General features: G+C 66.1%; 83 protein-coding genes and 1 pseudogene. 45 read left to right on the top strand and 39 right to left on the bottom strand.

The genetic code is table 11. The features are described from left to right. Positions 1 to 83: IS3 family transposase (locus tag CEY09_RS28410; protein ID WP_143219578.1), on the top strand; the 83-nt coding region annotated here is incomplete at its 5' end. Positions 84 to 155: 72 nt separating this feature from the next. On the opposite strand, the gene secF is transcribed toward CEY09_RS28410, so the two are convergent. The 5 genes from secF to queA all read right to left on the bottom strand — a co-directional run bounded on the left by secF (position 156) and on the right by queA (position 6,011). Beyond that, positions 156 to 1,091, bottom strand: a complete 936-nt coding sequence (gene secF, locus CEY09_RS28405) for a protein translocase subunit SecF (RefSeq protein WP_006222711.1) — start codon at positions 1,089 to 1,091, stop codon at positions 156 to 158. A 54-nt stretch (positions 1,092 to 1,145) separates the two neighbouring features. Then, entirely contained in the window at positions 1,146 to 3,026 is a 1,881-nt protein-coding gene (secD, locus tag CEY09_RS28400) for a protein translocase subunit SecD (protein WP_088591159.1), read from the bottom strand. Between the two features lie 110 nt (positions 3,027 to 3,136). Next, entirely contained in the window at positions 3,137 to 3,481 is a 345-nt protein-coding gene (gene yajC, locus CEY09_RS28395) for a preprotein translocase subunit YajC (protein WP_006221220.1), read from the bottom strand. Between the two features lie 338 nt (positions 3,482 to 3,819). Next, positions 3,820 to 4,956, bottom strand: coding sequence for a tRNA guanosine(34) transglycosylase Tgt (gene tgt, locus CEY09_RS28390; RefSeq protein WP_088591158.1), 1,137 nt, complete (start codon positions 4,954 to 4,956; stop codon positions 3,820 to 3,822). Next, entirely contained in the window at positions 4,953 to 6,011 is a 1,059-nt protein-coding gene (gene queA / locus CEY09_RS28385; RefSeq protein WP_088591157.1) for a tRNA preQ1(34) S-adenosylmethionine ribosyltransferase-isomerase QueA, read from the bottom strand. Before queA ends, tgt begins: the two co-directional genes overlap by 4 nt. Positions 6,012 to 6,223: 212 nt before the next feature. Between queA and CEY09_RS28380 the strand changes: the two genes are divergently transcribed. The 3 genes from CEY09_RS28380 to upp all read left to right on the top strand — a co-directional run bounded on the left by CEY09_RS28380 (position 6,224) and on the right by upp (position 9,684). After that, the gene (locus tag CEY09_RS28380; RefSeq protein ID WP_088591156.1) at positions 6,224 to 7,378 is read left to right on the top strand and encodes an ABC transporter substrate-binding protein; all 1,155 of its coding nucleotides are present in this window, start codon (positions 6,224 to 6,226) and stop codon (positions 7,376 to 7,378) included. Between the two features lie 91 nt (positions 7,379 to 7,469). Beyond that, on the top strand, positions 7,470 to 8,918 hold the full coding sequence (gene dacB / locus CEY09_RS28375) for a D-alanyl-D-alanine carboxypeptidase/D-alanyl-D-alanine endopeptidase (protein ID WP_088591155.1): 1,449 nt from the start codon (positions 7,470 to 7,472) through the stop codon (positions 8,916 to 8,918). 127 nt (positions 8,919 to 9,045) lie between these two features. Beyond that, the gene (gene upp / locus CEY09_RS28370; protein ID WP_006222717.1) at positions 9,046 to 9,684 is read left to right on the top strand and encodes a uracil phosphoribosyltransferase; all 639 of its coding nucleotides are present in this window, start codon (positions 9,046 to 9,048) and stop codon (positions 9,682 to 9,684) included. Positions 9,685 to 9,756: 72 nt separating this feature from the next. On the opposite strand, the gene cysG is transcribed toward upp, so the two are convergent. Further along, complete coding sequence (cysG, locus tag CEY09_RS28365) at positions 9,757 to 11,172, bottom strand: siroheme synthase CysG (protein ID WP_088591162.1); 1,416 nt, start codon at positions 11,170 to 11,172, stop codon at positions 9,757 to 9,759. Positions 11,173 to 11,282: 110 nt separating this feature from the next. Beyond that, positions 11,283 to 11,864, bottom strand: coding sequence for an ANTAR domain-containing response regulator (locus CEY09_RS28360; protein WP_088591154.1), 582 nt, complete (start codon positions 11,862 to 11,864; stop codon positions 11,283 to 11,285). 393 nt (positions 11,865 to 12,257) lie between these two features. On the opposite strand from CEY09_RS28360, the gene CEY09_RS28355 reads away from it, so the two are divergent. From CEY09_RS28355 to CEY09_RS28315, 9 genes and pseudogenes are all read left to right on the top strand, one after another. Further along, positions 12,258 to 13,559, top strand: a complete 1,302-nt coding sequence (locus CEY09_RS28355; RefSeq protein ID WP_088591153.1) for a CmpA/NrtA family ABC transporter substrate-binding protein — start codon at positions 12,258 to 12,260, stop codon at positions 13,557 to 13,559. Between the two features lie 27 nt (positions 13,560 to 13,586). Continuing rightward, the gene (gene ntrB / locus CEY09_RS28350; protein WP_088591152.1) at positions 13,587 to 14,417 is read left to right on the top strand and encodes a nitrate ABC transporter permease; all 831 of its coding nucleotides are present in this window, start codon (positions 13,587 to 13,589) and stop codon (positions 14,415 to 14,417) included. 3 nt (positions 14,418 to 14,420) lie between these two features. Further along, positions 14,421 to 15,299: an ABC transporter ATP-binding protein gene (locus tag CEY09_RS28345; RefSeq protein ID WP_088591151.1), complete on the top strand. Its 879-nt coding sequence runs from the start codon at positions 14,421 to 14,423 to the stop codon at positions 15,297 to 15,299. A gap of 21 nt (positions 15,300 to 15,320) precedes the next feature. Further along, a pseudogene (locus tag CEY09_RS28340) lies at positions 15,321 to 16,535 on the top strand (NAD(P)/FAD-dependent oxidoreductase); the annotation flags it as partial. Between the two features lie 10 nt (positions 16,536 to 16,545). Beyond that, a complete protein-coding gene (locus CEY09_RS28335) occupies positions 16,546 to 19,269 on the top strand; it encodes a nitrate reductase (RefSeq protein WP_088591149.1) in 2,724 nt (907 codons plus the stop codon). A 124-nt stretch (positions 19,270 to 19,393) separates the two neighbouring features. Continuing rightward, positions 19,394 to 20,119: a hypothetical protein gene (locus tag CEY09_RS28330; RefSeq protein ID WP_175216779.1), complete on the top strand. Its 726-nt coding sequence runs from the start codon at positions 19,394 to 19,396 to the stop codon at positions 20,117 to 20,119. An 83-nt stretch (positions 20,120 to 20,202) separates the two neighbouring features. Beyond that, a complete protein-coding gene (locus CEY09_RS28325) occupies positions 20,203 to 20,520 on the top strand; it encodes an ElaB/YgaM/YqjD family protein (protein ID WP_006222726.1) in 318 nt (105 codons plus the stop codon). 69 nt (positions 20,521 to 20,589) lie between these two features. Continuing rightward, positions 20,590 to 21,006: a phage holin family protein gene (locus tag CEY09_RS28320; protein ID WP_035212457.1), complete on the top strand. Its 417-nt coding sequence runs from the start codon at positions 20,590 to 20,592 to the stop codon at positions 21,004 to 21,006. Positions 21,007 to 21,009: 3 nt separating this feature from the next. After that, entirely contained in the window at positions 21,010 to 21,360 is a 351-nt protein-coding gene (locus CEY09_RS28315) for a hypothetical protein (protein ID WP_006222728.1), read from the top strand. 98 nt (positions 21,361 to 21,458) lie between these two features. On the opposite strand, the gene ubiD is transcribed toward CEY09_RS28315, so the two are convergent. Further along, positions 21,459 to 23,003: a 4-hydroxy-3-polyprenylbenzoate decarboxylase gene (gene ubiD, locus CEY09_RS28310; protein ID WP_088591147.1), complete on the bottom strand. Its 1,545-nt coding sequence runs from the start codon at positions 23,001 to 23,003 to the stop codon at positions 21,459 to 21,461. Positions 23,004 to 23,085: 82 nt separating this feature from the next. Here ubiD and CEY09_RS28305 point away from each other — a divergent pair, with 82 nt between their 5' ends. Continuing rightward, a complete protein-coding gene (locus CEY09_RS28305; RefSeq protein WP_006222730.1) occupies positions 23,086 to 23,904 on the top strand; it encodes a lytic transglycosylase domain-containing protein in 819 nt (272 codons plus the stop codon). A gap of 71 nt (positions 23,905 to 23,975) precedes the next feature. On the opposite strand, the gene CEY09_RS28300 is transcribed toward CEY09_RS28305, so the two are convergent. After that, positions 23,976 to 25,136, bottom strand: coding sequence for a pyridoxal phosphate-dependent aminotransferase (locus tag CEY09_RS28300; RefSeq protein WP_088591146.1), 1,161 nt, complete (start codon positions 25,134 to 25,136; stop codon positions 23,976 to 23,978). Between the two features lie 44 nt (positions 25,137 to 25,180). Here CEY09_RS28300 and CEY09_RS28295 point away from each other — a divergent pair, with 44 nt between their 5' ends. From CEY09_RS28295 to CEY09_RS28280, 4 genes are all read left to right on the top strand, one after another. Beyond that, positions 25,181 to 26,068 carry an FAD-binding protein gene (locus tag CEY09_RS28295; RefSeq protein WP_088591145.1) on the top strand — a complete coding sequence of 296 codons (888 nt, stop codon included), beginning with the start codon at positions 25,181 to 25,183 and terminating at the stop codon, positions 26,066 to 26,068. A 139-nt stretch (positions 26,069 to 26,207) separates the two neighbouring features. Beyond that, positions 26,208 to 28,496 carry an NADP-dependent malic enzyme gene (locus CEY09_RS28290; RefSeq protein WP_088591144.1) on the top strand — a complete coding sequence of 763 codons (2,289 nt, stop codon included), beginning with the start codon at positions 26,208 to 26,210 and terminating at the stop codon, positions 28,494 to 28,496. Beyond that, positions 28,477 to 29,706 carry a patatin-like phospholipase family protein gene (locus tag CEY09_RS28285; RefSeq protein ID WP_377785593.1) on the top strand — a complete coding sequence of 410 codons (1,230 nt, stop codon included), beginning with the start codon at positions 28,477 to 28,479 and terminating at the stop codon, positions 29,704 to 29,706. Before CEY09_RS28290 ends, CEY09_RS28285 begins: the two co-directional genes overlap by 20 nt. After that, positions 29,703 to 30,170 carry a barstar family protein gene (locus CEY09_RS28280; RefSeq protein WP_006222736.1) on the top strand — a complete coding sequence of 156 codons (468 nt, stop codon included), beginning with the start codon at positions 29,703 to 29,705 and terminating at the stop codon, positions 30,168 to 30,170. Before CEY09_RS28285 ends, CEY09_RS28280 begins: the two co-directional genes overlap by 4 nt. A 77-nt stretch (positions 30,171 to 30,247) precedes the next feature. Here CEY09_RS28280 and CEY09_RS28275 read toward each other — a convergent pair whose 3' ends face one another. Continuing rightward, positions 30,248 to 30,979 carry a 16S rRNA (uracil(1498)-N(3))-methyltransferase gene (locus tag CEY09_RS28275; RefSeq protein ID WP_088591143.1) on the bottom strand — a complete coding sequence of 244 codons (732 nt, stop codon included), beginning with the start codon at positions 30,977 to 30,979 and terminating at the stop codon, positions 30,248 to 30,250. An 18-nt stretch (positions 30,980 to 30,997) separates the two neighbouring features. Beyond that, positions 30,998 to 31,420 carry a hypothetical protein gene (locus CEY09_RS28270; RefSeq protein WP_088591142.1) on the bottom strand — a complete coding sequence of 141 codons (423 nt, stop codon included), beginning with the start codon at positions 31,418 to 31,420 and terminating at the stop codon, positions 30,998 to 31,000. Between the two features lie 227 nt (positions 31,421 to 31,647). Here CEY09_RS28270 and tkt point away from each other — a divergent pair, with 227 nt between their 5' ends. From tkt to CEY09_RS28255, 3 genes are all read left to right on the top strand, one after another. After that, on the top strand, positions 31,648 to 33,684 hold the full coding sequence (tkt, locus tag CEY09_RS28265) for a transketolase (protein ID WP_088591141.1): 2,037 nt from the start codon (positions 31,648 to 31,650) through the stop codon (positions 33,682 to 33,684). A gap of 15 nt (positions 33,685 to 33,699) precedes the next feature. Further along, positions 33,700 to 34,710 (top strand): type I glyceraldehyde-3-phosphate dehydrogenase, encoded by a 1,011-nt coding sequence (gene gap / locus CEY09_RS28260; RefSeq protein ID WP_006222740.1) that lies wholly within the window; start codon positions 33,700 to 33,702, stop codon positions 34,708 to 34,710. A gap of 93 nt (positions 34,711 to 34,803) precedes the next feature. Next, the gene (locus CEY09_RS28255) at positions 34,804 to 35,997 is read left to right on the top strand and encodes a phosphoglycerate kinase (protein ID WP_088591140.1); all 1,194 of its coding nucleotides are present in this window, start codon (positions 34,804 to 34,806) and stop codon (positions 35,995 to 35,997) included. Between the two features lie 224 nt (positions 35,998 to 36,221). Here CEY09_RS28255 and CEY09_RS28250 read toward each other — a convergent pair whose 3' ends face one another. After that, entirely contained in the window at positions 36,222 to 37,205 is a 984-nt protein-coding gene (locus CEY09_RS28250) for a Bug family tripartite tricarboxylate transporter substrate binding protein (protein ID WP_088591139.1), read from the bottom strand. 284 nt (positions 37,206 to 37,489) lie between these two features. Between CEY09_RS28250 and CEY09_RS28245 the strand changes: the two genes are divergently transcribed. After that, positions 37,490 to 39,178 (top strand): SulP family inorganic anion transporter, encoded by a 1,689-nt coding sequence (locus CEY09_RS28245; protein WP_175216778.1) that lies wholly within the window; start codon positions 37,490 to 37,492, stop codon positions 39,176 to 39,178. A 17-nt stretch (positions 39,179 to 39,195) separates the two neighbouring features. On the opposite strand, the gene fabI is transcribed toward CEY09_RS28245, so the two are convergent. The 8 genes from fabI to CEY09_RS28205 all read right to left on the bottom strand — a co-directional run bounded on the left by fabI (position 39,196) and on the right by CEY09_RS28205 (position 46,944). Next, entirely contained in the window at positions 39,196 to 39,969 is a 774-nt protein-coding gene (fabI, locus tag CEY09_RS28240; RefSeq protein ID WP_006222744.1) for an enoyl-ACP reductase FabI, read from the bottom strand. Next, positions 39,966 to 41,150, bottom strand: a complete 1,185-nt coding sequence (locus CEY09_RS28235; RefSeq protein WP_088591138.1) for an acetate/propionate family kinase — start codon at positions 41,148 to 41,150, stop codon at positions 39,966 to 39,968. The genes fabI and CEY09_RS28235 overlap by 4 nt, the downstream gene beginning before the upstream one ends. 31 nt (positions 41,151 to 41,181) lie before the next feature. Next, positions 41,182 to 42,126, bottom strand: a complete 945-nt coding sequence (locus CEY09_RS28230) for a phosphate acetyltransferase (RefSeq protein ID WP_006222746.1) — start codon at positions 42,124 to 42,126, stop codon at positions 41,182 to 41,184. Next, positions 42,123 to 44,681, bottom strand: a complete 2,559-nt coding sequence (locus tag CEY09_RS28225) for a DUF3141 domain-containing protein (RefSeq protein ID WP_088591137.1) — start codon at positions 44,679 to 44,681, stop codon at positions 42,123 to 42,125. Before CEY09_RS28225 ends, CEY09_RS28230 begins: the two co-directional genes overlap by 4 nt. A 205-nt stretch (positions 44,682 to 44,886) precedes the next feature. Then, positions 44,887 to 45,288, bottom strand: a complete 402-nt coding sequence (locus CEY09_RS28220; RefSeq protein WP_088591136.1) for a VOC family protein — start codon at positions 45,286 to 45,288, stop codon at positions 44,887 to 44,889. A 16-nt stretch (positions 45,289 to 45,304) separates the two neighbouring features. Next, positions 45,305 to 45,940 carry a glutathione transferase gene (yfcF, locus tag CEY09_RS28215; RefSeq protein WP_088591135.1) on the bottom strand — a complete coding sequence of 212 codons (636 nt, stop codon included), beginning with the start codon at positions 45,938 to 45,940 and terminating at the stop codon, positions 45,305 to 45,307. A gap of 116 nt (positions 45,941 to 46,056) precedes the next feature. Beyond that, entirely contained in the window at positions 46,057 to 46,386 is a 330-nt protein-coding gene (locus CEY09_RS28210; protein WP_006222750.1) for a DHCW motif cupin fold protein, read from the bottom strand. A gap of 72 nt (positions 46,387 to 46,458) precedes the next feature. Further along, positions 46,459 to 46,944: a GNAT family N-acetyltransferase gene (locus CEY09_RS28205; protein WP_006222751.1), complete on the bottom strand. Its 486-nt coding sequence runs from the start codon at positions 46,942 to 46,944 to the stop codon at positions 46,459 to 46,461. Positions 46,945 to 47,144: 200 nt separating this feature from the next. Between CEY09_RS28205 and CEY09_RS28200 the strand changes: the two genes are divergently transcribed. The 5 genes from CEY09_RS28200 to CEY09_RS28180 all read left to right on the top strand — a co-directional run bounded on the left by CEY09_RS28200 (position 47,145) and on the right by CEY09_RS28180 (position 50,197). Further along, the gene (locus CEY09_RS28200; RefSeq protein ID WP_088591134.1) at positions 47,145 to 48,086 is read left to right on the top strand and encodes a DnaJ C-terminal domain-containing protein; all 942 of its coding nucleotides are present in this window, start codon (positions 47,145 to 47,147) and stop codon (positions 48,084 to 48,086) included. Positions 48,087 to 48,088: 2 nt separating this feature from the next. Further along, positions 48,089 to 48,406 (top strand): chaperone modulator CbpM, encoded by a 318-nt coding sequence (locus tag CEY09_RS28195; RefSeq protein WP_088591133.1) that lies wholly within the window; start codon positions 48,089 to 48,091, stop codon positions 48,404 to 48,406. Positions 48,407 to 48,482: 76 nt separating this feature from the next. Then, complete coding sequence (locus CEY09_RS28190) at positions 48,483 to 49,196, top strand: AzlC family ABC transporter permease (RefSeq protein ID WP_006222755.1); 714 nt, start codon at positions 48,483 to 48,485, stop codon at positions 49,194 to 49,196. Continuing rightward, positions 49,193 to 49,540 carry an AzlD domain-containing protein gene (locus CEY09_RS28185; RefSeq protein ID WP_088591132.1) on the top strand — a complete coding sequence of 116 codons (348 nt, stop codon included), beginning with the start codon at positions 49,193 to 49,195 and terminating at the stop codon, positions 49,538 to 49,540. The genes CEY09_RS28190 and CEY09_RS28185 overlap by 4 nt, the downstream gene beginning before the upstream one ends. 42 nt (positions 49,541 to 49,582) lie before the next feature. Further along, positions 49,583 to 50,197, top strand: a complete 615-nt coding sequence (locus CEY09_RS28180) for a glutathione S-transferase family protein (protein WP_088591131.1) — start codon at positions 49,583 to 49,585, stop codon at positions 50,195 to 50,197. 19 nt (positions 50,198 to 50,216) lie between these two features. Here CEY09_RS28180 and CEY09_RS28175 read toward each other — a convergent pair whose 3' ends face one another. The 4 genes from CEY09_RS28175 to CEY09_RS28165 form a co-directional block, all read right to left on the bottom strand. Beyond that, entirely contained in the window at positions 50,217 to 50,873 is a 657-nt protein-coding gene (locus CEY09_RS28175) for a DsbA family protein (RefSeq protein ID WP_088591130.1), read from the bottom strand. 102 nt (positions 50,874 to 50,975) lie between these two features. After that, complete coding sequence (locus CEY09_RS28170; protein ID WP_088591129.1) at positions 50,976 to 52,451, bottom strand: inorganic phosphate transporter; 1,476 nt, start codon at positions 52,449 to 52,451, stop codon at positions 50,976 to 50,978. A gap of 105 nt (positions 52,452 to 52,556) precedes the next feature. Continuing rightward, positions 52,557 to 52,682, bottom strand: coding sequence for a hypothetical protein (locus CEY09_RS32725; protein WP_006222760.1), 126 nt, complete (start codon positions 52,680 to 52,682; stop codon positions 52,557 to 52,559). Positions 52,683 to 52,710: 28 nt separating this feature from the next. Then, positions 52,711 to 53,835 carry a D-alanyl-lipoteichoic acid biosynthesis protein DltD gene (locus CEY09_RS28165; RefSeq protein WP_088591128.1) on the bottom strand — a complete coding sequence of 375 codons (1,125 nt, stop codon included), beginning with the start codon at positions 53,833 to 53,835 and terminating at the stop codon, positions 52,711 to 52,713. 284 nt (positions 53,836 to 54,119) lie between these two features. Here CEY09_RS28165 and mog point away from each other — a divergent pair, with 284 nt between their 5' ends. The 3 genes from mog to CEY09_RS28150 all read left to right on the top strand — a co-directional run bounded on the left by mog (position 54,120) and on the right by CEY09_RS28150 (position 56,030). Continuing rightward, on the top strand, positions 54,120 to 54,752 hold the full coding sequence (gene mog / locus CEY09_RS28160; protein WP_088591127.1) for a molybdopterin adenylyltransferase: 633 nt from the start codon (positions 54,120 to 54,122) through the stop codon (positions 54,750 to 54,752). 64 nt (positions 54,753 to 54,816) lie between these two features. Next, entirely contained in the window at positions 54,817 to 55,155 is a 339-nt protein-coding gene (locus tag CEY09_RS28155) for a hypothetical protein (protein ID WP_088591126.1), read from the top strand. Positions 55,156 to 55,160: 5 nt separating this feature from the next. Further along, positions 55,161 to 56,030 carry a peptidoglycan DD-metalloendopeptidase family protein gene (locus tag CEY09_RS28150; protein ID WP_088591125.1) on the top strand — a complete coding sequence of 290 codons (870 nt, stop codon included), beginning with the start codon at positions 55,161 to 55,163 and terminating at the stop codon, positions 56,028 to 56,030. A 3-nt stretch (positions 56,031 to 56,033) separates the two neighbouring features. On the opposite strand, the gene CEY09_RS28145 is transcribed toward CEY09_RS28150, so the two are convergent. The 5 genes from CEY09_RS28145 to CEY09_RS28125 all read right to left on the bottom strand — a co-directional run bounded on the left by CEY09_RS28145 (position 56,034) and on the right by CEY09_RS28125 (position 58,616). Then, a complete protein-coding gene (locus CEY09_RS28145) occupies positions 56,034 to 56,321 on the bottom strand; it encodes a hypothetical protein (protein WP_006222765.1) in 288 nt (95 codons plus the stop codon). A 157-nt stretch (positions 56,322 to 56,478) separates the two neighbouring features. Further along, the gene (infA, locus tag CEY09_RS28140) at positions 56,479 to 56,742 is read right to left on the bottom strand and encodes a translation initiation factor IF-1 (protein ID WP_006221179.1); all 264 of its coding nucleotides are present in this window, start codon (positions 56,740 to 56,742) and stop codon (positions 56,479 to 56,481) included. Between the two features lie 492 nt (positions 56,743 to 57,234). Then, on the bottom strand, positions 57,235 to 57,774 hold the full coding sequence (locus CEY09_RS28135) for an SRPBCC family protein (protein ID WP_006222766.1): 540 nt from the start codon (positions 57,772 to 57,774) through the stop codon (positions 57,235 to 57,237). After that, positions 57,767 to 58,132, bottom strand: coding sequence for an ArsR/SmtB family transcription factor (locus tag CEY09_RS28130; RefSeq protein WP_088591124.1), 366 nt, complete (start codon positions 58,130 to 58,132; stop codon positions 57,767 to 57,769). Before CEY09_RS28130 ends, CEY09_RS28135 begins: the two co-directional genes overlap by 8 nt. A 52-nt stretch (positions 58,133 to 58,184) precedes the next feature. Continuing rightward, entirely contained in the window at positions 58,185 to 58,616 is a 432-nt protein-coding gene (locus CEY09_RS28125) for a GFA family protein (RefSeq protein WP_006222768.1), read from the bottom strand. 207 nt (positions 58,617 to 58,823) lie between these two features. Here CEY09_RS28125 and phnC point away from each other — a divergent pair, with 207 nt between their 5' ends. From phnC to phnE, 3 genes are all read left to right on the top strand, one after another. Next, positions 58,824 to 59,666 (top strand): phosphonate ABC transporter ATP-binding protein, encoded by an 843-nt coding sequence (gene phnC / locus CEY09_RS28120; RefSeq protein WP_088591123.1) that lies wholly within the window; start codon positions 58,824 to 58,826, stop codon positions 59,664 to 59,666. Positions 59,667 to 59,723: 57 nt separating this feature from the next. Next, complete coding sequence (gene phnD / locus CEY09_RS28115) at positions 59,724 to 60,707, top strand: phosphonate ABC transporter substrate-binding protein (protein ID WP_088591122.1); 984 nt, start codon at positions 59,724 to 59,726, stop codon at positions 60,705 to 60,707. A gap of 81 nt (positions 60,708 to 60,788) precedes the next feature. Further along, positions 60,789 to 61,583, top strand: a complete 795-nt coding sequence (gene phnE / locus CEY09_RS28110) for a phosphonate ABC transporter, permease protein PhnE (protein WP_006222771.1) — start codon at positions 60,789 to 60,791, stop codon at positions 61,581 to 61,583. 44 nt (positions 61,584 to 61,627) lie between these two features. Here phnE and CEY09_RS28105 read toward each other — a convergent pair whose 3' ends face one another. From CEY09_RS28105 to CEY09_RS28095, 3 genes are all read right to left on the bottom strand, one after another. Next, positions 61,628 to 62,140, bottom strand: a complete 513-nt coding sequence (locus CEY09_RS28105; RefSeq protein ID WP_234818420.1) for a GAF domain-containing protein — start codon at positions 62,138 to 62,140, stop codon at positions 61,628 to 61,630. Further along, complete coding sequence (locus tag CEY09_RS28100; RefSeq protein WP_088591120.1) at positions 62,137 to 63,111, bottom strand: Bug family tripartite tricarboxylate transporter substrate binding protein; 975 nt, start codon at positions 63,109 to 63,111, stop codon at positions 62,137 to 62,139. Before CEY09_RS28100 ends, CEY09_RS28105 begins: the two co-directional genes overlap by 4 nt. Before the next feature lie 64 nt (positions 63,112 to 63,175). Further along, positions 63,176 to 65,011: a gamma-glutamyltransferase family protein gene (locus CEY09_RS28095; protein ID WP_088591119.1), complete on the bottom strand. Its 1,836-nt coding sequence runs from the start codon at positions 65,009 to 65,011 to the stop codon at positions 63,176 to 63,178. Between the two features lie 109 nt (positions 65,012 to 65,120). Here CEY09_RS28095 and CEY09_RS28090 point away from each other — a divergent pair, with 109 nt between their 5' ends. Further along, complete coding sequence (locus tag CEY09_RS28090) at positions 65,121 to 66,065, top strand: LysR family transcriptional regulator (protein ID WP_088591118.1); 945 nt, start codon at positions 65,121 to 65,123, stop codon at positions 66,063 to 66,065. A 6-nt stretch (positions 66,066 to 66,071) separates the two neighbouring features. Here the strand turns inward: CEY09_RS28090 and phnN are convergent, their stop codons facing one another. The 4 genes from phnN to phnF form a co-directional block, all read right to left on the bottom strand. After that, on the bottom strand, positions 66,072 to 66,659 hold the full coding sequence (phnN, locus tag CEY09_RS28085) for a phosphonate metabolism protein/1,5-bisphosphokinase (PRPP-forming) PhnN (protein WP_088591117.1): 588 nt from the start codon (positions 66,657 to 66,659) through the stop codon (positions 66,072 to 66,074). Then, positions 66,656 to 67,399: a DUF1045 domain-containing protein gene (locus CEY09_RS28080; RefSeq protein WP_088591116.1), complete on the bottom strand. Its 744-nt coding sequence runs from the start codon at positions 67,397 to 67,399 to the stop codon at positions 66,656 to 66,658. Before CEY09_RS28080 ends, phnN begins: the two co-directional genes overlap by 4 nt. A 2-nt stretch (positions 67,400 to 67,401) precedes the next feature. Then, positions 67,402 to 68,595, bottom strand: a complete 1,194-nt coding sequence (locus tag CEY09_RS28075) for an alpha-D-ribose 1-methylphosphonate 5-triphosphate diphosphatase (protein WP_088591115.1) — start codon at positions 68,593 to 68,595, stop codon at positions 67,402 to 67,404. Positions 68,596 to 68,710: 115 nt separating this feature from the next. Continuing rightward, on the bottom strand, positions 68,711 to 69,433 hold the full coding sequence (gene phnF, locus CEY09_RS28070; protein WP_088591114.1) for a phosphonate metabolism transcriptional regulator PhnF: 723 nt from the start codon (positions 69,431 to 69,433) through the stop codon (positions 68,711 to 68,713). A 184-nt stretch (positions 69,434 to 69,617) separates the two neighbouring features. Between phnF and phnG the strand changes: the two genes are divergently transcribed. From phnG to CEY09_RS28030, 8 genes are all read left to right on the top strand, one after another. Continuing rightward, positions 69,618 to 70,088: a phosphonate C-P lyase system protein PhnG gene (phnG, locus tag CEY09_RS28065; RefSeq protein WP_088591113.1), complete on the top strand. Its 471-nt coding sequence runs from the start codon at positions 69,618 to 69,620 to the stop codon at positions 70,086 to 70,088. 1 nt (position 70,089) lies between these two features. Next, positions 70,090 to 70,707, top strand: a complete 618-nt coding sequence (gene phnH, locus CEY09_RS28060) for a phosphonate C-P lyase system protein PhnH (protein ID WP_088591112.1) — start codon at positions 70,090 to 70,092, stop codon at positions 70,705 to 70,707. 1 nt (position 70,708) lies between these two features. Then, positions 70,709 to 71,824, top strand: a complete 1,116-nt coding sequence (locus CEY09_RS28055) for a carbon-phosphorus lyase complex subunit (RefSeq protein ID WP_006222783.1) — start codon at positions 70,709 to 70,711, stop codon at positions 71,822 to 71,824. After that, on the top strand, positions 71,821 to 72,702 hold the full coding sequence (locus tag CEY09_RS28050) for an alpha-D-ribose 1-methylphosphonate 5-phosphate C-P-lyase PhnJ (protein WP_088591111.1): 882 nt from the start codon (positions 71,821 to 71,823) through the stop codon (positions 72,700 to 72,702). The genes CEY09_RS28055 and CEY09_RS28050 overlap by 4 nt, the downstream gene beginning before the upstream one ends. Further along, positions 72,699 to 73,475, top strand: coding sequence for a phosphonate C-P lyase system protein PhnK (gene phnK / locus CEY09_RS28045; protein WP_088591110.1), 777 nt, complete (start codon positions 72,699 to 72,701; stop codon positions 73,473 to 73,475). Before CEY09_RS28050 ends, phnK begins: the two co-directional genes overlap by 4 nt. Before the next feature lie 2 nt (positions 73,476 to 73,477). Next, positions 73,478 to 74,197, top strand: coding sequence for a phosphonate C-P lyase system protein PhnL (gene phnL, locus CEY09_RS28040; protein ID WP_006222786.1), 720 nt, complete (start codon positions 73,478 to 73,480; stop codon positions 74,195 to 74,197). Positions 74,198 to 74,199: 2 nt separating this feature from the next. Further along, positions 74,200 to 75,399 (top strand): alpha-D-ribose 1-methylphosphonate 5-triphosphate diphosphatase, encoded by a 1,200-nt coding sequence (locus tag CEY09_RS28035; protein WP_088591109.1) that lies wholly within the window; start codon positions 74,200 to 74,202, stop codon positions 75,397 to 75,399. Positions 75,400 to 75,598: 199 nt separating this feature from the next. Continuing rightward, a complete protein-coding gene (locus tag CEY09_RS28030; protein WP_088591108.1) occupies positions 75,599 to 76,033 on the top strand; it encodes a hypothetical protein in 435 nt (144 codons plus the stop codon). Between the two features lie 34 nt (positions 76,034 to 76,067). Here the strand turns inward: CEY09_RS28030 and CEY09_RS28025 are convergent, their stop codons facing one another. Together CEY09_RS28025 and CEY09_RS28020 are read right to left on the bottom strand one after the other, a co-directional pair. Beyond that, the gene (locus CEY09_RS28025; protein WP_088591107.1) at positions 76,068 to 76,445 is read right to left on the bottom strand and encodes a hypothetical protein; all 378 of its coding nucleotides are present in this window, start codon (positions 76,443 to 76,445) and stop codon (positions 76,068 to 76,070) included. Between the two features lie 263 nt (positions 76,446 to 76,708). Continuing rightward, positions 76,709 to 78,007: a dicarboxylate/amino acid:cation symporter gene (locus CEY09_RS28020; RefSeq protein ID WP_208625079.1), complete on the bottom strand. Its 1,299-nt coding sequence runs from the start codon at positions 78,005 to 78,007 to the stop codon at positions 76,709 to 76,711. A gap of 284 nt (positions 78,008 to 78,291) precedes the next feature. Between CEY09_RS28020 and CEY09_RS28015 the strand changes: the two genes are divergently transcribed. Both CEY09_RS28015 and fba read left to right on the top strand, forming a co-directional pair. Next, positions 78,292 to 79,191: an SMP-30/gluconolactonase/LRE family protein gene (locus CEY09_RS28015; RefSeq protein ID WP_088591105.1), complete on the top strand. Its 900-nt coding sequence runs from the start codon at positions 78,292 to 78,294 to the stop codon at positions 79,189 to 79,191. A gap of 210 nt (positions 79,192 to 79,401) precedes the next feature. After that, entirely contained in the window at positions 79,402 to 80,466 is a 1,065-nt protein-coding gene (fba, locus tag CEY09_RS28010) for a class II fructose-bisphosphate aldolase (RefSeq protein WP_006222792.1), read from the top strand. Between the two features lie 96 nt (positions 80,467 to 80,562). On the opposite strand, the gene CEY09_RS28005 is transcribed toward fba, so the two are convergent. Then, positions 80,563 to 81,018: a GFA family protein gene (locus tag CEY09_RS28005; protein ID WP_088591104.1), complete on the bottom strand. Its 456-nt coding sequence runs from the start codon at positions 81,016 to 81,018 to the stop codon at positions 80,563 to 80,565. Between the two features lie 265 nt (positions 81,019 to 81,283). Here CEY09_RS28005 and CEY09_RS28000 point away from each other — a divergent pair, with 265 nt between their 5' ends. After that, the gene (locus CEY09_RS28000; RefSeq protein ID WP_088591103.1) at positions 81,284 to 82,165 is read left to right on the top strand and encodes a phosphoribosylaminoimidazolesuccinocarboxamide synthase; all 882 of its coding nucleotides are present in this window, start codon (positions 81,284 to 81,286) and stop codon (positions 82,163 to 82,165) included. The last annotated feature ends 150 nt before the right edge of the window (positions 82,166 to 82,315 follow it).

The raw sequence follows: 82,315 nt of genomic DNA, 5'->3' as shown, positions 1-82,315 counted from the left end.
GTTACTACAATCACCACCGCATCAAGCTCAAGCTAAAAGGCCTGAGCCCGGTGCAATACCGAGCTCAGGCCTTCGGGCTTTAGCTTCCTCTGACCGTCCAACTTCTGGGGGTCAGTTCACAAGCGACGGGTTTTTTATTTAACGCGCGAGGCAGGTCAGGCGACTTCGCCTTCTTCGCCATCCTTCTTGACCGGCTTGATCAGGTCTTCGCGCTTGACGCCCATCCACATGGCCAGCGCGGCGGCGACGAACACCGACGAGTAGATACCGAACCAGATGCCGATGGTGAGCGCCATGGCGAAGTAGTGCAGGGTGGGGCCGCCGAAAAACAGCATGGCCAGCACCATCATCTGCGTCGAACCGTGCGTGATGATGGTTCGCGAGATGGTTTGCGTGATGGCGCTGTTGATCACTTCGTGCACGTCCGCCTTGCGGTACTTGCGGAAGTTCTCGCGGATCCGGTCCATGATGACCACGGATTCGTTCACGGAGTAGCCCAGCACCGCCAGCACGCCGGCCAGCACCGACAGCGAGAATTCCCACTGGAAGAACGCGAAGAAGCCCAGGATGATCACCACGTCGTGCAGGTTGGCGATCACGCCAGCGACGGCGAACTTCCACTCGAAGCGGAAGCCCAGGTAGACCATGATGCCGATGACCACCACCAGCAAGGCCATCAGGCCGTTGTGCAGCAGCTCCTGGCCGACCTGCGGACCCACGAATTCCACGCGGCGCAGTTCGACGCCCGAGTCGGCCGTCTTCAGCGCGGCCATGACGGTTTCGCTTTGGGTCGCCGACGTTTGGCCTTCCTGCAGCGGCAGGCGGATCATCACGTCGTGCGAGGTGCCGAAGTTCTGCACCTGGAAGTCGGTGTAGCCCAGCTTGGACACCACGCCGCGCACGTTTTCAAGCTGCGCCGTCTGGGCGTAGTTGACTTCCATGACCGTGCCGCCGGTGAATTCGATCGACAGGTGGAACCCGCGGGTCACGATGAAGAAGACCGCCAGGATGAACGTGACGAGACTGATGATGTTCAGCACCAGCGCATGGCGCATGAACGGGATAGTGCGGTGAATCCGGAAAAATTCCATTTTTCGCCTTCGGTTCTTTGCTGTGGCGGACGGCTTGCGCCGCCCGCTTTATGTTCAGTTTGCCTTCGGTTTCCAGATTTCACCGATGGAGATCGTGGTGAGCTTCTTCTTGCGGCCGTAGTACAGGTTGGCCAGGGCGCGCACGCCCACCACCGACGAGAACATCGAGGTCAGGATGCCCAGGCAGTGCACCACGGCGAAGCCCCGGATCGGGCCCGAACCGAAGGCCAGCAGCGCCAGGCCCACGATGAGCGTCGTGAGGTTCGAGTCAAGAATGGTGCCCCAGGCGCGTTCGAACCCTTGATGGATGGCTTGCTGCGGCGTGGCGCCCGCCCGCAACTCTTCCCGTATCCGCTCGTTGATCAGCACGTTCGAGTCAATGGCCATGCCGAGCGTCAACGCGATAGCGGCGATGCCTGGCAGGGTGAGCGTGGCTTGCAGCATGGACAGCAGCGCCAGCAGCAGCAGCACGTTCAGGGTCAGGCCGACCGTGGAGAACACACCGAACAGGTGGTAGTACAGGATGATGAAGACGGCGATGGCCAGGAAACCGTACAACGTCGAATGGAAGCCCTTCGAGATGTTGTCGGCGCCCAGGCTCGGGCCGATGGTGCGTTCTTCGATGATGGACATCGGTGCGGCCAAGGCGCCTGCGCGCAGCAGCAGAGCGGTGTCGGCGGCTTCTTCGGAGCTCATGCTGCCCGAGATCTGCACCTGGCCGCCCGCGATTTCGCTGCGGATGACCGGCGCCGTGACCACTTCGCCCTTGCCGTTTTCGAACAGCAGGATGGCCATGCGCTTGCCGATGTTGTCGCGGGTGACGTCGCGGAAGATGCGGGCGCCCTTGGAATCCAGCGTCAGGTGGACGGCGGCCTGCTGCGTCTGGGAATCGCGGCCCGGCTGGGCGTCTTGCAGGTTTTCACCCGTCAGTACGACCTGGCGGCGGACCAGGATCGGACGGCCGTCGCGGTCGTTGTAGCGTTCCAGGCCGAAGGGCACGGTGCCGCCCAGCAGCGCGGCTTGCGCGGTGGGGGTGTCGTCGACCATGCGGATTTCAAGCGTGGCGGTCCGGCCCAGCAGTTCCTTGGCCTTGGCCACGTCCTGCACGCCGGGCAGCTGCACCACGATGCGGTCGGACCCTTGCTGCTGGATGACCGGTTCGGCCACGCCCAGTTCGTTGATCCGGTTGTGCAGGGTGTTGATGTTCTGCTTCAGCGCGGAATCCTGCACGCGCTGGACGGCGGCCGGGTTCAGGGCGCCCATCAGCAGCTGCTTGCCGTTTTCTTCGCGTTCGGTGAATTCCAGGTCGGGCAGGCGGGTGCGCAGGGTCGAGATGGCGCGGTCGCGATCGTCCGTGTTGGCGAAGGTGGCGGCAACGCCTAGCCCCGAGCGTTCGACGCCGGCCACGTTGATCTTCTGGTCGCGCAGTACCGAGCGCACGTCGGCGGCCAGCGAGTCGTAGCGGGCGGTCAGCGCGCCTTGCATGTCGACCTGCAGCAGGAAGTGCACGCCGCCGCGCAAGTCCAGGCCCAGGTACATGGGCTTGGGGGCGAACCAGCCCATCGCGCGCATCCAGGCGGGCGAGGCGGGCAGCAGGTTCAGCGCCACGGTGTAGTGCGGGTCGCCGGCGACGGTGTTCAGGGATTTGTCGATCAGGTCGCGGGCCTGCAATTGCAGGTCGGTCGACGTGAAGCGGGCGCGCACGGTGCCGAGCGTGCCGTTGGTTTCGAAGAAGACCCCTTCATTGGGGATCTTGGCGTCCGTCAGGATCTGCTCGACCCGGCTCAGCATGGCCGGATCCACCTTGATGGTGGCCTTGGCGCTGGAAACCTGGACGGCAGGGGATTCGCCGTAGAAATTGGGAAGCGTGTACAGCAGGCCAATGATGACCGCGATCAGGACCGTAATGTACTTCCAGAGGGGATAGCGGTTCATTGCCGGCTACTTCATGTAAGAGTGATGAAAGGGCCGCCCGAGCGGCAAGCGCAGCGGGCGGCGGTAGGCGCCATCGGACAAAAGAGCCCGACGGGGCTCCTATGGGACGCTTACAGGGCCTTGATGGTTCCCTTGGGCAGCACGGTCGAAACCGACGACTTCTGCATGATCACTTCCACCGGCTTGTCGGCCAGTTCGGAGACTTCAACAGTCACGTAGCTGTCGTTGACCTTGGTGACCTTGCCGAGCATGCCGCCGGCGGTGACCACTTCGTCACCCTTGGCCAGGGCGGCGATCAGGTTACGGTGCTCTTTCTGGCGCTTCATCTGGGGACGGATCATCAGGAAATAGAGGATCACGAACATCAAGACGATGGGCAGCATGCCCATCAGCGCATTGCCTTCAGGGGCGGCGGCTTGGGCCACGACGAGGCTGGCGGTATCGATAACGGACATTGAATTCTCCTGCGTTTAAGTCTGTTTGGGTTGTTTATTGCCTGGGCTGGCCATGCCCGGATTTTCTATGCCATGAAAGATCATGGCGGGTCACGGCGAGTCACGGCCATACTTTAGCTGTGTTTTTATGCACCCATCCCCGCGCGAGCCATGGATAGGGCAAGCCGACTATTGTATCTATCTTATTGCTGGCCTTTCACTAGGGAGGGATCCCAATCAATGGGGGCGAATCCAGGATAGAAAAGCCCCTGACTGAAAAAAGGGTCCACGGCGCTCAGGCTTGCAGCCCCCGGGGGATGCATTTACCGCCGGTTAACCCGGCGGTAAATGGCCCCGGATCACTCGATGCCGCGGGCGCGGTCGGCGGCGAATTGGGCGCGCCAGGCGTCGAAGCGGCCTTCGGCGATGGCTTCGCGCATTTCCTTCATGATGGTCAGGTAGAAATGCAGGTTGTGCAGCGTATTGAGCCGCGCGCCGGTGATTTCGTTGGCGCGCTGCAGGTGGTGCAGGTAAGCGCGCGAGAAATTGGCGCAGGTGTGGCACGTGCAGCTGGGGTCCAGCGGGCGGGTGTCGTCGCGGTACTTGGCGTTGCGGATCTTGACGTCGCCGAAGCGGGTGAACAGCCAGCCGTTGCGGGCGTTGCGGGTGGGCATGACGCAGTCGAACATGTCCACGCCGCGCGATACGCCTTCGACCAGGTCTTCCGGCGTGCCCACGCCCATCAGGTAGCGGGGCGCCTGGGCCGGCAGCTTGGGCGTCACGTGCGCCAGGATGCGCATCATGTCTTCCTTGGGCTCGCCCACCGACAGGCCGCCGATGGCGTACCCATGGAAGCCGATGTCCTGCAGGCCGGCCAGGGATTCGTCGCGCAGCGCTTCGTACATGCCGCCCTGGACGATGCCGAAGAGCGCGTTGGGGTTGCCCAAGCGGTCGAATTCCTCGCGCGAGCGGCGCGCCCAGCGCAACGACATGCGCATCGAGCGGGCGGCTTCTTCCACCGTGGCGGGGCGGCCGTCGATCTCATAGGGCGTGCATTCGTCGAACACCATGACGATGTCGGAATTCAGCGAGCGCTGGATGCGCATGGATTCTTCCGGCGTCAGGAACAGGCGCGCGCCGTCGATGGGCGAGGCGAATTTGACGCCTTCCTCGGTGATCTTGCGCATGCCTTGCAGGCTGAACACCTGGAAACCGCCGGAATCGGTCAGGATCGGCTTGTCCCATTGCATGAAGCCGTGCAGGCCGCCATGCTTTTCCATGATTTCCGTGCCCGGGCGCAGCCACAGGTGGAACGTGTTGCCCAGCACGATCTGCGAGCCGATCTCTTTGAGCTCGTGCGGCATCATGGCCTTGACGCTGCCATAGGTGCCGACAGGCATGAAGATGGGGGTTTCGACCACGCCGTGGTTCAGCGTGATGCGGCCGCGGCGGGCGCCGCCGTCAGTGGCGAGCAGTTCGAAGTTCAGTCCGGTCATGAGGCAGGGGATTCAATGAACATGGCGTCGCCATAGCTGAAGAAGCGGTAGCGCTGGGCTACCGCATGGGCGTAGGCGCGGCGGATCGGCTCGACGCCGGCCAGCGCCGACACCAGCATCAGCAGGGTCGACTGGGGAAGGTGGAAGTTGGTGACCAGCGCGTCCACGACGCGGTACTGGTAGCCCGGGGTGATGAACAGGCGCGTGTCGCCCTGGGCGGCGGCCAGCGGCAGCCCGGGGGCCGTGCGGCCTTCGGTCTGGGCGGCGGCGGATTCCAGGGCGCGCACGCTGGTCGTGCCGACGGCGATCACGCGGCCGCCACGGGCGCGGGCGGCGGCGATGGCATCCACCGTGGCTTGCGGCACCGTGAACCATTCGGCGTGCATGATGTGGTCGGCCAGGTTGTCCACGCGCACCGGCTGGAACGTGCCCGCGCCTACGTGCAGCGTGACGAATGCGCGTTCCACGCCCAGGTCGGCCAGGCGGTCCAGGGTAGGCTGGTCGAAGTGCAGGCCGGCGGTGGGCGCCGCCACGGCGCCGGGTTCGCGGGCGTAGACGGTCTGATAGCGGTCGTCGTCGCCGGCGTCGGCCGCGTGCGTGATGTAGGGCGGAAGCGGCGTGGCGCCGTGGGCGTCCAGCAAGTCCAGCACGGGGCCGGGGAAGCGGATGTCGAACAGTTCGCCCTCGCGGCCCAGCACCGTGGCGTCGAAGGCGTCGGCCAGGCGCAGCACCATGCCGGGGCCGGGCGATTTACTGGCGCGCACATGGGCCAGGACCCGGTCGGTCTCGGTGATGCGTTCGACCAGGACCTCGATCTTGCCGCCGGTAATCTTGTGGCCCGGCAGGCGGGCCTTGATGACGCGGGTGTCATTGAAGATAAGCAGGTCGCCCGCGCGCAGCAGGCCGGCCAGATCGGCGAATTGCCGGTCGTGCAGCTGGCTGGCGCCGTCCAGGTGCAGCAGGCGGCTGCCCGTGCGTTCGGCGGCAGGCGTCTGCGCGATGAGTTCGGGCGGCAGCTCGTAATTGAAATCGGAAACGGTCAGGGACTGGGTCACGCGGGTATCTGTCTGTCAGAGGGGGGCGGCCCGGCAAAAACCGCGGGCCGCGCCGGCCGGGCTGGCTCGGGGCAACCCGATATTGTAAAGGGGACAGTTAATAGGGGCGGAACCATGGCGAAACGCCGCGTCCCGCCGTATAACTGCGTTCTACGCCGTAGCGGATCGGCGCGATGCAAAAAACGACATCCGCGTACCCAAGGAGACACCGCATGACCCCTCGTCGCACCCTGATGGCCGCCGCCCTGGCGGCCTTGCTGGCTATGGGCGCCGCGCCCGCGCTGGCGCAAGTGAAGATCGGCGCCACCCTGTCCACCACCGGCCCGCAAGCGTCGCTGGGCATTCCCGAGCGCAATACCATCAGCCTGCTGCCCACCGAAATCGGTGGCGTGAAGGTCGAATACGTCGTGCTGGATGACGCGTCCGACACCACGCGGGCCGTCAGCAATTCGCACAAGCTGATCTCCGAGAACAAGGTGGACCTGATCGTCGGCTCCACCACCACGCCCAACACGATGGCCATGCTGGATACCGTGGCGACCGGCACGACGCCGGTGATCACGCTGGCCTCGTCGGCCCGGCTGATCGAGCCGGTGGACGACAAGCGGCGCTGGGTGTTCAAGACGCCGCACTCTGATTCGCTGATGGCCGAGGGCATTGCACGCCATGCCGCGGCCAGTGGCGTGAAGAAGCTGGCCTTCGTCGGCTTCAACAACGCCCTGGGCGAGACATTCTGGGTGGAAATCGAAAAAGCCGCCAAGAAGCACGGCATCGAGGTCGTCGGCAAGGAGAGCTTTGCGCCGACCGACACGTCGGCCGTGGCCCAGACCCTGAAGCTGATCGGCGCAGCGCCGGATGCCGTGGTGGTCGGCGCCTCCGGCACCCCGGCCGCCATGCCGGCCCGCGACCTGCGCGAACGCGGGTTCAAGGGCAAGATCTATTTCAACCACGGTGTGGCCAATAACGACTTCCTGCGCGTGTGTGGCACGGCGTGCGAGGGCGCGTGGGTGCCGGTGGGGCCGGTGATGGTGGCCGACCTGCTGCCCGACAACAACCCCGTCAAGGCCACGGCGCAGGCCTTCGCCAAGAAGTACGAGGCCGCCAACGGCGCGGGCAGTGTGTCGCTTTTTGCCGCCTATACCTGGGACGTGGGCCTGTTGCTGCAACAGGCCATCCCCGTGGCCTTGAAGACGGCCAAGCCTGGCACGCCCGAGTTCCGGGCCGCGCTGCGCGACGCACTGGAAAACGTCAAGAACCTGCCCACCGCGACGGGCGTGGTCAGCATGAGCCCCACCGACCATAACGGGCTGGACGAACGGGCGCTGGTGATGGCGACCGTCGCGTCCGGCAAGTGGCGGCTTCAATAAAGCGCGCGGCGGGCGGGGGCCTCCCGCCCGCAACCGTCCCAGGTTTTGTATGCTCTCGGTTTTGCAGGACTAGCAACTGGGTGGACGCAGCATGACGGGACAAGCGAAAAAGCGGGTGGGCGGGCTGATGCAATGGCTGGCCGGCGGGCTGCTGACCCTGTCAGCGGGCGCGGCTTGCGCGCAGGTCCAGGGCCTGCCGCCCAATGTGGTGAACGCCTGGAAGGCCAGCAAGCTGCCGGACAGTTCGCTGTCGCTGGTGGTGCAGGAGCTGGGCGGGCCCCGCATGGTGGCCCTGAACGCCAAGGAATCCCGCAACCCCGCGTCGGTCATGAAACTGGTTACGACGTGGGCCGCGCTGTCCGAACTGGGGCCCAACTACGTCTGGCGCACCGAATTCATGACGGCGCCCGGCGCCCGGCCCGACGCCAAGGGCGTGCTGGCCGGCCCGCTGTACCTGCGCGCCGGGGGCGATCCCCAATTCCTGATGCAGGATTTGTGGGCCCTGCTGCGTGAATTGCGCCTGCGCGGGGTCAAGCAGATCAATGATCTCGTCATCGACCGCAGCATTTTCGGCCAGGTCGCCACCGACCCCGGCGCCTTTGACGGCGCTCCGGACCGCGCCTACAACGCCAGCCCTGACGCCCTGATGGTGGGTTTCGGCGCGCTGCGCCTGCTGTTCACGCCGGACCCCGCCGCCCATAAATGGGTGCCGCTGATCGACCCGCCGCTGCCTGGCCTGAAGATCGAGGGCAACGTCGAATGGAGCGACGTCCGCTGCCCGGGCCCGCCGGTGGTGACGACGGATCCGTTGATCACCCAGCAGGGCGTGACGATCCGCGTCGGCGGCAAGGTGGCCGGCTCTTGCGGCGAATTCAGCCTGTACCGCCTGGCGCTGTCGCAGCCCGACTACGCCACCGAGATTTTCCGCATGCTCTGGAAAGAGCTGGGCGGCACCTTCAAGGGGCAGGTCCGGGCCGGCATGGTGCCGGCGGACGCCGTGGTGCTGGCCTCGCACGATTCCCCCACCCTGGCGGAGGTGATCCGCCAGATCAATAAGCGCAGCAACAACGTCATGGCGCGCACGCTGCTCTTGACGCTGGGCGCGGAAAAGGGCCGCCGGCCGGCCACCGTGACCAGCAGCGAGGCAGTGGCCAAGGGGCTGCTGGCCAAGCAGGGGCTGGACATGCCGGAACTCGTCATCGACAACGGCGCCGGCCTGTCGCGCGAGGCCCGGGTGTCAGCCGACAGCCTGGCGTCCATGCTGACGGTGGCCTGGAATTCGCCCGTCATGCCGGAGTACATTTCGTCCTTCGCCATCGCCGGGGTGGACGGCACCGTGCGCCGCCGCCTGAAGGGCGACGGCACGGTGGGCATGGCCCACCTGAAGACCGGGTCGTTGCGCGACGTGCGCTCGATCGCCGGTTACGTGCTGGGCGCCAGCGGCAAGCGCTACGTGGTGGTCAGCATCGTCAACCACGAACAGGCGGGCGCCGTCCGCGCCTTCGATGACGCGTTGATAGCGTGGCTAGCCGATCAATAGGCCAATTTTCCTAAACCGATTACGATCCTTGGGTGCGACCCGATAGCCGACGCAAGTGTGTTGCGCTGTTCGGGTGGCGCCTGAGGCGAAAAACCCCGTCTTTTCAATATTCTGGAGTGTTACGCACATGCCTGTGCACGAAATCCGCCATCCGTTGATCCGCCATAAGCTCGGGATCATGCGTCGCGCCGACCTCAGCACCAAGAGCTTTCGAGAGTTGTCGCAGGAAGTCGGCGCGCTGCTGACTTACGAAGCGTCCAAGGACCTGCCGCTGGCGCCTGCCACCGTGGAAGGCTGGTGTGGCCAGGTCCAGGTCGAGAAGATCGCCGGCAAGAAAGTCACCGTGGTGCCCATCCTGCGCGCCGGCATCGGCATGCTGGATGGCGTGCTCAGCCTGATTCCGGGCGCCAAGGTCAGCGTGGTGGGCGTGGCCCGCAACGAAGAGACGCTCGAAGCGCACACCTATCTGGAACGCCTGGTCGGTGAACTGGACCAGCGCCTGGCCCTGATCGTCGATCCCATGCTGGCAACTGGCGGTTCGATGGTTGCTGCCATCGACCTGCTCAAGCGCGCCGGCTGCAAGGAAATCCGCGCGCTCGTCCTGGTGGCGGCGCCCGTCGGCATCGACGCCGTGCTGGCCAAGCACCCGGATGTGCATATCTACACGGCATCCATCGATGACGGCCTGAACGAGCACGGATACATCATGCCCGGGTTGGGCGATGCGGGCGACCGGATCTTCGGTACGACCCAGAAGACGGAGTGACGGCTATCGGGTGATGGGTTGCGCGCATTGGGGGCCAAAGCTGTTACCTGTGCCGTCCGCGCACTCCACCCATCAAGCCGCCAGCCGTTGCGGGCGGCCGTCGATATGCTGGCCGAACCATTGCAATTGCGGCGCCAGGCCGGCGACTTCGCCCACGATCAAGAGCGCAGGCGACCGGATTCCGTGCTCGACGGCCAGGCGGGGCAGGGCTTCAAGCGTGCCCGACAGTACGCGCTGTTCGGGCCGACTGCCATTTTCGATCAGCGCGAACGGCGTCTGCGCCGAGCGGCCATGGCGTAACAGGCGCCCGGTCAGCAGATCCAGCTGGCCCACTCCCATATAGAACGCCAGCGTCTGCCGCTCGCGCGCCAGCGCAGGCCAGTCCAGATTGTCTTCGTCCTCGCGGCAATGCGCCGTGATCAGCCGGACCGACTGCGCATGCTCGCGATGCGTCAGCGGGATGCCGGCATAGGCCGCACAGGCCAGCGCGGCGGTGATGCCGGGCACCACTTCATAGCGCACGCCATGCTCGCGCAGATATTCCAATTCTTCGCCGCCCCGTCCAAAGATGAACGCGTCGCCGCCTTTCAGGCGCACCACGCGCCGGCCCGCCTGTGCGTGTTCCACCAGCAGCGCGTGGATGCGTGCCTGGGTGGCGTGATGGTTTTCGCCGGGCAGCTTGCCGACCGGCACGCGGTCGGCATCGCGGCGCGCCAGCGACATAATGTCGTCGCTGACCAGGCGGTCATACAGGATGACGTCGGCTTCGTTCAAGGCGCGCAGCGCCTTCAGCGTCAACAGGCCGGGGTCCCCCGGGCCTGCCCCCACCAGCACCACGCTGCCGTCGGCGGGCGCCAGCGGCGCAGCCAGCGCATCGGCCAAGGCGGCTTCAGCCCGGGTGGGCTGCTGCTGGCGCAGAAATCCGGCCACGGGGCCGTCCAGCAGCCAGTCATAGAAGCGGCGGCGCGCGCCCAGGTCGGGGTGGCTGGCCCGGATGCGCGTGCGATAGGTAGCGGCCAGGCCGGCCAGTTGGCCCAGCGTGTGGTCGAACAGCGATTCGATGCGTTCGCGGATGCGGCGCGCCAACACGGGCGCCACGCCCGAGGACGAAATGGCCACGATGACGGGCGACCGGTCCACGATGGACGGCACCTGGAAGGAGGACAGTTCCGGGTCGTCGACCACGTTGGTGAAGATGCGGCGGGCGCCGGCGGCGTCGGACACGGCGGCGTTGGCAGCGCGGTCGTCGGTGGCGGCGACCACCAGCCACACGTCGTCCAGCCAGGCAGGATCAAACCGACCAGCCAAGTGGCGGATCCGGCCTTCGGCGGCCAGCGCAACCAGCGCCGGCGTCAGTTCCGGCGCACCCACGACGACCTCGGCCGAGGCTTCCAGCAGGGCTAGCGTCTTGCGCTCGGCCACGGCGCCACCACCCACCACCAGCACCAGCCGCGCTTTCAAGTCGGCAAAAATCGGGAAAAGCTTCATCAAATGCCCGCTCCGGGCGTACCCGGCGAAATATCAGCTGATCATAGGGAGGGGGGGTACATCCCCACAACTTTTGATTTCTTGAATCCATATAGCTAAAAATCATGTAGCTAGCCTTTGCCCAGCCATCGGCTCATTTCGACGACCTCGCGGGCGACTTCTCCCAGGCGCTTCTGGCTCTGCATGGCGCGCTCACGCAACAGGCGATGCGCCTCGTCTTCCGGAATGGCGCGCGCCTTCATCAATATTCCTTTCGCCCTTTCCACCCATTGCCTGTCGGCCAGGCGCAATTGCGCGTCGCGCAATTCTTCGCGGCGAGACTTCTCCATGGCGAAGCGCTCGATCGCCACCGTCAGCAGCGGTTCGATGCGGGCCGCCGGCACGTCGCCCACGACATAGGCGGCGACACCCGCTCGCAATGCACTGCGGATGGTGTCGCGGTTGCCGTTGTCGGTGAACATCACGACCGGGCGGTCGCTGTGCTCGCTGGCCACACAGACGTTTTCCAGCGTGTCGCGCCCAGGGGCGTCGCTGTCGATCAGCACCACGTCGGGGGCGGCCTCTGCGATGGCGGCGGCCAGATCCATGCCGGGCGCCATTTCAGAGACGATGCGCACGCCCGCCGCGGCAAGCGTTTGCCGCAGCGATACCGCGCGTCCTTCGCCATCGTTAAGCAGCATGACTTTCAGCATGAGATCCCCCAGATGCTTTCAATCACGCAAGTTCCGTGCCATCTCCATGGCGTGCGGGGCTCAGCGCCCGGGCACAGCCGCAGGGCGTTAGCTGCACAGGCGTGGTGCACTGCCGCATCCGGGCATGCACCAACTTGGTTTGGGTGCGGTTTCCTGAACCCAAGTGGAGGGTGCGCGACCTGGGCGTAAAGCCAGTGCTGGCGCGGGGTCCAGGCGAATGTCGGCGAAAAACCAGCGGGTTGGCACAGTGATTGCTTAAGTGGAACCAGGGGGCCAACGGCGGTCGCCCGACGCAATGCGCCGCACTACGCGGCAAGGAACAACGACGTTCCGCAGCGCCAATGGACACGGTTCCATGGCGCGCGGGACGTTTTTTTTTGCCAGGAGCCATGCATGACGCCAGTGACACGTAGCCCCTCCACCCGACCCGCCGTCAGCGCGGACCTGACCGCTGACGCCGGCCGCCGCAAGTGGTTGAGCGGAACGGCGCGCGCGGTGGCGGGCGCCAGCCTGCTGTCGCTGGTCGATCCGCTGGTGCGCGCCGGCGCCTGGGCGGCAGGCACCGACGCGCCGGAAAAGACTGAAGTGAAGATCGGTTTCATCCCGCTGACTGATTGCGCCTCGGTGGTGATGGCGTCGGTACTGGGCATCGACAAGAAGTATGGCGTGACGATCACCCCTTCCAAGGAAGCCTCGTGGGCAGCGGTGCGGGACAAGCTCATGAACGGCGAGCTGGACATGGCGCACGTGCTGTACGGCCTGGTCTATGGCGTGCATATGGGCGTGGGCGGGCCGAAGAAGGATATGGCGGTGCTGATGAACCTGAACCAGAATGGCCAGGCGATCACGCTGTCGAACAAGTTGCTGCAGGCTGGCGCGCGGGACGGCGAATCGCTGGCCAAGCTGATGGCCTCGGACAAGCGCGAATACACCTTCGCGCAGACCTTCCCGACCGGCACGCACGCCATGTGGCTGTACTACTGGCTGGCGACCTACGGCATCCATCCGATGAAGGACGCGAAGGTCATCACGGTGCCGCCGCCGCAGATGGTAGCCAACATGCGCGTGGGCAATATGGACGGTTTCTGCGTGGGCGAACCCTGGGGCGCGCGCGCCATCATGGACAAGATCGGCTTTACCGCCGTGACCACGCAGGGCATCTGGCAGGACCATCCGGAAAAGGTGCTGGGCACCAGCGCGGAATTCGTGTCGCGCAATCCGAACACGGCGCGCGCCGTCACCGCGGCGATTCTCGAGGCCGGCAAGTGGATCGACGCGTCGCCCGCCAACCGCCAGAAGACGGCCGAGACCATTGCCGCCAAGTCCTATGTGAATACGGATGCCAGCGGCATCGTGGACCGCATGCAGGGCCGCTATGAAGACGGCCTGGGCAAGTCATGGACCGACGAGCACGCCATGCGCTTCTACGCGGAGGGTTCGGCCAACTTCCCGTACCTGAGCGACGGCATGTGGTTCCTTACACAGCACAAGCGCTGGGGACTGTTGAAAGAGCATCCCGACTATCTGGCAATGGCCACGCAGGTCAACCGCATCGACATCTACAAGCAGGCCGCATCCGCCGCCGGGGTGGCGCTGCCCGCCAGCGAGATGCGCAGCGCCAAGTTCATCGACGGCGTGGTGTGGGACGGCAGCAATCCCGCGGCGTATGCCGACGGGTTCAAGGTCAAGGCCTGAGCGGCCGGTACAGAGAAGGGGCATGCAATGTCTACCGTAACGAATGTGGGCCGCGGCGAGGCGATGTTCGCCGCCGGGCGTGAGCGGCTGGAGTCCGTGCTGAAGGCCGTGGCGGGCCCGGTAGCCGGCTTTGCGCTGTTCGTGCTGGTGTGGCAGGTGGTGGCCATGCGGATTTCGGAGATCCCCACGCCGGGGGTGACCTGGCACGCGGCCGTGGAGCTGTTCTCGGATCCGTTCTATGACAACGGCCCCAACGACAAGGGCATCGGCTGGAACCTGCTGGCGTCGCTGGAGCGGGTGGCGATCGGCTTCGGGCTGGCGGCGGTAATCGGCATCCCGGTCGGGTTCGCCATCGGCCGCTACGCCGCGATCAGCGCCATGTTCTCACCCATCGTCAGCCTGCTGCGTCCGGTGTCCCCGCTGGCCTGGCTGCCGCTGGGGCTGCTGCTGTTCAAGGCGGCCAATCCGGCTGCCATCTGGGCCATTTTCATCTGTTCGATCTGGCCGATGATCATCAACACCGCGGTGGGCGTGTCGCGCGTGCCGCAGGACTACCTGAACGTGGCGCGGGTGCTGAACCTGTCGGAATGGAAGGTCACGACCAAGGTGCTGCTGCCGGCGGTGCTGCCCTACATGCTGACCGGGGTGCGCCTGTCCATCGGCACCGCGTGGCTGGTGATCGTGGCGGCGGAAATGCTGACCGGCGGCACGGGCATCGGCTTCTGGCTGTGGGACGAATGGAACAACCTGAAGGTGGAGCACATCGTCATCGCCATTTTCGTGATCGGCATCGTGGGCTTGCTGCTGGAAACCCTGCTGGTCGCGTTGGCGCGCCGATTCACCTATACCGAGGAATAGGCCATGAAGAAATTCGTACGCATCGAACGCGCGGGCCAGACGTTCACCACCCGCAAGGGCGCTTTCGTGGCGCTGCGCGACATCGACCTGACCGTTGAGCAGGGCGAGTTCATCACGCTGATCGGCCATTCGGGTTGCGGCAAGTCCACGTTGCTGAACCTGATCGCCGGGCTGACGCGCCCCACCAGCGGCGTGCTGCTGTGCGCCGAACGCGAGATCACCGGACCAGGGCCGGATCGGGCCGTCGTGTTCCAGAACCACTCGCTGCTGCCGTGGCTGACCTGCTTCCAGAACGTGTACCTGGCGGTGGAACGCGTCTTTGGTGGCAAGGAAAAGCGCCCGCAATTATCTGAGCGCACGCGCGCCGCGCTGGAACTGGTGGGCTTGCTGCCGGCGCAGAACAAGCTGCCGCGGGAAATCTCGGGCGGCATGAAGCAGCGCGTGGGCATTGCGCGCGCGCTGGCGATCGAACCGGGCGTGTTGCTGATGGACGAACCGTTCGGCGCCCTGGATGCGCTGACGCGCGCGCACCTGCAGGACGAATTGCTGAAGATCGTGGCCAAGACGCGCACAACCACCATCATGGTCACGCACGATGTGGACGAAGCCGTGCTGTTGTCCGACCGCATCGTCATGTTGACCAACGGCCCGGCCGCGACCATCGGCGAGATCCTGCCCGTGCCCCTGCCGCGTCCGCGCGACCGCGTGCGGCTGGCCAACGACGCGACCTATCTCGAGTGCCGCGCAGCAGTCGTGGATTTCCTGCACCGCCGCCACGGCAATCCCGAACGGTCGCAGGCGGCGGCGCAGGCCAACGCGGTCCTGGACGCCTCGGCAGCAGCGGGCAGCGGCGCCGAGGCCGCGACCCGCGCGGCCGCCTGAAGGCCAGCCACGGGGACCTTCATGGGCGCAAAGCAGAAGCTGGTGGTGGTGGGCAACGGCATGGCGGGCATCCGCACGGTGGAAGAACTGCTGGCGCTGGCGCCCGACCTGTATGACATCACGGTGTTCGGTGCCGAGCCCCACACCAACTACAACCGGATCCTGCTGTCGCCCGTGCTGACTGGCGAACGCACCTTGCAGGACATCGTGCTGAACGACGAGGCCTGGTACGCCCGCCACGGCATCCGCTTGCTGCGCAACCGCAAGGTGACGCAGGTGGACCGCCTGCGCCGCATCGTGCGCACCGATGACGGAACCGAAGCGCCGTATGACCGGCTGCTGCTGGCCACCGGCTCTAATCCGTTCATCCTGCCTGTGCCGGGCAACGACCTGGACGGCGTAGTCGCCTTCCGCGATATCGGCGATGTGAACCGGATGATCGAAGCGTCGTCGCGTTACCGGCACGCCGTCGTGATCGGGGGCGGGCTGCTCGGCCTGGAAGCGGCCACCGGATTGGCTGCGCGGGGCATGGAGGTATCGGTCGTGCATCTGGGCGAAGCGTTGCTGGACCGCCAGTTGGACACCCAGGCGTCGGCGATGCTGCGGCACAGCCTGGAGGCGCGCGGCCTGACGTTCCTGTTGGGCCGCCAGACCCACGCGATCCTTGCGGGCGATGACGGCCGGGTTCGGGCGCTGCGTTTTGCCGACGGCCAGGAGGTTGCGGCCGACCTGGTGGTGATGGCCGTGGGCGTGCGTCCCAATACCGAGCTGGCGGCAAGTTGCGGCTTGCACGTGGACCGGGGCGTGGTGGTCACCGATACCCTGCAGACCTACGACCCGCGCATCTACGCGGTCGGCGAATGTGTCAGCCATCGCGGTACCGCCTACGGGCTGGTCGCGCCCCTGTTTGAACAGGCCAAGGTCGCGGCCAATCATCTGGCCCTGCATGGCATCGGGCGCTACGAAGGCAGCGTGGTTTCGGCCAAGCTGAAGGTCACCGGCATCGATCTGTTCTCCGCCGGGGATTTCGCGGGAGGCGCACAGACGGAAAGCATCACGGTGGCCGACGCGCTGGACGGCGTCTACAAGAAGCTGGTGATCCGCGGCGACAAGCTGGTGGGCGCCTGCTTGTACGGCGATACGGCGGACGGCGCCTGGTATATGCGGTTGATCCGCGACGGCCAGGATATCGGCGGCCTGCGCGACCAGTTGATGGCCGGCGAAAGCGCGGCGGGCGGGTAGGGGGATGGCCATGCCGTCAATCGTCCGGATTCCGGTGATGAATGCCGAGCCCGCTGCCGAGGTGTCGTCGGTGTGCTGTTATTGCGGCACAGGCTGCGGCGTGCGCGTCCAGGTGCGGGACGGCGCCGTGCTGCGGGTGCGCGGTGACGAGACGCATCCTGCCAACCATGGAAAGCTGTGCAGCAAAGGGCTGGCGCTGGGCGACACCGTGCGCCGCGATGGCGCGCGCGTGCTGTCGGCGCAATGGCGTGAGGCGCGCGACCAGCCGATGCGGGATATTGCGCTGGGGCAGGCCCTGGATATCGCGGCGGAAAAGCTGGCCCAGGCGATCCAGTCCCACGGCCCCGACGCAGTGGGCTTCTATCTGTCGGGCCAGTTGCTGACCGAGGACTATGCCGTCTTCAACAAGCTGGCGCGCGCGCTGGCCGGTACCAACAACATCGACACCAATTCCCGCCTGTGCATGTCGAGCGCGGTGTCGGGCTACAAGCGCACGCTGGGTGCGGATGCGCCGCCCGCCTGCTATGAAGATCTGGAACTGGCGGACACCGTGCTGATCGCCGGCTCCAATATGGCCTACGCGCACCCAGTGCTGTTCCGCCGGCTGGAGGCGGCGCGCGCGCGGCGGCCGGGCATGAAGGTGGTCGCGGTGGATCCGCGGCGCACGGACACCACCGTGTTCGCGGACCTGCACCTGCCGATCGCGCCGGGCACCGACGTCGCCCTGTTTCACTCCATGCTGCATGTGATGGTGCGCGAGGGCCTGGTGGACCGCGGCTATATCGAACGCCACACCGAAGATTTCGAGGCTTTGCTTACGCGCGTGGAGGCTTTCCCGCCAGAAGAGGCGCAACGCATTTGCGGCGTGCCAGCCGGCGACATCATCCAGGCGGCGCGTTGGTTCGGCAGCGCGGGTGCGGCGCTGTCGCTGTACACGATGGGGCTGAACCAGTCGACTCGCGGCACCGACAAGAACGCTGCGCTGATTCATCTGCATCTGGCGACGGGCCAGATCGGCAAGCCGGGTGCCGGACCGTTTTCGTTGACGGGGCAGCCCAACGCGATGGGCGGCCGCGAGGCCGGGGGCATGGCCACCTTGCTGCCGGGCCATCGCGACCCCGGTTCAGCGGCGGATCGCGCCGACGTGGCCGCCCTGTGGGGCGTGGACCGCCTGCCCGAGGCGCCGGGCACCCCCGCGTTGGACATGTTCGACGCGGTGCTGGACGGGCGCATCAAGGTGCTGTGGATCGCGGCGACCAATCCCGCGCAGTCGTTGCCCGACCAGGCCCGGGTGCGCGCGGCGCTTGCGCGCGCCGAATGCGTCATCGTGCAAGAGGCGTTCGCGGGCACCGAGACCCTGGCCTGGGCCGACCTGGTGCTGCCGGCGGCGACGTGGCCGGAGAAATCCGGCACGGTGACGAATTCGGAACGGCGCATCAGCCGGGTGCACGCGGCGATCGATCCGCCTGGCGACGCGCAGCCGGACTGGCGCCTGGCGCAGGCCGTGGCACTGCGGTTGGCCGCCCGCATCGCGCCGGACAAGGCGGCGCGGTTCGCCTATCGCGATGAAAGCGAGGTGTTCGCTGAGCACGTCCGCATGACGGCGGGCCGCGACTTGGACTACAGCGCGCTGGACTACGACGTCTTGCGCCGCGACGGGCCGCAGCAGTGGCCCTATCGTCCGGGGCAGGGCACGGCGCGCCTCTACGCCGATGGCGTCTTCCCCACGCCCAGCGGGCGGGCGCGCTTTTGCGATGTGGACTATTTTCCGCCCGCCGACGCGGTCACGCCGGCATTCCCGCTGCAGATGACGACCGGCCGCTTGCGTGACCACTGGCACACCATGGCGCGCACGTCGCTTGCCCGCGTGCTGACGCAGCACGTCGAAGAACCTTGGGTGTCGTTGCATCCGGACGACATGCGGCAGTTATTGCTGGAGTCCGGCGCGTTGGCGCGGCTGCGATCCCGGCGCGGCAGCGTGGTGCTGCCGGTGAAGGAGGACGACAGCGTGCAGCGCGGCCATGCCTTTTTGCCGATGCATTGGGGCAGCGCGTTCATGGCGGGCTTAGGTGTGAATGCGTTGACCAGCCCGGCGACAGACCCGGTGTCGCATCAGCCTGAATTGAAGTTCAGCGCGATCTGCGCCGAACCTGCCCGCCTGGCGTGGCAGGCGGCGGGCTGGACTCAAGGTGACGCGGCGGCGCTGCGCGTGCGCCTGGCACCCTGGCTGCGGCGCTTTGAGTACGCCGTGGTGCTGCCCGTTGGCGCAGGCGGCGTGCGGATCCGCCTGGCGGCTGAGACGGTGCCGGCGCCTGCGCTTTTGGTGGAGCTGGCGGATGCGCTGAGCCTGACGCGCGCCGAGGTCGCGTTCGATGATCCGGCACGGGGCAGGATGCGCCGTGTGGCAGCGGGGCAGGGCACCTTGCGCGCCTTCCTGCTGACGGGCGATCTGCGGGCGCAGGACGCGCTGCTGTCCTGGGCGGCGGGGGGCGACGCGCCGCCCAGTGTTTCCGGCCTGCTGACGGGCCGGATCGCGGGCGCGGCGCGGTCACGCACGGTCTGTGTCTGCGTGGGCGTGAGCGAAGCGGCAATCCTGGCGGGCATCGAGCGCGGCTGCGACCTTCAGGCGCTGAAATCCACGCTGGGTTGCGGCACGGGCTGCGGTTCGTGCGTGCCGGAAATCCAGTCGCTGATTGCCCGGATACCGGCCGCCGCGGTGGCGGCGTAGGCGGGCGGTCCCCCTCTGGCGCGGTCACGAGTGGACATACGCCGGGCACGGCAACCGGTGTAGTATCAAGCCAGCCGTCGCGCATAGCGGACGGCGCTATCTGATTTCTGGAGTGGCTTGAACGATGCGAAAAATGGCATCCCTGATTTTGGCGGCCGGCGCACTGGGCGCGGCCGCTTCGGCGCAGGCCGGCGTTTGCGATGCGCAGTTCATGCATGATGGCGGCGCGGTGCAACTGACCGGCTCGGGCAATCTGTCGCTGGGCGCCGACCTGACCTTCGCCGAAGTTACAAAAAGCAATGGCGACAACTGCCGCGCGCGCGTGCAGGGCGTGGCGACTTTCAGCTACGCCGGCTTGCCGCCGGGCAAGTCCAAGCTGGACTACCTGATGACGGTCAAGGGCGGCCAGGCCACCTTCCTGAAATACGCCAGCGCCGGCGAGGCCCCCAAGCCTTCCGAAGGCCAGTTCGACCTGCGCATGCTGGGCCTGTTCGCTTACGACGGCAAGCTCAACGCCGGCCAGAAATTGCCCGGTTCGTCGTTCCGCCTGAAGATCGGCAAGGAAGCGCCGGTGGGCGGCCAGCCCAGCACCACGGTGCGCATCGGCGAGAAGACCGTCGGCCAGAAGACCGCGGTGAACACCGCGCTGGGCCAGCAGTCCTGTCATCCGATCTCGTATACGCGCAACTCGGATCCCACGATGGCCACCTTCCAGGGCCTGACCATTCCGATCCCCGGCATGAACACCACCGTCACCGACTGGTACTGCCCCGCGGTGAATCTGGTGATGAAGCAGGACATCGATCAGGGTGGCGTGAAGTCCGCAGTTGAAATTACGCAGATCAAGTAGCACACGGTAGCAAGCACGCCATGCAGCGGGCATGGTGGCTGGTATGATGGTTTTGTCATAGACACACAACAGGAGCTCAAAAAATGGCCACGAGAAAATCCGAAGAAGTCGCAAAAGAAAAACTCATCGACAGTGTCAAGACCAGTTTGAATGACGCGGAAAACCTGCTGCGCGAAGCAGCGGGCACTACCGGCGACAAGGCAAACGAATTGCGCGACCGCGCCATGACTTCGCTCAAGCGTACGCGCGAAGCCCTCTACGAGGCGCAAGACGCCGTGCTCGAACGCGGCCGCAAAGCCGCCCGCGCCACGGACGACTACGTGCATGACAATCCCTGGCAAGCCATCGGCATCGCAGGCGTGACCGGCCTGCTGCTCGGCTTGCTGATCAGCCGCCGCTGATAAGGCTTGAACGTCCGGGCGGGCGGCGTCGGCTTCGTGCCGCGTTGCCCGCCCGGCGTTCTTGACGCCATGGGTCTACGAAAATCTGTTTTCGGCGTCGCGTCCAGCCTGGTCGGGCTGTTGCGCACGCGCCTGGAGTTGCTGACGCTGGAGGCCGCCGATGAAAAGGCGCGCCTGCTCAAAGTGCTGGGCATGGCCTTTGCTGCGCTGCTCTTCCTGACGTTGGCGGTGCTGGTGTTCACCGTGACGGTGGCGGTGCTGTTCTGGCCTACGGAAGATCGCTATCTGGCCCTGGGCCTGTTGGCGGCCTTCTACGGCATCGTCGGCATCGGACTGCTGCTGGCGGTACGCCATGCGCTGGTCTATGGCGCGCCGCCGTTCGCGGCTACCTTGGAAGAGCTGGGCCGCGATGCGGAACTGCTGGACCGGATCCGCGATGCGCAAGACGATGACGTACCGGCCGCGCGTCGGCGCGAGGAGGGCTGAGCCATGTCGAAAAGGTCTCCTACCGTTGATCGCGCTGTCCGCATCGAATTGCTGCGCGCCCGCGCAGCGATCGAACGCGAATCGTTGGCGCAGAGCATCGTCAGCACCAGCCACAAGCTGGAGCCGGCCTCGATCATCCGTGGCTTGCTGCCCCGACTGGCCTCGGGCGGCGCCTCGCGCTGGGCCTTGCAGGCCATCACGCTTGCCCGCCGCTATCCGCTGGTCAGCTCGTCCTTGTCCACCCTGCTCATGCGCGGTGGCAAGGGGTTCAAGCTGCTCAAGATCGCCGGCGGCGCGCTGGTCGGCTGGCAGGTGTACAAGCTGTGGCAAAGCTCGAGAGAGGGCGGGGAATAAGACGCGCGTTTGCAGCAGCGCGTCCTGTACCCACCCCATAAAAACCCCGCCTTGCCGGCGGGGTTTTTATTGGCACGGGCGGTTTGGGGCAGTTGGCTTCAAAGGCCCAACTGGCCCCACAGGTCGTCCACGCGCTTCTTGACGTCGGCGTCCATGGTGATGGGTGTGCCCCATTCGCGGTTGGTCTCGCCGGGCCACTTGTTGGTGGCGTCCAGGCCCATCTTGCCGCCCAGCCCGGAAACGGGGGAGGCGAAGTCCAGATAGTCGATGGGGGTGTTTTCGACCAATAGGGTGTCGCGCACAGGATCCATGCGGGTGGTCATCGCCCACACCACTTCCTTCCAGTCGCGCGGGTTGATGTCTTCGTCAACCACCACGATGAACTTGGTGTACATGAACTGGCGCAGGATGCTCCACAGGCCGAACATGACGCGCTTGGCGTGTCCCGCATACTGCTTGCGGATCGACACCACCGCCAGCCGGTAGCTGCAGCCTTCGGGCGGCAGGTAAAAGTCCACGATTTCCGGCAGTTGGCGGCGCAGCAAAGGCACGAACACTTCGTTGAGCGCCACGCCCAGCACGGCAGGCTCGTCCGGCGGCTTGCCGGTGTAGGTCGAATGATAGATAGGATTGCGGCGCATCGTGATGCGCTCGACCGTGAACACCGGGAACCAGTCCTGCTCGTTGTAGTAGCCGGTGTGGTCGCCGTAGGGGCCTTCCAGCGCCATTTCATAATCGCTGTTGGGCGGCGGGTTGACGCCCTCGGGCACCACGGGCTTCACGGCGCGCGGGTCCGACGACGGCAGCAGATGCCCCTCCAGCACGATCTCGGCCCAGGCGGGCACCGACAGGTTGCTGCCCAGCGCTTGCGCCACTTCGGTGCGCGAACCGCGCAGCAGGCCGGCGAATTGGTATTCGGACAGGCTGTCGGGCACCGGGGTGACGGCGCCCAGCGTGGTGGCGGGGTCGGCGCCCAGCGCGACGGCGATGGGGAAGGGCGTGCCCGGGTTGGCCAGCGCGTGGTCGCGGAAGTCCAGCGCGCCGCCGCGGTGCGACAGCCAGCGCATGATCAGCTTGTTCGGCCCCAGCAGTTGCTGGCGGTAGATACCCAGGTTCTGCCGCTTGGCATTGGGGCCGCGCGTGATCACCAGGCCCCAGGTCAAGAGCGGGGCCACGTCGCCGGGCCAGCAGGTCTGGATCGGCAGGCGGGTCAGGTCCACATCCTTGCCTTCCCAGACGACTTCCTGGCAGGCCGGGCTTTTGACGTTCTTGGGGCTCATGTCCCACAAGGCCGCCTTCAGCATCGACACCTTGGCCAGCGCGTCGCGCAAGCCCTTGGGCGCCTCGGGTTCGCGCAAGGACGCCAGCAGTTCGCCGATATCGCGAAGCGCGCTGACGTTGTCGGCGCCCATGCCGCGGGCCACGCGCGAGGGCGTGCCGAACAAGTTGGTAAGCACCGGCATCTGTGCCGGCTTGCCGTCATGCTGGGTGTTTTCGAACAGCAGGGCCGGGCCCTCGGCACGCAGGACGCGGTCGGAAATTTCGGTCATTTCCAGCCGGGTGGACACCGGCGCGGCAATGCGTTTGAGGTCGCCCATCCGTTCAAGTTGAGCGAGGAAGTCTCTAAGGTCGCGGTATTTCACTACAGATCCCAGCGATTTGGTTACATTTTGGGGTGAAAGAGAGGTTAACATTGACTCCCTCTTTTTCACGCAGGAGGTTTTTATGCCCGATGCGTCAGTGGCCAGCCTGTTCAGGAACATGGCCCAAGGAGTGCACGAATATCTTGCCGAGTCCTTGCGTATCTGCTCAGTCTATCTGGGCATCGCGGTGATTGTGACGGTAAGCATGGGATTTGCCCTGCCTGGTTTGCGCGATCAGGCATTGCAAGTGCACAAAGCCTTGTTGACCGCCCTAGCGCCTTCATCCATGCAATCCGGCACCGAATCCGATGTCGGTTCCGAATTGGGTTCCGACACTGCGTCGGCAATTGCCATGGCCGTTCCAACCGCTCCCGCCAGCAATGCCACCGGCATGCTGGGGCCAGCCCGCGTCGCGCCGCCGGTACCGAAGAAACCCGCCACCGTGGCGACCGGACCGCAGGCCGAAGCGTTGCGCAACTATATCTCGCGCAAGTACAAGGTAGCGTATGACGCCACCGGTCCGCTGTTGAATACCGTGTACAAGGTCAGCCGCGAAAAGCAGCTTGACCCCTTGCTGGTCCTGGCTGTGATCGCCATCGAGTCCCGCTACAACCCCTTGGCCGAAAGCCACGTGGGTGCGCAGGGCCTGATGCAGGTCATGACCAGCGTGCACCAGGACAAGTTCGACGCCGTCGGCAAGACCGCGCTGGACCCGGTCGCCAATATCGGGGTCGGGGCCACGATCTTGCGCGACTGTATCAACCGCCGCGGTTCCATCGACGGCGGCCTGGCCTGCTACGTGGGTTCCACGGGGCCGGACGACAACGGCTACGGTGCCAAGGTGCAGGCTGAACGCCGGCGCCTGGCGCTGGCTTCAGGCATTGCGCTGGCCCGGGACTGATCCGGCGGCGATTCTTGACAGCCAGGCAGGACCACAATGCGCGCTCCATCGGGGCGCGCATTGTTTTTGGCTTAGCGCTGCAGCCATTTGCCCATGCGGGCCACAGCCTCTTCCAGCCGGTCCAGGCCCGTGGCGTAGGAAAAGCGCATGGTGTGGCCGCCGTGGGCCGGCCCGAAGTCCAGCCCCGGCACGGCGGCAATTCCGGCTTCCAGCAGCAGGCGCTGCGAGAAGGTGCCGCTGTCCATGCCCAGGTTGCTGATGTCGGCGTAGATGTAGAACGCGCCGTCCGGCTTGACCGGCACCTGGATGCCCAGCCGTTCGAATTCGGGAAGCAGGTAGTCGCGGCGTTGCTTGAAGGCTTCGCGGCGATGCTCGAAGGTCTTCATCGCCTGGTCCGTGAAGCAGGCCAGGGCGCCATGCTGGGCCAGGGTGGGCGCGCAGATTTGCAGGCTGGCGGCGATCTTCTCCACCGGCGCCACCATGTCTTCGGGCACGATCATCCAGCCCAGGCGCCAACCCGTCATGTGGAAATACTTCGAGAAGCTGTTGATGACGATGACGTCATCGTCCAGGGTCAGCGCGGAACGCGGCTCGCCCTCGTAAGAGAGGCCAAGGTAGATTTCGTCGACGATCGCGAAGCCGTCGTGCGCGCGAACCTCTGCCAGCAGCTCGGCCAGTTCGTCCGCGGCGATCGACGTGCCCGTGGGGTTGCTGGGCGAAGCCACCATGACGCCTTGCGTGGCGGGGCTCCAGTGCTGGGCCACGTCCTGGGCCGACAGCTGGAAGCGCTTTTCCGCCGAACTGGGGATCAGGCGCGGCACGCCGCCCGCGGCCAGCACGAAATTGCTGTTGGCGGGGTAGGACGGGTCCGGCATCAGCACTTCGCCGCCGCTGTTGACCAGTGCCGCGCAGGCCAGCGTCAGGGCGCCCGAGGCGCCCGCGGTGACGATGACGCGGGCCGGATTGATCGTGGCGCCGAACTTGTCATGATAGAACTGCGCAATGGCTTCGCGAAGCGGCGTCAGGCCCGCGGGGGGGCTATAGCCGCTCAGGCCGGCGCGGGCCGCGCGCTCCAGCGCTTCCACGACCTGAGGGGGCGCGGTAAAGTCCGGTTCGCCGATGCCCAGGCTGATAATGTCCTTGCCAGCCGCCTGCAGCGCTTGCCCCTGCTTGAAGAGTTCCACTGCGTGGAAAGTCAGAAAATCATGGGTGCGCGTGGCGAGGCGAGGCATTGGATTCTCGAAAGCGTTTTGTAGCGGAAAAAGGAATTGTAGTCATGCAGCCATCCCGGCGCGCTTTCCTGCTTGGCCGCAGGCCGGCCCAGACCCCGTGGGCGGCCTTCATGCAGCGTCTGAAGCTGCTGTGCCAGGGGCAGGTCCAGGATCTGGGCGAAGATGGGCCCGGCGGGGCGCAGGCCATTTTGACCCCGTCGCGCGACGCCGATGTCGCGCATGCCCGCACGCTGTGCGCGGAGTACCGCATCGTCATGGCGCTGGAAGGCGCAAGCGGGCCTTACGCGCCGATTGCGGGCCCGCGCCTGCGGATCGACCCGTCGCACATGGCGGGCCTGGCCCGATTGGCCGGCGAGACGCCACGCTGGCGGGCCCAGCCGGGTGTCCCGCTGGCGGCGCTGACCCAGGCCGGACTGCGGCAGTTCGACGGTTTTCCCGGCGCCATGACGCTGGCCGAATGGCTGGCCGCGCCCGCGCCCTGGCCCGCCGGGCAATGCGCGGCGTCGGGCGTGCTGTCGGTGGACGTGATGCTGGCCGACGGCATCGAAGAATCCCTGGGGCCCTTCGGCGAAGCCGACGTGCAGCCGCTGCGTTCGGCCACGGTGCAAAGCCTGGTGCCCGAGCTGTTCAAGCTGGCCTCTGGCGGGGACGCCTTCGCGACCCACGACGGCCATCACTGGCTGGGTCGCTACCGGCTGGACGCCTTGAAGCCCGAAGCGCCGGCCACCGTGAACCTGGCGCACCTGCTGCTGGGGCATGGCGGCACGCTGGCCTGGGTGCAAAGCGTGACGCTGACCGACGCGCCGGCGTTCGCGGCGACGGGCCCGCAGGCGGAATCGCCCGGGCTGGCGACGGTCCGGCTGGACGGACGCGTCAAGGCGCTGTTCGACCCCGATGGTCGTTTTCCCTTATTCCTGCCTCGTGAAATCTGACATCATTTCAGCTTGTTGTAAGATTTCGCCGCTCGTCCCCAATAAGAGGAAAGGCGTCGCGGACGTATCGCGCCGCCCGTCATGGGAATAGAATTCCTCCCTCTTTCCGTGTCTCACCTAATTAGCCAGTAGCCGCCCTATGGATGCCAACCTTCGCAAAGCCGCCCTTGAATATCACGAGCATGGGCGCCCCGGCAAAATATCGGTCACGCCGACCAAGCAGCTGACCAACCAGCGCGATCTGGCGCTGGCGTACTCGCCGGGCGTGGCGGCGGCCTGTGAGGAGATCGTGGCCGATCCGGCCAATGTGTTCCGTTACACCGCGCGCGGCAACCTGGTGGGCGTGATCACCAACGGCACAGCGGTGCTGGGCCTGGGCAACATCGGCGCGCTGGCCTCCAAGCCGGTCATGGAAGGCAAGGCGGTGCTGTTCAAGAAGTTTGCCGGCCTGGATGTCTTCGACATTGAAATCAACGAAACCGACCCGGACAAGCTGGTCGAGATCATCGCCGGCCTGGAAGCCACCTTCGGCGGCATCAACCTGGAAGACATCAAGGCCCCGGAATGCTTCACCGTCGAGCGCAAGCTCCGTGAACGCATGAAGATCCCGGTTTTCCACGACGACCAGCACGGCACCGCGATCTGCGTGTCGGCGGCGTTCATCAACGGCCTGAAGGTCGTGGGCAAGGACATCGACAAGGTCAAGGTCGTGACTTCCGGCGCCGGCGCTGCCGCGCTGGCCTGCCTGGACCTGATGGTGGACCTGGGCCTGCCGCTGGAAAACATCTGGGTGACGGACCTGGAAGGCGTAGTCTTCGAAGGCCGCACCGTGCTGATGGACCCGGACAAGGCGCGTTTCGCGCAAAAGACCGATGCCCGCAAGCTGGCCGAAGTGATTCAGGACGCCGACGTGTTCCTGGGCCTGTCGGCGGGTGGCGTGCTCAAGCCTGAAATGGTTGCGACGATGGGCCCGCGCCCGCTGATCCTGGCGCTGGCCAATCCCACGCCGGAAATCCTGCCGGAAGTGGCGCACGGCGTGCGCGACGACGTGGTCATGGCCACGGGCCGTTCGGATTACCCGAACCAGGTCAACAACGTGCTGTGCTTCCCGTACATCTTCCGCGGCGCGCTGGATGTGGGGGCAACCACCATCACGCGTGAAATGGAAAAGGCGGCGGTGTACGCCATTGCCCAGCTGGCGCAGGAAGAGCAGAACGAAGTCGTGGCCGCGGCCTACGGCACGTTCGATATTTCGTTCGGCCCCGAATACCTGATCCCCAAGCCGTTCGATCCGCGCCTGATCGTGCGCATCGCGCCGGCCGTGGCCAAGGCGGCGATGGACGGCGGCGTGGCCACGCGCCCGCTGGCTGACCTGGAAGCCTACGAAGAGCAGCTGCAGCAGTTCGTGTACCACTCGGGCGCGTTCATGAAGCCGCTGTTCTCGGCAGCCAAGCGCATCGTGCGCGAAGGCGGCCCGGCCCGCATCGTGTTCGCGGAAGGCGAAGACGAACGTGTGCTGCGCGCGGTGCAAGTGGTGGTGGACGAAGGCCTGGCCCGTCCCATCCTGGTGGGGCGTCCTTCGGTGCTGTTGACCCGCATCGAAAAGCTGGGCTTGCGCCTGCGCCTGGGCGAAGACGTCGAAGTGACCAACCCGGAATACGACGAACGCTTCCACCAATACTGGACGACGTACTGGGAGCGCATGTGCCGTCGCGGCATCACCAAGGAAATGGCGCGCGTGGAAATGCGCCGCCGCATGACCTTGATCGGCGCGATGATGGTGCACCTGGGCGACGCCGACGGCATGGTCTGCGGTTCGGTGGGAGCCTATCACGACCACCTGCGTTTCGTGGACGAAGTGATCGGCCGCCGTCCGGGCCACAACGTGTACGCCGCCATGAACATCCTGCTGCTCAACGAGCGCACGGTGGTGCTGGTGGATACGCATGTGAACGACGAGCCTACGGCCGAGCAGATCGCGGAATTCACGATCGCCGCCGCCAACGAAATGCGCCGCATGTACCTGGCGCCGAAGGTGGCGCTGCTGTCGCGGTCCAACTTCGGATCGGGCAGCTCGGCCTCGGGCGCCAAGATGCGCCGCGCTCTGGAAATCGTGCGTGAAAAAGCGCCCGATCTGGAAATCGACGGCGAGATGCACGGCGACTGCGCGCTGGACGAAGCGCTGCGCATGCGCATCCTGCCGTCGTCGACCTTGAAGGGCGAAGCGAACCTGTTGGTGTGCCCGAACGTGGATTCCGGCAACATCGCCTACAACCTGCTCAAGACGGCTGCAGGCGGAAACGTGGCAGTCGGCCCGTTCCTGCTGGGCTGCAATGCGCCGGTGCACATCCTGACCTCCAGCTCGACCGTGCGCCGCATCGTCAATATGACCGCGATGACTGTGGTCGATGTCAACACGCCACGTTGAAGTGAGTCCGGCCGGCCCGGCGTGCCCACGCACGCCGACCGGCCTGGTCCTGACGGGAGGCGGCGCGCGCGCCGCCTATCAAGTGGGGGTGCTCAGCGCCATCATGGAGCTGCTGGACCCTGACTGGCATTCCCGGTTCCAGAATCCCTTCGACATCATCTGCGGCACGTCCGCCGGCGCGATCAACGCCGCCGCGCTGGCCTGCCGCGCCGACCGGCCCCACCTGGGGGTGCGGCGCATCCGGCGCCTGTGGTCGTCGCTGAACACCGACATGATCTACCGGGCCGACGCGCCCGGCCTGATCCGCACGGGCGTACGCTGGCTGGGCCTGCTGGCCCTGGGCTGGATGTATTCAGGGTTGACGCGCAAGCGGCCCCAGTCCCTGCTGGACAACAGCCCCATGGAGGCATTGCTGGGCCGGGTGCTGGACTTCCGCAACCTGCAATCCAATCTGGAAAGGGGGGCGCTATCGGCGCTGGCGATCACGGCCTCGGGCTACACCAGCGGCGAGCACCTGACCTTCTACCAGGCGCACACCCCCATCGAACCTTGGCACCGCTATCTGCGCCTGGCCATCCCCACGCCAATCGGCATCGACCACCTGATGGCCTCGTCGTCCATCCCCTTTGTCTTCCCGGCCCGCCAGGTGCAGGTGCATGGCAAGGGCGAATGGTGCGGCGACGGGTCGATGCGCCAGTTGGCCCCGATCAGCCCGGCCATCCACCTGGGCGCCCATCGCGTGCTGGTGATCGGCACGGGGTTCCGCGACGACACCCACCCCGAGCACCGCGCGGACTCGCCGCCATATCCTTCGCTGGCGCAGGTGGGCGGCCATGCGCTGTCCAGCATCTTCCTGGACGGGCTGTCCGTGGACGTCGAGCGCTTAGAGCGCATCAACTACCTGATGGACCATGCGACGCCGGACGGTACCCAGGTCAATGTCAGGCGCATCCAGGTGCTGACAATCACTCCCAGCCAGTCGCTGGACACCATGGCGCTGGAACACCTGCAGGACATGCCTGCGCAAGCACGTGCCCTTTTTCGCGTACTCGGTGTATCGTCCGATCCACACCGTCCGGGAGGCGGGGCGCTGATGTCCTATCTTCTATTCGAATCCAGCTACACCCGACGATTGATCGAACTGGGTTATGCCGATACGATGCAGCGTAACGACGAAGTGATCGCCTTTTTCAAGGAGGCTCAGGCATGACGCGCAATGGCCAATCTACCTTGCAGAAGCAGCTGCTGCGGGGCGGGGCGCTGCCTCATGAAGGGCTGGACAAGAAGGCCGTGGTGGATGCTTCCCATGAGCTGGGTCTGGCGCTGTTCGTCGCCAACTGCGACCCGGCCCGCAGCCGTTCGGCCGTGTTGCGCGCCATCGTCAAGGCGGTGGACTTCCCCGAATACTTCGGCGGCAACCTGGATGCCCTCTACGACTGCCTGTGCGACACGGTGCTGGACCACAAGACCGGCGTCGTGCTCTGGCTGTACCGGCTGCATTCCGGTGATCCGGTGCTGGAAGAAGATGCCGCCCGTATCGAAACCGTCTGCTCGGACGCGGCGGACTTCGCCCGCGAGAACGGTCGCATCTTTGCGTTCGTCATTGAGCACGCCGGCAAGCATCCGGATCCCGAGCCCGGCGTCGCGGCGGCCCCTTACGGCGAAAACGATTGAATTGAGCGCTGCCCGGGCACCCACTGGGGCACGCCCGGCGGCGGCTCGCACCGGGCGCTTTGCCCGGCGGGTGGGCACTACCAGGCGCGTAGCGCGCTGACGGCCGACAGCAGGGCCAATCCTGCGGTTTCGGTGCGCAGCACCCGGGGGCCGAAGTGCACAGCTTGCACGCCCGCCTGACGGGCCTGCTCCAGTTCCTTGTCCGACCATCCCCCTTCGGGGCCCACCATCAAGCTGAGCGCCTGCACGTCGGGTTCGGCCCGAAGCTTGCCGGCCAGGTCGTCGGCTGCGTCGGGGTGGCACAACAGGCGCAGACCATCCACGGGCTCTGCCAGCCAATCGGCCAGCGATTGGGGCGCATCTACCGTCATCAAGCGGTTGCGGCCGCATTGCTCCGCGGCGGATTGGGCGATGCGCTGCCAATGCGCCACGCGCTTGTCCAGCCGCGCGCCCGACAACTGCAGCACGCTGCGCTGCGCCGCGATAGGGCTGACGCGGGCGGCGCCCAGTTCCACGGCTTTTTCCACCACCCAGTCCATCTTGTCGCCGGTAGGCAGGCCTTGGACCAGCGTGATGCGGCCGGCCAATTCGGCTTCGCGGGGATTGAATTCGCCCAGCTGGGCAAAGCCTGCCTTGCCGTCGATCTCCAACACGGCGGGGTATTCGCCGCCTTGGCCGTTGAACAGGATAACGGATTCACCGGCCTTCAGGCGCAACACACGCAAGGCGTGGTGCGCCAGAGCTTCCGGCAGGGCAATGCGGGTGCCTGCGGCAAGCGGGGCGTCGCAGAAAAAGCGGGGGGCGGACATGGGGTGGCGCAAAAAGCGTTAGCGGAGCGCGTAGCCTACCACCTTGATCCCCCATTCAAAGAACGTGGGCGCGCTGGACGCCAGGTTGAGCCCCAGCAGGGTCAGGAAGCCCACCGTCATTTTTTTATCCAGGCGCAGGACGTGAGCGCGCAGGTCAGACAGGTCTTCGTGGGTGGCGAAGCGCTTGAGTTCTTCGCGGTTGGGCAATTGGGCGATCTGTTTGCGGATTTCGGCGACCTCTTCGCGTCGAGCAAGCGGAGCCACAGCTGCCGCCAGGTCATTCCGCCATTCCTGGCGGAGCTTGGCGGCGAGTTCGGTTTCACCCTTGATTTGCGCGTGTTCCAACGCTCGCGCAACGGCAATCGCCCGCTCTTCGCCAAGGGCGGTACGCAAAGCCATGATGCCTTCCACAGGGATGGTCAGATTGAGCATGAGGCTCATACTAGGAGGCTCCAGAGCTAAAGTCAGGGCTTTATCCTGAATGTCGGACCCCTTTCCCGCAATTGTGGGAGTTACGCTGACATCCTGCGCGGGAAACGCCTGTTTACATCAAGCTTAAGGGCGATGGCGTGAGGGAAATCCCCTGATGCTAAAATCGTCTGCTTCGCAACCTACTCAACTGGCCCCTATATTCCCTGTGGGCGTGCCAGCTTCAAAGAGCCTTCCGAATGAGCAATCCGACCGCCCCTAAACTTGCCTTGGCGGATGCCATCCGCGCCCTCGCGATGGACGCCGTGCAACAAGCGAACTCCGGGCATCCGGGTGCTCCCATGGGCATGGCGGAAATCGCCCAGGCCTTGTGGACGGGCAACCTGCGCCACAACCCGAAGGATCCCGCCTGGGCCAACCGCGACCGCTTCGTGCTGTCCAACGGCCACGGCTCGATGCTGATCTACGCCTTGCTGCACCTGACGGGCTACGATCTGCCGATCGAAGAACTGAAGAACTTCCGCCAACTGCATTCCAAGACGCCGGGCCACCCCGAAGTGGGCATCACCCCGGGCGTGGAAACGACCACCGGCCCGCTGGGCCAGGGCCTGGGCAATGCCGTGGGCATGGCGTTGGCCGAAGCGCTGCTGGCTGCTGAATTCAACAAACCCGGCCACACCATCGTCGACCACCACACCTACGCCTTCACCGGCGACGGCTGCCTGATGGAAGGCATCTCGCACGAAGTGTGCTCGCTGGCCGGCACGCTCAAGCTCGGGAAGCTGGTCGTGCTGTATGACGACAACGGCATCTCCATCGACGGCCACGTCGAACACTGGTTCGCCGACGACACCGCCAAGCGCTTCGAAGGCTACGGCTGGAACGTGATCCGTGGCGTCGACGGCCACGATGTTGCCGCCGTGGATGCCGCCATCAAGGCCGCGCGCTCGCAATCGGAAAAGCCGACGCTGGTCATCTGCCGCACCGTGATCGGCAAGGGTTCGCCCAACATGGCCGGTACGCACAACGTGCACGGCGCGCCGCTGGGCAAGGACGAAATCGCCGCCACGCGCGCCGCGCTGGGCTGGTCGGCGGAACCCTTCCAGATTCCGCAAGACGTCTACGACGGCTGGGACGGCCGCAAGTCGGGCGCCTCGGCCCAGGCCGAATGGCAATCCGCGTTCAACGCCTATGCCGCCGAATTCCCGGCTGAAGCCGCTGAGTTCACGCGCCGCATGAAGGGCGACATGCCCGAGGGCTACGCCGACCAGTTCAAGGCGTTCCTGGCTTCGACCCTGGAAAAGGCCGAAACCGTCGCCACCCGCAAGGCCTCGCAGTTCGCCATCGCCGCGCTGGCGCCGGTGCTGCCGGAAATGCTGGGCGGCTCGGCCGACCTGACTGGTTCGAACTTCACCGACTGGAAGGGCGTCGCCGCCGTCCGCGCCGGTGACAAGGGCATGCAGTTCGGCCGCCACATCAACTACGGCGTGCGCGAATTCGGCATGGCCGCGATCATGAACGGCGTGGCCCTGCACGGCGGCTACCTGCCGTTCGGCGGCACGTTCCTGACGTTCTCGGACTACTCGCGCAACGCCATTCGCATGGCCGCGCTGATGAAGCAGCGCGTCGTGCACGTGTTCACCCACGATTCGATCGGCCTGGGCGAAGACGGCCCGACCCACCAATCCATCGAGCACGCCGCCAGCCTGCGTCTGATCCCCAACCTGTCCTTGTGGCGTCCTTGCGATACGGCTGAAACCGCCGTGGCCTGGAACGCTGCCGTGACGCGCCCCCCCAGCATCGGCATGGACGTGCATGACGGCGGCCCGACGGCGCTGTTGCTGTCGCGCCAGAACCTGCCGTTCGTGCCGCGCGACGCGGCGACGGTGGACGCCATCGCCCGTGGCGGCTACGTGCTGCGCGACGCTGAAGGCGCCCTCGCCGTCATCATCGCCACCGGCTCGGAAGTCGCCATTGCGCTGGACGCGCAGGCGCAACTGGCCAAGGAAGGCGTCGCCGTGCGCGTGGTCTCCATGCCCAGCACCGACGTGTTCGACCGCCAGGACGCCGCCTGGAAGCAATCCGTGCTGCCCAAGGGCCTGCCGCGCGTGGCGGTGGAAGCCGGTGTTACCGCCTTCTGGCACAAGTACGTGGGCCTGGAAGGCGCCGTGGTCGGTATCGACCGCTACGGCGAGTCCGCTCCGGCCGGCGCGCTGTTCAAGTTCTTCGGGCTGACCGCCGACAAGGTGGCCGAGACCGTCAAACAGGTTTTGTAAAAAAGGAGCTTAGTCATGACCATTCGCGTCGCCATCAACGGTTACGGTCGCATCGGCCGCAACATCCTGCGTGCCCACTATGAAGGTGGCAAGAAGCACGATATCGAAATCGTCGCCATCAACGACTTGGGCGATCCCAAGACGAACGCGCACCTGACGCGCTACGACACGGCCCATGGCAAGTTCCCGGGCACCGTCGAAGTCGACGGCGACTTCATGGTCGTCAACGGCGACAAGATCCGCGTGCTGGCCAACCGCAACCCGGCTGAACTGCCCTGGGGCGAACTGAAGGTCGACGTCGTGCTGGAATGCACGGGCTTCTTCACGACCAAGGAAAAGGCCGGCGCGCACATCAAGGGCGGCGCCAAGAAAGTCATCATCTCGGCCCCCGGCGGCAAGGATGTGGACGCCACCATCGTGTTCGGCGTGAACCATGGCGTGCTGAAGGCGACCGACACGGTCATCTCGAACGCATCGTGCACCACCAACTGCCTGGCCCCGCTGGTCAAGCCGCTGAACGACAAGCTGGGCCTGGAAAACGGCCTGATGACGACCGTTCACGCCTACACCAACGACCAGGTCCTGACCGACGTCTACCACGAAGACCTGCGCCGCGCGCGTTCGGCCACGATGAGCATGATCCCCACGAAGACCGGCGCTGCCGCTGCCGTGGGCCTGGTGCTGCCGGAACTCAACGGCAAGCTGGACGGCTACGCCATCCGCGTCCCGACCATCAACGTGTCGCTGGTCGACCTGTCGTTCGTGGCCAGCCGCGACACGACCGCCGAAGAAGTGAACAGCATCCTGAAGGCCGCTTCGGAAGGCGAACTGAAGGGCATCCTGGACTACAACACCGAACCGCTCGTCTCGGTGGACTACAACCACAACCCGGCCTCCAGCACCGTTGACGCGTCGCTGACCAAGGTTTCGGGTCGTCTGGTCAAGGTTTCGTCCTGGTACGACAACGAGTGGGGCTTCTCGAACCGCATGCTCGACACCACCGTCGCGCTGATGTCGGCCAAGTAAGCAACACGGTCAGTCCACAGGGGACGGATTTGTTTTCCGCGAAGGCGGAAAATGGGTTCGTCCCCTTTGTTCGCCCATCGTAGGAATTCAAAAATGTCCAAGGTCAATACCCTGTCCGCGCTGGCGAAATCCGGCGCCCTGTCCGGCAAGCGCGTGTTCATCCGCGCCGACTTGAACGTGCCGTTCGATGACGCCGGCCGCATCTCCGAAGACACGCGGATCCGCGCCTCGGTGCCCGGCATTCGCCTGGCGCTGGACGCCGGCGCCGCCGTGATGGTCACGTCCCACCTGGGCCGCCCGAAAGAAGGCGTGCTGACCGAGGCCGATTCGCTGGCCAAGGTCGGCCAGCGCCTGTCCGAACTGCTGGGCATGCCCGTCCAGCTGGTGCGCGACTGGGTCGACGGCGTCCAGGTCGATCACGGCCAGGTCGTGCTGCTGGAAAACTGCCGCGTGAACGTCGGCGAAAAGAAAGACGATGAAGCGCTGGCCAAGAAAATGGCTGCGCTGTGCGACGTGTACGTCAACGACGCGTTCGGCACCGCTCACCGCGCCGAAGCCACCACCCACGGCATCGCCCGCTTCGCGCCCGTGGCCTGCGCCGGCCCCTTGCTGGAAGCCGAACTGGACGCCCTGGGCCGTGCGCTGCACGAACCCAAGCGCCCGCTGGTCGCCATCGTGGGCGGCTCCAAGGTGTCGACCAAGCTGTCCATCCTGCAATCGCTGGCCGACAAGGTCGACCAGTTGGTGGTGGGTGGCGGCATCGCCAACACGTTCATGCTGGCCGCGGGCTTGTCCATCGGCAAGTCGCTGGCCGAACCCGACCAGGTCGAGCAGGCGCGCGCCGTGATCGACATCATGAAGCAGCGCGGCGCGGCCGTGCCGATTCCGGTTGACGTGGTGTGCGCCAAGTCGTTCGGCGCGGATGCCGAAGCCACCGTCAAGGCGGCCACCGACGTGGCCGACGACGACATGATCCTGGACATCGGCCCGCAGACCGCGGCGCAGCTGGCCGAGATCCTGAAGAAGGCGGGCACCATCGTCTGGAACGGCCCCGTGGGGGTGTTCGAGTTCGACCAGTTCGCCAACGGCACCGAAGTGGTGGCGCGCGCCATCGCGGAATCGGAAGGCTTTTCGATCGCCGGCGGCGGCGATACATTGGCCGCCATCGCCAAGTACGGCATCGGTGAACAGGTCGGCTACATCTCGACCGGCGGCGGCGCGTTCCTGGAGTTCCTGGAAGGCAAGACCCTGCCGGCGGTGGCCGTGCTGGAAGCCCGAGTCTCCTGATGCGCAGCTCGCGCGACATCCGGTAGGATGGGTGTAGCGCGAGACCTCCGCGACAAGGGCGCTGACGTAACACGCGCGAAACCCATCAAGCAACGGTTGCATGTATGGCTGATTCAGCCAGAAATTCAATGCCGCTTGATGGGTTTCGCGCGGTTTGCCGTCGTGTTTTTTTGGCAGCGTCTCGCGCTGCACCCATCCTACGATGGCCGCTGTTTGCGGTTCCCTTATTCCATTTTGGCGCCCGAGATCTTCACGATCTCTGCATACCGCGCAATTTCAGACTGAATGAACGTGCTGAATTCCTCCGGCGATTGCCCGGCCGGCACCAGTGCGCCCATGCTTTCCATGCGCTGCTTCACTTCCGGCGTGGCCGTGACCGCGTTGACTTCCTTGTTCAGCCGCTGCACCACATCGGCTGGCGTACCGGCGGGCGCGACGATGCCGTACCAGGCCGACGCGTACATCTTGGGCACGCCGGCTTCGTCGAACGTGGGGACATCCGGCAGGGCCGGCAGGCGCTGGCGCGCGGCCACTGCCAACGCGCGCAGGGCGCCGGCCTGAACCTGGGCGAGCGACCCGGTGTCCAGCATCATGTCCACCTGGCCCGCCAACAGATCGGATACGGCGGGGCCGCTGCCCTTGTACGGGATGTGCAGCACATCCGCGCCCGTCAGGTACTTGAACATCGCGCCTGCCAGATGCTGCGACGAGCCCACGCCGCCCGAGCCGTAGTTCAGTTTGCCGGGCTCGGCCTTTGCGGCGGCCACCAGGTCCGCCACTGACTTGAAGGGTGACTGCTTCGGCACTTCCAGGATGTTCGGGATTTCAGCCACGAAAGCGACCGGCGCAAAGTCTTTCGCGGCGTCGAAGCCCAGACGCGAATACAGGTGCGGATTGGCGGCATTGGTGGAACTGGTGGCCATCAGCAGTGTGTAGCCGTCGGCCTTTTCCCGAACGAAGGCCGCCGTGCCGATATTGCCGCCCGCACCGGCCTTGTTGTCCACGATCACGGTCTGGCCCAGGCGGTCGGTCAGGCGCTGCGCCAGCAGCCGGCCCAGCGCGTCCGTCGCGCCTCCGGGGGGCCACGGCACGACCAGCTTGATGGGGCGCTCCGGATAGGATTGCGCGTGGACGGCGGGGGCGATGCCGGCGGCAAGCGCGGCCAGGACGAGCGCGCGGCTGGCGCGCCGCAGGAAGGCGAAGGACATGGAGTCTCCAGGAGTGCCGGCCCTTGAATCCGCGTCGCAGGGGGCGCGGCGGCGGGCCGTGTCGGTGTATAGGCGCGGCGCGGGGCCGCTTTTCTTATCCCGGGGACTCTACGCAATCTGCTGCCCCCACAAAAGGGATAAATAATCACCAATCTTCATTCCTAAAAGGAATGAAAAGCGCCTGCATTTGATCCAGGACGGTTTCGGGCGCCCGGCCTTGGTGTAGGCTTGCCTGACTTCCCGCACAGTGCGGAAATCCTTCTATCAGGTCGGTTTGCAGCACCATGAATCTACGTCTTTTCCCTGGCCTGAATAACTTCCGCGGCATCACCCGCGAGTCGGCGCGGCGCGACGTCTTGGCCGGGCTGAGCGTGGCGGCGGTGGCCTTGCCCGTGGGCCTGGCCTACGCGGCAATGATGGGCGTGCCGCCCGTCGCGGGGCTGTGGGCCGCCATTGCCGGCATGCTGGGCTACGCGCTGTTCGGTTCGTCGCGAACGCTGATCGTGGGGCCGGATACCGCCACCTGCACGCTGATCGCCGCCACCCTGAGCGGTATGGCGCTGACCTCGCCCGAAGACCGGCTGGTCGCCGCGACGGGCATCGCGCTGACGGTGGGCGTGGGGTGCCTGATTGCCCGGGTGCTGCGGCTGGGCGTGTTGGCCAATCTGTTGTCGCGGCCGGTGCTGATCGGCTACATGGCGGGCGTGGCGATCACGCTGGCGCTGTCGCAGTTGAGCGGCCTGACGGGGGTAGGGCTGCGTAACAGTGGGCTGATCCATCCCTTCCTGGAGCTCGGCCGCCGCCTTCCCGAAATCCAGATCCCGACCCTGTGCCTGGGGCTGGCCTCATGTTTGCTGTTGGTGGCGGTCAAGCGCTGGCGGCCCACCTGGCCCGGCCCTATCCTGCTCGTCGTCGGCGGCTGCTTGCTGTCATGGATCTTCGATTTCCCCAATCTGGGCATCGCTGTCGTGGGCGAGGTGCCGGCCGGCCTGCCGGGGCTCAGTCTGCCCGTGCGGCTGGAAGGGGTGGACAGCATCCTGCTGGGCGCGGCGGGCGTGCTGGTGGTGAGCTTTTCCAGCGGCATCGTGACCGCGCGCAGCTTCGCCGCGCGCACGGGCGAACACGTCGATCCCAACCGCGAGCTGGTCGGCTTTGGCGCGGCCAACGTGGCGGCGGGCCTGTTCCAGGGCTTTGTCGTGACGGGCGCGGATTCGCGGACCGCGGTGGGGCTCGTCGCCGGCGGTTCGTCGCCGCTGGTCAGCGTCAGCGCGGCGGTCGCGCTGGCGATCGTGGTGGGGCTGCTGAGCGCGCCCTTGTACTGGCTGCCGCAGGCGGTGCTGTCGGCCATTCTGCTGCTGGCGGCCGCCAGCCTGTTCGACGCCAAGGCCTTCATGCGGCTGGCGCGCATTTCACGGATCGAACTGGCGTTCGGGATCCTGGCCGCGGTGGGCGTGGTGGGGTTCGGCGTGCTCCAGGGTGTGGCCGTGTCGGTGGGCGCGACGCTGCTGTACGCCATGTACGTGTCGGGCAACCCGCGCGATGCGCTGCTGGGCCGGCTGCCGGGGGAATCGGTGCTGGGCAAGCTGCATCTGAATCCCGACGCGCAACCGGTGCCGGGCATCGTCGTCTGGCTGTTCGAATCGTCGGTCTGGTTCTTTAATGCCGACGCCTTTCGCCGCCGCGCCCGCGAGGTCATGAACCAGGCGAAGGACGCGCAATGGTTCGTGCTGGACGCCGAAGCAATGACGCAGGCCGACGCCGATGCGGTCGAAGCGCTGTACGAGCTCAAGCGCGAACTGGACGATCGCGGCATCACGTTGCTGGTCGCGGGCGGCCACGGCCAGTTCCGCATGGCGCTGGAACGTTCGGGGCTCGTCAAGAAGATCGGCCGCGACAAGATTTTCGGCAGCCCCGAACAGGCGGTGGAAGCCGTCGAGCGCTGGCGCCAGGGCGCGCCGGCCACGCTGGCCTAGGGCGTATTGATCCGCCCTTAGTCGATGATGTGATAGCCGCCGTCGATGTAAAGCGTCTGCCCGGTCATGAGCCGGGCGGCGTCGGTGGCCAGCCAGGCGGTGGCTTCACCTACATCGTCGATCGACACCAGGCTGCGCGCCGGCGCTTTGGATTGGGCGCGATCCAGCAACGCGTCGAATTCGGCGATGCCGGAGGCGGCGCGCGTTTTCAGCGGCCCGGGCGAGATGGCATGGACGCGAATGCCTTGCGGGCCCAGTTCGGCGGCCAGATAGCGGGTGGCGGATTCCAGGGCGGCCTTGACCGGCCCCATCATGTTGTAGTGCTCCACCACCATCTGCGAACCGTAGTAGCTCATGCAGAAGAGGGCGCCGCCTTGGGGCATCAGCGGCTCGGCCAATTTCGCCATGCGGATGAACGACCAGCAGGACACGTCCATCGCTTGCAGAAAGCCTGCGCGCGAACAGTCCGTCACGCGGCCATGCAGGTCGTCGCGCGGCGCAAACGCAATCGAATGCAGCACAAAATCCAGCCCGCCCCATGCTTGCGTGACGCGATCGAACACGGTTTCCAGTTCGCCTTCGTTCAGCAGGTTCAAGGGCATCAGCAGCGAGGCGTCCACCTGCCGCGCCAGAGGCTCCACGTGCGGCAGGGCCTTGTCGTTCAGGTAGGTCACGGCCAGTTCAGCGCCCATGGCGCGAAAGGCCTTGGCGCATCCCCAGGCGATGGAATCCGCGTTGGCGATGCCGGTGACGAGCCCGCGCTTGCCGGCCAGCGGAAGGTGCGCGCTCATCGTTGACGCACCAGCGCCAGCGTGTGCTGGGCGATGATCAGTTCTTCGTTCGTGCGGATCACGTATACGCCGATGCGGCTGTCGTCGCTGGAGATGCGCGGCCCGTGATGAGCGTTGCGTTCGGGGTCCAGCTTGATGCCCAGCCAGCCCCAGTGGTCCGCGACCGCCTGGCGGATGTCGGCAGAATTTTCGCCGACGCCGGCGGTGAAAACGATGCCGTCGATGCCGTTCATCGCGCAGCCCAGGCCGATCATGCCTTCCGCCACGCGCCAGGCGAAATACTTCAACGCCAGTTGGGCCGATGGCGCGTCGCTAGCCAGCAGCTCGCGCATGTCGTTGCTGATGCCGGACAGGCCTTTCATGCCGCAGTCGTGATAGAGCAGGTGCTCGATCTGGTCGTGGTCCATGCCGCGTTCCATCATCCACAGCACCACGCCCGGGTCGAGCCGGCCGGGCCGTGTGCCCATGGGCAGGCCTTCCAGCGCGGTGAAGCCCATCGTGCTGTCGACGCTCTTGCCTTCATGCATGGCGCAGGCGGACACACCCGAGCCCAGGTGCGCCGCGATGATCTTGCCCATCGCGAGTTCGGGCAGGGCCTGGCGCAGGCGCTGCGCAATGTATTCGTAGGACAGGCCGTGAAAACCGTAGCGGCGCACGCCTTCCTGGTACAGCGATTCGGGCAGCGCGTAGCGGTCAGCCACGTCGGAGTGGCTGCGGTGGAACGCCGTGTCGAAGCAGGCCACCTGCGGAATCCAGGGCCGCCTCTCACGGATCACGCGGATGGGCGCCAGGTTGTTGGGCTGGTGCAGCGGCGCAAGCGGCGTGAAGGTGTCCAGCTTGGCGAGGATGGCGTCGTCGATCAAAACGGGCTCGGACAGGTCGGGGCCGCCATGCACGACGCGGTGCCCCACCGCCAGCGGCGCGCCGCCCAGGTGGCCGCTCAGCCAGGTGCCGACGACTTCCTGCCCATTGGGCACGTCGGGCGCGTGGCTGGGCGCGATGTCGCGTTCCACCAGGGTTTTGCCGGCGGCGTCGCGCACCCGCAATTTCGGATGCGAGGTGCCGATGCCTTCCAGCTGGCCGCCCAGGCGCGGCGCCAGCTCGTGCGTGTCGTCGATGTCATACAGGTAGAACTTGATGCTGGAACTGCCGGCGTTGATGACGAGGATGGTGTCGCTCATGGCTCTGGAATCCGGTAGCGGTGGGCAGGCGTCACGCCAGCGGGCGGGCGGCTTGCTGGCTCAGGTGGTGGGCGTAGATCGCCGCCACCGCGCAGGAAGCCAGGCGCGAGCGCGGGCTGTCGGCGCGGCTGGTCAGGATGATGGGCACGCGCGCGCCCAGCACGATGCCGGCCGCTTCCGCGTTGGCCAGGAACGTCAGGTTCTTGGCCAGCATGTTGCCGGCCTCCAGGTCGGGCACCACCAGCACCTGGGCCACGCCTGCCACCGGGGACCGGATGCCCTTGATGCGGGCGGCGTCCGGACTGATCGCGTTGTCCAGCGCCAGCGGGCCATCCAGCAGGCCGCCGGCGATCTGGCCGCGGTCCGCCATCTTGCACAGCGCGGCGGCTTCGATGGTGCTGGGGATGTTGGGCGTGACCTGCTCGACGGCCGACAGGATCGCCACGCGCGGTTCGCCCAGGCCCAGGCCGTGATGCAGGTCGATCACGTTGCGGATGATGTCTGCCTTGGTTTCCAGGTCGGGGAAGATGTTGATGGCGGCATCAGTGATGAAGAGCGGCTCCGCGTAGGTGGGCACTTCCATGATGAACACGTGGCTGATGCGGCGGCCGCTGCGCAGGCCAGTCGTGCGCGCGACCACTTCGTGCATCAGTTCATCGGTGTGCAGGCTGCCCTTCATCAGCAGGGTGGCCTCGCCGTTGCGTACCAGCGCCACGGCGGTCTCGGCGGCCGCATGGCTATGCGGCACGTCCACGATGCGGGCATCGCCCAGGTTCAGTTTGAACTGGGCGGCCGTGTCGCGGATCTTCTTTTCCGGGCCCACCAGGATGGGATGCAGCAGCCCCAGGTCGCGTGCTTCCAGCGCGGCCGACAGCGAGGGCTCGTCGCACGGGTGGGCGATGGCGCAGAAGGCCGGTTCCAGCGTCTGCGCGCGAGCGATGAGCTTGTCGTAATGCGTCGAGGTAGGCAGGGTCATGCGGTCTTGGCCTTGGCGGATTGACGGGCTGCGGTCTTGGTGGCGCGTTTCGCAGGGGATGCCGTGGCGGTCTTGGCCGCGGTCTTAGTGGCAGTCTTAGTGGCGGTCTTAGTTGCGGTTTTAGCCGCGGCCGTCGTCGCCGGCTTGCTTGCCGATTTGGCCGTCCGTTTTGCCGGGGCCTTGGTGGCAGCCTTGGGCGCGGCGTCTTCGGCAACCTCCGCTGCCGCCGACTTGGCCGCGGCGGGGTGCGGTTGGGCCTTCTTGGCGGGCACTTCAGCGGCGGCCTTGACCAGTTTCAAGGCCGGCACGGAAGGCGCGGGGGCGACGGACGGCGCCGGCAGTTTGGCCGGTGCCGACGCCGGATTGCGCTTCTGCGCGCGGCGCTCTGCCGCCACGAAGATGCGTTCCATCTCGTCCAGGCTTTCGCGGGCGGCCGGGCTGAGCGGTTCGGCCGCTTCCAGCACGCGCTTCATCGTTTCCAGCGCGTCGCGGATCGCCGGGGCCGGTGAGCCTTCCAGCAGATGCGGCATGGCCAGCAGGGCGGCGTCCGAATCCAGCGTCAGGATCAGAGCCTGCTCGCGGGTCAGATCCTTGAACTCCTGCAAGCTCAACGCGTTGTCGGATTCGGCGCGCATCTTGCGAATGAGCGCAAAGCTGCGCTCGTCCAGGCCGCCCTCGGCGCCGGACACGTACAGCAGCATGCGGATGGCTGCCACGCGCAAGCCGCCTTCCTGCACCATCGAACGCAGTTCGGCGGCACGGTCTTCCATGAAGCGGCGGTGTTCGGGCGATACGCCCGGATGCTTGCGCGGGGGGCCGGACTGCGCGCCCAGGCCGGCCAGGTCCTGCACCAGCGGCGAACCGTAGACGCCCATGAAGGTGCGTTCGTCGGCCGAGTCGCGCAGTTCCTGCCAGATGTTCAGGCTGGTTTCGACCCAGTTCGAGAACATCTCCTGCGCCATCAGGAAAGGATTGGAAGGCGAGATCGGCTGGCGCTGTTCGCGCACCTGCTCGGCGATCTTGGCGATGGGGGCGATGACCGGGTTTCGGTCCGAAATCAGTTCATAGGGCAGGCGCAGCGGATGCAGGCGCTGGCTCCATTCCGCGGATTGCGGCGTGACCAGCGCGCGCAGCCACGGCTGCATGAAGCTGCGGTACATGCCCAGGTTGATGTCCGAGATGCGGGCCACGGCGGCGAAGCGGCGGTCGTCCTCTTCCTTGCGGTCGACGATGGCGCGCACGTCGTCCAGCTTGCGTTGTTCGAACGACAGCACGTAGTTGCCGAAAGCCAGATCCGCATTGGGGGTATCGGGCGTCTTGTCAGCGATCTCGGCTTGGTAGATGCCGGGGGGCAGCACGTCGATCATGTCGATGTTCGACGTGAATTCCTGGTGCTCTTTGCGGGCCACGCTGCCCGACACGAAGATGCCCAGGTGGCCGATGCTTTCGTGCACGGCGTAGACGATGGTCTGGCCGTGCGCCAGCACTTCGGCTTCGTTCTGGTAGAGGTCGGGGATCCAGCCGAGTGCCTGCGGCGGCGGCGTGATGTTGTCGCCCTTCGAGCAGAACACCACGATCGGCGACCGGATGTTGCGCAGGTCGATGCGGATGCCGTCGGAGGTCACGAGGCCGGCCGTAGCCAGCCGGTTGCCCACGAACAGGTTGTCCACGATGTACTGGATTTCCGGGCCATTCAGGAAGACGTGACCGCCCCACCATTTCTCGAAGCTCAGGTAGCGGTCGGCTTCAGTGTCCACCTTGGAATACAGGTTGTACTGCTTGGACCACAAGGTGTTGGCTGGATTCAGGTTTTCGAAGTTCTGCACCAGCCAGGCGCCGTCGAATTTGCCGTTGCCCAGGTCGCTGGTCATCGCCGTGAGCCAGCTGCCGCCCAGCAGGCCACCCGCATAGCGCATCGGATTCATGCCGCGCCAGCCTGCCCAATAGGACAGCGGGGCGCCTGCCACGATGATGGGACCGAACAGTTCAGGGCGAATGGCGGCGGTCATCATGATCTGCCAGCCTGCCTGGCAGTTGGCCACCACGACCGGCTTGCCCTCCGCGTCGGGGTGCCGCGCGATGATTTCTTCCAGGAAGCGCGCTTCGGCCATCATCACGTCTTCGACGGTCTGCTCAGGCATGGGCTGGGGCAGGAAGGTCGCGAAGTAGCAGGGATGGCCGGCGCGCACCGCTACGCCGATCTCGCTTTCGGGCTTGAAGCCGCCGATACCCGGGCCATGGCCCGCGCGCGGGTCGACCACCAGGAAGGGGCGCTTGATCGGATCGGTTTCCACGTCTGCCGGCGGCTTGATGCGCAACAGCCCGTAGTTCACGGGGCGCGGCAATTCGCGGCCATCCAGGACCAGCTCGAACTCCATGCTGAGCACGTTGGGCGCGCGCTTGGCCATGTGTTCGTGGTACTGGTTGCCGCGCTGGCGCAGCACGTCTGCGTAGAGCACGCCGCGCTGCCAGGCATCCACGGCATATTCGTAGGCGGCCGTCCAGGGGTTGAAAAAGGACGGGGTGGGGACGCGATCGTTGCCGGATCCGGCCATGGCGATCTCCTGTAAGTTGCTCCCGACGGCGGAAGGCCGCCGGGCCGATCCCGAGTGGAACCGGCCGAGTTGACCTCCCCATTACACCGCATCGAATGCTGCGTCGCAACATGGAAGGGTTTGATGCCGCTCAAATTAGGGCGCTAACTGTCCCTTCTTTCAGCTTTGTTGCCAATCTTGCAAGAACGTTGCGTCGCGGCAGGCGTCAATTCGCGCCGTGGCAGACAGCTTCCACGCAGTTGCCGTCGGGATCCAGCAGGAAGGCGGCGTAATACTGTGGGTGGTAGTGCGCGCGCAGCCCGGGGGCGCCCCCGTCGCGGCCGCCGTGGGCCAGGCCCGCCGCGTGAAAGGCATCGACCGCGGCGCGGTCCGGCGCCTTGAAACACCAATGGCGCCTGGCGCCGGCGTCCGGCGCCAAGCCGGGCGTTGCCAGGATGGAGACATACGTGTGTCGGCTGTCGCCGGGGCCGCAGCGTTCGCCATAGCCGATGGCGTCTGCCTCGTCATAGACCTTGGCCGCGCCCAGCGCCTGCATGACGGCGTCATAGAACGGCCGGGCGTGGCCCAGATGGGAAACCGCGATGGAGACGTGATCCAGCAATTGCATCGCGGCTCCGGACGCGTCAGGCGCGTGCTGCGGCGTTGTGCTCCAGCCATTTCTGGACGGATGGCCGCTGCCATTGGACATCGGCGTAGGCGCGCAGCGGGTCGGGCAGGTCATCCAGCGCCAGGCGCTTGAGCATGACCGCCAGGTCGATGTCGGCGATGCACCATTCGTCGAACAAGGACGCCTGGTCCACCCCGATCAGGTAGCTGGCCACCTGGATCAGCTTGGCCGAGGCGGCGTGCGCCGCGTCGGACAGCGGTTGGCCGGCGGCGCCGTAGAACACCGTCTCGGTGGGGCGCTCCTGGCGCAGCGCACCCAGGTCGCTGCGCAGCCAGGCCTGCAATTGGCGGGCGCGGGCGCGCTCGCGGATGGCCTGGGGATACAGCGCGGCATGCTCGGGCGCAGGAAACACGTCTTCCAGGTATTCGGCGATGACGCTGGATTCGGTCAGGTTGAACCCCTCGTGCGTCAGCGCGGGCACGCGCGCCGTCAGCGCACGGCACTGGTACGGCTGCATCCGCTGTTCGCCCGCTTCCAGATCGATCGGGCGCACCTCGAAGGGCAATTTCTTTTCGGTCAGCGCCACATAGGCCGACATGGCATAAGGGCTGAGAAACAGGGAGTCGACGTAAAGCGTAATCGGGGCGCCCAAATCTTGTCTCCGGTCTGGCGGGGTCGTGGTGAGTGGTGCGGATCCGACGGGTGGCGGCGCGCCGCATGAATTGCAAAGCGTAACGCAATTGCAATTTCGCGTGTCGCGCCGATGCGTCAGTCCACGATGAAGAGCTTGGCGCCCGTGGCGGTGGACGAGCGGTGGGGCTCGGCCTGGTCAGCCACCTGATAGCTCATGCCGGGGGTCAGGACGAACTGCCGGCCGTCTTCCAGCTCGGTATGCAGTTCGCCCTCGAGACAGAACAGGATGTGGCCCTTGCTGCACCAGTGGTCAGCCAGGTAGCCGGCGGTGTATTCCACCATGCGGACCCGCAGATCGCCGAATTGGCGGGTGCGCCAGTAGGCCATGCCGGTGTCGCCGGCGTGTTCGGTGCGTTCCACCTCGGACCAGTCCGTGGTGCCGAAGGGGATGTTGCTCATCTTCATCGTGAATCCTGCGGTGTGGTCCGGACGGCGGGTGGGGGGATGCCGTCCGGTAAACATCAGATACTACGCCACTCAGGCTACCAGCTTCTTTTGCCAGAACATCGCGCGGCCGGTGGTGTCGTCCAGCGCGTAGCCTTCAAAGCCCAGTTTGCGGTACAGCCCCTGGGCCACGGCGTTGCCTTCCAGTACTTCCAGCGTGATCTTGCAGCAGCCCATCTGGCGCGCCCGGTCTTCCAGCGCGCCCAGCAGCTGCTTGCCCACGCCCAGCCCCTGGAAGCGGGGCGACACGCCCAGATCGTGCAGGTTGATCAGCGGCCGGCAGGCAAAGGTGGAAAAGCCTTCCAGATAGATCGCCACCCCCGCGGGCTGCCCGTCGACGCGGGCCAAAAGCGCGTGGGCCGTCGGGCGGCGCGCCAATTCCGCGATCAGGTTCTGCTGCGCGTAGTCGGGCAGGGGCGAATTGCCGCCCATGGGGCCGCTGGCGTATTCGTTCAGCATGGCCAGCACCTGGCGGCCATGTTCCGGATTGGAGAAGTCGACGTCGATGATTTCCAGCACGATCGGTTCCTGTGGCTGATCCTGGCCAGCGCGAGTCGCCGGCCATGCCCTCGGATGACGGGGCAACCGAACATTATGCACGCTTGCCGCCGCCTGATTTTGCGCATTGAAAAATCGGTCCGTAACCCCTATCTTGTTGATATTCAAGGCCGGATGCGGCACTGCCCGACGCGGCCGAAACCTTTAAGGTGAGCTGGAATATGGAGTTCAAGGACTACTACAGCACTCTCGGGGTGGAACGCGGCGCCACCGAAGACGAGATCCGGCGCGCTTACCGAAAGCTCGCTCGCAAATATCATCCCGACGTCAGCAAGGAAAGCGACGCCGAGGCCCGCATGCGCGACGTCAACGAAGCCTATGACGTCTTGCGCGACCAGGAAAAGCGCCAGGCCTACGACAATCTGGCGGCCGGCGTGTCGTCCGATGGCGGCTTCCAGCCGCCGCCCGGCTGGGACGAAGGCTTCGAATTCCACCGGGGCGCGGCGCCTGGCGACGAGGCCCAGTTCAGCGAGTTCTTTTCGTCGCTGTTCGGCGGTCGCGGCCAGCGGGGCGGGGCGCGCCAGCAGGACTTCCGCGCGCGTGGCGACGATCACCACGCCGCCATCGAAGTGGACCTGGAAGATGCGCTCAAGGGCGCCACGCGCGACATCAGCCTGAGATCGATGGAGATGGACGACCAGGGCCATCCCCACATGAAAACCCGCACGCTCAGCGTGCGCATTCCTGCCGGCGTGCGCGAAGGCCAGTACATCCGTCTGGCCGGGCAGGGCATGCCCGGCTACGGGGGCGGCGAAAACGGCGACCTGTACCTGGAGGTGCGCTTCAAGCCGCACCCGCGCTACCGGGCCGAAGGCCGCGACCTTTATATGACGCTGCCCGTCGCCCCGTGGGAAGCCGCGCTGGGCGCGCAGGTGGATACGCCCACGCCGGGCGGCACGGTCGAGGTGTCGATCCCGGCCGGTTCCGGCAACGGACGCAAGCTGCGGTTGCGCGGCCGCGGCATACCCGGTGATCCGCCGGGGGACCTGTACCTGGTGCTGGACCTTGTGCTGCCGCCGGCCGATAGCGAGGCTGCGCGCGCGGCCTACCGCAAGCTGCAGCAGGACGTGCCTTTCAACCCGCGGCGCCACTTGGGGGTCTGACCATGAAGAAGCTTGTCATCACCAGCGCCACCGTCGTGGGCAAATCGCAGCCGCTCAGCGCGGACGACCTGGCCCGCGCCTGCGGCGCGGAAGTGGAATGGGTCGCCCAGTTGGTCGAAGTGGGCATCGTCAACGCCAGCGGCCCGCAGCCCGAGCACTGGTGCTTCTACAGCGTGGACCTGCAGCGCGCGCTGCATGCGCGCCGGCTGGAGCACGATTTCGGCGCCAGCCTGGATGCCGTGGCGCTGATCCTGGACCTGAGCCAGGAGGTGCGGCGCCTGAAAGCGCACTTGCGGGCGCTGGGCGCGCCGGAACCCTGACAGGGCCCCGTCCCGGGGGATACAGGGTGGGTAAACTACACGCTTGCCTTGCCACAACAAACAAGCGAAAAGCACCTTGGAGACGTCTTCCTCCCCCGCGCATGCCCTGGCGGGCAGCGCGCGCATCGATGGGCTCAAATCCTGCCTGCCGGTCATGATCGGCTACTTTCCGGTGGCGGTGACGTTCGGCATCGCCGGCGTCGCGGCAGGCTTGACCCCGCTGCAAGTGATCCTGATCTCCGTGTTTGTCTACGCCGGCGCCAGCCAGTTCCTGCTGCTGGCGTCGATCAAGGCCGGCACGCCCTGGTTGTGGGTGGTGGCGCTGTGTTCATTATTGAACGCGCGCCATCTGCTGTACGGCCCCTTGCTGTCCCGCTTCCTGCCGGCGGCGCTGCGCGACCGCCTGAAGGTCGCCTTCCTCTTGACCGATGAAGTCTTCGCCACCGCGTTCAACCGCCTGCAAAGCGTGCCTGCCGGGAATCGCCAGGGCTGGATGATCGCGCTGGGGCTGGGCGCCTGGCTGACCTGGATCGCCGGGACGGCCGTCGGCGTCTATGCGGGCGACGGGCTGGAACGCCATTACCCGATGCTGTCCCAGGTGATGCGGTTCGCGTTGCCGGCGCTGTTCATGGCGCTGGTGTGCCAAAGCGCCAAGCGCGGCATGGGCCTGCCCGTCATCGCCGCGGTGGCGGGCGCCGGCGTGGTGGCCGCCATGGGGCATACCAGCCTGGCCATCCTGATTGGCGCAGTCATCGGCTGCGCCGCCTATCGTCTGAAGAGGTCCGCATGAACGCCGATGGCCTGGGTTTCTGGGGCGCGGTGATCGCGATGGCTGTGATCACCTACCTGACGCGTGCGCTGCCCTTCATGCTGTCCGAACGCAGCCGCTTGCTGCGGCACCTGTCGCGCGAAGGCTCGGCGCTGGCCGCCCTGGGCCCCAGCCTGCTGGCGGGCATCGCGGCGGCCGTCATCGTGCCCGACTTGCTGGACGCGGGTACGCAAGCCGCCCGCATCGCCCCCTACGTGGGTGGCCTGGTCGTCACGGGCGTGGCCGCGCGGCTGGTCAGCAATACCGGCGTGGCCGTGTTGCTGGGCATGGGCGCATACGGGGTGTTGCTGGCCTTGGCGGGTTAAGGCTGCCCAGGCAAAATGATCGGACTCCCAAGGAGGCCGATCATGCTTACGCTCTACCATGCGCCGCGTTCGCGGTCGTTCAGGGTCCTGTGGTTGCTTGAGGAACTTGGGGTGCCGTACGACACCGAAATGGTGTCCATCCGCGGCACCGACAGCGCGGGCCACATGCCCGCGGACTACATCGACATTCATCCGCATCGCAAGGTGCCGGCGCTGGTGCACGACGGCGTGCCGGTGTTCGAGACGCCGGCCATCGCGCTGTACCTGACGGACCTGTTCCCGGAAAAGGGGCTGGGCCCGCTCGTGGGCGACGCGGACCGCGGTCCCTACCTGACCTGGCTGTCCTATTCCACGGGCGTGTTCGAACCCGCCATGGTCGAACGCGCATTCAAACGGCCTCATGAAGGAGGCGCGCCCGGCTGGGGCTCGGCCGACGAGGTCGAACAGGTGCTGACCCGGGTCCTGCAAGCGCGCCCTTATTTCCTGGGCAGCCACTTTTCAGCGGTCGACATCGTGCTGGGCGGTTCCCTGCAATACATGATGCAGGTGAAGGTGATTCCGGAATCGCCCGTGTTCGGCGCCTATGTCGAGCGGCTGGGAAATCGCCCGGCGATGCACCGGGCCTTGCAGCGGGACGGCGACATCGAAGAGGGCTGACCGCGCCGGCGCCCTGGGCTCAGGCCCGGCCCTGGATGCGCTCGCGCAGGTGCGCCTGCCACTGGGCCGGTCGGCCCAGGTAGCGGCTGGGCTCCAGCAGCGCATAAGCGCCCTGTTGCTCCAGCGCCAGGGTCGGAAAGCCCGTGCCCCCGACGCGGGCCAGCAGCTTGCGGCTATCGGCGATGTACGCGGCGGTGGCGGCGCCCTGGGCGGCCGCGTAGGCGGCGTCGAAAGCGTCCCCGTCCAGGCCGATGTCGCGGGCCAGGGCCGTGATCACGCCGGGGTCGGCGATGCGCAGGCCCTGCACGTAGTGCGCCTGTTGCAGGCGTTTGAGCAGGTCCAGCCCGCGGCCGGCCAGGGTGTCGGCGGCCAGGACGGCGGTGGTGGGCGGTTCGGAATCGAAGACGGCGCCCGTGTCGCGCAGCAGGCCGTCGAAGTAATCCTTGCCGAAGACCTGGCCGGTGAGGCCGGCGATGCGTTCGTCGTGGGGCATCACGTAGCGGCGCAGCGCGTCGGTGACGGGCTGGCGGTTGCTGCCGGTCATCATGCCGCCGCCATGGGCGGCAACCGCCAGCCCCGTGATGCCGCGGGCGGCGTCCACCAGCGGCGCAGCGCCATAGCACCAGCCGCAAAGCGGGTCGAAAATGTAATGCAGGGTGGGGGTCTGAGTCGCCATGGCGTCATGGTAGACGCGGGCCGGGGCGGGAAACAGCCTGGCGCGGTAGCCAGAGTGTTGCGTGGGCCGTGCAGATTGCCTGCACGGCCCGGTGGCTTGCGGTCAGCCGGTGATCTGCACGCCGATCCAGAACAGGCCGGCCGCCAGCGCCATCGACGCGGGCAAGGTCAGCACCCAGGCCAGCAGGATGTTGCGCACCGTGTTGCCTTGCAACCCGGTCTTGTTGGCGATCATCGTGCCGGCCACGCCCGACGACAGCACGTGGGTGGTGGACACGGGCAGGCTGAACACGTTGGCCAGGCCGATGGCGGCCACCGCCGTTACCTGCGCCGACATGCCCTGGGCGTACGTCATGCCCTGCTTGCCGATTTTTTCGCCCACCGTCAGCACCACGCGGCGCCAGCCGACCATAGTGCCCGCGCCCAGCGCCAGGGCCACGGCTACGATCACCCAGAAGGGCGCGTATTCGGTGGTGGCGGTCAGGTCGGCGCGCAGGCGTTGCAGGTCGGCGCGTTCGCGGGCGGGCAGCCCTTCGATGCGCGAGACCTTCTTGGCCGTATCGTCCAGGCACAACAGGTAGCGGCGCACGTCGATGCGTTTTTCGGCGGACAGGTCGGCGTAGTTGCTGACGCCGGCCAGGTCGGTTTGCAGCGCGGCGATGGTCGGCATGGTCAATTCCGGATCGCAGCGGAAATTGCGCGGCATCTCGGTGTTGGCGTCCGAGCGCTTGAGCGCCAGGAAGTCGCCCAGCATGGCTTCGTTGCGCTGGTAAAACACGCTCAGGTGGTTCGCCGCGTCGCGGGTGCGTTCGATCTGGTAGGTGGTGCTGGTCGTGTCCAGCACGAAATTGGCCGGCACGATGCCGATCAGCACCAGCATGATCAGGCCGATGCCCTTCTGGCCGTCGTTGGAGCCGTGCACGAAGCTCACGCCCATGGCCGACAGCACCAGCACCAGGCGGTTCCAGAACGGCGGGTGTTTCTTGTTGTCGATCGCGCGGCGCTGATCCGGCGTCTTGTGCATCTTGGACAGCGGCAGCCAGCGCTTGAGCAGCAGCAGCAAGCCGCCCGCGACCAGGAATCCCGCGACCGGCGAGGCCACCAGCGACAGGCCGATATCGATGGCCTTGCCCCAGTTGACGCCATCTCCCAGCGGCAGGTCGGTGATCAGCGCATTGGCCAGGCCCACGCCCAGGATCGAGCCGATCAGGGTGTGCGAACTGGAAGCGGGGATGCCGAAGTACCAGGTGCCCAGGTTCCAGGCGATGGCGGCGGCCAGCATGGCGAACACCATGGCCAGCCCGCGGCCGGTATCCACGTTGATCAGCAGTTCCACCGGCAGCAGGTGGACGATGGCGTAGGCCACGCCCACACCGCCCAGCAACACACCCAGGAAGTTGAAGATGCCCGACAGCACCACCGCCAGATGCGGCGGCATGGCCTTGGTGTAGATGACCGTGGCCACGGCGTTTGCCGTGTCGTGGAAGCCGTTGATGAATTCGAAGGCCAGGACGAATGTCAGGGCCAGCACAAGACTGAGGCCGACCCAGAGATCTAGGCCATGGAAGAGGTCGAACATGGAGGCGGGGGCGAGGTTCCGGCGAGAGGTGCCGATTATTGCAGATTTGTGACCTGACCCTGGTTGCGTCGGAAAACCACCGCCGTCCCGCCGGCACCGCCGGTTTCAGAACTTCGAGTACTGGAACTCGATTTCCATGGGCTTGCCCAGATTGGCCGAGGTATCGGCCTGGATCAACATCACCGCCAGGACGCCCAGGTACAGCAGGCACAGCCAAAGGGTTCGTTTCATTTGGGTTCGTTCCATTTGCCGGCGCCTCTCATGGACGGAATACCTGCGCGATCTTCTGGTTGACCCTCAGCCACCCCAGTTCGCCCAGGTGCTGCACGTCGCGCAGCATGCCGACTTCAAAGGGGGCGCTGTACATGTCCATGCAGGTCATCGCGTAGCGTTGGCACAGCGCCGCCACGTCGCGCTGGATCGGTTCGAAGCGGGCCAGGTCCTTGAAGACCATCGGGTGCAGCGGCTGCATCACGAACAGCGCATTCACGTCGTGCTGGCGCAGCAGGGCCATCAGGGCCGTCAATTCCCGCAGTTCGTCGCGGCCGGTCAGCGGCTGGGGCAGGTAGGCGGTCTTGCCGCCCTCGGGAATCGAGCGCAGGTATTTATTGAAGAATTCGTCGCGGACCGCGTAGCGGTTGCCGCCCATCTGGCTCTGTTCGGCTTCCTGGGCCTGGCTGGCCAGCGCATCCCAATCCACCACGCGGGCAGCGGCGGCCGGCCCTTCGCGTTCGCGTTCGGGCACAGGCGCTGCATAGGCGGGCGCCCACAGGTCCACCAGGCGCTGGCGGAACACGTAGGCCTGCTCGGCCACCATGGACCAGGCCACACGGGCGTCCCCCTTGTCGCGCAGCCAGCGCGCGAGCTCCGCCCGGCCTTCGGGCTGCTTCATCAGGCGCGGCAGCAGCGGGTTGGCGTGCTCCTTGAATTCGTCCGCGCCCAAGCCGCCGTCGCCGTCGAACCACCCGGGCGACAGCATCACGACCACGCGGGAGGCGGGTGACAGATCATCGGCCAGCGCGGCCAGCACCAGTTGCATGCCCAGGGACTGGAAGCCCGAATGGCCATAAGCCAGCACGGGCATTTGCAGCTCGTCGGCCAGATATCGGTACGGCACGAAGCGCAGATCGTTGCTGGTGAGTTCGGATGACCCCAGGATCACCAGCCGGTCGCCCGTGCGCAGCGCCTGGCTCATCCGAGACAGGTTGCGCGTCTGTTCCTGCAGGGTGTTGCCCAGGTTCGGGATATAGATCCCCGGGGCCGCCGCGGGCACGGGTTCGGTTTTCAGCGCCAGCGAATGCCAGGCCCACCAGCCGCAAGCGGCGGCGGCGGACAGGGCCAGCGCGGCTGCCAGCGCGTGCTGCCGTAGAGTGCGTGTGAACATGGGTGGGGCGGGGAGGCCGGGCGCGATATCGGATTAGATTGTTAGCGGATGTTATCCAGCGCGTATGACCGAAACAAGCGCGCGAAACCGGGGGCAGGGCCAATTCGCATTTTTGCGACAGCCGGAAGCGGGCTGGCCCGGAAAGAGAGCGCGCTTCCTCCTGGGAAAGAATGCGATAGCATCGACATCGCGCGGTTCTTCTGGATTTCCATGATTGACCGCGCCATGCGCCGTCCTTTGGCGCCGAACCCGCCTTTTCTTCACCTTCCAAGACGCTGCCGCCCATGACCGCCACGACCCGAATCGCCCGCCGCCATCCCGACGAACTGATCATCGGCCTGGTGTCCGTGTCTGACCGCGCCTCTTCCGGCACGTATCAAGATCAGGGCCTGCCCGCGCTGCGTGAATGGCTGGGGTCCGCGCTGGCCTCGCCCTGGCAGGCGGTGGATCGACTGATTCCGGACGAGTCCGCGCGTATTTCCGAGACGTTGATCGAACTGGTGGACGTCTGCGGGTGCGACCTGGTGCTGACGACTGGCGGCACCGGCCCTGCCAGGCGCGACGTCACCCCCGAGGCTACGCTCGCCGTTGCTACCAAGGAAATGCCCGGTTTCGGCGAACAGATGCGCCAGATCAGCCTGCGTTTCGTGCCCACCGCCATCCTGTCGCGGCAAGTCGCCGTCATCCGCGAAACCCCGTCGCACGCCGCCCTGATCGTGAACCTTCCCGGCCAGCCCAAGTCCATACGCGAGACGCTGGAAGGGCTCAAGGGTGAAGACGGCGCCGTGCTGGTGCCGGGCATCTTCGCCGCCATTCCCTATTGCATCGACCTGATCGGCGGCCCTTACGCCGAGACGCAGCCCGGCGTCATCGACGCGTTCCGCCCCAAATCGGCCCGCCGCGCGGCCCAGTCCTGAACGGCCGCTGCGTTATAGTTTTGGCCGCCCCTGTCCACCCCTCCTGCTTGAGAGTCTTACCGTCATGAAGGTTCGTTTCGCCCTGTCCCTTACCGTCCTGGCCGCGTTGACGGCCTGCGCCAATGTCAAAGACGTGCGCCAGCGCGACCCCGTCTTCTACGGTTCGACCCAGCGCACGGCAGAGGACTACACCGCGTGTGTGGCCAGCGCCTGGAAGAGCCAGGGCGTCAACTTCAAGCAGAACGCCGTGCGCAACGGATTCGAACTGGTCCAGGAAGACAGCCTGGGCGTTGAAGCCGTGCTGACGACCACGACCTGGAAGGGCAAGACCGAAACTCGCCTGTCGACGCGCATCGCGCGCCGCGACCAAAGCATCATCGAACCGGCGAACCTGTGCCTGTAAGCGCCATGTTCAATCGCCGTGACGTCTTGCGGGCCGGTCTGGCCGCCGCCGCCGTCAGCATCGGCTTGCCCGTGCGCGCGCAAGCCCAGCAAGGTTTTATTTCGCGCAAGCTGAATGCGCCGGTGCCCGGCGGCGTGGCCGTCCTGGCGCTTGGGGATGCCGATCGAGCGCCCGAGGTGAGCTTTCTGGATCGGCGCGTGCTGGTCGTGCGGGAAGAGGGCAAGCAGTGGATCGCCGTGGTCGGGATTCCGCTCAGCGTGAAGCCCGGCGAACAGCAGGTGGTAGTCAGCGACGCAAAGGGCCAGCGCAAGCTGCCGTTCAAGGTGGGCGCCAAGGAATACGTGGCGCAGCACATCACCTTGAAGAACCCGCGCCAGGTCGACCCCAACCCGGACGACATGAAGCGCATCGAACGCGAGATGGCCGAGCAAAGCGCGGCCAATCGGACCTACCGGGCCGGCGTCACGCCCAGCAACCTGCTGCTGGACCGCCCGGTCAACGGCGGCCGCCTGTCCAGTCCATTCGGCTTGCGGCGCTTCTTCAACGGGCAGGAACGCAATCCGCATTCGGGCCTGGACTTCGCGGTGCCGGCGGGCACGCCGATCAAGGCGCCGGCCGCAGGCGTGGTCGTGCTGGTGGGAGATTACTTCTTCAATGGCAAGACGGTCTTCGTCGATCACGGGCAGGGCTTTGTCAGCATGTTCTGCCACATGTCGGCCATTGACGTGAAAGTCGGCGACGAGGTGCCGCGAGGCGGAGTGGTGGGGAAGGTGGGGGCGACAGGCCGGGCAACCGGGCCGCACCTGCACTGGAACGTCAGCCTGAACGATGCGCGGGTCGACCCCGCCATCTTCATCGGAGCGTTCAAGCCCTGATCGTCAGGCCGTGGCGGTCTGCTGGGCGATCTTGTTCAATACGAACTGGTGCATGCGCTCGGCATACTCCATCTGCTGGCGCACATGGTGTTGCTGGGCTTGCTGCTCATCCAGGCAGTTGTCGTACTTGATCTTGGCTTCGGCGTAGGTCAGGCCGGTATTGCGAAGGCTGTTGATGAACCCTTCGCGCGACTGGTTGAGCAGACGCAGGCCTTCCTCCCCTTTCACGAATTTTCTTCGCGCCAGGGAAAGCTGGTCGGCGGCGGCTTGCAACTCTTCTTTAAGGTCCATCTTGCTTCATGCGTATCCCGCCAGACATTGCGCCTGGCAAGCGCGCCATTCTTTCACGAACAGACGTTCAACGCATTACGGCATATCGCGGTTCGGGCTTAAGCCCGCGCGAAACAGGGGCAGGGAGCCGGCCTCGGGCCGGCCCTGGAGCCCTGGCTTAACGGCGGTACTGCTGGGGACGATGGGGCGCGGGAGCGCGTTCGTCCTTGTGACGGAAGTTGATGCGGCCCTTGGTCAGGTCGTAGGGCGACATTTCCAGGGTGACGCGATCGCCTGCCAGGATGCGGATACGGTGCTTGCGGATGCGGCCGGAGGCGTAGGCGCCGACTTCGATGCCGTTGTCCAGTTTGACGCGGTAGCGGCTATCGGGCAGCACTTCGTCAACGATGCCATCCAATTCGATGAGTTCTTCTTTAGCCATTCTCTACTCCTTGATCAATACGCGCAGCCAGGCCGGCGGCATGACGCGCCGCGCGAGGCGGCAAGCGCGTTGGACTCAAATAACCAGGTCCAGCGGTTTGAACGTAAAACGTTCGGGCAAGCGCGGGTAAGGGCCACGGCATCCCTAGTGGATGTCTGAAATGACGGATACTCGCGCAGCGTGGGCAATATGCGCGCGGTGCGCGGCTTGGTCGCGGCGCCGTGCAAGCGCACAGCGCCGGAGAAAGCGGGTGGGGGCGATTGTTGCAACGCCGGACGGCACAATAATGTTGCGGCGCCGTTCGTAATAATCTCAACCAAACCGGGGGCAGCCTGAGTATCTTGGGGGTGACCCGAAGGGATACAGGTTGGCACGCAGAGTGACCGAAGCCCGGTTTTTTGCGGAAAAATCACGGACTTATGTTACTGCAAAGCGCAGCGATTAGCCAGTATTTATCTGCCGCTGCGCCGTGATAGTTGCTACTGAACGACTCTAGGCCCCGGGGACGCGCGCCTGGTAGTCGGCTTCCCACCGGTGGTGCGCCGACCAGAACGGGCCGGGTTCGCGCCCCTCGAGCTTGGCCGAAAGCACGCCCAGATGGGTGTGCCAGCCGCCCGCCACATCAACCATGTCGTCGCGCGAGTTCAGCTTGCGGTGCGTCAGCACCAGCAGCGTGCCCTCGCCTTGAGGCGACAGTTCGAACGTGACCTCCGACGGTTCCCCCTTGGATCCGCCCCAGGTGAATGCCAGCAGCCGGGGCGGCTCGCAGCGGGTGACGATGCCATGGGTCGTGACGCCGTTCTCGTAAGCCTTATAGGGTTCCGGCGTGGGTTCGGCGACCGATGACAGGTTGGCGTGCACGAAACGCAGGGTCACGCCGCCGCCTTCGCGCAGTTCCATGTCACCGGTGGCCAGCCAGCGGCCCCGCTTTTCGGATTCGGTCAGGAACGCCCATACGGTTTCCACGCTGGCGGGAAGCTGGCGGGTAAAACGCAGGGTCGTGGGATCCAGGACGACGCCGTGATCACTCATGTTGCTCTCCTAGGGACGGGGGCGGGGCGGGATGGGACGCCAGCGCAGAGGCCAGCGCATCCAGTCTGCCCGCCCAGAACTGTTCATAGAAACGCAGCCATTCCATGGCCTCGGCCATGGGTTGGGGATTCAGGCTGCACACATGGGTGCGGCCATGGATGGTGCGCCGGATCAGGCCGGCGCGTTCCAGGGCCTGCACATGCTTGGAGGCGCCGGCAAAACTCATGCGCAGGGGCGCTGCCAGCTCTCCGATGGTCTGATCCCCTTGTGCCAGGCTGCGCAGCATGTCGCGGCGCGTGGGATCGGCCAGCGCGCGAAAGACGGCATCCAGAGCGGGAGCGGGGATAAGTTCAACCATAAGGTTGAATATAGGCCAGCGCCTGGGGATATTCAACCACTCGGTTGAGTTTTTATGTAACTGCCTCTTTGCTGGCTTCGCCTACCCCCTGGAATTCATGGGGGTACTGCGGCAAGCCGTCCGTGATGTCGAACCAGGGCGCCTTGTCGGCCACATGGCAATGCGCGGTGGGCTTGACGCCCGGATCGTCGTCCAGCGCGCCCAGGGGCAAGCCGTAGGTGTCCGGTGTCTGGTCGAAGCGGCTGAGCAGCGGCGTGCCGCAGGCCTCGCAGAAGCCGCGGTAGTTGCCAGGCGACGAGGCATACCAGGTGACGTGGTTCTCGCCCTTCGTCCATTGGAAATCGGAGGCTTGAACCGACGCTCGGCTGCGGAAGGCGGCGCCGTGGGACTTGCGGCACATGACGCAATGGCAATTCAGGGCGTCGGTGAGAGGGCCGTTGATCTCGTAAGCAACGCGGCCGCACAGGCAGGAACCTTTGATCATGATGAGCGCCAGGCAAGTGGGGAGAACAATTCGAATATACCCGCGCTGCAAGGCCACGCAACGCGCGCGCCGGGCCATTTATGACGGAGGTCTTTCAGCCTGTTGCTGACCCCTTATTTTCCGGCAAATGATTCGATCCCCAGGTCATCGCGCTGTCATGCGGCGAAAACAGAATGCGGCAATGACCACAGACAAGGGGATCAGACGATGACGTACGCCATCGAAGTGCAGAACTTGAGCAAGACGTTCCAGGCCGGCGCCAAGGCGCTGGACAACGTCAGCCTGCAAGTGGCCGACGGGGAAATGGTGGCTTTGCTGGGCGCATCCGGCTCGGGCAAATCCACGCTGCTGCGCCACCTGGCGGGCTTTGTCGCCGGCGACGCGGGCCAGGGCAGCGTCAAGGTCAATGGCCAGCAGATCCAGCAGAACGGCCGCTTGAGCCGCAATGTGCGCGCCGCGCGCGCCGGCATCGGTTTCGTGTTCCAGCAATTCAATCTGGTGGGCCGCCTGCCGGTCATCACCAATGTCCTGACCGGCATGCTGCCGCGCGTGCCGCTGTGGCGCAGCCTGACCCGTTGGTTCCTGCGCGCCGAAGTACGCCAGGGCCTGGACGCGCTTGCCCAGGTTGGTATAGACGACTATGCATTTCAGCGCGCGTCCACGCTCTCGGGCGGCCAGCAGCAGCGCGCGGCGATTGCCCGCACGCTGGTGCAGAACGCCCGCGTGATCCTGGCCGACGAACCCATCGCGTCGCTGGACCCGGAGTCGTCGCGCCGCGTCATGGACACGCTGGCCCAGATCAACCGCAGCCGCAAAGTGGCCGTGGTGGTGTCGCTGCACCAGGTCGACGTGGCGCTGCGCTATTGCCCCCGCGTGGTGGCGCTGCGCCACGGCAAGGTGGTCTATGACGGCCGCGCCGCCGACCTCACCCCGGAAATGCTGCGCGACCTGTACGGCTCCGAATTGAGCGAGCTGCTTCCCGAATATTCGTCCCACGCGCCGTCCATGCCGGGCCTGGCGCCGCTGTCCCAACTGGCGCAGGCGGCCTGAGCCCGCTTCCGCCTTCATCGTCCCGACCTCTCTGCCCCTACATACCCGGAGTCATCCATGCTACGCAGAACCTTCGTCACCCTGATCGCCGCCGCCGCGTTGTCCACGCAGGCCTACGCGCAAGACGCCAAGACGTTGAACTTCGGCATCATCTCGACCGAGTCGTCGACCAACCTGAAGTCCGTCTGGCGGCCCGTCATCGACGACCTGAGCCGCGCCATCGGCGTGCCGGTCAAGCCCTTCTTCGCGTCGGACTACGCCGGCATTATCGAAGGCATGCGCTTCAACAAGGTGCAGTTGGGCTGGTTCGGCAACAAGTCGGCCATCGAAGCCGTGGACCGCGCCAAGGGCGAGGTGTTCGCCTCGGTGATCGACAAGGATGGCAACCCCGGCTACTGGTCGCTCCTGATCGTTAACAAAGACAGCAACCTGAAGACGCTGGACGACGTGTTGAAGAACGGCGGCAAGCTGAGCTACGGTGCGGGCGACCCCAACTCCACGTCCGGCACCGCGGTGCCCGGCTACTACCTGTGGGCCGCCAACAAGATCGAACCCAAGACCTTCTTCAAGACGGTGCGCGCCAGTAACCACGAAGCCAATCTGTTGTCGGTCATCAACAAGCAGGTGGATGTCGCGGTCAACAACACCGAGGCGCTGGAACGCTATCGCCTGAACACCGGCAAGGATGCCAACGACAGCGTGCGCGTGCTGTGGAAGTCACCGCTGATCCCGGCCGATCCGCTTGTCATGCGCACGGACCTGTCTGCCGACCTGAAGGGCCGCATTCGCGACTTCTTCGTCAACTACGGCAAAGGCAAGGACGCCGAGCGCGAAATGGCCAACCTGAAGGCGCTGACGTATCAGGGCTTCCGCGCGTCCGACAACCAGCAGCTCGTGCCGATCCGCCAGATCGAACTGGCCCGTGAAAAGGCCAAGGTCGAAGCCGACAGCACGCTGGGCCAGGCTGAAAAGCAGAAGCAACTGGCGGAACTGGATGGCAAGCTGGCCAGCCTGGGCCAGCCCGCCTCCGCCAAGCAGTAAGCCTTGCCGCAACACGCTGGCGCGCCGCCTGACGCGCCGGCGTCTGACCTCCGAATCCCTTCCAGCGGATCGCCTTTCTCCATGAACCTAGCCACCCATCCCTCCCGCCTGCCTGCCGCGCCGCGCTCGTCGCTGCCGGTCCTTCTTGTCTGGGCCGTCGTGCTTGCGCTGCTTGTCATGTCGTGGCGAGGCGCGGACATGCGGCCCCTGGATCTGCTGCGCGACTCGGGCAACATGGCCCAGTTCGCCGCCGACTTCTTCCCGCCCAATTTCCGCGACTGGCGCATGTACCTGGACGAAATGATCGTGACGGTACAGATCGCCGTGTGGGGAACGTTCCTCGCCATCGTGGTGGCCGTGCCGCTGGGCCTGCTGTGCTCGTCGAACATGGTGCCGGCCTGGGTCTACCAGCCGATGCGCCGCCTGATGGACGCCTGCCGCGCCATCAACGAGATGGTGTTCGCGATGCTGTTCATCGTCGCCGTGGGCCTGGGCCCCTTTGCAGGCGTGCTGGCCTTGTGGGTCCACACGACGGGCGTGCTGGCCAAGCTGTTTTCGGAAGCGGTTGAAGCCATCGACCCGCGTCCGGTCGAAGGCGTGCGGGCCACGGGCGCGAACGCGCTGGAAGAAATCGTCTACGGCGTGATCCCGCAAGTGCTGCCGCTATGGATCTCGTATTCGCTGTACCGCTTCGAATCGAACGTGCGTTCAGCCTCGGTGGTGGGCATCGTGGGCGCGGGCGGTATCGGCACGGTGCTGTGGGAAATCATCCGCAGCTTCCGTTACGCCGAAACCTGCGCGGTGATGATCATCATCGTGGCGTTCGTGGTCGTGATCGACATGCTGTCGTCCCGCATACGCCGGGCGTTGATCTAGGGATACTGGCCCGCCGCTGGTGCGGGCCAGTATCGCACTGCGCCCTAGCTTGCGGCGCGCAGCGCCAGGAACGCCGGCAGCGCCAGCAGGCCGGCCAGTTGGGCGTGCTCGATGTCCGCTTCCGAGACCTTGGCGCGTGGCATCAGGAAGTTGACGGTGCCCAGGCATTCGCCGCCGTAGATAACCGGGATGTTGATCACCGATTGCAGTCCCAGCCCTCGGATCGCGTCGTGGTCGTTGAAGAATTCGCGTATCGCGGCTTCGCCTTCGCCCACGAACACGCGGTGTTCAAGCAGGACGTGGCGGCCCCAGGGCGTGCCGCTCTTGTCTTTGCTGCCGCCGGGCGGATAGGCCTGCGGGTTCGAACTGTACAGGCGCACGACGCGCATGGTGTCGGCGTCGTAGCGGTTGACGGTGCAAAGGGCGTGGCCGAGGGCGGTGCGGGCGTGGGCGTCGATGGCCTGCAAGGCCGCCACCGCGTCGGCGGTGGCGTAAGCCCGCGCGACCGCCTGTACGCCTGCCGGCGCAGGTTGCTGCAAAGTCGCGTTGCCCATCATTCCGCGGTGATCCCCAATTCCTTGATCAGCTTGCCGTACTTGTCGGCGTCGCGCGTGAGGATCTGGCCGAATTGCTCCGGCGTGGTCTCGGTCAGCAGCACGCCCATGTCGCCCATTTTCTTGATGACGTCGGGGCGCTTCAAGATCAGGTTGATCTCGCGGTTCAGGCGCGCGGTCAGTTCGGGCGGCATGCCGGCGGGGCCGAACGCGCCGTACCAGACCGACAGCTCATAGCCGGGCAGCGTTTCGGCGACGGTCGGCACCTCGGGCAGGAGCGGCGAGCGTTTTTCCTCGGTGACGGCCAGCAGTTTCAGCTTGCCGGTCTGCACGTGCGGCAGCGTCTGCGTGCCGGCGCTGAACAGCACCTGCGTGCGGCCGGCCACCGTGTCCAGCACGGCCGGTGCGCCGCCGCGATAGGGGATGTGCATCATCTTCACACCGGCGGCTTTCTCGAACAGCGCGGCGCTCAGGTGGTTGGTGGAGCCTTGGCCCGCGGACGCATAGGCGACCGTATCCGGGCGCTCTTTCACGTAGGCGATGAATTCCTTCAGGTTGGTGGCGGGCACCGACGGGTGGACCACCATCGTGTTGGTCACCAGCGCCAGTTCAGCGATGGGCGTGAAGTCCTTCACGCCGTCGAACGGCATGTTGGAGTACAGCGCCTGGTTCATGGTGTGGGTGCTCATCGAGCCCACCAGCAGCGTGTAGCCGTCGGGCTTGGCGCGGGCCACGAAGGTCGTGCCGATGTTGCCCGAGGCGCCGGAGCGGTTCTCGACGATGACGGACTGGCCCAGCGACTGGGTCAGCCCTTCGGACAGCACGCGCGCCAGGATGTCGGTGGAACCGCCCGCGGCCCACGGCACGATCAGCGTGATGGGTTTTTCCGGCCAGGCTGCCTGGGACAGCGCGGGCGCGGTCAGCGCCAGGCCGAACGCGCATGCGCGCAACAGTCGTTTGAATCGCAATGTCATGGTGTTTACCCCTTGTGCAAGTGCCGGTCTGGACGCCGGCTGGAATGGAACTGGTTGATGAAGATCATCGGCCGACCGCATAGCCCTGCATGCCGCGCGGATTGGCGCCGGCTCGCAGCAGCAATGCGCCACCCGCGGCGGGTTCGCGCGTGCAGGCGCTGATGCGGCCTTCGGACCAGGCGGGGCCGACCTTGACCTCGTGGCCGGCGTCGCGCAGCGCCTGGATGGTGGTTTCAGGCAAGCGGGACTCCACCGTCAGGCGGTTCAGCGTCAGCGTGCGCGGCCAGAACGAACCCGGGAAGTGGTCGATGTGCCAGGAAGGCGCGTCGATGGCTTCCTGCAGGTTCATGCCCATCGCATGGCGCAGGAAGAACGCCACGGTCCATTGGTCCTGCTGGTCGCCGCCCGGTGTGCCGAACGCCATATAGGGTTGCCCGTCGCGCAGCACCAGGCCGGGCGACAAGGTGGTGCAAGGGCGCTTGCCCGGCTGCAGCTGGCCCGCTACGCCCTCGTCCAGCCAGGTCATCTGCAGGCGAGTCGTCAAGGGGAAGCCCAGCCCCGGCACGACCGGGCTGGACGACAGCCAGCCACCCGAAGGCGTGGCGGCCACCATGTTGCCGTCGCGGTCGATGACGTCGATCTGGCAGGTGTCGCCCACGAAGATTTCGCGGGCGGCCCATTCCGCCACCGGCGGCAGGGCTGCAAACGTAGGCTCTCCTACGCCGAAGCGGATGTTGGAGGCAGCCAGCGTGCGATCGGCGGCGGCCAGGTCGGGCAGGCGGGGCGCGATGCCGGCGGGGCTGCCCGGTTGCAGTGTCGTGGACGCCCTTGAGCCGATGCCGGCGGCGCGTTGCTGCGCATATGTGTCGCTGAGCAACGCGGCAAACGGCACCTGCACGAAATCAGGGTCGCCATACCAGGCGGCGCGGTCGGCGAAGGCGAGTTTGGCGGCTTCAGCGATGCGGTGCACGAATTGCGGCGATGTGGGGTCCAGGGCGTCAACGCCCAAATGCCGCAGCATCGCCAACTGTTGCAGATGCACGGGCCCTTGCGACCAGGCGCCGCATTTGGCGACGGTGTAGCGGCCGTACTGCGTGGTGGCGGGTTCGTCGTAAGTGGCGCGCCAGTCGGCCAGGTCGGCTTTGCGCAGCAGCCCGCGGTTGCGTTGGCCGGTGGTGTCGCGCACGGATTCCTGGGTGTAGTAGGCGTCGATGGCGTCGGCGACGAAGCCACGGTACCAGCCATTGAGGGCCGCATCGATGCGGCCGCGGCGGTCGCTGCTTGCGGCATGCGCCTCGTCCAGGATGCGTGTGTAGGTGGCGGCGATGGCGGGCGTGCGGAACAGGGTGTCGGGCGCGGGCACGCGGCCTTCAGGCAGCCAGACGTCGCGGGAAGTCTTCCATTCGTCGCGGAACAAGGCTTGCACGGCCAGGATGGCCTGCGACACGCGGGGCACCAGCGGAAAGCCGTTGCGCGCGTAGTCGATGGCCGGTTGCAGCACGTCGGCCAGTTCCCACGTGCCGTAGTCGCGCAGCAGGGTGAGCCAGGCGCCGAACGCGCCGGGCACGGTGGCCGGCAGCAATCCGATGCCGGGTACCTGTTCCACGCCCAGGCCGCGGAAGTAGGCGGGCGTGGCCAGGGCGGGGGCGGGCCCCTGGCCGCAGAGCGCGCGCATGCGCTGTTCGCGTTCGCTCCAGAACAGGATGGGCACTTCGCCACCCGGCCCATTCAGGTGTGGTTCCACGATCTGCAAGGTGAAGCCGCCCGCCACGGCGGCGTCATAGGCGTTGCCGCCGCGCTCCAGCACGCCCATCGCGACTTGCGAGGCCAGCCAGTGCGTGGACGACACGACCCCGAAGGTGCCGCGGATTTCTGGACGGGTGGTGAAAGAGTCGCTCATTTGACGGTGACTGGCGGCGAGGGAAAGTGGATGGAAGTATAGGATCGAGAAATAACTTGATTTAGCTTTGTTGGCATAATTGAATAACCATTTGGTTATAGAGAAACCCATGAGCTGGGATGCCGCCCGTCTGGCCAACCGCCTGAAGCACCGCCACCTGGCGCTGCTGACCAACATCGCCAAGCATGGCTCGCTGACCCGGGTGGCGGCCGCCACCGGCATCAGCCAGCCCGCCGTCACCAAGGCTCTGGCCGAGCTGGAGGACATCTTCGGCGCGCCGCTCTTCCTGCGCAGCGGACGCGGCCTGCAGGCTACGCCGCTGGGAGAGCTGGCCCTGCTGCGAGCGCGCCACATGCAAAGCGATCTGGACCTGTGGGCGCGAGAAGTCGAGGCCCTGCATGCGGGCCGTTCCGCACATCTGAACGTGGGCGTGGTGCCGTACGTGTCCAGCGCCCTGCTGACGGCTGCCATCAGCCAACTGCATCGAGGCCACGGGGTGACGCTGACCCTGCACCGCGCCACCACAGATCACCTGGTGCCGATGCTGCGCCGGCATGAGCTGGACTGCATCATCAGCCGCGCGACGTCCACCGTGGCGCTGGACGACCTGATGCACCGGGTGCTCTACCACCAGCGCCCGCGCCTGATCGCGCACAGCCGCCTGGCGCAGCGCCTGGCCCGGCGCGCGCCGGACTGGCCCGCCGTGGCGTCCATGGACTGGGTATTGCCGGCGGCCAACACGCCCACGCGGCAGCTGATCATGGAGCACTTCATCCGAGCCGGGCTGCGTCCGCCGTCGCCGGTGCTGGAGGCCTACTCCACCGACGTGATCGAAGGCATGCTGACGATGAACGAGGCGCTGATCTCGGTCGTGCCCGAAGACATCGCGCGGGAACTCTGCCAACGCGGCAAGCTGGGCATGGTGCCCTGGGACTTCGGTTGGGAACTGCCGCCCATCAACCTGATCCGGCGCAAGCGCGAGCAGCCGCTGGCGGCCGAGGAGCGCTTTTCGGAAATCCTGCTGGAACTGTGCGGCAGCCCGCCGAAGACCTGAGCCGTTCTAGCGGGCCAGTTGTTCCCGCGCAATCGTCAGCAGGGCGGCGGCAGCCGATTCGGGCGCGCCGTTATTGCTGACCTGCTCCAGCCGGCATGCTTGCGGCACGGCAAAGGCCTGCGTGGCGCGCGATAGCCGTTGCGCGATCTGCTCGGCGCTTTCGCGCCCGCGGCCCGCCAGGCGGCGCGCAAGCAGGGCGGGATCCACGGTGACTTCCACGGCCGTCAATGCGGGATAGCGGGCATGCGCCGCTTCGAGGTGCGCGCGCGATCCGTTGATGATGACGGCCGCGCCGCAAGCCAGCCAGGTATCGATTTCGATGCCGATGCCGTAGTGCAGCCCATGGGTGGCCCAGCGCAGCGCGAAGCAGCCCAGCGCCGCGCGGCGGGCGAATTCTTCGGGGGTCAGGCGCAGCGCGTCTTCGCTGTCGCCGCTGTCGCGGGTGATGTAGCGGTGCGCGACCAGGACGGGTTCGCCGTCCTGCAGATGGGCGCGCAGCAGCCGCAGCAAGGTGTCCTTGCCGCTGCCGGAGGCGCCCATCAGGTAGATCAGCCGCGCGCCGTCTGCGGGCGAGGCCGGAGCCGGTCGGTTCATGGCGCGGGCGGCCCTTGCAGGTAGTCCGCGCCGACGGCGTCGGTGTGCGTGCCGTCAAAGTGGTAGTGGCGCGCCGCGACGAAATCGGCGCCGGGTTCAGGCTGGACGTAGACGCTGATGCCGGGCACCGCCATGGCCTGTCCGCGCAACGGATCCGCAAAGGCGGCGATGCCGCGTTGCGCCTGCTCCAGCGCATCGCCCGCCAGCTTGCCGGTCAGGGTGATGTGGAACGTGTAGGTGTCGAACACGTAGGGGTAGCCCCAGCGCGCCAGCATGGCCTGCTGTTCGGGCGGTAGCGATTGCGGCTGGCGGCGCGCGATTTCCTCTGGCGTGGGCGGCGCGCGCAGGTCGTCCAGGCCGCGCACGGCGGCGTCGGCCAGGGCCTGTATGCGGGCCTGGCCCTGCGTGTCGGATTCCGCGATGCGCCAGGCGAGAAAGCCGCGCAGCGTTTCGCATTCGAGTTCGACTTCGAACGGGGCGATGCCGCCGGCCAGTTCCCGCGCGGCGGCGTCCACCGCTTGGGGCGTAGCGCCTGCCCGCAGGCGGAAGGGCGGCTTCAAGGTGGCGTGCAGGCCGTAATGGCGCGGCGCCTCGGTCCAGGCGCGGGCGGACTCGGGCTGGCCTGGCGGGGGCGGCAGCGGCGCACCGGTGTCGGCGCAGCGGCCCAGCCAGCGGCTGCCGTGTTCGCGCCATGGGCCGGTGGGCGCCAGGTACAAGGCGTAGCGATGGGCGAGCGGCATGGTCAGGCTGCCATGCGCAGGCTGTTGTCGTGGCCGAATACGCGGGTCGCGTAGCGCAGTTCGCCGCCGACAATGGCGGCGACCACGCGCGGCAGTCCGGCCACCTGGTCGTCCACCACGATGGCGTCGGCGATCAGGCCCGGCGTCAATGCGCCGCGGTCTTTCAGGCCGGCGGCGCGCGCAGGGTTCATCGACACCAGGTTCCAGGCCTGCGCCAGCGGCAGCACGCCGTCCTGCACCAGCCGCATGACGGCGGCCAGCGGGGCGGGGTAGTAGTAGTCGGACGTCAGGATGTCGCACAGGCCGTCGCGCACCATCTCGGTGGCGCTCGGTGCGCCGGTGTGGCTGCCGCCGCGCACCACGTTGGGCGCGCCGAAGACGACGGAGTTGCCCAGGTCGCGGGCGACGCCGGCGGCTTCGCGGGTCAGCGGAAATTCCGCGACGCCGCAGCCCAACTGATGGTAGTAGCGGCGCGTGGCGGCGTCGGGGTCGTCGTGCGAGGCCACTTTCAAGCCGGCCGCCTGCGCGCAGGCGGTGAGCTCGCGCATGGCATCGGCCACGGAGTCGGCTGCGGACATCGCGGCGCGGATGCGTTCCTGGAAGGTGTCCAGGTCGCATTCGGCGCGGCTGGCGTATTGCATCAGCTTGCGGTCATCGCCCAGGCGGCGCGCCATGCTGGGCAGGTGGTCGTTCAGCGCCAGGAAGCGCACGCGGCCGTCGCGGATCCATTGCTGGGCCAGATCGACACCGCCCACGTGGTGGGTCTCGAAGCGCAGGTGTACGTAGTGCCGCGCGCCCATCATGTGTTGCATGCGTTCCAGTGCGTCGAACATGCGCTCGGCATAGGCCTCGCCGCGCAAGCCGCCTTCCCAGGACAGGGTCACGCCATGGAATTCGGTGGTGATGCCGTTGGCCAGCAGTTGGCGGTCGACGTCGAACAGCGCGCTGTCATACGGGAAGGTGACACTGGGCCGGGGCATGATGGCGCGCTCGAAGGCGTCGCCATGCAGATCGACGATGCCGGGCAGCACCAGCAGGTCGCCGGCGTCGAACCAGGGGGCGCCGCGGGCGGGCGTGGCGCCGCTGTCGTCGATCAGCCCGCCATGAAAGCGCAGACTGGCTTGTTCGACGCCGCGCGGCGTCAGGATGCGTTGGCCTGTGACACCGGCCAGGGGCGAGGGGGCGTGTGAGTTCATGGTGTGACGTTATCGATTCTGCATGACAACCAGATGTCTAGATGTGTGTTGTTGCTTTCAAACTCTTGTCGTACCCATCGCCGCCGGCGTGTCCCGGCGGCGATGGCCTGGCCGTCTAGCTTTGGTCCGCCACCATCAACTGCACGAGGTCGCCTACGAAGCGCGTGATGCTGTATTGCAGTGGGGCGCCTTCCTGGTCCACGTTCAGCGCTTCCACCTGAAGGATCGGCCGCGTCTTGGGCTGGCCCAACAGGCGGGCGACTTCGGGCGTGGGCAGCGCGGCGGTGATGCGTGACCATTTGCGCGTGTAGTCGCCGATGCCGTAGTGGGCATAGACCTTGGACACCGAACGCATCGCGGTCAGGCGATCTGCGAAGTCCGGAAAACGCTTTTCGTCGAAGAAGTGTTCGGATGCGCTGATCGGGCGGTTTTCAGCCTTGCCGACCATCTGCACGCGCAACAGCGGCGCCGAGCGGGCCAGCCCCAGATGCTTGGCGATGTCGGCCGCGCGCAGCGTTTGGCTGCCCAAGGCTTCCAGGTGGCCCAGCACGCCCTGGCTGCGCAGGTTCTCGGAAAAGCGCGTGCGCTTGCCGATGGCGTAATCGATGGCGTGTTCCTGCACGAAGGTGCCGCGTCCCTGTTCGATCCGGACCAGGCCGCTTTGCTCGAGCTCGCCCATGGCGCGCCGGATGGTGTGGCGGTTGACGGAAAACTTGGCGGCCAGCTCCGGCTCGGACGGCAGTTGTTCGCCTGCCATGTAGAGCTTGTTGCGGATGTCGTCCGCCAGGGACTCGCCGATTTGCCGCCAGACGGCGATGCCGGAACCTCTTTCAACCATAGGGTGCGCTCGTGCTGTCACATCAGCTTCATGAAGAATGGCTGTGATTGTGCCTGATGCGGCGGCCGCCGGATAGGCGGTGCACAGACGCCGCAACTGTCATCAAAAATTCACGCCAGGCTGTTGAACTTGGAATTCGGAGCGATCATACTTCATCCAGTCGTCTAGACGTATAGAGGAAATAATGGATCACTCACTAGCAGGACAGGACGCGGCCAACGCCCAGCGCGCCGCCTGGATGCGCGTGTTGTCGCTGGCCAGTCCGGCCGCGCTGGAAGGGGCGTTCAGTGCTCTGGGCAGTGTGCCAGCGCATCAGATGCTGCGTCCGGCGCAGACGGGCATGGCCATGGTGCGGGCGCGCAGCGGCGGCACCGGGGCGCGCTTCAACCTGGGGGAAATGACGGTGACACGTTGCGCCGTGACGCTGGGCGATGGCGTGGTCGGCGTGGCCTATGTGCAGGGCCGATCGTTGCGGCACGCCGAGCAGGCCGCCGTGGCCGATGCGCTGCTGCAATTGCCGGACTGGCACGACACCGTGCAGGCGCACCTGATCCAGCCGCTGGCGCGCCAGCATGCCGATCGGGTCGAGCGCCAGGCGCAGGTGGCGGAGCAGACCAAGGTGGAGTTCTTCACGATGGTGCGAGGCGAGGACTGACATGCAACAACAGATACTGAATGCCCCGGCCGCCAGCCGCGGCCTGCTGCCCGGGTTTGCCGATCCGGTCAACGACGCGCAAACCACCTTCCGCACGGCCTTGCAGGCCCTGGCGCATCCCGGGCGTGTCCACCAGATCGTCGCCGACACCGGCGTGCCGGCGGGCCTGTCGCCCGCGATGACGGCGCTGCTGCTGACGCTGGTGGACGTGGATACCCCGCTGTGGTTGCCGCGCACCGTGGGCGCCGACGTACTGGCGTTCCTGCGCTTTCATTGCGCCTGCCCCATCGTGCCTTCGCCCGCGTTGGCGCGTTTTGCGGCAGTGCCGGCCGGCTGCGACGCTCCGGCCTTGTCCGCCTGCCACCAGGGAGACCCCGCCTATCCCGATTTGTCCACCACGCTGCTGATGGACGTCGCGTCCCTGTCCGAGGGCGAGGCTGTCACCCTGTCTGGTCCGGGCATCCAGACGCGGCAGGCTCTGTCGGTCGATGGCCTTCCCGACGGCTTCTGGCGCGAATGGCGCCTGAATCATCAACGGTTTCCGCTGGGCGTCGATGTGTTCCTGACGCAGGGACGGCGGATGTGTGGATTGCCGCGCACGACGCGCGTGGAGAACTGACATGTATGTCGCCGTGAAAGGGGGCGAACGCGCCATCCTGAATTCCTACCGCATGCTGGACGACTACCGGCGGGGCGATCGCGAGATCCCCGAGCTGAGCCTGGACCAGATCCGCGAACAGATGCCGCTGGCGGTGTCGCGCGTCATGGCCGAAGGGTCGCTCTACGATCCGCAACTGGCCTCGCTGGCGCTCAAGCAGGCCGCCGGCGATGTGATCGAAGCGGTGTTCCTGCTGCGCGCCTATCGCACGACGCTATCGCGCTACGGCTATACGCAGCCAATCGACACGGGCGCGATGCGCCTGCAGCGTCGGATTTCCTCCACGTTCAAGGACGTGCCCGGCGGCCAGATCCTGGGCCCGACCTACGACTACACACAGCGCCTGCTGGATTTCTCGCTGGAGGCGCAGCGCGAAGCCGATGCGCTGCCGCCGGGAGACCAGGCGCTGGACAGCGACATGCCGCGGGTCACCGACCTGTTGGCGCATGACGACCTGATCGACGCCGAAGCCGTGCCGGAAGGCGATCCCGAGCCCTTCGACCTTACCCGCCAGCCGCTGGATTTTCCGGCGTCGCGCGCCGCCCGCCTGCAGAACCTGGCGCGCGCCGACGAAGGCTTCTTGCTGTCGATGGGGTATTCGACGCAGCGCGGTTATGGCAACACCCACCCGTTTGCCGCGGAGATCCGCTACGGCACGCTGGAAGTCGAGATGCACATTGAAGAACTCGGGTTTGCCGTGACCGTTGGCGAAATCGAGATTACCGAATGCCAGATGGTCAGCCAGTTCGCGGGCAATGCCGAAGAAGGGCCGAAGTTCACCCGGGGCTACGGGCTGACGTTCGGCTATGGCGAACGCAAGGCCATGTCGATGGCGCTGGTGGACCGCGCGTTGAAGGCGAAGGACTTGGGCGAACGCGCCGATTCTCCTGCCAACGACCACGAGTTCGTGCTTTATCACAGCGACAACGTCGAGGCCTCGGGCTTCGTGCAGCACCTGAAGCTGCCGCATTACGTGGATTTCCAGGCCAACCTGGAACTGTTGCGCCGCATGCGCGCCGAACGCGGCGCGCCCCAGCCGGCCACCAACGATCTGATGGACGAGGCGGTTTCCTCATGAGCGCACAACACGCAACGGTCGAACGCGACGACCACTACAACTTCGCGTATCTGGACGAGTCCACCAAGCGCATGCTGCGCCGCGCCCTGCTCAAGGCCGTGGCGATCCCGGGCTACCAGGTTCCCTTCGGCAGTCGCGAAATGCCGCTGCCCTATGGCTGGGGCACGGGCGGCATCCAGGTCACTGCGTCCATCATCGGCAAAGACGACGTGTTGAAGGTCATCGATCAGGGCTCGGACGACACCACGAACGCCATCAACATCCGGCGTTTCTTCGGGCGGGTCACGGGCGTGGCGACGACGGAATTCACGCCGGACGCCACCATCGTTCAGACACGCCACCGCATCCCCGAAACGCCGCTTGCCGAAGGGCAGGTGATGGTGTTCCAGGTGCCGATCCCGGAACCGCTGCGCTGGCTGGAACCGAGCGAAACCGAGACCCGCACGATGCATGCGCTGGCCGAATACGGTGGCATGCACGTCAAGCTGTACGAAGACATTGCACAGCATGGCCACATCGCCACCACCTACGACTACCCGGTCATCGTGAACGACCGTTACATGATGCGGCCGTCGCCGATTCCCAAGTTCGACAACCCCAAGCTGGACGGCAACCCGGCGCTGATGCTGTTCGGCGCGGGCCGGGAAAAGCGCGTGTACGCCGTGCCGCCCTACACCCGGGTCAAGAGTCTGGACTTCGAAGACCATCCTTTCACGGTAGAAAAGTGGAGCGAATGCTGCGACGTGTGCGGGTCGCGCGACAGCTTCCTGGACGAAATCATCCTGGACGACGCCGGTACGCGCCGCTTCGTCTGCTCGGACACCGAATACTGCAACCACCGCCAGACGCAGCAACGCGACAACGAGGCCGCCGCATGACTCCCCAACCTTTGCTTTCCGTGCGCAACATGACGCGCACGTGGGACGGCGTGCATGGCTGCCGCGACGTCAGCTTCGACCTGTATCCCGGCGAAGTGCTGTGCGTGGTCGGCGAGTCCGGCTCGGGCAAAAGCACCTTGTTGTCGGCCGTGTCGTACCAGACCCAGCCGGATGCCGGCAGCGTCTGGTACGACACGCGAGACCAGGGCTTCATCGATCTGGCCGCGATGCAAGGCGCGCGGTTGCGCTTGCTGTCGCGCACCGATTGGGGCTTCGTTCGTCAGAACGCCCGCGACGGCCTGCGCATGCAGGTCAGTGCTGGCGCGAACATCGCGGAACGTCTGATGGCGGTCGGCGACCGGCACTACGGCGACCTGCGTGAAGTGGCGGGGAACTGGCTGCAGAAAATGGAGATTGACGCGGGCCGGCTCGACGACACGCCGGTGTCGTTTTCGGGCGGCATGCAGCAGCGCTTGCAGATCGCTCGCAACCTGGTGACGCATCCGCGCCTGGTGTTCATGGACGAGCCCACCGCGTCGCTGGACGTGTCCGTGCAGGCGCGCCTGTTGGATCTGTTGCGCCAACTGGTGGCGGACCTGGGGCTGGCCGCCATCGTGGTCACGCACGATTTGGCCGTGGCGCGGCTGCTGGCGCACCGCACGCTGGTGATGCGCGGCGGCGTCGTGGTGGAAAGCGGGCTGACCGACCAGATTCTCGACGATCCCCAACACCCCTACACCCAGTTGCTGGTGTCTTCCATTCTGCAGAGCTGAACATGCGCGAAACCACTCCCATGATCGAGGTGCGGGGCCTCGGAAAGATGTTCACCCTGCACAACCAGGGCGGCATCCGCCTGCCCGTGCTGGATGCCGTGGATTTCGACGCGGCCGCCGGCGATTGCCTGGTGCTGGCCGGCCCGTCGGGCACCGGGAAAAGCACCCTGTTGCGCTGCCTGTACGGCAACTATTTGGCCACCGAGGGCAGCATCCGCGTGCGGGCCCACGGCGAATGGGTGGAGCTGGTGGGCGCGCCCGAGCAGCGCATCCTGGCGCTGCGCCGCGACGTCATCGGCTACGTCAGCCAGTTCCTGCGGGTCATCCCGCGCGTGTCGGCGCTGGACGTGGTGGCCGAGCCGCTGCGCATGGCGGGCGTGGATACGGAGGACGCCCGCAGTCAGGCCGGCGCGCTGCTGCAGCGCTTGAATGTGCCGCCACGCCTGTGGGGCCTGGCGCCGGCCACGTTTTCGGGGGGTGAACAGCAGCGCGTGAACATCGCGCGCGGCTTCATCGCCCGCCATCCCATCCTGTTGCTGGACGAACCCACCGCGTCACTGGACGCCGACAATCGCCGCGTCGTGATCGAGCTGATCCACGAAGCCCTGGCCGCGGGCCGTTGCCTGCTGGGTATTTTCCACGACGCCGAAGTGCGCGATGCCGTCGCGACGCAGACCCTCGCCTTGCGTCCGGCGCAACCCGCCACGGCGGACCTGGAGTAGACATGCTGAGCACCTACCTGACCCATGCCCGCGTGGTCATGCCCGACCGCGTCCTGGAAAACAGCGCCGTGCTGATCGACGACGGCCGCATCGTCGCCATCGATCCCGATGGCGCGAAGGCAGACCGGGAGATCGACCTGCAAGGCCAGACGCTGATGCCCGGGCTGATCGACCTGCACTGCGACGCCATTGAAAAGGAAGCCGAGCCGCGTTCCCGCGTGCTGTTCCCGCTGGACTTCGCGGTGGCCCAGGTGGACCGCCGCAACGCCGCGGCGGGCATCACCACGCCTTATCACGCGCTGTCGTTCGCCAACAAGGAATGGGGCGTGCGCAACAACAAGACGGCGGCGGAAGTGGTACGCACGGTGCGTGCCTTTCGTCAGCACAGCCTCGTCGACAACCGCGTGCACTGCCGCTACGAAGTCACCGACGAGACCTCGGTGGACGTGCTGCGCGCCTTGATGGACGAGGGCGCGGTGGACCTGCTGTCGGTGATGGATCATTCGCCCGGCCAGGGGCAGTTCAAGACGCTGGAATCCTATCTTCAGTACATGATGGGCAACCATGCGATGAGCCGCGAGCAGGCGGAAGAGGCCGCCCATGCCAAGACGCGCGGCAAGGACGGCGCGGTCGGCCGGGTGGAGGCCTTGCTGTCGCACGCGCAGTCGCTGGGCATTCCGACGGCCAGCCACGACGACGACTCCATCCACCGCATTGCCACCATGCGCAATCTGGGCGTGGGGATGAGCGAATTCCCGATCACGCTGGACACGGCGCGCGCTGCGGTGTCTTGCGGCCTGCCGACGATCCTGGGCGCACCCAACGTGCTGCGGGGCCAGAGCCAGAGCGGATCGATGCGCGCCATCGACGCCATCCGGGCCGGCGTGGCCAGCTGCCTGTGTTCCGACTATCAGCCCTCCACGCTGATCGCCGCGGCGTTTGCGGTGGCCGCGCAGACCGACCTGACGTGGCCGCAGGCCATCGCGCTGGTCACGGCGAATCCCGCGGACGCTTGCGGGCTGACCGACCGCGGCCGTATCGCAGTGGGGCAGCGGGCGGATCTGGTGGCGGTGGCGCGGGTCGGCGGCATGCCCTTGATCAGTCACACCTGGTCAGCGGGCCGGCTGGTATTCTCGACCCACTATCTGCCGGCTCGCGAGCCGGTGGCGGCCCTGCGCGACGTCCAGCGCGTGGCGGCCTGACGGAGCTGCCGCCTTTGCCGCATTTGCTGCTGGAACGCGTCCAGGCGCAAAAACATCCCTCCCGGTCACAGACGGGGTGCCCCGCATCTGGTTAAATGGCGAAAGGGCGTAACGGCCTAAGGCGGAGCCGCGTTCTTGCGGCTTGCTCAGGCGAAGCCGTACTTTTCACGGTTCGCCATCCAATTTTCCGGAGCGCGCGATGGCACGATTCAATTTCACCCAAGACCCCGAAGAACCCGATCTGTGGGCGGCCGAGAACGTGCCCGCCGGCAACGGCCGTCCGCCCATCCACGTCATGATCCAGACGGACGGCGAAGAGCCTGACAGCGGTGCGTCCAAGGTGGTCAAGGCCATCATCGACAATCTGGACGACCACATCCTGGCAGCGTCCGAGTTCCTGCTGGACAACTATTCCTACGAGCACTGCAAGAAGCTCGGCATCGAAGACGACCAGTTGCTGAAGGAAGAAACCGCGGAAGCCATGGCCGAAAAGGCCGTACTGCGTGCGCTGTGGCTCTTCGACGAAGACGGCGACGGCTACGAACTGTGGTTCACGCTGCCGTGGGATCCGGTCCACACCTACGACGTCGAATTCGAAGACGGCTCGCCGGTGTCCTGCTCGGTCAACGACTAAGCCTGAACGCCTGGCAGGCGGGTGGGGCGGGTTGTCAGTGGACCAGCTCGAACTTCGTCGCCAGGCTCTGCCCCAGCGATTCGTCGTAGCGGTAGCGCAATTTAAGCGGCTTACCCTTGCGGATCTGGCCGGGCGCCGTGTTCTCAAGCGTGACGTCGATGTCGCGGTCCACGAATTCCGTGCAATCCGTATCGGCGCGTGCGCCATCGGGGATGTCGGCCGCTTTGACTTTCAGCCGGAACGTCGTCTGTGCGAGTTCGGTGCCATCGGTACGGTACTGACGCATCTGCACGGCGGGAGTGGAAGCCGTGCCGGACAGGTCGCACGAAATGCGTGTCCAGGCATGGGCGGCAGGCACGATGGCCGTCATGGCAATCGCTGCCAGAATGCCGCGCAGGGGAAGGGGTGTCATGGCATGCGTATCGCGCGTGGCGCCGTGGCGCCGCGCCGGGAGTCAGGCAAGGGAGTCTTATGTTGCTCCCGCCGATGCCGGCAGGTCAAGCGATCAGGTGTTAAAAAAAAGCGGGCCGCGGCCCGCTTTTTTTATCGCCGTGCCGCCAATACACGCAGTGTGCGCGGTGTGGGGGCCCCTTTTATCGCCGGGCCGCCCCAAGATAAAAGCGCCCCCTCGGGGGGCAGCAAGCACACGTAGTGTGCGCAGCGTGGGGGCTATTGTCATGCATCCTGGTTGGCGGGCTTGCCCGTGGCCGCGCGGGCGTCGTCTGCCGGCGCGCCTTCAGGCTGGTCGCCGCGGTCGTCTTCCAGCTTGGCGATCACCGCGGTGGCCAGGCTGTTGCCGACCACGTTGGTTGCCGTGCGGCCCATGTCGAAGAACTGGTCGATGCCCATGATCAGCAGCAGGCCGGCTTCCGGCAGATGGAACATCGGCAGGGTGGCGGCCACGACAACAAGCGAGGCGCGCGCCACGCCGGCCATGCCCTTGCTGGTCACCATCAGCACCAGCAGCAGCGTCAATTGCTGCGCAAAGCTCATTTCGATGTTGTAGGCCTGCGCGATGAACAGCACCGCAAAGGACTGGTACATCATCGAACCGTCCAGGTTGAACGAGTAGCCCAGCGGCAGGACGAAGCCCGAAATGCGCTTGGACACGCCAAAACGCTCAAGCGCTTCGATGGTCTTCGGATAGGCCGATTCGCTGCTGGCAGTGGAAAAGGCCAGCAGGGTGGGCTCCTTGATCAAGCCGCCCAGGCGGCGCGTGGACTTGCCCAGGAACAGGTAACCCACGCCGAACAGGATGGCCCACAGCAGCGCCAGGCCCAGGTAGAACTCGCCGATCAGCTTGCCGTAGCTGACCAGCACGCCCAGGCCTTCGGTGGTGATGGCGGCGGCCATGGCGGCGAACACACCCAGCGGCGCGAAACGCATCACGTAATCCGTCACGCGGAACATGATCTTGGCCAGTTCGTCGATCATGTTGTAGATCGTGTTATGGCCCTTGCTGCGGATGAAGGACAGCGCGGCGCCGAAGAACAGCGAGAACACCAGGATCTGCAGGATCTCGTTGTTGGCCATGGCTTCCGCAATGCTCTTGGGGAACACGTGCGCAATGAAGGCCTTGAGCGTGAAGTCGCCCGTCTTCAGTCCCGATGTGATGCCCGCATCGGGAATTGCCAGGTTCATGTGCGCGCCGGGCTGGAAGATATTGACCAGCAGCAGGCCCAGCAGCAGCGAAATCGCGGAGGCAGCGATGAACCAGACCATGGCGCGCAGGCCGATGCGGCCCACGGCGTTGGCGTCGCTCATGCTGGCCAGGCCGGACACCAGCGTGGCGAACACCAGCGGGGCGATGATCATCTTGATCATGCGCAGGAAGATATCCGTGATGAGGCTGAAGTACGACGCGATCTGCGCCGCGTCTTTCGCGTCATGCGCTGTCTGGTTGCAGAGGTAGCCCACCACGATGCCCAACACCATCGCGATGCCGATGTAGCGCGTCAGCTTCTTTGTATTCATGATCAAAACGGAAACAGGGACCTGTCGCGGAGCCCGGGTAAGGGGCGGGGCCCGCCGGCATAGGGCGGGGCACGACAGTCCGGTGACGGATATGCCAGGGACGTCCCGGGTGTGCGGGTTTTCCCTTGGGGCGTGATGTTAATGCCGCAAAGCTGACAGTTAGTTGTCAGGTCGGGGACGGATCACTCATGCCAGAATGGGCCGGCGCCAAGGCCCGGTCGGCCATCGCGGCGCATCGAAAAAAGAACCGGCCCCGACCGGGGCGATAGACAGGAGACAAGGCAATGCCGAAACGCGAATTGTCCGTGCTGGCTTCCGGGTACACCTACCTGGAAGGCTTGCGGTGGCACGAAGACCGCCTGTGGGCGTCGGACTTCTATACGGAACAGGTGATTGCCGTGGACCTCCAGGGGCGGGTCGAGCAGATCTGCCGCGTGCCCCAGCAGCCATCCGGCCTGGGATGGCTGCCCGACGGGCGCCTTTTGATCTCGTCCATGAAAGACCGCAAAGTGCTTCGCCGCGAGCCTGACGGCACGCTGGCTGTGCATGCCGACCTGTCTGCGCTGACGGGCGGGCATATCAACGACATGGTGGTGGATGCCCAGGGCCGTGCTTACGTGGGCAATTTTGGCTTCGACCTGATGGCAGGCGCGCCAGTCGCCACGACGACCCTGGTGCGCGTGGACACGGACGGCGTCGCGCAGGTGGTGGCCGACGGGCTGTGCTTTCCCAACGGTTCTTTCATCACGCCGGACGGCAAGACGCTGATCGTCAACGAGACCTTCGGCAACCGCATCTCTGAATTCGACATCCAGGCCAATGGGGCGCTGGGGCCCCGGCGGGACTGGGCGGACTTCGGCGCGCTGCCTGACAGCGACGACCTGTCGGTGCTGATCGCGGCGTCGGCCATCGGTCCGGACGGCGGGGCGCTGGACGCGGAAGGGGCGGTCTGGGTGGCGGATGCCATCGGCAAGCGGATCGTGCGGGTCGCGCGCGGCGGCAAGATCCTGGAGCAGATCGACACGGGCGAATTCGGCATCTTCGCCGCGGCGCTGGGCGGGCCGGACGGCCGCACGCTGTTCATGGCGGCGGCGCCCGACTTCATCGAAGCCAACCGCCGCGCCAAACCCGAAGGCCGGATCCTGATGACGCGGGTCGACGTGCCGCACGCCGGCAGGCCCTGAGCGGCCGTTCCGGGGCCGGCTGGCTTAGGCCGCTTGTGCCGGAATGGGCCGGACGCCGTAGCAATTGGACGGGGTCCTCCCCCGTCCGTCTTCGCCTGAATGGACCGGATACGGCCGGTTGCAAGACCTTTCAGCGATTCCCCCGTAAAATCACCTTATTCAGCAGGACTTCAACCATCTTTTAATAGACAGTACTTAGGAGGACCACTCATGGCCCTAGTCTCCATGCGCCAGTTGCTCGACCATGCCGCCGAGCACGGCTACGGCATTCCGGCTTTCAACGTCAACAACCTGGAACAGGTTCAGGCCATCATGGAAGCCGCTGCGGAGACCGACAGCCCGGTGATCATGCAGGCCTCGGCCGGCGCGCGCAAATACGCGGGCGAAGGCTTCCTGAAGCACCTGATCCAGGCCGCGGTGGAATCCTATCCGCACATCCCCGTCGTGATGCACCAGGATCACGGCCAGTCGCCCAAGGTCTGCCAAGGCGCCATCGACCTGGGATTCTCCAGCGTGATGATGGACGGTTCGCTGAAGGAAGACGGCAAGACCATCGCCGACTACGACTACAACGTCGAAGTCACCAAGAAGGTCGTAGACGTCGCCCACAAGCTGGGCGTGACCGTTGAAGGCGAGCTCGGCTGCCTGGGTTCCCTGGAAACCATGGAAGGCGACAAGGAAGACGGCCACGGCGCCGACGGCAAGCTGACCATGGATCAACTGCTGACCGATCCGGAACAAGCCGCCGACTTCGTGCGTCGCACGCAGCTGGACGCCCTGGCGATCGCCATCGGCACCAGCCACGGCGCCTACAAGTTCACGCGCAAGCCCACCGGCGACATCCTGTCGATCGCCCGCATCAAGGAAATCCACGCCCGCCTGCCCAACACCCACCTGGTGATGCACGGCAGCTCCAGCGTGCCGCAGGAACTGTTGGCCGAAATCCGCGAATTCGGCGGCAACATGAAGGAAACCTACGGCGTGCCCGTCGAGGAAATCCAGGAAGCCATCAAGTACGGCGTGCGCAAGATCAATATCGATACGGATATTCGTCTGGCCATGACCGGCGCGATCCGCCGCTTCTTTGCCGAGAACCCCGAAAAGTTCGACCCGCGCGAATACCTGAAGCCCGCCCGCGCCGCCGCCAAGGCGATCTGTGTGGCTCGCTACACGGAATTCGGCACGGCTGGCAACGCCAGCAAGATCCGTGCGCTGCCGCTGACCGAAATCGCCGCGCAATACGCGTCGGGCAAGCTGTCGCAAGTGGTGCAATAAGTTGCCGTACGCCGCCTTCGGGTGGCGGTCTGGCAGTGAAAAGGGGCGCGTCCATTTGGACCCGCCCCTTTTTTTGCGTCGTGTTCGGCGCTAGCGTCAGCCCCCCGGCGCGTTCCTGGGGAAATGCGGCACGCTGCGGTCCACGTGGTGCCAGGACGGCGCTGAGCTCGTCCACAGGCTGGCCTTGGAGTGGAAAGCCTCCGGATCGTCCAGCGATCCAGCTCGCACCACTTCGTACCCCATGCCCTCGGAGCCGCCGAACAGCGGCGTGCCACAGGCGGCGCAGAAGCTGCGCATGACGGTGTGGCCGGAATCGCCCTTGTAGCGGTGTTCCTTGGCCTGGCCGCGCAGCATCGTCACAGAGCCGGCGGGGAAGATCAGGGCATGGGCCGGAGCGCCGCCGCTGGAATACTGGCAGTCCCGGCAATGACAGGTGGCGGCCGTGATCGGCTCGTCGGTGACGGCGTAGCGGACGGCGCCGCACTGGCACCCGCCAGTCAGGTGTACCTGCGCGTCGGCGGCGGACGGGCGTTTGAGGGAAGCATCCTGCATACGGCTTTGTCTCCGGGCGTAAGGTCTGCGCCGTGACGCCCAGGGGCGGCCGGCGCGAATAGTGGGTTGGAAATCCAAGCCTAACCCGGCCCCCGCCGCCCGGCAAGGCAGACATATTTGCAGTAATCTATGCGCTTTGCAGGGTTCGGGCCTCGGCGCTTCGTGCGTCATGCGCCGTCCCCCGTGCAGGTTCCGATTTCGTTCTACTTCCCGCCCTGGCGTTTGCCCGAGGCGGGAATCTTCATTTTTGCCATAGGCCATTCCCGTGACTTCTGCTTTGCATCAATCCAGCATCAAGTCCTTGCCGCTGCTGGGCCGCGGTAAGGTGCGCGATATGTACGCGGTGGGCGACGACAAGTTGCTGATCGTCGCGTCGGATCGTATCTCCGCTTTCGACGTGATTCTTGACGATCCCATTCCCGGCAAGGGACAGGTGCTGACCGAGCTGACCGAATTCTGGTTGCAGAAGCTGGCCCACATCCTGCCGAACCACTCCACGGGCGTGAAGCCCGAAGACGTGGTGGCCCCGGACGAAGTGGACCAAGTGCGCGGCCGCGCCGTCGTGGTCAAGCGCTTGAAGCCGATCCTGGTGGAAGCGGTTGCCCGCGGCTACCTGATCGGTTCCGGCTGGAAAGACTACCAGTCCAGCGGCGCCATCTGCGGCATCAAGCTGCCCGCCGGCCTGCAGCAGGCCAGCCAGTTGCCCGAGCCCATCTTCACGCCCGCCGCCAAGGCCGAATTCGGCATGCACGACGAAAACGTCGACTTCGCGCACGTGGTCAAGGAAGTCGGCCAGGAACTGGCCGAGCGCATCCGCGACGTCACGCTCAAGCTGTACGCCGAAGCCGCCAAGTTCGCCGCCACCAAGGGCATCATCATCGCCGACACCAAGTTCGAATTCGGCTTGGACGACAACGGCACGCTGCATTTGATGGACGAAGTGCTGACGCCCGATTCGTCGCGCTTCTGGCCGGCTGACGGCTACCGCGTCGGCATCAGCCCCCCGTCGTTCGACAAGCAGTTCGTGCGCGACTGGCTCGAAACCCAGACCTGGGACAAAACCCCGCCCGCCCCGCGCCTGCCGCAGGACGTGCTGGAAAAGACGGCCGCCAAGTACCGCGAAGCGCTGGATCGCCTGATCGCCTGATCCCTCCCGCCGCTGACGAAAACCCGCTCTCGTGAACTGACCCCCGAAAGTTGGACGTAGATCCAACCTTCGGGGGTTTTTACATGGCGAAGTACGACGAGAACTTCAAGCTCAAGGTAGTCAGGCAGTATCTGTCCGGAACAGGAGGCA

The sequence above is a fragment of the Achromobacter marplatensis genome, assembly GCF_002209535.1.
Classification (GTDB): domain Bacteria; phylum Pseudomonadota; class Gammaproteobacteria; order Burkholderiales; family Burkholderiaceae_B; genus Achromobacter; species Achromobacter marplatensis.
The sequence above is the reverse complement of the archived record's forward strand: the minus strand, read 5'-3'. Positions and strand labels throughout refer to the sequence as shown.

Bases quoted from the DNA above. Each gene is read 5' to 3' on its own strand.
- tgt (WP_088591158.1), bottom strand. From the start codon at position 4,956: ATGACCGGACTGAACTTCGAACTGCTCGCCACTGACGGCGGCGCCCGC.
- CEY09_RS28035 (WP_088591109.1), top strand. From the start codon at position 74,200: ATGCTGAGCACCTACCTGACCCATGCCCGCGTGGTCATGCCCGACCGC.
- CEY09_RS28015 (WP_088591105.1), top strand. From the start codon at position 78,292: ATGCCGAAACGCGAATTGTCCGTGCTGGCTTCCGGGTACACCTACCTG.
- CEY09_RS28300 (WP_088591146.1), bottom strand. From the start codon at position 25,136: ATGCCTCGCCTCGCCACGCGCACCCATGATTTTCTGACTTTCCACGCA.
- CEY09_RS28315 (WP_006222728.1), top strand. From the start codon at position 21,010: ATGTCGAAAAGGTCTCCTACCGTTGATCGCGCTGTCCGCATCGAATTG.
- CEY09_RS28330 (WP_175216779.1), top strand. From the start codon at position 19,394: ATGCGAAAAATGGCATCCCTGATTTTGGCGGCCGGCGCACTGGGCGCG.
- CEY09_RS28145 (WP_006222765.1), bottom strand. From the start codon at position 56,321: ATGGACCTTAAAGAAGAGTTGCAAGCCGCCGCCGACCAGCTTTCCCTG.
- CEY09_RS28180 (WP_088591131.1), top strand. From the start codon at position 49,583: ATGCTTACGCTCTACCATGCGCCGCGTTCGCGGTCGTTCAGGGTCCTG.
- CEY09_RS28220 (WP_088591136.1), bottom strand. From the start codon at position 45,288: ATGCAATTGCTGGATCACGTCTCCATCGCGGTTTCCCATCTGGGCCAC.
- CEY09_RS28270 (WP_088591142.1), bottom strand. From the start codon at position 31,420: ATGAGCCTCATGCTCAATCTGACCATCCCTGTGGAAGGCATCATGGCT.
- tkt (WP_088591141.1), top strand. From the start codon at position 31,648: ATGAGCAATCCGACCGCCCCTAAACTTGCCTTGGCGGATGCCATCCGC.
- CEY09_RS28075 (WP_088591115.1), bottom strand. From the start codon at position 68,595: ATGAACTCACACGCCCCCTCGCCCCTGGCCGGTGTCACAGGCCAACGC.
- CEY09_RS28280 (WP_006222736.1), top strand. From the start codon at position 29,703: ATGACGCGCAATGGCCAATCTACCTTGCAGAAGCAGCTGCTGCGGGGC.
- phnH (WP_088591112.1), top strand. From the start codon at position 70,090: ATGCAACAACAGATACTGAATGCCCCGGCCGCCAGCCGCGGCCTGCTG.
- CEY09_RS28290 (WP_088591144.1), top strand. From the start codon at position 26,208: ATGGATGCCAACCTTCGCAAAGCCGCCCTTGAATATCACGAGCATGGG.
- fabI (WP_006222744.1), bottom strand. From the start codon at position 39,969: ATGAGCGCGCACCTTCCGCTGGCCGGCAAGCGCGGGCTCGTCACCGGC.
- CEY09_RS28355 (WP_088591153.1), top strand. From the start codon at position 12,258: ATGACGCCAGTGACACGTAGCCCCTCCACCCGACCCGCCGTCAGCGCG.
- CEY09_RS28210 (WP_006222750.1), bottom strand. From the start codon at position 46,386: ATGAAGATGAGCAACATCCCCTTCGGCACCACGGACTGGTCCGAGGTG.
- upp (WP_006222717.1), top strand. From the start codon at position 9,046: ATGCCTGTGCACGAAATCCGCCATCCGTTGATCCGCCATAAGCTCGGG.
- CEY09_RS28020 (WP_208625079.1), bottom strand. From the start codon at position 78,007: ATGAATACAAAGAAGCTGACGCGCTACATCGGCATCGCGATGGTGTTG.
- CEY09_RS28275 (WP_088591143.1), bottom strand. From the start codon at position 30,979: ATGTCCGCCCCCCGCTTTTTCTGCGACGCCCCGCTTGCCGCAGGCACC.
- phnE (WP_006222771.1), top strand. From the start codon at position 60,789: ATGAACCTAGCCACCCATCCCTCCCGCCTGCCTGCCGCGCCGCGCTCG.
- CEY09_RS28005 (WP_088591104.1), bottom strand. From the start codon at position 81,018: ATGCAGGATGCTTCCCTCAAACGCCCGTCCGCCGCCGACGCGCAGGTA.
- phnK (WP_088591110.1), top strand. From the start codon at position 72,699: ATGACTCCCCAACCTTTGCTTTCCGTGCGCAACATGACGCGCACGTGG.
- CEY09_RS28025 (WP_088591107.1), bottom strand. From the start codon at position 76,445: ATGACACCCCTTCCCCTGCGCGGCATTCTGGCAGCGATTGCCATGACG.
- infA (WP_006221179.1), bottom strand. From the start codon at position 56,742: ATGGCTAAAGAAGAACTCATCGAATTGGATGGCATCGTTGACGAAGTG.
- CEY09_RS28100 (WP_088591120.1), bottom strand. From the start codon at position 63,111: ATGACATTGCGATTCAAACGACTGTTGCGCGCATGCGCGTTCGGCCTG.
- CEY09_RS32725 (WP_006222760.1), bottom strand. From the start codon at position 52,682: ATGAAACGAACCCTTTGGCTGTGCCTGCTGTACCTGGGCGTCCTGGCG.
- CEY09_RS28080 (WP_088591116.1), bottom strand. From the start codon at position 67,399: ATGCCGCTCGCCCATCGCTACGCCTTGTACCTGGCGCCCACCGGCCCA.
- CEY09_RS28200 (WP_088591134.1), top strand. From the start codon at position 47,145: ATGGAGTTCAAGGACTACTACAGCACTCTCGGGGTGGAACGCGGCGCC.
- CEY09_RS28230 (WP_006222746.1), bottom strand. From the start codon at position 42,126: ATGACCCTGCCTACCTCGACGCATTACGACAAGCTCATCGCTCGCGCG.
- CEY09_RS28165 (WP_088591128.1), bottom strand. From the start codon at position 53,835: ATGTTCACACGCACTCTACGGCAGCACGCGCTGGCAGCCGCGCTGGCC.
- CEY09_RS28225 (WP_088591137.1), bottom strand. From the start codon at position 44,681: ATGGCCGGATCCGGCAACGATCGCGTCCCCACCCCGTCCTTTTTCAAC.
- CEY09_RS28130 (WP_088591124.1), bottom strand. From the start codon at position 58,132: ATGGTTGAACTTATCCCCGCTCCCGCTCTGGATGCCGTCTTTCGCGCG.
- phnF (WP_088591114.1), bottom strand. From the start codon at position 69,433: ATGGTTGAAAGAGGTTCCGGCATCGCCGTCTGGCGGCAAATCGGCGAG.
- CEY09_RS28235 (WP_088591138.1), bottom strand. From the start codon at position 41,150: ATGAGCGACACCATCCTCGTCATCAACGCCGGCAGTTCCAGCATCAAG.
- secF (WP_006222711.1), bottom strand. From the start codon at position 1,091: ATGGAATTTTTCCGGATTCACCGCACTATCCCGTTCATGCGCCATGCG.
- CEY09_RS28135 (WP_006222766.1), bottom strand. From the start codon at position 57,774: ATGAGTGATCACGGCGTCGTCCTGGATCCCACGACCCTGCGTTTTACC.
- cysG (WP_088591162.1), bottom strand. From the start codon at position 11,172: ATGAAGCTTTTCCCGATTTTTGCCGACTTGAAAGCGCGGCTGGTGCTG.
- dacB (WP_088591155.1), top strand. From the start codon at position 7,470: ATGACGGGACAAGCGAAAAAGCGGGTGGGCGGGCTGATGCAATGGCTG.
- CEY09_RS28250 (WP_088591139.1), bottom strand. From the start codon at position 37,205: ATGTCCTTCGCCTTCCTGCGGCGCGCCAGCCGCGCGCTCGTCCTGGCC.
- CEY09_RS28105 (WP_234818420.1), bottom strand. From the start codon at position 62,140: ATGATGGGCAACGCGACTTTGCAGCAACCTGCGCCGGCAGGCGTACAG.
- CEY09_RS28345 (WP_088591151.1), top strand. From the start codon at position 14,421: ATGAAGAAATTCGTACGCATCGAACGCGCGGGCCAGACGTTCACCACC.
- CEY09_RS28175 (WP_088591130.1), bottom strand. From the start codon at position 50,873: ATGGCGACTCAGACCCCCACCCTGCATTACATTTTCGACCCGCTTTGC.
- CEY09_RS28030 (WP_088591108.1), top strand. From the start codon at position 75,599: ATGGCACGATTCAATTTCACCCAAGACCCCGAAGAACCCGATCTGTGG.
- CEY09_RS28320 (WP_035212457.1), top strand. From the start codon at position 20,590: ATGGGTCTACGAAAATCTGTTTTCGGCGTCGCGTCCAGCCTGGTCGGG.
- CEY09_RS28125 (WP_006222768.1), bottom strand. From the start codon at position 58,616: ATGATCAAAGGTTCCTGCCTGTGCGGCCGCGTTGCTTACGAGATCAAC.
- ntrB (WP_088591152.1), top strand. From the start codon at position 13,587: ATGTCTACCGTAACGAATGTGGGCCGCGGCGAGGCGATGTTCGCCGCC.
- CEY09_RS28195 (WP_088591133.1), top strand. From the start codon at position 48,089: ATGAAGAAGCTTGTCATCACCAGCGCCACCGTCGTGGGCAAATCGCAG.
- phnD (WP_088591122.1), top strand. From the start codon at position 59,724: ATGCTACGCAGAACCTTCGTCACCCTGATCGCCGCCGCCGCGTTGTCC.
- CEY09_RS28055 (WP_006222783.1), top strand. From the start codon at position 70,709: ATGTATGTCGCCGTGAAAGGGGGCGAACGCGCCATCCTGAATTCCTAC.
- gap (WP_006222740.1), top strand. From the start codon at position 33,700: ATGACCATTCGCGTCGCCATCAACGGTTACGGTCGCATCGGCCGCAAC.
- CEY09_RS28325 (WP_006222726.1), top strand. From the start codon at position 20,203: ATGGCCACGAGAAAATCCGAAGAAGTCGCAAAAGAAAAACTCATCGAC.
- CEY09_RS28360 (WP_088591154.1), bottom strand. From the start codon at position 11,864: ATGCTGAAAGTCATGCTGCTTAACGATGGCGAAGGACGCGCGGTATCG.
- CEY09_RS28295 (WP_088591145.1), top strand. From the start codon at position 25,181: ATGCAGCCATCCCGGCGCGCTTTCCTGCTTGGCCGCAGGCCGGCCCAG.
- CEY09_RS28050 (WP_088591111.1), top strand. From the start codon at position 71,821: ATGAGCGCACAACACGCAACGGTCGAACGCGACGACCACTACAACTTC.
- phnG (WP_088591113.1), top strand. From the start codon at position 69,618: ATGGATCACTCACTAGCAGGACAGGACGCGGCCAACGCCCAGCGCGCC.
- CEY09_RS28150 (WP_088591125.1), top strand. From the start codon at position 55,161: ATGTTCAATCGCCGTGACGTCTTGCGGGCCGGTCTGGCCGCCGCCGCC.
- phnC (WP_088591123.1), top strand. From the start codon at position 58,824: ATGACGTACGCCATCGAAGTGCAGAACTTGAGCAAGACGTTCCAGGCC.
- phnN (WP_088591117.1), bottom strand. From the start codon at position 66,659: ATGAACCGACCGGCTCCGGCCTCGCCCGCAGACGGCGCGCGGCTGATC.
- CEY09_RS28335 (WP_088591149.1), top strand. From the start codon at position 16,546: ATGGCCATGCCGTCAATCGTCCGGATTCCGGTGATGAATGCCGAGCCC.
- CEY09_RS28155 (WP_088591126.1), top strand. From the start codon at position 54,817: ATGAAGGTTCGTTTCGCCCTGTCCCTTACCGTCCTGGCCGCGTTGACG.
- CEY09_RS28095 (WP_088591119.1), bottom strand. From the start codon at position 65,011: ATGAGCGACTCTTTCACCACCCGTCCAGAAATCCGCGGCACCTTCGGG.
- CEY09_RS28245 (WP_175216778.1), top strand. From the start codon at position 37,490: ATGAATCTACGTCTTTTCCCTGGCCTGAATAACTTCCGCGGCATCACC.
- phnL (WP_006222786.1), top strand. From the start codon at position 73,478: ATGCGCGAAACCACTCCCATGATCGAGGTGCGGGGCCTCGGAAAGATG.
- CEY09_RS28185 (WP_088591132.1), top strand. From the start codon at position 49,193: ATGAACGCCGATGGCCTGGGTTTCTGGGGCGCGGTGATCGCGATGGCT.
- mog (WP_088591127.1), top strand. From the start codon at position 54,120: ATGACCGCCACGACCCGAATCGCCCGCCGCCATCCCGACGAACTGATC.
- CEY09_RS28285 (WP_377785593.1), top strand. From the start codon at position 28,477: ATGTCAACACGCCACGTTGAAGTGAGTCCGGCCGGCCCGGCGTGCCCA.
- CEY09_RS28380 (WP_088591156.1), top strand. From the start codon at position 6,224: ATGACCCCTCGTCGCACCCTGATGGCCGCCGCCCTGGCGGCCTTGCTG.
- CEY09_RS28305 (WP_006222730.1), top strand. From the start codon at position 23,086: ATGCCCGATGCGTCAGTGGCCAGCCTGTTCAGGAACATGGCCCAAGGA.
- CEY09_RS28090 (WP_088591118.1), top strand. From the start codon at position 65,121: ATGAGCTGGGATGCCGCCCGTCTGGCCAACCGCCTGAAGCACCGCCAC.
- yajC (WP_006221220.1), bottom strand. From the start codon at position 3,481: ATGTCCGTTATCGATACCGCCAGCCTCGTCGTGGCCCAAGCCGCCGCC.
- secD (WP_088591159.1), bottom strand. From the start codon at position 3,026: ATGAACCGCTATCCCCTCTGGAAGTACATTACGGTCCTGATCGCGGTC.
- CEY09_RS28255 (WP_088591140.1), top strand. From the start codon at position 34,804: ATGTCCAAGGTCAATACCCTGTCCGCGCTGGCGAAATCCGGCGCCCTG.
- CEY09_RS28170 (WP_088591129.1), bottom strand. From the start codon at position 52,451: ATGTTCGACCTCTTCCATGGCCTAGATCTCTGGGTCGGCCTCAGTCTT.
- fba (WP_006222792.1), top strand. From the start codon at position 79,402: ATGGCCCTAGTCTCCATGCGCCAGTTGCTCGACCATGCCGCCGAGCAC.